We start from the raw sequence: 115343 nt of genomic DNA on the forward strand, positions 1-115343 counted from the left end.
AGCGCAGTTCCAAGGACAGTCCAAGCCGAGCGTAACTTCCCGTTCACGCATACGCCGTAGCCTGAGTGTTGCGGAGGTGGGCCATGGTCAAGCGCAGTCTGCGGATGTCCGTCGGAGCACGCGCGGTGCGAGCACTCACAGCCCGCCGCAGTGCGGCAGGCCTCTACCCGGCCTACAGCGAATCGACCTCGTTCCTCGGCCCGGAGCCAGCCGGTTTCGAAGCCGCCCACATCCACGTGCGCGAAAAGCGCAAACTCTCTCGCCGCCTGCGGGAGTTCTTCGTCTACTCACCGGCTCTCGGCAGAACCGTCGGCGTGCGCGTCCTCTTGCCCGGCATCCCACAGGAGCACGCCGTTCCCCTGTTCCTTTTCCACGGCGGCGGCGACGATTTCCGATCCTGGACGGACCTGGGGCGGGCTGAACTGCACACGCGCGGCAGTCGTTTCCTCGTTGTCATGCCCGATGCGGGGGCGGCCGTCTACTCCCGCCACGAAAAAGCACCCGGCGACGTCGAAGACTGGCCGGAGTTCCACATCCGCGAACTGCCGATGCTGATAGGCGACCTCTATTCGACCTGCCCCGAACTGCGGGTGGCCGCCGGGCTGTCCATGGGCGGCTACGGGGCTATGAAATACGCCGCCTGGCGGCCCGATCTCTACGCTGCCGCCGCCGCGTTTTCGTCTCCGCTCATCCCGCAGGCCGCTCCCCCGCTGTTTCAGATCCTCGCAATGCGCGCGGGAGCACCGGCGGATTCGCTCTTCGGATCTTTCAAAGACGGTGACGCCCGATGGGAAGCGAATTCGCCCTACGACCTCGCAGAAAACCTCCGCGGGCTCGACATCTGGCTGTCAGCGGGCTCTGGAACCCCTGACGATGCGGAGAATTCCGATGAGAGCGCTGACATCATGGAAGCCCACCTGCACAACCACGGCGGCCGCTTTGCCCAGCGGCTGAGCGAACTGGGCATAAAACACGCGTGGGCACCGCGGGACACCGGAATGCACAACTGGTTTGCCTGGCAGCGCGAACTCAAAGCGTGGCTGGCCCACGCCGTGCAGGCCGGGCTCGACCGCAGTCCCAGCGCATCACCCACCCGCGATCCCCGCCCGCGGTTCTGGACGAGCGTTGCCGACGGGTCGCCGTTTACGTTCATCAGCGGCCTGCCGGTCTTCGAAATCTACGGATGGAAAGTCGAGATCTCCAGGCGCCGACCCCAGATCGTCACCTTCGGCGACGTCAGCCCCAGCGGCTTCACCCTCAACGGCGCCGGAACCTTCCGAGTGACCTCACCTGCCATGTTCATGCCCGGCGCGGAAGCATCCATCACCGTCAGAAGCCCGCTGGGAGTCAACCCGTACACAACCCGGGCCGACGCCTCGGGAGCCATCTCAATCACAGGTCAGATGGGTGCGGCGCTGCACGATCCCATCGTGCCCGGCAGTCGGACAAAGCACTTTCGCACGTGGGGCCAGGCGGCGGTCACCGAAGTCATCATCAGGGGGCAGAGAAAAGACTCAGACAGATCTGCGACCATAGAAAGTTCACGCAAGCCCAAGGCGCTGCCAATAAGAGGCGGCTGAGAACAGAAGGGAACCGGATGAAGCGGCTCATAGCAGGTCTGGCACTATCCGCACTCGCGCTGACAGGGTGCAGCCAAGCCGATGGCCAGCAGACAGATCCGGACAGCAGCGCCGAACAGGGCGCAGCAGAGGGCATGCACTCAACAGAAGACCTGCGCAGGTCCATGGAATCGGCTGGTATGGAGCCTGCCGAAGTCAGCCCCGAAAACGCGGACCCGGCACAGCTGCTCGAAAGCGCGTCCGTCGAACCGGAAAACTGCCGGGTGCTGCTTGACGCCACGCAGGGCGCAGACCTCGGCACTGACACCGGGCTGAGCGCAAAAACCGATTCGGCGTCCTACTTCGCTGCCGCCAATGCCGAGGGCACTGACCTGGCTCCCATAGTAGAAAACGCACGCAAAGCGGCCCAGGACTGCTCAACCATTCGGGTGAAATTCGCCGATCAGACCGTCGAAACCTCTGTCACCGTCGACGACATCACGATCGACGGGGCAGACGACGCCGTGTCGGCATCCGCCGAAGTCGACTTCCACGGGCAGAAGCTGACCATCACCAATATCGCCGCCGCGAAAGACAACACGATCGTCTCGGCTGTTCTCAGCCACGGCGGAAAGCCGAAGACCGCCGCAAAGACCATCAGCGGCATTCTCAGCCGACTGGGCTGACTTACGCAGAGCGCAGAAGCTTCCAACAGGCGGCCAGACGAGCCAACCACCACTGTTCAACATCCGCCGGTGCCCGGTGCGCTTCTGCCAGTTGCACGCTGACGTCCATCGGGGCTGCGCTGATTGTGCCGCCGCGGGGCTTTCGCGGCCTGTCTACGACATCGGCAGCCAACAGCGACGCCGTGCCCAAGCCCGCTGCCCACGGTTCGGCCTGCCCGCCGCGCTGTGCCAAGACCAGTGCCAGCTGCGCACCGGCGGCCAAGCCGATGGACGATTCCAAAGCACTCGACACCGTCGCAGGCAGACCGCAGGCATCCACAATCCGCTCTGCCGCTGCGACCCCGCCCAGCGGCTGTGCTTTTACGACAATGTGATCGGCCGCGCCCAACTGCGCCACCCGCAGAGGGTCGTCAGACCGGCGAATGTTCTCATCCGCAGCAATCCGCACGGCACTCAGTTCACTGTCTGCCTGCAGCCGCTGCCGCAGCCTCGCCATGTCCTCAACGCCGGCAACCGGCTGTTCGATGTATTCAAGCCGCTGCGCAAAACCAGGCAGGGTGCACAGTGCCCGCGCATACTCCACGGCTTCTTCAACGCTGAGTTTGCCATTGGCGTCCAAGCGAATCCCGGCTGTTGGGGCAGCGCGCAGGACAGCCGCTGTGCGCGCCAGATCAGCGTCTTTGCTGGCCGCACCGTGTTCGGCGATTTTGATTTTGAAGACCCCCACACCGTCAAAGCGGGCGAGAACATCTGGAACTTCGGCAGCGCCCACCGCCGGGACGGTCCCATTGACCGGCACCCGAGTCCCCGCCAAGCCGCCTGAGACAGCGGATGTCCGCGACGCTTCGTGAGCAGATGTGGGCAAAGCCGACGAGGCGGAAGTCCCAGACTCCAGCAGATTTGCCGGACCGCTCGGGTTGAGTGAGAACTCAACTGCCGCCGCCAGCCAGCGGTGCGCTTGTGCGGGCCCGTATTCGGGAAACGGACTGAACTCCGCCCAGCCGGCCGGACCGCGCAGCAGGCACACCTGCCGCGATGTGATGCCGCGAAACCGGGTGGTCATCGGCAGTTCGACCACACGAATATCCGTGAAGAACTCGCGCGGATCGGCGGGCAGATCCGAAACAGGAAGCGAAAACGGCATAATCTCAGCCTAGCGAGCGCGGATGCTGGACGCTGTTGTGTGCAGCAGCGGGAGTCGCGGGGCGTGCACCAGCTAATAGAGTGGGGGTATGAGCGTTTCGGAAATCTTCAACCCCAGCCGCTGGCGCGAAGTCCAGGGCTTTGACTTCACCGACATCACCTACCACCGGGCCGTGGACGAAGACGGCGCGGACGTCGGCGCGGTGCGCATCGCCTTCGACAGGCCCGAAGTGCGCAACGCCTTCCGCCCCCACACGGTCGATGAGCTCTACCGCGCACTCGATCACGCCCGCCAGACCTCGGATGTCGGCGCGGTTCTGCTGACCGGCAACGGCCCCAGCCCCAAAGACGGCGGCTGGGCGTTCTGCTCCGGCGGTGACCAGCGTATACGCGGTCGTTCCGGCTACCAGTACGCATCCGGTGACACCGCCGAATCAGTCGACCCGGCACGTGCCGGAAGGCTCCACATTCTCGAAGTTCAGCGGCTTATCCGCACCATGCCGAAGATCGTCATTGCGGTTGTGCCCGGCTGGGCCGCCGGCGGAGGACATTCCCTGCACGTGGTGTGCGATATGACGATCGCAAGCCGCGAACACGCCAAGTTCAAACAGACCGATGCCGATGTCGGCTCCTATGACGCAGGCTACGGTTCGGCGTATCTGGCGAAGATGGTCGGGCAGAAGAAAGCCCGCGAAATCTTCTTCCTGGGCCGCACCTATTCGGCACAGGACATGGCCGACATGGGTGCCGTCAACGAAGTCGTCGACCACGCTGAACTCGAAGAAGCCGCGCTGCAGATGGCCCGCGAAATCCTGGGCAAGTCCCCCAATGCTCAGCGGATGCTGAAGTTCGCCTTCAACCTGGTTGACGACGGTCTCATGGGCCAGCAGGTGTTTGCCGGCGAAGCCACCCGGCTGGGCTACATGACGGACGAAGCCGTTGAGGGCCGCGACAGCTTCCTGGAAAAGCGCGATCCCGACTGGACGCCGTTCCCCTGGTACTACTGATCTGCTGCTGATCCGACATACGTGCCCACCGAATTTCCCTCACCGACCCCGGCTGAGGCCAGCCGAGTGTTCGCTGACGCGCTGGCCGGCCGGCATATCGCCGTGCTGCCAGGCGGAGGCGCCCGGCATCTGACCGCCTATCCGCTCTCCAGCTGGCGAGGCGGAGCTGCCGCTTACAGCACTGACTCGCCTGACCGTGGGGCAGCTGAGACCGGGACGGCTTCTGCAAGCACACCTCCGGCGCTGGTCGTCTTCACCTCCGGTTCGACCGGCAGACCGAAAGGCGTGGCACTGTCAGCTGAAGCCCTGCGCGCCTCAGCCGCCGCGACCGAAGATGCACTGTCCGGGCCGGGCCGCTGGTTCCTGTGCTTAGCACCGGATCATATTGCCGGTGCCCAGGTGATTCTGCGTTCGCTGCGCTCTGGGACAGTGCCCTTCGACGCCCGCGGGAACTTCACGGCCGAGCGCTTTGCCGCCCAAGCCGAGGAGTTCTTCCGTTCCGAGCGGGGGGAACCGGCCTACGCCTCGTTGGTTCCGACCCAGCTGACCCGCATCCTGCGCGACCCTCGGGCAGCCTCGCAGGCAGCAAGGTTCGATGCTCTGCTCGTCGGCGGGGCATCACTGCACCCGCACACAGCCGCAGCTGCGCGGCAGGCGGGCCTGCGCGTGGTCCGCACCTACGGTATGTCTGAGACCGGCGGCGGCTGCGTCTACGACGGACGCGCATTCCCACAGGTGGATATCCGCATTGCCGACGACGGGCGGGTGTCCCTGTCCGGCCCCGTCATTGCAGACGGCTATGTCGAGGTCGGCCCGAACTCGATCGTGCCCAAACCAGACCCCGGTTTCTCTGTCGACAGCAGCGGGCGGCGCACATTCCTCACCTCTGATACGGGGCGCTTCGACAGTGCGGGAGTGCTGACCGTCACCGGGCGAGTCGACGATGTCTTCCAGTCAGGCGGCACAAATGTTTCGCCCCTGGCCGTCGAGTCCGTGTTGCTTGACGAACTGGCCGATGACGGGATCGATGAAGTTCTCCTGGTGCCCGTTGACGACCGCGAATGGGGGCAGTTGGGAGCACTCCTAGTGCGCGGTCCCGGGGCCGAGTACTATCGGAACTCGGCCCCAAAGCTCAAAAGCAGATTCAAGCGGCTTTTGGACCCTGCCGAAATCCCCCGATGGGTGCTTCCCGTCGAGGCGATTCCAGCCAAGGGGATAGGCAAACCCGACCGTGCAGCAGCACGCCGACTGGCAGCGCAGATGCTGCGAGAAGGGGCCCAGTCGGACTCGGCAGAAGCCGGGTCCGCACCGGCAGCCCGGACAGAACCGACCGGCTTGCCAGCAGAAGATTCAACAGACATGAGGACGGACAAACGTGGCGAGTAGAACGCAGCTGTGGATTTCCGGAGCGCGGCTTCGGACGCTGCCTTTGGCTTTCGCACCCGTTGTCCTCGGTGCCGGCGCAGCGCTTGGCCAGCTGGGCGGCATGTCCGCTCTGGTGATCGGCTCAGTTGACCCGTCCGTCGACGACAACATCAACGGTTGGGCGCTGCTGGCGAAGGGCCTGCTGGCTCTCGTTGTGGCATTGGCGCTGCAGATCGGCTCAAACTACGCCAATGACTACTCCGACGGAATTCGCGGCACCGACGACGACCGGGTGGGCCCCCTGCGGCTGACCGCCAGCGGCCTCATCCCACCCGAACAGGTCAAACGGGCGGCTTTTATCTGCTTCGGCATTGCCGGGTTCGCGGGACTCCTGCTGACAATCATGTCCGCGGCCTGGTGGATGCTCTTGGTGGGCGCTGCCGCAGTTCTTGCCGCCTGGTTCTACACCGGCGGCAAACGCCCGTACGGCTACATGGCCCTCGGCGAAGTCTTCGTGTTCGTGTTCTTCGGGCTCGTTGCGACTCTCGGCACCACCTACGCAATGGCAGGCCGACTCAGTCCCGCCGCATGGGCCGGAGCGGTTGCCGTGGGCCTCTACGCGTGCGCTGTTCTCAAAGTCAACAACCTGCGCGATATTCCGACCGACATCGAAGCCGGCAAACGCACACTCGCTGTGCTGCTGGGCGACCGCCGTTCGCGCATTGTGTACCTGGCGCTGGTGTTTTTGCCGTATCCGCTGCTGGTTGTGCCGATCATCAGCGGCTATTCGGGTGCGCTTCTGGCAGTCGGTTCGATCATCCTCGTAATGAAGCCCGTGCGCGCTGTTGTCCACCAGAAGACAGGCCATGCGCTCGTGCCCGCCATCAAGCACACCAGCATCGCCGCGCTCGTCTACGCGGTGCTCCTGAGTCTGGGTCTGGCCCTCTAGCTCAAAGCTGACGCTGGGCCGCTGGGGTCACATCGGCGGCACCGAACTTCAGTGCCGCTGCATACCTGACTTCGGTGCCACTGCATTCGCAACGGGCTCGTCGAGTTCAGCGGTGCTGTTCGTCGATTTCGTCTTCGATCGCTTCGTCGCTGCCGGCCTTGGGCGCACGGTTTCTGCGCTGGGCGGTCCATTCCGTCATTGAGGAGACGGCTTTCTGCTTCATACCGTTGAGCAGCAGATAGCTGAGCAGAGTCGCCACGATCACGGCAACGATCGTCGACAGCAGGCTGGGTCCGCTGAAGTACCAGATGACAGCGACTGAGGCTGCGAGCAGGCCGATCCGGGCGGCGTTGTACAGAAGGAAATCACGCATGGTGCCCCTCATTGTAGTCCCGCGGCAACCACTACGATGGAGTGCATGGCCCGCATGCTCATCGCAATCATCGTCATCTACACGGCTCTTGCCCTGTACAGCCTTTTCGACTGCATTTCCTTCGATTCATCGCGAATCAAAATGATGCCGAAGGCGGCCTGGGCTGCGATCATTCTCTTCTTGCCGGTGGTGGGAATTGTGCTGTGGTACCTGTTCGGCCGCGGAGGTGCCCTGCAAGGAGCCAATGGCAGCGAGCCCGTGCCCAATGCACCCGACAACGACCCCGAATACCTGAAGAAGATTTCAGACGACATCGAACTTCGCCGCCTGCGCGAACTCCAGCGCCAGCAGGAAGAACAGCGCAGAGTTGAAAAACTTCGCGGCACAGGATCAGAGCCGCGCAAGAACTCGCAGGGTGAAGACAGTGCTGCTTCGGCAGATGACGAGCCGGGTGACGATTCACCCCGCCACGACAGCTGAGCGGCACCTCGGCCCCTCATTTCTTTCACCCGCCCAGATCACAAGGCGCCACTTCCCTCACACCAGACCGGCACCTCGGCTTCTCATCTCTTTCACCCGCCCACCCAATAGCCGGATTCTGCGCCTTAGCAACAGCTGCTAAGGCGCAGGTCTGTTGCTGAAGGGAGTGCCCTTGCGGCTGACGGGTGTTTCTATGGCTGAAGCGGGGATCCTGGACTTGCCCTTGGCTGAAGTGGGGATCCGGCTAGCGGGTGGAGGCCGGAATGCAATAGGTTCCCCGCGCTCACGCACACAAAAAAACGGGTGCATCCGCATGAGCGAATGCACCCGTCGAAGAGTTCAGGGCTGCAAGGACTGAGCCAGCCTGCTGATCACAGCCCGGAGTATGAGTGCAGGCCGTTGAAGTACACGTTGACGATCGTAAAGTTGAAGATGATCGTGATGAAGCCGATGAGGTTGAGCCAGGCAATTGTCGTCAGGCGCAGACCGCGGGTTGCACGCGAGTGCAGGTATGCAGCGTAGACAACCCAGATGACGAACGTCCAGATCTCTTTGGCATCCCAACCCCAGTAGCGGCCCCAGGCGACTTCGGCCCAGATGGCTCCGGCGATCAGGGTGAAAGTCCACGTGATGAAGCCGACCGCAGCCAGACGGTAGGACACAGCTTCAATCGATGCCGCCCGCGGCATGCGCTCCAGAAACGACAGCCAGCCGGCATCGCGTCCGGCTGCAACGCGCTTTTCACGAGCACCCTGCAGCAGCTGCACCGTGGCCAGCGCGGCTGAAACAGTCAGCAGGCCGGTGGAAAGAATCGCAATCGGAACGTGAATGAGAATCCAGTACGACTGCAGTGCCGGAACGAGCGGTGCTGCAGGAGTGTAGAAAACAGTCGTCGCAAGGCCGATTGACACCAACAGGAACCCGGTGACGAATGTGCCAAGGTAGCGGACGTCTTTGTAGCGCAGCGTCACAACATAGACAGCACCGGCAACGGCGCTGGCAAGCAGCGCGTACTCCATCATGTTGCCCCAGGGAGCGCGCATGACCGACATGCCGCGCGTGACGATCGAGGCGATGTGCAGAAGCAGCGCCAGAACCGTCAGGGACGTGCCGACATTGGCAAACACGCGACGTTTGCCGCCATCGACAGCGGAAGCATCACCGCGACCGCCCTTCTCGTTCGCTTCGTCGGCCGTGCGATTGGAGTACACCCGGTCAGCAGGACCGTCGAGGTTCTCCTGCACGAGCGTGCCGACAGCACCGCCGTCATCAGCCGCTCCAGCATCAGCCGAGGTACGTGTGCGCGATGTGCGCTTCGCACCTTTCGCCGCGTCTGCGACTGCACCGGAAGAGGCACCGGAATCAGCCGAGTCAGCTGCCTTCCCGGCGCGCTTCTTCTTGCCTCCGAAAAGGTCAAAAGCGTAGACGATGAACGCGAGCGCATAGACCGCACCAGCCGAATAGATCAGAAGCATTGACCAGCTGGCGAGCGTGACGTTGACTTCCACTTATCCCTCCGCGGATTGGTGATCAGCAGACGAAAGTCTGTCTTTCAATTCTACGCCACAGCGCTCTGCCGCCTGCTTGACGCGTGGGTCTTCGCTGCGGGCCAGCGCACCGATTTCCACTTCGCCGTCACGCACCCGCACCCACATGCGGCGGCGCGGAATGAACATGGCCAGTGCCAGTCCGATGAACATCAGCGTGGTGACCACCAGCATGAGTCCCTGCACCGGGTCGTGGCGGACGTCGAGGCTGACGAACTTCGCTATCCGCTCAAACTCGATTGTGCCGAGCCCATCGGGCAGCTGCACTGTCTGTCCCGGCTGCATCTGGGTGATCCACTGCTGGCCGTCGTCGCCGTTGACGGCTTCCATACCCGCAGTGTCGAGTTCGTAGACGTTCTGTGGAATACCGGCATCAAGCCCCAGGTCACCCTTGTAGAGGTTCATGACGAGCACGGGGTTGCGCAGCTCTGCAAACTGCGAGTACAGCTCACCTTGCTGATTGACGCCCGCTGTGGGAAGCAGGATGCCGGAAAAGCCCAGCTGGTCATTGCCCGCGCCGGTGTCGGGAACTTTGATGACACCGCGCGAGGTGTAAACACCGTCTTCGGGCACGAACACCACAGGCCCGGAGAAGGTCACCTTGCCTTTTGCGTCGCGCACTGTCACGACCGGTGCGTAGCCGTTGCCTGTCAGATACACGCGCGCCCCGTCCACGCGGATGGGCTCGTTGACTTTGAGGTTGTGTTCAGTCGAAACGCCGTCCGTGGTTTCCGTGATGACGGCGTCAAATGCCCGCGGCTGGCCGAACTGGGCGCCTTCGCTGGTCGAGTCGAATTTCGCGTCGAAGCTCTCCAAGCGCAGGCGGAAGTTTGCCAGGTTGTCGGCGTCGAAGTAGCGGCCTGGCTCAAATGAGTCATAGGACACGAGCGAGTTTGTGAACGTGTCCCCTTCGACGAGCACGCGCTGGCCACCGTAGCCGAAGATCGCGCCGATGGCCATGACGATTGTCGCGCCCAACATGGCGAGGTGGAAGAGCAGGTTCCCCGTTTCTCTCAGGTAGCCGCGTTCGGCGGCGATGTGGTCACCGCGGCCCACCGTACGGTAGCCGTTCTTCTTCAGGTATTCCTGTGCGGTTTCGAGGATCTGCTCGGCCGGGGCGGTGTGGGTGAAGCTCTGGTAGCCGGGCATTCGGGTGAGCCTGCGCGGGGCTTTCGGCGGCTGCGAACGCATTGCCTTCCAGTGCTGTTTGGTGCGCGGCAGAACACAGCCGACCAGCGAAATCATCAGCAGGATGTACACGGCGGAGAACCAGAATGACGAATAGACGTCGAACATCTGGAACTTGTCGAGGAGTTCACCGGTCCGACCGTTGTCGATGATGAAGTTCTGAACCTTCGCCGGGTCCTGAATGCGCTGCGGCAGGAGCGATCCGGGGATAGCCGCCAGTGCCAACACCAGCAGCAGGATGAGTGCGAACTTCATGGTGGTCAGCTGACGCCAGGCCCACCGGAGCATGCCGATGAACCCGATGTCCGGCGCTTTCTGGGACGACTTGCGATCCGCGGTGCTTGCCGCGGCCGTGTCTGGTGTCGTCGGTTTGTCTGTCATCACACCACCGTTTCGAATCCGCCGATGAGGTTCTGCATGTTGTTCATGATGATCGTCCATACGCCGGTGACCATGAGCAGCCCCAGCAGGATGAGCATGACACCGCCGAAGATCACAATGCCGCGCTGGTGCCTGCGGAGGAAGGCCAGGCGTCCCATGCCCTTGTGCAGCAGATAGGCCACAAGCAGGAAGGGCAGGCCGAGCCCCACGCAGTAGGTGAAGGTCAGCAGCATGCCGCGGCCGGTGCCGCCGTCAGCACCGAAACCTGTTGACAGGGCGAGCACCGCCGCCAGGGTGGGGCCGATGCAGGGTGCCCAGCTCAGTGCGAAAGCGGCACCGAGCAGCGGGGCACCCCACAGCCCGGCTTTGGGCTTCTTTGCAATGGGCTTGTTGGTCTGAAAAGCCCGAATACCGCCCAGGAACACGATCCCGGCAAGGATGACTGCAATACCCATGACGCGGGTGACAATGCCAATCCAGTCACTGAGCAGGCTGCCGAGTGCCCCGAAGGCCGCGCCCAGGGCGACGTAGACGGCTGCAAAGCCCAACACGAAAAGGCCAACCCCGCCGAGTACCGCAGAGGTGCGCTTCTGTTCGACCGTTGTGCCGGTCATTCCCGTGACATAGCCGATGTAGCCGGGAACCAGGGGCAGCACACAGGGTGACAGGAACGACACGAGCCCGGCGATCGCCGCGACCGCCATGGCCAGCAGCAGCGGACCGTTGAGGACCGTCTGCGCGAATGCCGAACCGAGGTCAGCGGCCTGCACCGTCACAGCGGCCTGCACGGTCCCGGCGGGGAACATCGTCAGTCTTCTTTCATGGCGTCGTCGATCAGACCGCTGAGCGTGGAAGCTTCGACGGCACCGACGACGCGTGCGGCCGGCCGGCCCTCGGAGTCGAGGACGACGGTCGACGGGGTTGCCCTGGGCGGCAGAACATCAGACAGCAGTCCGACCATTTCGCCGTCCGTGTCGAGCATGACGGGATAGGACACATTGAAGTTGTCGACAAAAGCCTGAGCCGCGGCCTCCTGATCACGCACGTTTGCGCCGATCAGCTGAGCTTTGCCCTCGTATTTCTCTGCGACTTCTTCGAGTTCGGGAGCTTCCTTGCGGCATGGCGGGCACGCTGCGTACCACAAGTTGATGACCGTGATGGTCCCGTCCTTGCGGATGTCCGCCAGTGAGGTCTTCTTCCCATCCAGAAGGGTGATGTCGAGGTCGATCGGCTCAGTGCGCTCATTCTTCGGGATCTGAGTGACCACCCCGGTACCGGAGACATAGCCCTGCTGGGATCCGGCCTGTTCGGCCACTCCCCCGGTTTCTGTTCCACCGCAGGCGGCCAGCCCGAATGCAAGGGCGCAGGCGAGAACAGCTCCGACTGTTCGGCGGGTGCGCCCGCGGCCTCGCTTGTCCGCCACGGCAAGCGCTGCATTCCTCATGCTCCTGCCACCGCCTTTGTCGGCTGGAGGTCGGCGTTGACATCGGTGTAGTCAACCCCGACGAGTTTGGCGCCTTCAAAGCTCAGCGTGGTCACGGATCCCAGGCTGCATTCGCGATTGCGCGGATCGTGTGCAAGCGGCTTGCCCTCGGCTGCCATGCGGGACATCCAGATGGGCAGCTGGTGGCTGACGATGACGCCGTCAACCGCATTGAGCCCTTCGGCCTTCGCCACAGCCTCAACCCTGTTGCGCAGAGTGAACATCGCAGCCTGCATGCGGCGCACCTGGCTGATGTACGGCTCTCCCCACGATGGGCGCAGAGGATTCCATACCAGCGGCAGGTTCGCCGGTGCGAAGACCGACGAACGGTTGACCTTCTGCCCTTCAAAGCGGTTGCCGGCTTCGATGACACGCTCGTCAACCACCGGTTCGAGCCCGGTCGACTGTGCCAGAGGCGCAATTGTCTGGGCTGTGCGCAGAAGCGGCGAGCGCACCAGGCCGCGCACGTGGAAGCGGTCATCGGCGAAGTAGTCGCTGATCCTTTCACCCATCTGGCGGCCCCGGGCCGTCAGCCCGAATCCGGGCAGGCGCCCGTAGAGAACGCCGTCGGGGTTGTCGACTTCACCGTGGCGGACCAGGTGGATGCGCGAGGTGGTCATGCCGACTCCCCGTCTGTCGCCCGGGCTGCCGCCTTGGCTGCGGCAGGCAGTGCGGACACCACGCGGTCGAGGATCTGCGCGGTGTGAGCTGCCGAGAGGAACCACACTTCAAAGGCACTGGGCGGCAGGTGCACGCCCTGTTCGAGCATTGCGGTGAAGAATGCCGAGTAGGCGGCGGTGTTCTGTGCCTGCGCATCGGCGAAAGTGCGGACTTCGCGGTCGGTGAAGAACACCGAGAACATGGAGTTCGCCGACTGGATGGTGTGCGGCACGCCTTCGGCGCTGAGAGCCTCCGTGATGGCCGAGCGCAGGACGTCTGCGGCGGCCTCGATCGTCGGGTAGACGTCGAGTTCGCGGGTCAGCTGCAGGGTGCGCAGACCCGCGGCCGAGGCCACCGGGTTTCCGGAGAGGGTGCCTGCCTGGTAGACCCCGCCCTTGGGTGCCAGAGCGTCCATGACTTCCTGACGTCCGCCGAAGGCCGCAATCGGGAAGCCGCCGCCCATGACTTTGCCGAATGTGAACAGGTCCGCCGGTCCGTCCGGGTAGCCCAGGGCTTGGCCTTCGTAGCCGTACCAGCCTGCTTCGGAAACGCGGAAGCCCGTCATGACCTCATCGGAGATCATGAGCGCACCGTGTTCTTTGGTCAGCGAGCGGATGAGGTTGGTGAAGCCGTCACGCGGCGGGACGACGCCCATATTGCCCGGGGAGGCTTCCGTGATGACCGCGGCGATTTCGCTGCCGTGTTCGGCAAAGGCGCGGCGCAGACCGTCCTGGTCGTTGTAATCGAGTATGAGAGTGTCTTCTGCGGTTCCCTTCGTCACGCCGGGAGTGTCCGGCAGACCGAAGGTGGCAAGACCGGACCCTGCGGCCACGAGCAGCGAGTCAACGTGACCGTGATAGCAGCCTGCGAATTTCACAATCTTGTCCCGACCGGTGTACCCGCGTGCCAGGCGAATGGCCGACATTGTGGCTTCCGTGCCCGAGTTGACCAGCCTCACCTCGTCAACCGGCGCGACCCTGCTGGCGATCTCCTGAGCCAGTTCGACTTCCGGAACCGACGGCGTTCCAAACGAAAAGCCGCGGGCGGCGGTCTCCTGGACCACGCCGAGAACTTCCGGGTGTGCGTGGCCGACGATCATGGGACCCCAGGATCCGATGAGGTCAACGTACTCGTTGCCATCGACATCGGTCAGCAGCGCACCCTCAGCGGAGTGCATGAATCGTGGCGTTCCGCCAACAGCGCCGAAAGCGCGCACCGGTGAGTTCACACCGCCGGGAATAGCCTTCAGAGCGCGCTCAAAGAGTTCCTGGGACTTCTGCGTGGGCTGGGTCATCACACTGCCTTTCTCAGATGTTCTGCTGCTCGGGTGAAGACGTCTGCCAATACCTGGGTCTCTTCGGGAGACATGAGGTCAATCAGGTGCCTGCGCACACCTTCGACGTGCACGGGGGCGATCTTCTGCATCAGCCCCCACCCTTCGTCGGTCATGCTGCAGTTGACACCTCGGCCGTCACCTTCCGTGGAGCTGCGCTTGAGGATGCCGCGCTTTTCCAAACGCGCCACGGTGTGCGACAGGCGGGATCGGGAAACGCCGATGTCTTCGGCGATTTCAGCCATGCGCCTGCAGCGGCCGGGCGATTCTGACACGATGACGAGAACTTCGTAGTCCGCCAGCGCAATGCCTGCAACTTCGCGCAGTTCGCGGTCAAGCACTGTCTGCAGAAGCGTTTGGCCCTGCAGCATGGCCCTCCAGAACCGCTGCTGTGTTTCATCCAGCCAGGGTGCGGCGCTCATTGTTCAGCGAGCCATTCAGCGGCCTGAGTCGCGTAATAGGTCATAACGGCGTCAGCTCCTGCGCGTTTGAATGCCAGAAGTGATTCCAAAACCGCGGGTCTGCGGTCAATCGCACCGGCAGCCGCGGCGAATTCCAGCATGGCGTACTCACCGGAGATCTGGTAGCTCCACACCGGCACCGGAGAGGCTTCTGCGACATCTTTCAGGACATCCAGGTAGGGCAGACCGGGTTTGACCATGACGATGTCTGCACCTTCTGCCAGATCCAGCTGGAGTTCGTGCAGTGCTTCGCGCGCATTGGCAGGGTCCTGCTGGTAGGCGCGACGGTCACCGGAAAGCTGCGAATCCACGGCTTCGCGGAACGGCCCGTAGAACGCCGAGGCGTACTTGGCGGTGTAGGCCATGATGACGGTATTCGTGAACCCAGCTTCGTCGAGGGCTTCGCGCACAACACCCACCTGGCCGTCCATCATCCCCGACAGACCCAGAACGTCCGATCCCGCACGCGCCTGCGCAACGGCCATTGAGGCGTAGCGCTCAAGCGTTGCGTCATTGTCGACATCCCCGTGTTCGTCGAGCACACCGCAGTGGCCGTGGCTGGTGAATTCGTCCAGGCACAAATCGGTCATGACGACGGTGCGATCGCCAACAGCGTCTTTCACCCGACGCAACGCCACGTTGAGAATGCCGTCGGGGTCATCGGCCTGGGAGCCGCGCTCGTCATACTCCAGCGGGATGCCGAAGAGCATGATTCCCCCTACCGACGCCTCGACCGCTTTCTGTGCGGCCTCAACCAGCGAGTCCAGGGTGTGCTGGCGCACGCCCGGCATCGAGGTCAGTTCGACGGGAGCGTCCAGCCCCTCCTTGACGAACAGCACCTCGATGAGGTCTTCCGGCTGCAGCTTCGTCTCCGAGGTCAGGCGGCGCATTGCCGCCGACTGGCGCAGGCGACGCGGGCGAACCGCGCCGAACGGGAGGGACGTGTCGGTCATCAGCCTCTGCTCCTTCGCGAAGTCCTCCGGTCCTGCGAGGGGCGGACCGGAACTATTCCTTCGGCCAGCGCGTCGTCGCGGCGTTTGCGGGCGAAATCGGACAGTCCGGCGATGAGGGCCGGAAGGCTGGCTTCGTCCGCCAGGACGTCGACGTGCAGGCCGTGATCCTGTGCCGTCTGAGCCGTTGCCGGCCCGATGGCTGCAATAACGGTGGAGGTGTGGGGTTTTCCGGCAATGCCCACCAGGTTGCGAACCGTCGACGACGACGTGAACAGCACGGCGTCGAAGTCGCCTCCCTTGATGGACTCGCGAATGGGCTTCGGCGGCGGAGCGGCGCGCACAGTGCGATAGGCGGTGACGTCGTCGACCTTCCAGCCGCGCTCGGTCAGACCCTCCACCAGCACGTCGGTGGCGATGTCTGCCCGCGGCAGGAGCACACGGTTGAAGCCCTCTTCGTCGTCAAACGCCGGCCAGTCTTCGAGCATGCCTCGGGCGGACTGTTCGCCGCTGGGCAGAAGCTCTGGCTCAATGCCCCATTCGCGCAGAGCCTCAGCGGTTTTGTCCCCGACGGCGGCGACTTTGACGCCCGCGAGGCTGCGCACGTCCAGACCGAGATCGGCAAGCCACATCTTGACCGCTCTGACCGCGTTGACCGATGTCAGGCCCAGCCACTGATAGTCGCCGTCGACAAGAGCGTGAATAGCCCGCTCCATCTGGCGGGGCGAACGCGGCGGCTGGATGGCAATAGTGGGCACCACGGTGCCCTCGGCACCGTACTCAGCGAGCGCCTCGACAGTTTCGGCACCCTGTTCGCGTGTGCGCGGCACGAGCACCTGCCAGCCGAACAGCGGCTTGGATTCGAACCACGAAAGCTCGCGGCGCTGCTCGACAACAGCTCCGAAAATCGTCTGCACCACCGTGTCCGACTCGAAGTCGTCGCGCAGCCGGTCAACCAGCTGACCCAGCGTGGTTTCGATTGAGTGCTGGTGAACGGTCGACACACCGGATACGACGAGCACGGGGGTCTCGGGCTCCCATTCGTCGCCGAGCATCCCCTCGACAGCCGTGATGGTGTCGGTCACGGAGCCGCTGATGACGTGGCCGGTGTTGGCAAAGCGCGAAACATCGCTGCGGGTCATATCGGTGGCAGAAACGTAGCGCACCGAGCGGACGTTGGCGTTCGTCAGCGGTGTTCCCGTAAACGCCGCGGCAGACGACGCCGCCCCGACACCCGGGACGATCTCAAAGCCGACGTCACCGCCGGCCAGCACCTGCGCCTCGGCAGTGGTCGAGGTGAACAGCAGCCCGTCATCGGCGGCCAGGCGCACGACCATGCCGTGCTCCTGGGCGAGTTCGCCCAGCCTGCGGCCGCGGGTGTGCGACTGCACGCCCATTTCCGATACCGGACGCAGCAGGGTGTCTTCCGGCACGTAGGCGTCGAGGAGATCCCGGTGGAGGTCATCTTCGTGGACGACGACGGCTGCCGAAGCCAGAAGCTCCGCACCTCGGATGGTCAGCAGGGAGGGATCGCCGGGACCGGCACCCAGAAAGAACACTTTGGGCACGGCCCGCTGCGGGCGGTTCTGTACAGAATCACCGCTGGTCACGGTCACCTCCGGGGGTCATTACAAGATTCGTTTCTGGGGCGTTGGCACCGCTGGCGGTTCCGGGCACAGCGCCGAGTGTTTTGAGCAGTTCGTCTGCTGTTCGATAGCCGAGCTCTCTGGCGATCCGGCGCGACTCCGACTGGATTCCGCGGGACAGTTCGACCATGTTGTCGGTGACTTCGTCCGGCAGTGTGGCAATCGTGGACAGGCGGCTGAGCTTGCCTTCGTCGTCTGCCATGACGGCAGCCAGTGTCAGCGCCGCGCCGTCAATCGAGGCCAAAGCGCCGATGGGGGCTGAACAGCCGGCCTGCGAACGTTCGAGAATTGCGCGTTCGGCGTAGACGGCGAGGCTCGTGGCCGGGTCGTGCAGAGCTTCGAGGGCTTCGCGGATCTCCTGGTCGAAATCGCCGTGCGCGGCATCGGGTGCGCGGCACTCCACTGCCAGCGCTCCCTGCCCCGGGGCCGGGAGCATGACGGAAGGATCGAGCACGTCGGTGACTTCGCCCAGACGCCCCAGACGGCGCACGCCCGCGGCTGCCAGAACGACGCCGTCAAGACGGCCCTCTGTCACGTGGTCGATGCGGGTTCCCACATTCCCGCGCACACCCGTGACCGTGATGTCGGGGCGGGCTGCCCGCAGCTGGGATGCGCGGCGGGGCGAACCGGTGCCGACGACGGAACCTGCCGGCAGTTCGACCAGGCTGAGTCCGTTGCGGGCGATCAGCACGTCAGAGGGATCCACGCGAGGCGGAACCGCCGCCATCTCGATTCCCGCGGCGGGGGCTGTGGGCAGGTCTTTGAGCGAGTGCACCGCAATATCCACTTTGCCTGTCAGCAGTGCGGTGCGCACGGAGGACACGAAAACGCCGGACCCGCCCAGGCGGGCCAGCGGCGTCATATTGACGTCGCCTTCCGTGACCACTTCGACAATCTCAACCCGCCAGCCGGTGCGCGCGGCAAGCTGCTGGGCGATCGCGGTGGACTGGCTGCGTGCCAGCTGGCTGCGGCGGGTGCCCAGGCGGACGGTCTGGCCCGTGAAGTGTTCGGGCTCGACCACGTCGAGGGTGTGGTCGGCGACCGGTGTTGTGCCGTCGGCTTCGATGTGGCCGCTGCTGCCGTCGGCTGTCTGCGCGACAGAGCCGACTTTGCTGGCTCGGCGGTCGGTTTCCGGTTCCCGCGTGCGGGCGCTGAGGTCGAACAGCATGTTCAGCGCGGCAGCGTAGTCGACTCCGGAATCGGCCGAGGCGAGTTCTTTCACCTTGACCGTCGGGGTGTGGATGATCTTATCTGCCGTGCGGTGCAGTGTTTTGCTGATCTCGGCTATTGCGGCGTCGCTGACAGAGGCCCCGAGTTTGTTCTTCAGGCGGTCGAATTCGGCATCGACGATCATAATGGCCTGTTCGCGCAGGGCGGTGACTGTCGGCGATACCCTGCGAGCGGCACGCCGTGCGGCATCGTCGACCATGGCCTTCTCAATAAGAGCGCGGGCTTCGGCGATGACGGTGAGCACGGATTCGGACTGCGCGTGTTCATTGGCGGCAATGAGCCGGCTGATGCCGTCGAGGTTGAGCACCCGAATGTGGGGAAGTTCGCCCACTTCTACTGCGATGTCATAGGGCAGCGCCAGGTCGATGAAGAACTTGTTGAGGTTCTGGTCGAGGTCCTGCTGCAGTGAGGCGATGACGGTGTCCTCATCCAGCACAATGCCCCTGGCACCAGTCACCGACACAATGAGGTCCGCCTGCGCGATTTCCCTCACCAGGTTGGTGTGCGTGAGTTCAACAGCCTCCCCGCCTGCGGACTGGGCAAGGCGCAGAGCCTTGTCGAGGGTGCGGTTGATGACACGTATGCGCGCAGCCCCGTGGGCTTTGAGGGCTTTGACGGTGAGGCCTGACATTGCGCCAGCGCCGACGACAAGCGCGTTGGCTCCGGTGAGGTCACCCACGTGGCCTTCGGCTTCGGCCAGGGCGGTATCCAGCAGCGAAAGCGAAACCGATGACAGCTTGGTTTCGGAATGCACCCGCTTGCCCACTTCCAGTGCGGATTGGAGGGCTTCGCTCAGACCGCCGCCGACCGAACCGCCGCGTTCGCCATCGTGCAGGGACTTACGCAGCTGGCCGAGGATCTGGGTCTCCCCCAGGGCCATGGAGTCAAGGCCGGAAGCCAGCAAGAAGAGGTGTTCCTGGGCTTTGTCATCGAAGTGAACGTAGATATGGGAGAAGAGCTCTGACCACGGGATCCCGCTGACATCGACCAAGGCGGTGCCGAGGTCGGCCAGTCCGCCGTGGAAAGATGTGACATCGGCGATGATTTCGAGCCTGTTGCACGTGGACAGCACAACAGCGCTGTTGACGAAATCACGCTCTGCCGCTGATCGGCGCAGCAGGTCTGCCCGCTCAGCGTCCAGAGCGAGCGCGTCAAGCACGTCAAGAGGTGCTGAGTGATGGGATATTCCCAGAACCAGCAGTGTCAATGGTCTTGCTCCCTCATTGCGAACGACTCCCGTCGATCGCTGCTTTCAAGCTCACCGGACTCCCGTGAGCACAACGGCGCCCCAGCGCTGTTTCATTCCCGTTTGGCGCCACGGCTGTCAGCCGCACCGCCCTGATCATCGGCCCGAACCGACAGTGCCGCGGCCACTCAGCCGCGTTCGTGTGCCGCACGCAGAGCCTGCGCGAACCGGTGTGGGTCCACGCGGTGGAAGCTGTGCTGGCGGCCGTTGATGAGAACGACTGGAACATCCCAGTCGTATTTGGCCTGCAGCTGCGCATCGGAATCGATGTCCACCACGCTCAGCTGCACATCGATCTGTTCTGGCAGGTCAGCGAGCACACTGTCGACGACTCCCCGCGCAGTGTCGCACAGACCGCAGTCGCTACGGGTGAGGAACTGAACTTGGACGCCCATATGAGCCTTCCCGCACTGCCCCGGGCGCCAGCCCGGAGCACAGCGCGTCATCGGTGCGGAAAGAATTCCGCACCGGTTCATTCAGCACGAAACCCCGCCGGATCGCTTCGACGGGGGCGTGCGGAATTGATTACTTCTTGTTGCGGCGCTGGTGGCGGGTCTTGCGAAGCAGCTTGCGGTGCTTCTTCTTGGACATACGCTTACGACGCTTCTTGACTACCGAACCCACGTTCTACCCTCGCGATTCCGACGATTCCCCCGCTTACAGCGGGCTGACTTAACCGCTCAATCCTAACGGGCAACCCTGCAGAAACCCAAACTTCAACAACCGGCCATATGAACTCGGTGCCAGCGGTCTGGTATAAGGGCCCGCGCCGTGGACCGCGCGCTCAATCGTAGTAGGCGTCCAAACCGTAGAACGGGAAGATGTTCTTGCGCGTGCTCATGACAGTGCGGTCGAGGTCGGATTCGGGATCGTAGCCGCGCTCCCAGGCGGGGAATTCAGCATCTGTGCCGTCGGTCATCCGCTTGGGCGCATCGCGGCCGGTGAGGCTGTAGACGTAGTCGCGCCAGCGGTCCGGCATTTCCGTTGCCGGCTTCAGTTCGATGCCGCCTGCGATCGCCACGAGATTGGTCCATGCGCGCGGGACCACGTCGATGATGGCGTAGCCTCCGCCGCCGACGGCCAGCCATTTGCCGTCCGCGTGCTCTTCGGCGAGGTCACGCACCCATTCGGAGGCTCGACGCATAGCGTCAACCGAGAGCCGCAGGTGCGTCAGCGGGTCCAGATTGTGCCCGTCGCAGCCGTGTTGAGAGACGATCGCCTGCGGTTTGAATTCGCGGATCACCTGGGGAACAACACCGTCGAGCGCACGCAGCCAGTCGGCGTCCACAGTGCGCGGCGGCAGGGCGATGTTGACCGCGCTGGCTGCGGCTTTCATCCCGCCGATCTCGGATGCGTAGCCGGTGCCGGGGAACAGGAAGCGGCCGTTTTCATGCAGGCTGATGGTGAGCACACGAGGGTCGTCCCAGAAGAAGTGCTCGGTGCCGTCACCGTGGTGGGCGTCGAGGTCGAGGTAGACCACGCGCTCGTACCCGGCGTCCAGAAGCTCTTGAATTGCCGCCGCGCAGTCGTTGTAGACGCAGAACCCGGCAGCTTTGCCGGGCATTGCGTGGTGCATTCCACCACAGAAGTTGACCGCGCGGTTGTACCGGCCGGAGGCAATTGCCCTGGCCGCTTCGACACTGGCCTGAAAGAGCCTGCCGGAGGCTTCGTGAATCTGGTCAAAGCGGGGGACGTCTTCCGTGCCGACCCCGTAGGTCTGCTGGTCTTCTTCCGAGATCGAGGCGGAAGCCCCGGCCGCTTTGACGGCGTCGATGAATTCCCGAGTGTGCAGGCGGGCGAGCGCTTCCTCGTCGACCTGCGGCACGGACTGGATGTGGATATTGGAGGCGTCGAACAGGCCGAAGTCCTGCGACAGCTTCGCCGTCAAGTCAAGCCGCAGCGGGTGCATGGGGTGGTGCGGACCGAAATTGTATTCGGTGAGGGATTCATCCCACATCACCAAAACTTCTTCTCTGCTCATACCCGTACTGTAGCCAAACGTGATCCGGTTCACTCACAGAGGCTCACCCCAATATTCGCTCCCAGGCTGCTTGCGCTGTTTTCCCGCGTGCGCGCACGCGGGTGAGTATGCTGGCTGACTGTGAGGAAGAACGGCAAGAACAAGCGCGAACTGCTGGCAACGGCAGCGCTGCCGGCGCGAGCTGCGCGCGACTTTGTCGACAGGGTTGCCGAACAGTCCCCCGCCAGGCTGGCAATGGGCGCGTTCGTCGTCGTCATCATATTCTTCACCGCGCTTCTGTGCTTGCCGGCAGCCCACCGGGACCCCGCGGACTTTTCGTTCGCCAACAGCCTGTTTGTTGCCACCTCGGCCGTGTGCGTTACGGGTCTGACCCCGGTGACCCTGCACGAATACTTTTCGAACTTCGGCCTGGTCATCATCGCCGCCGGCGTGCAGGTCGGCGGTATGGGCATTCTGACTATCGCTTCGATGCTGGGCATGCTCATCTCCAAGAAGCTCGGGGTGCGCCAGCGGCTCATCGCAGCTCAGGCGACGAACACGTTCAAACTCGGTCAGATGGGCACCCTGCTGCGCACCGTCATCAGCACGGTGCTCATTGTCGAGACGATCGTGTTCTTCGGACTGCTCATCGGCTTTCTTCGCCGCGGTGAACAGCTGGGCCAAGCGGCGGCCTCCGCAGCTTTCTATGCTATTTCGACCTACAACAATGCGGGCTTTGCCATTCACGATTCGGGCATGATCGCCTTCTCCGACGACTACTGGATCGTCTCCACAGTGATGTTCTCCGCTTTTGTGGGCTCACTGGGCTTCCCGGTGGTGCTCATCATGGGAGTCCTGTGGAACCGCCCCCGCCAGTGGGATCTGCACACCAAGCTCACACTCACGACCTCGCTCATTCTGCTGGCCGTCGGCAGCGTTCTCATAGCTATCTTCGAGTGGGGCAACGAAAAGACGCTAGCGGGCACCGGAATCGTCAACTACGCGTTCCAGTCTGCTTTCATGTCGCTGACCGCGCGGTCTTTGGGTATGAACACCGTCGACGTCGCATCCATGTCAGATGCCAGCCACTTGGCACTCGACGTTCTCATGTTCATCGGCGGCGGCTCTTCGTCTACCGCCGGGGGCATCAAAGTCACCACCCTTGCGGTGCTCGTGCTGGCCGCCTGGGCGGAAGCGCGCGGCGCCCGGGACGCTGTTGCCTTCAAGCGGCGCATCGACCCGTCGGCTGTTCGCCTGGCGATCTCCGTGACGATTGCAGGGTTCATCATCGTGATCGGCGGAACCATGGCGATGCTGGCCATGACCCACGAAGACCTCGATGACGCCCTCATGGACGTAATCTCTGCCTTCGGCACGTGCGGGCTGTCCTCCGGGTTCACTGAGAGGGCACCAGAACCGGCGCTGTACATTCTGAGCCTGCTCATGTTCCTGGGCCGACTGGGTACTATCTCCCTGGCGGCCGCACTGTCACAGCGCGACTCGCTGACTCATTTCCGCCACCCGGAAGAAAGGCCGATCATTGGCTAAGCGCAAACAGAAGACCGACAACTCGTCGGTGCTGGTGGTCGGTCTTGGCCGCTTCGGCGCGTCGACTGCCGAAAACCTGATGAAGCTCGGCAGGCAGGTGCTGGCTGTCGAAAGAGACCCGGGCAAGGTAGCGGAATTCGCAGGCAAGCTCACCCACGTTGTCGAAGCCGATGCCACCAACCTCGAGGCCCTGCGCCAGCTGGGAGCCGAAGACTTTTCAACCGCCGTGGTCGGCATCGGAACCTCGATCGAGGCGTCGGTGCTGACCACCGCTAACCTCGTCGACATTGGAATCGGGCAGGTGTGGGCGAAGGCCATCTCGAATTCTCACGGCAAGATTCTGCACCGGATCGGCGCCGAACACGTGCTCTACCCGGAATCTGAGGCGGGAGCTCGCGTAGCCCACCTGGTGTCATCGCGCATGCTCGACTATATCGAGTTCGACGACGGGCACTTTGCGGTCGTCAAAATGCGCCCGCCGAAAGAAGTGCAGGGCTTCACGCTGGGTGAATCAAAGATCCGCGATGACTACGGCGTCACGGTCGTGGGCGTCAAATCGCCCGGCCGCGACTTCACCTACGCCGAACCCAGTTCGCGCATCGGCGAACACGATGTGCTCATCGTCGCAGGCCACGTCGAGCTGCTGGGCCGTTTCGCCGGGCGGCCTTAGACGGCTCTGCGACCGTCGGCAGCGAACCGGCCGGTGGGCCTGTGCAGCTTCCCAGTCAGCTGTTTTCGCGCTCCATTGCGGCGGCCTTGTCAGCTGCGGCCCGTGCCGCGCGGACGACGCTCTGTTCGAAGCCGTCGGCTTCAAAGGAGTCAACCGCGGCGGCAGTTGTGCCGCCGGGGTGGGCAACGGCCCGGCGCAGCTTCGCAGGATCGGGGTCGGCTGCCAGCAGCAGACCCGCCCCTTCTGCAGTGGCGACGGCCATGCGGCGCGCTGTGTCTTCATCCAGGCCGAGTTCTTGACCTGCGGCAATGAGCTTTTCTGCCAGCAGGAAGAAATAGGCCACCCCGGAACCTGAAATGCCGATCATGCCGCCGATTGCCGATTCGGGCACCGTGAAGACCTCACCGGCACCCGACAGGAGCCTCGTAAGAGCTGCAGTCTGCTCTTGCGACATCGTGTTGTCCGGTGACACCGCGATGACGCCCTTGCCGATCGCAGAAGGGGTGTTCGGCATAATCCGCGCAATGGGGTTGTTCGGGAAGGCTTCGGCCAGTGTGTCCAGCGAAACCCCCGCGGCCATGGACACAATGACGGCCTCCTTGGCGAGAGCTTCGGCAAAGCTCGCAGCCGTTTCGCGGATTGCCCACGGCTTGACTCCCAGGAAGACGAAGTCTGCAGCGGCGGCTGCATCGGCGTTGGCGCTCTCGCTGTCTTCGGTCGCGTTCGCCTCAATTCCGAGGTCCTGTGTGAGCCGATCGGCCGATGCGCGCGAATGTGTGGTTGCGCGGACGCTCTCAGCATTGAGCGCATCTGTGCTCAACATTCCCTTCAGCAGGGAAGATCCCATGCTTCCCGCTCCGATGATGGAGACTGTCACAGCCATTTCTGCTCCTTTTCTTCTGTCGCCGTGCTAGCAGCCAAGCCCCAGGTGCTGCCGGGTGAAAGCCAAAGATTCCGCCAGCATGTCCATGCGCGTGGACTTTTTGCGCGCAAAGCGCGTGTTGACTTCAATGACCGCTTCGCCAGACCAGTTGACCTTAGCCAAGTACTGCAGGCACTCTTTGACCGGCATTTTTCCGCGCCCGGGCACCAGGTGTTCGTCCATGAGGGAGCCCGCGCCGTCGGTCACGTGGAGCACGCGCACGCGATCGTGGATCTGCTGCAGGGTCTCCAGGGCGTTCATTCCCGCCGTCGATGCGTGTGAGAAGTCAAACGTCATATTGTCGTAGTCTTCGTCCAGCGGGTTCCAGTCCGGATAGTAGATCTGCAGTTCGCGCACACCGGCTCGCCACGGGTACATGTTCTCCACCGCCAGGCGCACACCGGTTTCGTGTGACAGTCGGCGCACTCCGTCGACGAAGCCGCGCGCATAGTCTCCCTGCCAGCGAAACGGCGGGTGCAGAACAACCGTTTCGGCCCCAACGTCGAGCGCGAGCTTCGCGGTCAGGCGCAGCTTTTCCCAGTTGTCTTTGTGCATCACCCGCGGCAGCAGCAGAAGCGTCGGAGCGTGCAGCGACAGCACCGGCAGGCCCGTGCGCTGAGCGTATTCGAGGATGTGCGAGGCACTCTGCGTACCCGGATTGTCGGTGATCATGATCTCGACACCGTCGTAGCCCAGTGCAGCCGCCGTTTCGAAGGTGTTCTCCACTGTCATGGGGTACACCGAGGATGACGAAAGTCCCACGCGGATCCGTCCGTCAGAGGTGTGCACTGCGCCGTACTCGTACACGGGATTGTTCTCAAAATAGGCGCGGTGGCGCAGGGAATCTGCGCGAGCGCGGTTCTTCTTCGTGAACGCCTTACGAGGTGTTTTGTCTGTCACGCTTTCAGTTTAGGCGCACCCGGCTGACCCGGTCAGACCACTCCGTTAGACATCGGCACCGTGCTTGCCGTTGGTAGTCGTGGGGGTTTCGTCGCCGTCGAGCGTTTGGCGCACAGAGACGGGCTCTGCGGTGTCCAGCAGGTCCAGTTGGCGCATGATGATGCCTTCGCGCAGCGCCCAAGGCGAAATCGCCATCTTCTCGACTCCGAAGATGGTGAAAGCCGCATCCGCAACAATCGCGCCGGCAAGCACCTGGCCGCCGCGGTTCTCGGACACTCCTGGCAGGTCGGCCCGCTGGGCGGGTGTGCGCGATGCAAGTTCCTCGATTATCCGGGGCATGTCTTTTGCGTGCAGGTAGCGCGGGGCGTAGATGCCGTGGCTCGACGGTGCCGCTCCGGCAATGCGGGCCAGGGAGCGGAAGGTCTTGGATGAGCCGACTATCTGGTCGGGTTTGCCCACTCGGTTGATCTGGCCGGCGACCTTGCCGATTGTGTGGCGGGCGTGCCTGCGCAGCTGCGCGATTTCGTCGGGGTTGGGAAGTTCGTGGTTCAGGTAGTGGTTGAGCATACGGCCTGCACCCAGCGGCACCGAGACTGCCGCATCGGGGTATTCGTCTGTTCCGGCGGCCAGTTCGAACGATCCTCCGCCGATGTCCATCATCAGGATCTTGCCAGCTGACCATCCGAACCAGCGGCGGACCGCCAGGAAGGTGATGCGCGCTTCGTCCTGCCCGGACATGACGTTGAGGATCAGGCCGGTCTGTTCGTGAATCTTGTCGATGAGCTTCTGCCCGTTGGGGGCTTCGCGCAGGGCCGATGTGGCAAAGGCCAGAATTCGCTCCGCGCCCTGTTCTTCTGCTTCGACAATGGCTTCGCGGCAGAAGTGCAGCAGCCTGTTGGCCCCGTATTTCGACAGCGAACCGTCGTCTTTGAGATGTTCGGCCAGCCGCAGAACTTCCTTGTGGGATGAGGCCGGAAGCGGCGGGGCACCTTCGTGGGCGTCGACCACCAGCAGGTGAATGCTGTTGGATCCGATGTCGAGAACGGCTAAGCGCATGGTCTGCATCTTACCGCGCGGTCCTATTATCGGAGGTATGCAGAACACCCGAGCCCCGTGGATTACGGCGACTTTCATTATGACCGTTGCTGCGGTTGTGTTCTCCCGCCTGCCTCAGCTGCATGATCTGCGGCTGTATTTTCTGATTGCCGCGCTGGCGTTCTTCTTGGCCGGGCTCGTCATGGCCGGCCGCTCGCTGCGCGAGGCCTGGGCCCGCAGACGCAGCCAGCGGCGGCGCTGACGCAAGCTTCAGATCACCACATGGGCGGACGCTGCTCGCCGTCGTACGGGAAGCGGTCACGGAAGTCTGCGGCTATTGTCTGCATGTCGACAAAGCGCACGCCCTCGTGACCGCCGATGTAGTCGATCAGCCGTTCGAGCATGAGCAGCACCTGCGGGCGACCGGCGACGTCCGGGTGGAGCGTGATCGGGAAGATGGCGTAGTCCAGTTCGCGGTAGATCCAGTCGAACTGGTCTTTCCACAGCTCTTCGATCGACCTGGGGTTGACGAAGCCGTGGGAATTGGGGCTGCCCTTGATGAACATCATGGGCGGGAGGTCGTCAACGTACCAGTTGGCCGGAATCTCTACGAGGTCTACCGACTTGCCGTATTCCAAGGGCACCATCCATTCGGATGCCTGCTTGGAGTAGTCGATCTTCGTCCACTTCTCACCCGTCCGCGCGTAATAGGGAACGAAGTCGCCGTGGCTCTGTGAGTGGTCGTAGTCGAGGCCGAACTCCAGCAGCAGCTCAGCTGTGCGCTCTGACATTTCCCACCAGGGAGCAACATAGCCCTTCGGCTGTTGTCCGGCGAGCTTGGCCAGAACCTCCAGGGAGCGCTCCATGACGTCGCGTTCCTGCTGAGCGGTCATGTCCACCGGGTTTTCGTGGCTGTAGCCGTGCGCACCGATTTCGTGTCCGGCGTCGACGATCATTTTGACCTGTTCGGGGAAGGTCTCGGCGGAATGGCCGGGCACAAACCAGGTTGCGGGCAGTTCTCGCCGAGTGAGCATCTTCAGCAGGCGGGGAACCCCGATTTCACCGGCGTAGATGCCACGCTGAATGTCGTTCGGCGAATCCTGCCCACCGTAGGATCCAAGCCAACCGGATACAGCGTCGATGTCGATGCCGAAGCTGACCAGAATATCTTTCTTCGCCATGGGGCCTCCCTTCGCCCACCGGCAGAACCGCTGGTGAGCTAGTTCTGTCTGACGGGCGGCTGCCCGCCAGCGTCCGACTCCTGAGAGCCGGTTCACTTCAAGTATGACACCGGCGCAGCCCTGGGCGGGAGAGTCTGTCGGCTCAGTCGGGGAAGTCTGTTCGGCTTATGCTGAAATCGGGGCGGCGACGCTCGAAGAACGCTTCCTGTCCCCTGCTGATTTCCTTCGCATAGCTTTCAGCCAGCCAGCCACCCTCGGCAGCCGTGAGGTGATCACCGCGCAGAATCCGCTTGGCCGCGGTCTGCGACAGAGCCGAACGGCCCGCAATCGTCTTCGCCTTCTCAACTGCCGTGGCCAGTGGGTCTTCGGAGACTTCGTGGAAGAAGCCCAGGTTGTTCATCCGGTCGAAGTCGACGATGTCTGCCGTCAGCAGAATGTAGCGGGCAAAGGACTCCCCCAGAACAGCTGCGAGCCTGCGCGTGGGTCCAGGCGGGTAGACGAGTCCCAGGCGGCCGGCCGTCACACCGTAGATCGAGCCGGGTTTGGCGATCCGCACATCGCACGCGGCTGCGATTTCTGTGCCGCCGCCCACGCAGTTGCCCTCAATCGCTGCAATCGTCGGAATGTCGACGTTCTCAACAGCGGCTTCCGCATTCGCGTTGGTGTTCCAGAACTCCTGCAGCGGCACGTTGAGGTCGTTGATGTCAGAACCGGCCGAGAAATGGCCGCCGGCGCCGGTGATGATGAGCACTGACACCTTTGGGTCGGCGTCGATGGCCGAGACGATTCCCGGCAGCGCCAACCACATTTCACGCGACAGGGCGTTGCGCTTTTCCGGCCGGGAGATGGTCAGTGTGGCAATGCCGTCTTCAACGCCGTATTCAAAGCCCTCAACCAGGGGGATATCTGCGGGGGTGGGCTGCTGATCTGTCATTTCTCTCCTCTGTTTGGCCGGTTCTGTGTGTGCGAAAGATGCCAATACGCACACGAGGCGGAGCCCAGAAAAGCCGGACTCCGCCTCGGTTGTGCTGCTTATGTCAGCGGTCGGTGGGAACCTCGCGCTGGTCGTAGCCGGAGTAGGCCGACAGCGGGCGGATCAGAGCGTTGTTGGCGGTCTGCTCCATGATGTGTGCCGTCCAGCCGGTGATGCGGGCCATGACGAAGATGGGCGTGAACTGTTCGGTGTCGAAGCCCATCAGGTGGTAGGCCGGGCCCGACGGGTAGTCGAGGTTCGGGTAGATGCCCTTGCGGGACACGAACTCTTCTTCGAAGGTGTTGTAGAGGTCGAGCAGTTCGTCAGCACCCTTGACTTTGACCATGTCTTCAAACGCTGCGCGCATGGTGGGAACGCGCGAATCGCCGTTCTTGTACACGCGGTGGCCGAAGCCCATGATCTTCTGCTTGTTGGCAAGCGCGTTGTCAATGTATTCGGAGGCCTTGTCAGCCGTGCCGACTTCGGCCAGGGTCGCCATGACAGCTTCGTTTGCACCGCCGTGCAGAGCGCCCTTCAGTGCTCCGATGGCACCGGCGACCGAGGAGTGCATGTCCGAGGTCGTCGAGGTGATGACGCGGGCGGTGAAGGTCGAAGCGTTGAAGGAGTGCTCGGCGTAGAGGATGAGCGAAATGTCGAAGCAGCGAACAACTTCCTTCGCCGGAACTTCGCCGAAGACCATGTGGAAGAAGTTCTCCGCGTAGGTCAGGTCTTCCTTCGGGGCGATCGGGTCGAGCCCGTGGCGGCGGCGGTGGTCAATGGCCACGACGGTCGGCAGCTGGGCGTAGAGGCGTTCGGCCTTCGCGCGGTCGGCTTCTGGGCTGTTGTCTTCCGCCTGGGGGTCGACAGCACCGAGGTAGGCCACCGCGGTCTGCACCACGTGCATGGGGTGGGTGTCCTTCGGCAGACCCAGGATGAGGTCGACCAGCTTGGGGTCGATGTCGCGCTGGCTGCGTTCGCGCTCGGTGAACTCAGCGAGCTGTTCGGCAGTCGGCAGTTCGCCGTTCCAGATGAGGTAGGCGACTTCCTCAAAGCTGCAGTTGGCGGCCAGTTCCTGCACCGGGTAGCCGCGGTAGGTCAGCGAGTTGGTTTCCTGAACGACCTTCGAGATTTCGGTGGTGTCGACGACAACACCGGCCAGGCCCTTCTTGATTTCCTGTTCGGTCACTGGTGACCCTCCTGTGAGAAGTTGAAGACGTGGGCGTCGAACTCGTTGTACGCCGAGTAGTCGATCGTTTCATAGAGGTCAGCACGGGTCTGCATTGTGCTGACGAGGCTTTCCTGCGTGCCTTCGGTGCGGATGACCTGCAGGCCGCGCTTGATGGCGCCCATTGCCAGGCGCAGTGTTGTGACGGGGTAGATGACGAGCTTGACGCCTGCCGATTCGAGCTGCTGCGTGGTGAACAGTTCGCTCTTGCCGAACTCGGTCATATTGGCAAGGATCGGGGCGTCGACGGCCTTGGCGAACTGTTCGAATTCACCGAGGTCGCGCATTGCCTCGGGGAAGATGAGGTCTGCACCGGCGTCGATGTACGCCTTGGCGCGGTCGATTGCGGCGTCCAGGCCCTCACCGGCGCGGGCGTCGGTGCGGGCGCACAGGACGAAGTTTTCGTCGCGGCGACCGCGCACGGCAGCCGAGATGCGCTTGACCATTTCTTCTGTGCTGACGATCTCTTTGCCGTCCAGGTGGCCGCAGCGCTTGGGGTTGACTTGGTCTTCCAGGTGCATGCCGGCGATTCCGGCGTCTTCCATTTCCTGCACCGTGCGGGCGACGTTCATCGCCTCGCCCCAGCCGGTGTCGGCGTCGATGAATGTGGGCAGGTTCGTCACGCTCGAGATTGCGCGGCCGTGTTCTGCGACTTCCGTCAGCGTTGTCAGACCGATGTCGGGCAGGCCTTGGTCAGCGGAGAAAGCACCGCCGGAGATGTAGACGCCTTCGAAGCCCTCCTGCTCGATGATCTGAGCGTTGATCGGGTTGATGGCTCCGGGGAACTGAACGATTTTGTCCCCGGCCAGCAGCCGACGGAACTCTTCGCGGCGTTTGTGCGCCGGGGTGGTTGCTCCAAGCATGTGTTTCCCTTCTGATGGATTCCAGCTAGCGGGTGCGAGCCTGCCGCGCCCGTGTGGACGCGGCAGGCTCGCGTCATCTGCGATCAGAGATCAGAAGATGCCCGATGTGGTGGTCTTCTCCAGGCCGTCGACGACGAACGACAGTTCGCCGATTGCCTTGCCGTCAAGCTCGGCGAGGTTTTCTGCCAGGTCGATGAAGCGCTTCTGTTCGGAGTCCGACACGATGCCCTCGGCGAGCGTGTGGAACTTCTTAATGTAGTCAGCGCGCTCGAACGGACGTGCGCCGTTGGGGTGGGCGTCTGCGACAGCGAGTTCGTCGACCAGGGTCGAACCGTCTTCGAACTCGATTTCCACGCGACCGCCGAATGCCATTTCGTCTGGGTCGGTCGAGTGGTAGCGGCGGGTCCACTCGGGGTCTTCGCGGGTTTCGATCTTGTGCCACAGTTCGACCGTTTCGGGGCGTGCGGCACGTTCCGGTGCGTAGGAATCGTTGTGGTGCCAGCCCTGGTCTTCCATGGCCACGGCGAAGATGTACATGATCGAGTGGTCGAGGGTTTCGCGCGAAGCCTTCGGGTCCATCTTCTGCGGGTCGTTTGCTCCGGTGCCGATCACGTTGTGCGTGTGGTGCGAGGTGTGGATCGTGATCTTCTTGATCTTCGAGAAGTCGTCGATCTGCTTGCCCATCTTGCGGGCGAGGTCGATGAGCGCCTGCGCCTGGTATTCGGCGGAGTGTTCCTTGGTGTAGGTGTCCATGATGGCGCGCTTGGCTTCGCCCTTGCCCGGCAGCGGGACGGTGTAGCGGGCTTCTGGACCGGAGAGGATCCAGGCGATGAAGCCGTCTTCACCTTCGTAGATGGGGTTCGGGGCGCCTTCGCCGCGCATTGCTCGGTCGACCGATTCGATGGCCATCTTTGCGGCGAACGCGGGTGCGTGTGCCTTCCAGGACGAGATTTCGCCCTTGCGCGACTGGCGGGTGGCAGTGGTCACGTGCAGTGCCTGGCCGATGGCCTGGAAGATGACTTCTTTGTCCAGGTGGAGCATGGCGCCGATGCCGGCTGCCGATGCGACGCCGAGGTGTGCGACGTGGTCGATTTTGTGTTCGTGCAGGCAGATGCCCTTGACCAGGTCGACCTGCATTTCGTATGCGGTCGCGATGCCGTTGATGAGGTCCTTGCCGCCGATTCCCTTGTGCTGGGCGACTGCGAGGACAGCCGGGATGTTGTCGCCGGGGTGCGAGTAGTCCTTCGCGAGGAAAGTGTCGTGGAAGTCGAGTTCGCGCACGGCTACGCCGTTGGCCCATGCCGCCCATTCGGGAGACACGCGGTAGTCGGTTGCTAGGCCGAAGATGTTGGCACCGGGGGCCAGTCTGTGCGGCATTGCCTGTTCGCGGGCCGAGGTCGGGGCCTTGCGGTGGACCGATGCGGCGGCAACTGCGGCGTTGTCGATGACGCGGTTGATGACCATGTCCTGGACGTCGGCGTCGACCGGAACCGGGTCGACTGCAACTTCGGCCATCTTGTAGGCCAGCTGGTCTTCGTGGGCCAGCTTTTCGGTGCTCTTGTACGTGCGTACTTCGTGGTTGATCATGGGTTCTCCTCTGTGGTTGACCATGGTCGCGAAGGTGCGCGGGCGCGCACCCCGAAAGTATCTTGATATCAAGATAAGTCTAGCGTGACCGACTGCTCGCTGTGCAACCGGCCACACTGTTTGTCCTAGGTCTCACTCTGCGGACATGCTCGAGCTTATGTTCCGAGCAGATCCCGTAGTCTGCCTGTGGTTGCCCGAAACACCCCGACTGCACATTCCCGCCCGCCGCCCAGCGGCCAGCCAGCGTCGAAAGGAAGCCCGAATGACACCGACCACCGCCATCAGCCGCCTCGAACTGCGCAGGCTGATCGACCGTTCCTTTGTCGAAGACGCACCCGCCGGGGACATCACGGCACAGACGTTCATCCCGGAGTCTGCTCTTTTCACCGGTGTTGTGTCCGCCCGCGAACCGGGCGTGATGGCAGACGGGGGCGTTTTCGCCGAAGTCATGAAGGCGGCTGCGGAGGAAAGCCGGACTGCGCCCGTTGAAGTTGAGGTGCTTGTTGCCGATGGGCAGGAGTTCGCTGCCGGTGACCACCTGATCCGCATGTCCGGGCCGGCCCGCGCGGTGCTTCTGGGCGAGCGCCTGGGGCTGAACCTGCTGCAGCGCATGTGCGCGATTGCCGCTGCCACCAAAAAGTTCACTGACGAGGCGCAGCGCGGCTTTGCGCGCAGCTCACGGCGGCAGGGCTCGGTGCGGGTGGCCGACACCCGCAAGACAACACCGGGGCTGCGGTTCCTGGAACGGTACGCAGTGCGCTGCGGCGGTGGGCACAATCACCGCCGCGGACTGTCTGATGCCGTGATGCTCAAAGACAATCACCTGTCGCTGCTGGGCGAAGGGGACGCGCTCACACAAGCACTGCGCGAAGGCATCGCCGAGCTTGGCCACACTGTGCACGTTGAGGTCGAAGTGGATCGAAGGGAGCAGATCGAGCCGGTTGTCGCAGCGGGCGTAGACACCATCATGCTTGATAACTTCACCCCCGAACAGCTGCGCGAAGGCGTCGAGCAGGTGGCAGGCCGTGCTGTCGTGGAGGCAAGCGGAGGGGTCAATCTGAGCACGATTGCGGACATTGCCGCCACCGGCGTCGACGTCATCTCCGTTGGCGCTCTGACCCACTCGGTCGTCAACCTCGACCTGGGCCTCGACGCGCTGGACTGACGTGGGCCCACTCTGATTGAGAGGGGCTGATCTCAACGGTTTCTGCCGCTACGATTGCCCCATGACGCGCACAGCTCTGGACTACGACGACAACTGGTTCTCAGCAGACGAACTGGCTTACCTGCGCCGCCGACTGCCGATCACCTATGTGCACGCCGTTCCGCTTCTGCTGGGCACGGCAGGCGAAGTCGAGCGCATCGGACTGCTCATGCGCCAATCGGAAGGCCGACTGGGCCGCGAGCTCGTGGGCGGACGCGTCAAGTATCACGAGCCTTTGCGAGCGGCCCTGCAGCGGCACCTCGAAAGTGATCTGAGCCCACTCGCGTTGCCGCGCATACCGGAATCGCTCACCCCGTTCCACGTGGCGGAGTACTTTCCGACAGAGGGCGAATCCCGCTACTACGATCCGCGGCAGCACGCAATTGCGCTGTGCTACACGGTTCCCGTCACCGGCGAATGCCAGCCCAGCCAGGACGCGCTGTCCGTTGACTGGTACACCCCGGCCCAGGCAGTCGCAGACACCGTGGCCGCAGACATGGCGCACGGACAGCACAACATTGTGAAACTCGCTCTGGCCCACTGCGGAGTGCTCCCGTAAGCCGCGGTTCTGCGCAGCGGGCCGCTGCCGATCGGAGAGCTCCAGATGACCTATAACGGTACGGCCTGGTTGACGAGCCGAGAGCCTTTGCAGGTCGATGTGCTCGGACTGACCCTGAGCACACGAATACCAGATTTCGGCAACATGTCAGCTGCGGCGATTCTCCACCCTTTCGAGGACGAGAACGGCCGACCGCTCGAATGGCAGGAGGCTGACAAGACCCTGGGTGCGGACGCAATCGAACTCTCAGCGGGACGGGATCGGTTCTCACCTGCCACCGGAGAACTGGATCAGACTCAAGCGAAGACCCTGCTGCAGATTCTGTGCCCCTTTCGGACATCTGTGCTGCTTGGCTTCAGCGCGGATGTTCTGGTTACCCCGTCCTCACCGCATACCGATATGCATCGCAACGCAGAAGGCCGGATCGTCGCATCTGATCAGCAACTCGTGGCTGCCGGCAGTGAACGGTTCCTCATCCACCAGTTCACTGGTACGGGTCTTGAGCTGATGGAGTCGCTGCGTACAGCTCAGGGGTGGATCGAGTGGCCTGACTTGATGTGGGCAGATGACAGAACCTGGATGCTCGATTCGCATTGGGATGCGCCGTTCACCGTCGTAGCCGCTGACGCGGAGACGATAGACCGCATCTCTTCGTGCTCTGGGCTCGACTCCTTAAAGCTCCGCTGAATGTTCGGATGACTTCTTGACTGGATCAACATCCCCGGTCAGTACACCTCCCGGTATTACGCCCCTGCTGTAAGGCGCACCTAGCCTTTCTTTGGAGCGCCTGTCCTTCGTGGCGAACCGCATCGAAAAGTACGACGCTTATGGCATGACAGAGAAAGCTGCATTCGCAGACCACGTCCAGCGAGACGAACCACACGGCGCTTCAGGCACCGCACAGAAACTCAACTGGCTGCGCGCCGGTGTGCTCGGCGCCAACGACGGCATTGTGTCAGTTGCCGCGGTTGTCGTCGGCGTTGCCGGTGCAACCGCCAACCTCGGCGCTATCGCCACAGCGGGTGCTGCCGCAGTGCTCGGCGGGGCAGTGTCGATGGCGCTGGGTGAATACGTGTCGGTGTACACGCAAAACGACGCAGAGCACGACATGATTGCGCGCGAAAAGCGCGAACTGGCCGAAGATCCAGACGGTGAACTCGAAGAGCTCACGGCCCTCTACCAGGAGCGCGGGCTGTCACGCGAAACAGCGGAAGCCGTTGCACAGGAACTCACGGCGAAGGATGCCCTGCGGGCACACCTGACAATGGAGCTCAACCTCGACGAAGACGATATCGTCAGCCCGTGGCACGCCGCATGGGCATCGTTCTTCGCCTTTCTCGTCGGTGCGATTCTGCCGATGCTCGCCATTCTCCTGCCGCCGCCCGAACTGCGCATCGGCGTCACTGCCGTGGCTACTCTCGTCGCACTCGGCCTCACGGGAGCCCTCGGGGCCAAACTCGGCGGAGGCTCCCCAACCAAGGCTGCCATTCGCGTGGTGATCGGCGGGGCCTTGGCGCTGCTGGTGACCTATCTTGTGGGCGCTTTTCTGGGAACCTCAGTGGGTGTGTAGGTTCCGAACGAGCAGAATCCACCCAGAAACGGTTTGAGCCGCGAACACTGTGTTCGCGGCTCAAACCGTTTTCTTATCCAGCGCAAGGCCGGGCGTGACGATCAGCTGCGCATCAGTTGGGGCGCAGCGGCAGGCCGTTGGAGTCCTTGGCGTTGCCTGCCAGCATGATGATGCCGTCGATGAAGCCCCACAGCGACCCAAAGCCCAGGGTCACGAACGTGACGATCAGCTGGGCAACACCGATGCCGACGTGGCCTGTGTAGAACCGGCCAACACCGAGACCGCCCAGGAGGATGCCGAGCAGGCCGGCAACCAGCTTGGACTTTTCGCTGTAGGGCAGACCCGTGACCGGGTCGTAGCCGTAGGGCGCGCCGGGCGAACCGGGCTGTCCGGGGGCCGCCTGGTATGTGCCGGGCTGACCGGGTGAGCCCTGCTGCCCCTGTCCGGGGTAGCCTGCGCCGGGCTGGCTGTACGAACTGTAGTCTGCCGACTGGTTCGACGGGGCAGCTTCCGGTGCGGGACCCGCATCCGACCCCTGCGAGGTGGTGCCGTCTGCGCTGTTCGGGACGCTGCTGTGGGGGTCGTTGGGCGGCTGAGCCATATTGTCCTCCGTGAATGTGATGTGTGCCTATACAGCAATACCGGTCAACACTGTACCCGGCTTCGCGCTCAGGTTGTCAGAACATGACGGCTGCCGACTGCTGTTTGCATCAGCAAAGCCGCCCAGCGGACGCTCACTCCGAGCTGTTGTGCCCCAGAAGCGCAGACAGCCGGAGGCGTTTCGCCCACGGCGGAACAAAACGTAGTTAACTGTGATGCATGGAACTATTCATCATCTATGTGGCGATTGTGTTTCTGTGCGGCCTTGCCGCGTGGGCTGTACGCCTGCCTCCGCTCATCGGCTTCCTAGCCGCCGGGTTCATCCTCCACGCACGGGGCGTGGAACAGCTCCAGGCGATGGAAGTCCTGGCCGACATCGGCGTCACGCTCATGCTTTTCGCCATCGGCCTGCGCTTGGACCTGAAAGCGCTCACGGACAAGGCCGTGTGGCTCACAGCCGGCGTTCACATAGTGATCATGACCGCTATAAGCGCAGCTTTCATCACCGCACTCAATATTCTCGGCGCATTCGGGCCGACCGATTTTCAGGTTGCACTGCGCATCGGCGTGGTGCTGGCGTTTTCGTCGACCATAGTGGTCATCAAAATCCTGCAGGACCGAGGAGACGAGCAGTCCCTCTACGGCAATATCTGTGTGGGCATCCTCATCATGCAGGACATTGCCGCCGTCGTGTTCATCAGCATTCTGCGCGGCGAAGCACCCAGCGCGTGGTCTCTCAGCCTGGTGCTGATCATTCCGCTTCTCATGGTCGCCACTCGCCGCTGGTACAAGCTCGGCCACGGTGAACTCGGCGCTCTCTTCGGCATCGCTATGGCCCTCATTCCCGGTTACGCGTTGTTTGAGTTCTTCGGCCTGTCCGGCAGCCTGGGAGCTCTCATCATGGGGCTCGTATTGGCCCGCTCCCCCGGCGCGGAACAGCTTTCTCACGCCCTGTTCACTTTCAAAGAGCTCATGCTGGTGGCTTTCTTCGTCAATGTGGGCTTCATGGGCCTGCCCACCATGCAGAACCTGGTCGATGCATTCCTGCTTCTGCTGCTCATCCCCGTGCAGGCAGTCCTGTTCTGGGCGATTCTTTGGTACTTGGGGCTGCGCAACCGCACGGCCGTGCTGGCTGCACTTCTGCTGGCGAACTATTCGGAATTCTCACTCATCATTGCGGCGATGGGCGTACACGACGGCTGGCTGGATACCCGCTGGATGCTGTCGCTCGTACTGGCGGTGTCGCTGAGCTTCATAGTGTCCGCAGTGCTCAACCCCCAGTCGGTTTCCCCGGCCACACACCTGGCCCAGCGTCTTCCGACCCGTCCTCCCCATCTGATTCATCCAGAAGACCGCCCAATCGAACTCGGCAGTGCACGCGCCCTCATCCTCGGCATGGGCCGCGTGGGTCAGGCCTGCTACGCGGAGCTGACGGGGATTCTCGGCGATGACCAGGTTCTGGGCGTCGAACACGACCCCGTGCGCGTTCGCGAACTTCAGGAGAAGGGCTTCAACGTGGTGGAAGGTGACGCTACCGACATCGACTTCTGGGCGCGCGTCAAAGCCGCCCACCAGATCGACATGATCATGCTCGCCATGCCCGCACAGCACGCCAATGTCGACACCGTGAAGGAAATCCACGCTTCTCACGTTGACACTGAGAACACCACGATCGCATCCGTGGCCATGTACATCGAAGACGTCGAAGAGCTCAGCGAATTGGGTCTCGACGTGGTGGTGCACTTGCAGGACGGCGCGGGTGAAAGCCTAGCCGAGCGCACCCTCATCAAGCACGCCCGCACCAAGGAGCAGTGACAGCGGGAGTCAGGAGCTGGTGACCACGGTGGTCGAGGCTGCAATGGCGGCGCTGGCTGCCATAATGGCGGCTTCGTCTGCGGCTTTCTTGATGGCCTTGCGCACCGCACTGTCAGCGGCCGAAGCTTCTGCGGCTTCCTGCGCCTGCTCGATGAGCTCCTTGCGATTCGGCGCGGAGCCGTCGATCGCGTGCTCCACCTTCTTCCCCGCGGCCAGAAACCCCAGGAGCGCGCCGGTGCGTTCGTCCACTTTCGGCGCTGTGCTGATGGGCCCGGTGTCCAGCTGGCGCGCAATCGACTTTCGCAGCTCATCACCGGTGACTCCCTCAGCCAGCCGCCACGCGGTGCCGGCGGGAATGAACAGAAACTTTTTCTGCTTGGAGCGCACAACGCCCAGCTCTTTCAGCCGCTCCATAAGCGAGCGGTGCAGATTCTCTGTCAACGCCTCTATGGCTTTCTGCGTTGTCAGAGGTTTTTTGCTTTTCTCCTGTTCATCCCTCAGACGTGCCAGCGCTGTCGCCAGAAACGGATCAGCAGGCGTCGTGCCTTCCGTGATCCCCACCCGAGGCCTCCTCTGCTGCAGGTCCGGCACAGCGACAGCACCGACCAGCACAAGATCACAGAAGACCGCCCCGGCGAGCATCGCATCGATGTCTTTGCCGGTGGCCACTGGGCCTTCGGGCTTGCTCAGCAGAACAATGAGGTCATCAGCAATTAGGCTCATAGCTCCAACTGTAGTGCCCCGGGCCCAGAAAAGCAGTGTTATCAGAAAATATTCGAGGTGACGAAAAGGCACGAGGTGGAACTCCACCTCGTGCCTTTTCTCATGACTTCCGCTCCTGTCGTCAGTCCTCGGACTGCGGCGGATTCTTTTTGCGCTTGGGCAGCAGAGCAGGTGCCGTGCGCTCGATGCGGTAGTCAATCCGGTTGTCCAGGCTCTCTTCCCATTCGCGGCGCATGCGGTCAGACCAGTCTTCGTCTGGCACCAATCCGCCTTCGGAAAGATCGTCAACCACAGCTTCGCGCACGTGCTCGGTCAGTGCCTGTGCGCGGCCCAACAGACGCTGACGCTCGATCAGCTTCTGGTCGAGCTTGAGCGAACGCAGAGTCGCAAAGCACATGAGCAGCAGAATGATGCTGAACGGCAAAGCGGTGGCAAGTGCGCCCGCCTGAATAGACTCCAAACCGCCCGACACCAGCAGGGCGATGGCGATCGCACCTTCGAGGAACGCCCACAGAACACGTGTCCACAGCTTCGGATTGGGGTGGCCGCCCGAGCACAGCATGCACACCACCAGCGAACCGGAGTCTGAGGAGGTGATGAAGAAGATCGTCACCAGAATGATCGCGATGACTGACAGCACACTTCCCAGCGGAAGCGTGTTCAGCACCTGGAAGAGCGCGCTTTCGGCCACAACGCCTTCGCCGGATGCCTTATCCCACAGGTCTCCCACCGTCAGCTGGCGCAGAATGCCGGTCGAACCCATCACCGAGAACCACAGGAAGCCGACCGCTGTGGGCACGAAAATGACGCCCATGATGAATTCGCGAATTGTGCGGCCGCGAGAAATGCGGGCGATGAACACGCCGACAAAGGGTGCCCACGAAATCCACCAGCCCCAGTAGAACAGGGTCCAGGAAGAAGCCCAGGTCTGGCCGTCATCGCCAGTGTAGGTGGCGGTGTCCATCGTCATGTTGAAGAAATCGGCCAGGTAGAAGCCGAGGGACTCCACCAGATTGCGGAAGATGAAAACAGTCGGGCCCAGGATGATGATCGACACCAGCAGAACGCCTGCCAGAGTCAGGTTTCCCGTCGAGAGCCACTTAATGCCCTTGCCCAGGCCGCTGACCACGGATGTCGTGGCAAGCAGCGTGATGACCACGATGAGCACGACCAGCAGAGTTTCGCTCACCTCGCTGATCAGCCCCATCGACTGCACACCGGCAGCAATCTGCTGGACGCCCAGTCCCAGCGACGTAGCGACGCCGAAGATGGTTCCCATGACGGCGACGACGTCAACGGCATCGCCCAGCCAGCCGTGGACGCGTTTGCCCAGGATCGGTTCGAGTGCCCAGCGGATCGACACGGGGCGTCCGCGGCGGTGAATGCCGTAGGCCAGGGCCAGGCCGATGATGGCGTAGATCGACCACGGGTGCAGGCCCCAGTGGATGAAGGTTTGGGCCATGCCGTGTTTGGCCAGCTGTTCGGGCCCGCCTTCCCAGCCGGGCTTCGGGTCTGATGTCGCGTAGATCAGCGGTTCCGCCACACCGTAGAACACCAGTCCCACACCCATACCGGCGGCGAACAGCATGGAGAACCAGGGGATCAAGCCGAATTCAGGTTCTTCGTTGTCCCGACCCAATCTGATTCCGCCGTACTTGCTCAGCCCGAAGTACAGGGCGAACACGATGAAGATCGCCACCACGAGCATGTACCACCAGCCGAGCGCACTGACGATCCACTCCTGCGCAGTGGTCAGAACAGTGCCGGTGACATCGGGCAGGGCGATCGCGGCGACCGTGAGGACCGCCGTGATGATGAGCGAGGGCCAGAAGACTCGCGGGGTGACGAAGCCCCGGCCGATTCTCACGCCCTGCGCGCGCAGCTGCCCCGTAATGCGCAGGTCAGCCGCTTCATTGTCGATGGGCCGAACTTCACCGGCTTCCGGGTCAAGCGGGTCGACCAGTGCGACGTCCTCAGATTGGCTGAGTCTGTCCTCTAGGTCTATGTGGGCGTCGGGGCGATCGGCCGAATTGTCGGCTGTCATCCTTCGTCCTCCTCTGTCAGCTGATGCCTGGTCAAACCTCCACACTACACAGGCACGGTTTTCGCAGGAGGTTTGCAGACTGTACCGCGTGGACGTTTGGGGCTGGGTTCTGCCGTTGTCGAAGGCTTACGAGGCGGAGGCCGGTCTGGTCTGCTGCCGCTGTGTCAGTGCCTCATGGCACTGTGTGCATATGACTTACGAATGCACCGACTGCGGCTACCGAAGCCCCAAGTGGCTTGGCCGCTGCCCCAAGTGCGGGGAATGGGGAACTTTGGAAGAGGCCGTCCAGCTGGGTGCTTCTGCCAAGACGAAAGCGACTAAGCCGACAGCGCTCACTGCTGCCAAACCCATGACGGAAATCGATCCCGCCTCAGCTCGTGCACGCTCCACGCAGGTCGATGAACTCGATCGTGTGCTCGGCGGCGGGTTTGTTCCCGGTGGGGTTGTTCTGCTCGCGGGTGAACCCGGTGTGGGGAAGTCGACTCTGCTGCTCGATGTTGCCGGCAAGGCCGCCGCGGTCGGGCAGCGCGTTCTCTACGTTACGGGCGAAGAATCCCAGGGGCAGGTGCGCGGTCGCGCGGAGCGAATCGGGGCGGTGCAGTCAAACCTTCTGCTGGCGGCCGAAACAGACCTCGCCACAGTGCTGGGACAGATCGAGGCGGTTTCTCCGGACCTTCTGATCGTTGATTCCGTGCAGACCATAGGGTCTTCGGAGGTCTCCGGGGTTCCCGGCGGTGTCACCCAGGTTCGGGAAGTCGCCGCGTCGCTTATTCGCGAAGCAAAGGTGCGCGGCCTTCCCACTATCCTGGTAGGCCACATAACCAAGGACGGCAATGTCGCAGGTCCGCGGCTGTTGGAACACCTGGTGGATGTCGTGTGCAGCTTCGAAGGCGACAGGCATTCGCGCATGCGGATTCTGCGAGCGCTGAAGAACCGCTATGGCACAACTGACGAAGTCGGCCTGTTCGACATGGACGAAACCGGCATCAGCAGTGTGGTTGACCCGGCGCAGATGTTCGTCGGCTCATCGAACTCCCCGGGCACCTGTTTGACGGTTGCACTCGAAGGCAAACGCGCCATGATTGTCGAAATCCAGGCGCTGGTTGATCCACAGGAGGGCGGTGGGTCACCGCGGCGAGTGGTCAACGGGCTCGACTCTTCCCGTGTTGCTATGAACATTGCCGTTGTCGGCCGCAGTTTGGAACAGAGCATCAGCGGGCGCAATGACGTGTACGTCTCGACCGTCGGCGGCATCAAACTGGCCGAACCCGCAGTCGACCTGGGCGTGTGCCTGGCCTTGGCCGGGGCATATGCCGGCAGACCGCCCAAAGACAGGCTGGTTGCAGTCGGCGAAATCAGCCTCTCCGGTGAAATCCGCCGGGTTCCGGGAATTCAGCAGCGCCTGATCGAAGCATCTCGGCTGGGCTTCAGCCGCGCCATTGTTGCCCAAGGGTCACTCACCGACATCACGGTTCCGGGGAGCATGCGCGTGGCAGAGTGCACATCACTGCGCGATGCCGTCGACATCACCTACAGCTGATCGAAGTCCGCAACATCGAGGTCCGAGTTAAGCCAGGTGCCGACGGGTATGAACTCTGCGCTGACCAGCCGGCACCTGAGCAAGAACACGGCTCAGCCGATGGCCTTTGCGTGGCGGCGGGCGGTTTCAACGTAGTGCGCTGCTGACTGCGGCAGGAAGTCGAGTTCTTCCTGAGTGAGTTCACGGCGAACTTTCGCGGGTGCACCGGCGACAAGCGACCCATCGGGAACTTCTGTGCCTTCCAGCACCAGGGCACCGGCGGCCACAAGGCAGTCCTTGCCGATTCGCGCCCCGTTCATGATGGTGGCGGACATGCCGATGAGCGTGCGATCGCCAATGGTGCTGCCGTGAACAACAGCACTGTGGCCGACGGTCACGTCGTTGCCGACAGTGCACGGAAAATCTTCGTCGGCGTGCAGAACCACATTGTCCTGCAGGTTGGTGCGCTTTCCCACCGAGATCGTCGCGGTGTCACCGCGTACCGAAACTCCGTAAAACGCACTGGAGTCTTCGGCCATGATCACATCACCGGAAAGAGTGGCTGTCGGAGCGAGAAATGCGGCGTCGTCAGCTTTCGGGACGCCGTTGTCCAGAGGAATGATGTGTGCCATGTCACCATCTTAGCCAGCAGCGCCCGCGTGGTTCCAGCCGCCAACCCTCAGTCCTTGCTGTCCTTCTTGTCTTCCTTACCGCTCTGGCCTGCTTTGTCGTCCTTCTTGTCCGAGCCGTCTTTGCCGCCTTCATCAGTGCTGCCTTCACCGTCATCAGGCTTTCCGACAACGGTGAAGTCGTGCGGCGGGCTCGCAGTGTCACCCAGCTTCACAACCAGCTGGTATTGGCCCGGCTCGAAGCTGTCAGCCGTTTTGTTGCAGTTCTGGTCCGTTGGCACGAGCGACCACGTCAGCGAGGTCTTCTTCGCAGATCCCGGTGCGAACACCCGCTGTTCGTCCTGTCCCTCACTGGAACACCATGCTGAGTCCCACACGGTTTTGTCATTCTGCTGAATGATGAACTGCTGCGAAGCAGAGCCGACCTCAATCTGACACTCAGCGCTGTGCTCATTCTTGACGTTGAGAGTCATAGTGGCCTTGTCGCCGGCCTTGTACTTGTCTTTGTCCATCCCCGCGGTGAGGGTCACCTGATCAGTGGGGCACACGCCGCTGGCTTCATCGCCCTGCGGCCCGGGGGCTTCTTCCTTCTGCTCGGAGTCCGCTTCTCCAGCAGCCGACTGGGGTTCTTCTTCCGGTTTGGCGGGCTGGTCGCCAGAGCCGGACAGTGCCTGCACAAGCAGGACGATTCCGACGATGAACAGGGCCAGGATCAACACGGCCAAGCCCAGCACCGTCATGCGGCGGCGTCGATACACTTCGGGAGGATGGCGGCGCACGGGCGCCGTCGGCCTCGGAGCACTGGAAGGAGTCATCCCTTTGAGCGTACGTCGCCACACCGCTTCCGTCCGTGGGACACACCGCCGACCGGATGATCTGGAAGCTCTGCACACCGCGGTGATCGACTGGTTTGCCCGGCACGAGCGCCCACTGCCTTGGCGCAGGCCCGGCACATCCGCGTGGGGTGTTCTGGTGTCCGAGGTGATGTCGCAGCAGACACCCATGTCCCGTGTGGCACCCCGCTGGACCGAGTGGATGCGCAAGTGGCCCACCCCCGCGGACCTGGCCTCCGCCTCGACTGCGGATGTTCTTCTGGCCTGGGACACGCTGGGCTATCCTCGGCGCGCACTGCGACTGCAGGAGTGCGCGCGCGTGATTGTCGCCGACCACGGCGGGCAGGTGCCCAACGATGAGGACACCCTGCTGAGTCTGCCCGGAATCGGGGCCTACACGGCGGCTGCCGTCGCGGGGTTTGCCTTCGGGGCGCGCACGGCGATCCTGGACGTCAACATCCGCCGGGTGCTCGCCCGGGCGGTTGACGGCCATGAGCACCCCGGCAGCGCCACAAAGGCCGAGGCGGCCTGGGCCCGGGAACTGCTCCCGCAGGAACCGCAGCAGTCTGTCCGCTGGAATGCCGGGACCATGGAGCTTGGCGCTTTGGTGTGTACATCTCGCAGCCCACGGTGCGAAGACTGCCCGCTGCTTTCAAGCTGCGCTTGGGTGTTGGCGGGCAAGCCGTCCAGTCCAGAGCGAAAACCGAAAACCCAGGCCTGGCACGGAACCGACCGTCAGCTGCGCGGAGCGATCATGGGTCTGCTGCGCACTGCCCACGGATGTCCCGTGCGTGCGGATCTGCTTGTCGCAGGCACCGTCGATTTCGATGTGGACGCGACTCTTGTGCTGCCGACCGAGGTGCAGGATGGGATTGCGAAAGTGCGTCGCCTAGCTGACGGCACGAGGGTTTCGCGCCTCATTGACGACCTTGAGGCTGATGGGCTGCTGTGCCGACAGCCGCCAGAACAGCCGGGAGCGCACAGCGGCAGCGTTCTCACGCTTCCGCAGGGGCAGACTCGGTCAGATCAATGATCATGCGCTTATTGCCCAGAGTGTTCGGCTTGACGCGGGCAAGGTCTAGAAACTCAGCGGTTCCTTCGTCAGTTGAGTGAAGGAGCTCTTGGAACACGGTTGGGGAAACCGGGATGCCCGAAATCTGCTCAAAGCCCAGACTGGTGAAGAACTCGGTTTCAAAGGTCAGGCAGAAGACTTTTTTGATGCCCATGATGCGGGCCTCTTCCAGCAGCGTGGTGATGAGTGTGCGCCCCACTCCCCTGCGTCGGTAGTCCGCACTTGTGGCAACTGTGCGGACCTCGGCGATTTCATCCCAGAAAACGTGCAGGGCGGCACAGCCGGCCAGGGTTTCAGTGCCGTCTTCGTGGATATCGACGATCACCCGGAACTGCTGCAGGGCCTCAAAATAGCTGACCATGTCCTTTGCCACCAAGACGCGCTCATCGACCAGCGGCTGAGTCAGCGCATTGATCTTCGCAGCATCGCCTGCCCGCGCCCTGCGCAGGCAGAGGCCGCTTTCGAGTCTGATCGGCGCATACGCATGTGACAGCTGCCGGGCAATGGGGTCTGCGGGGGTGTTGGCGGACATGCCCTCAGTGTAGAAGGACCCGCGAACGGCGTTTCGTTCGCGGGTCCTTCCTCAGAGTCGACTAGAGCCGATCCGTGTCAGTGGAGGTTTCTGCCCCAGCTTCGTAGGCTGTGCCCCCATCCGAGCTGTCGTCAATGCTGTGCGAAGCGGCGGCATTGGCCGGTCCGGCTTCTGCGATAGCACCGGTTTCGTCTTCGTCATCAGCGCCGACTTTGACGGGTACGCGGTTTTCGCTGACGCCCTTGAAAGTGAATTCGGCGTCTGCGCCTTCGCCTTCGACATCGACGTAGATGGTCTGTCCGGGCCGGATTTCGTTGAACAGAATCCGCTCGGACAGCGGGTCTTCGACTTCGCGTGCAATCGTGCGGCGCAGCGGGCGCGCGCCGAGCACCGGGTCAAAACCGCGATCGGCAAGCACCTGGCGAGCTTCCTGAGTCACTTCGATCGTCATGGACTGGTCGGCCAGACGATCGCTTAGGCGGTTGATGAACAGGTCGACGATCTTGATGATGTCTTCCTTGTTCAGCTGCGGGAACACGATGGTGTCGTCAACACGGTTGAGGAACTCAGGGCGGAAGTGCTGTTTGAGCTCTTCGGACACCCGCTGCTTCATGCGGTCGTACGATGCGTCGGCATCGCCTTCGACCTGGAAGCCCATGGGTGTGCCGCGGTTGATTTCGCGGGTTCCCAGGTTGGTGGTCATGATGATGATCGTGTTCTTGAAGTCGATTTCGCGGCCCTGGGAGTCTGTCAGACGACCGTCTTCCAGAATCTGCAGCAGGGAGTTGAAGATATCGGCGTGCGCCTTTTCGACTTCGTCGAACAGCACAACCGAGAACGGGTTGCGGCGAACCTTTTCGGTCAGCTGCCCGCCCTCGTCGTAGCCGACGTAGCCGGGAGGCGAACCGAACAGGCGGGACACCGTATGCTTTTCGGAGAATTCCGACATGTCCAGCGTGATCAGTGCAGACTCATCGCCGAACAGGAATTCGGCCAGGGCCTTGGCCAGTTCGGTCTTGCCGACACCGGTGGGACCGGCGAAGATGAACGAACCAGAGGGACGGCGCGGGTCTTTCAGGCCTGCGCGGGTACGGCGAATAGCACGCGAGATCGACTTGACGGCTTCCTTCTGGCCGATGATCCGCTTGTGCAGTTCGTCTTCCATGCGCAGCAGGCGCGAAGACTCTTCTTCTGTGAGCTTGAAGACCGGAATTCCGGTGGACTGTGCCAGGACTTCCGCAATGAGCTCTTCGTCGACGATTGCCCCGGCACCCTGGTTTTTCTTCTTCCAGTCCTTTTCGGCGCTGTCGCGCTGCTCCGTCAGGTCCATTTCCTCCTGGCGGGCGTTTGCGGCGGTTTCGAAGTCCTGCTTGCTGATCGCATCTTCTTTGCGCTTTTTGGCGTCGGCGATCTTGTCGTCGAGCTCTTTGAGCTCAGACGGCTGGGACATGCGGGTGATGCGCAGCTTCGCGCCGGCTTCGTCAATCAGGTCGATTGCCTTATCCGGCAGGAACCTGTCGTTGATGTAGCGGTCCGAGAGGTTGACTGCCGCGGCCAGCGCTCCGTCCGTGATGGTCACCTTGTGATGGTTTTCGTACTTGTCGCGCAGGCCCTTCATGATCTTGATGGCGTCCGACAGTGTGGGTTCGGGCACCTGGATGGGCTGGAAGCGACGTTCGAGCGCGGCGTCCTTTTCGATGTTCTTGCGGTACTCATCGAGTGTTGTCGCACCGATCGTCTGCAGTTCACCGCGGGCGAGCATCGGCTTGAGGATCGAGGCGGCATCGATTGCGCCTTCTGCCGCACCGGCTCCTACGAGCGTGTGGATTTCGTCGATGAACAGGATGATGTCGCCGCGGGTGCGGATCTCTTTGAGCACCTTCTTCAGGCGCTCTTCGAAGTCGCCGCGGTAGCGGGATCCGGCCACGAGGGAGCCGAGGTCCAGCGTGTACAGCTGCTTGTCCTGCAGCGGTTCGGGAACATCGCCGGCGACGATCGCCTGTGCGAGGCCTTCCACCACCGCGGTCTTGCCGACGCCCGGTTCGCCGATGAGCACCGGGTTGTTTTTGGTTCGGCGGGAAAGAACCTGCATTACGCGGTTCTGCTGTTCACGACGACCGATGACGGGGTCGAGGCTTCCTTCGCGGGCTGCCTGTGTCAGGTTGCGGCCGAACTGGTCCAAGACGAGCGAACCGGACGGCTGGCCCTCTTCGCGGCCCCCGGACCCGGCGGTTGCAGGCTCTTTGCCCTGGTAGCCGGAGATGAGCTTGATGACTTCCTGGCGCACGCGCGGAAGGTCGGCGCCGAGCTTGACCAGCACCTGCGCGGCAACGCCCTCGCCTTCGCGAATGAGGCCCAGCAGAATGTGCTCTGTGCCGATATAGGTGTGGCCCAGCTGCAGGGCTTCGCGAAGCGAGAGTTCGAGGACTTTCTTAGCCCGCGGGGTGAAGGGAATGTGGCCGGAGGGGGCCTGCTGGCCTTCGCCGATGATTTCAGTGACCTGGCTGCGCACCTGCTCGAGCGAGATGTCCAGGCTTTCGAGTGCCTTGGCGGCAATGCCTTCGCCTTCGTGAATGAGGCCGAGCAGGATGTGTTCCGTGCCGATGTAGTTGTGTTTGAGCAGCTTGGCTTCTTCCTGAGCCAAGACCACTACTCGTCGGGCACGGTCGGTAAACCGTTCGAACATTAGCCCTCCTGGGTCGCTGTACGGTTCGCAATTTCTAGCACTTTAACCACGCGGAAGCGGGTTTTATTGCGATTTCGCCCTCAGCCGAAGCGTTTCGGCTGAGGGCGAAATTCTGCTGGTGCCCGTCTGGGATCAGTGGGCTTTGTCGTATGCCTCGATGATCTCGGCGCGAATGCGGCCGCGGTCCGAGACGTCATAGCCGTGGCTGCGTGCCCAGTCGCGGATCTCGGTCAGGTCCGAACGGCCGGCTTTCTTGCCGGCGCGCTTGCGCCCGGCCGAAGCCGGGCTTTCTGCACGCCGGGCGACTTTGACGTAGTTGCCCAGCAGTTCACGCAGCCGGGATGCGTTGTCTGCGGTCAGTTCGATTTCGTAGAACTTGCCGTCGATTCCGAACTCGACGGTTTCGTCGGCATCTTCACCTGTCAGATCATCAATGAGGACGGTCGTCACTTTGCGAGCCATCGTGCTCGTCCTTTCGTGGTTCTTCGGAAACCTCTCGCGGCTGCGCAGCGTTTTCGCGCTGAGCGTTATCACGCTGGGCCTTGTGGATTTCCATTTCTGCGTAGTAGCGGTCCATTTCCTTCCGTTCGGTGCTGTCGGACTTGATGATCGCGCGCAGCACGTACCAGAAGAGAAGTCCAACCACGATGGAAGGAAGAAGCACCTTCAAATATTCCACAGGAGTCCTTAATGATCAAAACCCGCCAGGGCCGCCGAAATGAACAGTGACTATATTCTCAGCTGCCCAAAGGCTTAACGAATGGGAAAAGCACGGTCTCGCGAATGCCCAAGCCTGTCAGCGCCATAAGCAGGCGGTCAATTCCGATGCCGACACCGCCGGACGGAGGCATGCCGTGCTCCATTGCCCGCAGGAACTCTTCGTCAAGCGGCATGGCTTCGGCATCGCCTTCGGCGGCGTCCTTTGCCTGCTCTTCGAAACGCTCACGCTGAATGACTGGGTCCACGAGCTCAGAATATCCGGTTGCCAATTCGAAGCCGCGAACGTAAAGGTCCCACTTTTCGACGACCCCCTTCTTTTCCGGGTGTTCGCGCACCAGCGGCGAGGTGTCGACCGGAAAATCGGTTACGAAGATCGGGCCTTCGAGTTTGCCTTCGTGGAAGTGCTCCCACAGTTCTTCCACGTATTTGCCGTGGGACTTGAACACGCCCTCCATGTCGACGTTGTGCCTGTCGGCGATGCGCACGAGCTCATCGATTGGCGTTTCCGGGGTAATGTCCTCACCGGATTCGGCTGCCAGCGATTCGTACATCGAAATCCACGGCCATTCGCCGCCGAGGTCGTATTCGGTGCCGTCGTGCAGAGTGACGACGGTTGAGCCGGTGGCATCAAGCGCGGCGTTCTGAATGAGCTTTTGGGTCAGTGCTGCCGCGGATTTGAAATCGCCGTACGCTTCATAGAATTCGAGCATTGCGAATTCCGGGGAGTGTGTGGCGTCAACGCCCTCATTGCGGAAGTTGCGGTTGATTTCAAAGATCTTGTCAAGTCCGCCGACAACGGCTTTTTTGAGGAACAGTTCGGGGGCAATGCGCAGGAACAGCTCCATGTCGTAGGCGTTGATGTGGGTTTTGAAGGGACGTGCCGCAGCACCGGACGGGATGACCTGGAGCATGGGCGTTTCGACTTCGATGAAGCCTTCGTCTTCAAATGTGTGGCGCAGGGAGGACATGACCTTGGAGCGGGTGCGGACCATGTCCCTGGCTGCCGGGCGCATGATGAGGTCGAGGTAGCGCTGGCGCACGCGGCCCTCTTCGTCGAGCTGCGTGTGCATGGGCGGCAGGGGTCGGATGGCCTTGGAAGCCATCTGCCAGCTGTCCGCCATAACGGAAAGTTCGCCGCGGCGGGATGAAATGACGCGTCCGTGGAGGAACACGTGGTCGCCGAGGTCGACATCTGCCTTCCACTGGCTGAGGGCGTCTTCGCCGACTTCTTTGAGCGACAGCATGCCCTGCAGCTGAGTGCCGTCACCGGCCATGAGGGTCACAAAGCACAGTTTTCCGGTGTTGCGCTGAAAGACCACGCGACCGGCGACGCCGACGATGTCGTCGGTTTCGTCGCCGGCTTCGAGGTGGGCGTACTTGTCGCGGATCTCGCCGAGGCTGTGGGTGATGTCGACCCGCACGGGATAGGCTTCGCGGCCCTCTTCGAGCAGACGGGCGCGCTTTTCTTTGCGGATGCGCAGCTGTTCGGGGTCGAGGTGCTCGGGAGTTTCGGCGTCTGCACCGCTGGTGGGCACAGTTGTGGCCGGTTCAAGATTTTCAGGCATGGTCTAAGGATAGCGAAGGGGCTTGACCTTGAACCACGGCGAGGCACTCGTCGGAAGTCGACCCTTCCCCGCTGAACTCAGCTTTCAGACCCAAGCTGAAACCTGTCCCCGGGAGCGCACATTGTGACCTTCCCGTCGAAGACTTCCCGAACCTCCGCCTCGATGTCCCGAATATGGTCGGGATCAGCCAGGTGAGTCACCGCGAGGTGCTCAACCCCGGCTTGCCGAGCCAGCTGGCCGACCGTGTGCCCATCCAAGTGCCCGTGGCCTGTGACATCGACGTTGTCGGCGGCACGGTAGGTGCATTCGGCCAACAGCAGCGAAGCCCCGCGGGAGAATTCAACAAGCTCGTCTGTCAGGCCCGTGTCAGCTGTGTACACAAAGCCGAGGTCCGGAAACTTGATGCTCATGGTGGGCACGGGGTGGTCTGCCAGGATTGTCTGCACCCGGTTTCCCAACACCTCGAAGTCTTCCCCGGGCTCGCGGACATTCATTTCGAAACGGCTGCCAAGGGGCGTCTTCATCGTGTCCAGCGTTGGGATCCCGTAGACGTCGTCGAGTTTCGGAAGCCGGGAGACCAGGTCTTCCGGGGCATACAGGGGCACAGAGGGCAGCACCTGCGGAAAAGAGCGCCGGTACGCCAGTACCGGCAGGTCAGCGCTGTGATCGGCGTGCGAGTGCGATACAAGGAGCGCATTGACATCGCTGAGTCTGCGGTCCTTGGCCAAGCCGCCGATCACACCGGGACCGCAGTCGATGAGGATGGAGCCGGTCGGTGTGGTGAGCAGGTAGCCGGATGCCGGACCGAGATGCGTCGGCGCGGTTGCCGATGCTCCGATGACTGTCAGTTCTGCTTTCATTTCTCCACCTGGGGTACGTGCCTGCGTTCACTTGCTCGGATCAGCGTCCGCTGTCCGACTTCCATACGGACCCGCGCCTCCGCAGGCACTCGCAGTCCGTCTCCGAGTTCTGCTCGCACGACGAACCCGTCGCCGCGATACTCTACTTCTTTCACTACGCCGAAGACCTTGCCGAGGTTCGAGGTGCTGGTCGGCTCGCTCTCAGTTGGCCGCCCGGCTTCTTCGGACTCGCCGTCCGCGGGCGCCGCGTCGAAGTCAACTGACCGGACTGCCAGGCCCATGCTGTCGCCTGCTGTTTCGCGGTTTCCGTCCTCAAACTTGACCGGCACGGACAGACCGGCGCTGATGGCTGCCCGCTGCGGACCGGTGTATTCGACCACCGGCAGAATGGTTGCGTGCCCGAGGAATTCCGCGGCCCAAGCTGAGTTCGGACGGGCCCATACTGATTCGGGTTTGCCGGCCTGTTCGATGCGACCGCTGTTCATCATGACCAGGTGATCGGCCATTGCGAGCGCCTCTTCTTGATCGTGGGTGACGATCACTGTGGTTACACCGGCCCTGCGAATCATTTTTCGCAGATCCGCTCGCAGCTGTCCGCGAAGCTGCGGGTCGAGAGCACCGAGCGGTTCGTCGAGAAGAAGCACCTTCGGGTTGGGCGCCAGCGCACGGGCAATGGCAACGCGCTGACGCTGACCGCCGGACAGTTCGTCGGGGGCGCGGTCGGCCAGTTCGCTGATCCGGCACAGTGCCAGCATCTCCTGCACTCGCTCGATGCGCTGTTCTTTGGGCACCTTCTGTGCTCGGAGTCCAAACGCAATATTGCTTTTGACGTCCAGGTGGTCAAACAGTGCGTACTGCTGCGGTACCCAGCCGACCCGCCGTCGACTGACGGGCAGGTGCGTAACGTCGTCAGAGCCGAACCTGATTGTTCCCGCAGTCGGTGTGAGAACGCCGCCGATCGTCTTGAGCAGGGTTGTTTTCCCACAGCCCGAAGGCCCTACGAGAGCAGCGATGTCCCCTGTGCCCAGGGTCATGTTGATGTTCTCCAGCGCTGCCCGATCCACCCCGGGATAGGCAAAGCTGACATTGCCCACCACCAGGCCAGCATCAACGGTTTCCTGACGGGCTGCTTCGGCAGACTGTTCAAAGGTGACGGCTGTCATACCGCCCCTCCTTTCTGAACCTGAAACTTCTCCAGCACGATTGCCGGCGGGATGACCATTGCCAAGAAGATTGCGGTCTGCGCCGCTGCCAGCTCGATGCGGCCGGTGATGTAGGTGTCGAACAAGAACACCGGCATCGGCTGTGCGCTGGGTGTGAAGAGAAAGAACGTGACGTTGAATTCGCCCAGCGACATCGTCACGACCATGACCAGCCCGCCGATCAGAGCGCGTCGGACAGCGGGCAGCGTGACTGAGAAGAAGATTTTGGCAGTCCCCATGCCCAGTGAGGAGGCAACCAGTTCCTGCTCTTTGAGCCGTTCGGAGTTCATCGCGGGGATCAGTGCGCTGAGCAGAAACGGCAGGGTGTAGAGAACGTGGCCGGCTACCATCAGCCATCCGCTCGGCCGCAGCACCGGGTAACTCAGGATCAGGGCGAGACCCACGGCTATTCCGGGAATGGCAATCGGAAGCGTCGACACCGAGTGCAGCAGACCCCTGCCGGGAAAGCTGTACCGCGTGATGAATCGGGCAGCCGGCAGGGCTACCAGAAGATCGACGATCATGACTATGAGGGCGACCTGCAGGCTGATGAAGACCGACTGATCCATGCGCTGCCACGCTTGTGACAGCCATTGTCCCGTCACCCCTCCGCTGAGACCGTCGACCCAGTTCTTGCTGAAGGCAACCGCGAGCAAGACGGGCAGGGGCAACAGGGTGACAGCGCACGCTGCGATCGCAAAGATGAAGCCCACGGCCTGCACTGGGTCTTTTGCACCCTTCGAGTTGTTCTTGCTGCGGGCGGTGCGGAAGGCCGTGGTCGCACCATCGGGCGCGTCCATCTGCTCTGCTGTGGGTGCCGTCATGTTCTCACGCTCACAATCCGTTTGCTTCCCCATGAGTTGACGCCGATGAGCACTGTTGTGGTCACAACGGCCAAGATGATGCTGAGGGTTGCGGCAAGTTCGGGACGAAAGTTCTCTGTGAAGGCGGCCGCTATCTCAAGGGGCATCACCCGCTGTCCCCGAGCCAGAGTCGCTGCTGTGCCGTACGCGCCGAAGGCCGTGGCGAACGCCAGCCCGCTGGCAGAGGCGATCGCCGGACGAAGCGCGGGAATGATGACGCGGCGGTAGACGCCGACCGTGCTTTCGCCCAAACTTCGGGCGGCCTGTACGGTTTCCGGGCGGACTGCGGCAGCTGCCCCGCGGACCACCAGAACGATGCGGGGAATCTGAAAGTACAGGTACCCGAGCGTCAGGCCCGCCCAGGTGTAGGCAATCTGCAGGTGCCGTTGGCCGAGCGCACTTTCAAACGCCAAGGGCACGACTCCCGTGTTGCCGACGAGCAGAATGATGAAGAAGCCGACCACGATGCCGGGCAGACTGAGCGGAATGCTCAGCGCAACTGCCATTCCCCTGGTGAGCGCGGTGTCCTGGGTTCCGATGTACAGCCCGGCTGGCACACAGAGGATGAGCGCAAGGACCGTTGAGAGCAGCGCCAGCACCGCGGTGACGATCATTGCGTTCTGGTAGCGGGAGCTTGTGAGCGCTCCGATGTAGTTGCTGAAGGTGAGGTGGCCGCCGTCGTCTGTGAGACTGGCCAGCCCGAGTGTGAGCATTGGCCAGATGAGAACGGCCCCGAGCACAATCAGCAGCGGAACTGTCAGCAGAGCGGCTGCGGCCTTCGAACGGCTGTTCATGGTCAGCCGGTGACCTTCTGGAACTCTTCGATTACGCCGTCTTGGACATCGTTCATCTTCGCGAAGTCGGTGCCTTTGACAAGCTTGTTGTATTCCTCGTCGGAGGGGAAGGCTTCGCTGGCGGACTCGGGGAGTTCGATGTCTTTAACGGGTTTCAGGTAGCTTTCGGCAAAGAGCTTCTGGGCTTCCTCTGACAGTACGTAGTCGAGAAGCTTCTTGCCGTTGTCGCCGTTGGGCCCGTTCTTCACGAGGCTCATGGTGTAGGGAATGCTCAGTGTTCCTTCGCACGGGTAGACGACTTCGATCGGCGAGCCTTCCGCGGCTAGCTGGTATCCGTTGAAGTCAGCATCGATGAGGATGGGGATTTCACCCTGCTGCACCGACGAGGTGGCGGTCTGCGCTGGGTTCTTCACGCCGTTTTCAGCCATCTTCTCGGCCCATTCGAGGCCCGGCTTGAAGTCATCGAGCGAACCGCCGAGCGCCTGGTTGGCTCCTGTCAGCACCGAATACCCAACAGCGGCCTGGGCGGGGTCCAGGTAGCCGACCTTGTCTTTGTACTTAGGGTCGGTGAGGTCGTTCCAGCACTTGGGAACTTCGACGTCACCAAGCTCCTTGGTGTTGACCAGCATCGCCACGGCCCCCTGGTGAACAGCTGTCCAATTGCCCTCGGGGTCTTTGAGGTTTTCGTCGATGTCGTCGAAGCCTTCGGGCTTGTACGGTTCAATAAGCCCTTCGTCCTGGGCCTGCATGCCGAATACGATTCCGTAGTACGCAACGTCTGCTGCCGGCGATTCCTTTTCAGCCGTGAGTGCTGCGAGCGTCTGCCCTGAGTTCTTCGGGTCGTTGGGAGCTTCGATGCCGGTTGACTCGGTGAACTGCTTCAGAACATCGTCCCAGTTGGCCCATTCCTGGGGCGTGTTGTAGGAAACGACGGTGCCCGAGCCGGCAGCGGAATCTCCTCCGCCGCCTCCGATGGAACAGGCGGCAAGGGCAAATGCGGACAGTGACGCAACAACTGCAGCTGAAAGTGAGCGACGCATGTTTTCTCCTTTGTGAAGTTCTCGGTGGTGGTGTCAGCGACCGAGGCGCTGGTGAAGGTCATCAAGACGGTCCGTCATGAACATGTCGACGTTCATGTCGATTGCTTTCTGGTTGTCTTTCTCAAAAGCGTCGGGCCAACCCCAAGCGGAAACGGTCAGCCCCAGGGATTTCGCATAGGCGACGGTTTCCGGGCGCAGAGCGTCAAGGTTGATGTTGATGGCGTCAAAGCCCTGTTTCGCGGTGGAGGAAACCCAGGCCCGGCTGACGGGGCCTTCACCGGTCCAGGTACGAACACGCATGAGTTTGATACCGGTTTTCTGGTCTTTGATTGTCTTCAGGCCCAAGTCGCTGAAGCCTGATACCCAGGCACGACTCGATTGGCCGTGTTCCTCTATTTCCTGTGCCAGGCGTCGAGCGCCTTTCACCGTTGTCAGCCCCGTGTGCTTGAACTCGTACACGAAGTTCACGGCAGTCTGCTTGCCGAAAGCAGCGAAGACGTCATCCAGGGTCGGCAGCTGGCAATTCTCTTCGATCCTTTTAGCTGAACCAGAGTCGATGAGAGCGGTGCCGCCAGGGCCCTTGCAGAGGTTGTCGTGTGACAGATAGAACTTGTCGCTGGCGATGTTGTAGTGGACGTCGATTTCGACCCAGTCGGCGCCCTTGGCGACGGCTGACTCGATCCCAGCGAGTGAATTATCGGGGTGGTGTTCCTTGTCGCCGCGGTGAGCGACGCTTTGCAGAGCCGACCCGCTGTTCTGCACTTCAGCCGCAGCAACCGGGCCAGCGGCTAGAACACCACCAAAAAGCGCACATGAAGCAGCCAGCTTAATGAGGGTACGGTGAAACATTGCGTGTCCAGGCCTCCATCGGTCGGGCGGGGCAATGCATGCCCACTCGAAAGACAACGAAGCCCAACCTAGGAATGATCTATGGCTGCCAGGTGGCTCCGGCGTGAACAATCAGCTTCATCGAGTGAACTCAGGGGCGCTAGGGTCCCCACCCGTTCACCACCGCGGCTCAGGTCGGAAAAGCTCAGCCCAGAAGGTCGAGAATGTTCTGCGCCTGTTTGTCGCTGATAGTGCCGTTGGCAAGCGCCCGCTGGACCGTTGCCCGTGCCACCGCACGGTATGAGTGGCCAGTGTCAGCCAGTTCCGCGGCTGTTTCGTCAAGTGCTGCCAGGTGTGCCCGCACTGTCGATGCGTCACCGCGGGATACCGGCCCGGTGAGAGTGCGCACTCCGCTGCGCAGCACATTCGATGTGCTTGCAGCCACCAGCTCTCCCAACACCTGTCCCGGATCTTCTATGCCGATTGATTCGAGCATCTGCATGGCCTGGGCAATGACTACGGCCACGTGGTTTGAAGCGTGCGAACACGCGGCGTGGTAGAGCGCACGGTCTGCTTCGGCTACGACAAACGGCTCACCGCCGATTTCCACCGCGAGCGCCTGGCCGATGGCCAGGAATGTCTTCGATCCGGTAACAGCGATCGAGGTTCGGCGCAGCCTCTCGAGGTCCATTGACGTTCCCGTAAACGACAGGGCCGGGTGCAGCGCCAGTGTGATCGCCCCGCGGGCAGCGGCTGGCGCCAGAATATCTGCACCGTACCTGCCCGAAAAGTGCATGACGATCTGCCCAGGCGAGAACCGCCCCAGCTCGGCAAGCCCTGACACCAGGTCACCCAGCTGGTCGTCCGGCACCGTGAAGATGACCAGTTCGGCCCGTTCGAGGATTTCCTCCACCTCGAGAATGGGGATGTCCGGCAGCATTGCCTCGGCCCGGTCCAAAGTGGCCTCGGAGCCTCCTGTGACGCCGACGATCGCGTGCCCGGCACTGCGCAGGGCGGCCCCGATGACCGCACCGACTTTTCCAGTGCCGATGATCCCGACTCCCAAGCGGGTCTGATCGTCCAGGTTCACGTGGGTCCTCTCAGGCGGCGTCCATGGCAGCACGCGCACGCTGGGTGTGCTGCGCGTAGTCGAACAGAAGCTTCCGTGCGGTGTGCTCATCCAGGTGTTCGATGTAGGGCTTCACGGGCCCGCGGGTGGAGTGCAAGTACACGGTCGCAACATTGAAGGACCTCTGAATGGGCCCTTGATTCCACCCGAGGGACTGCACGCGAGCGTGTGGAATGAATATTGCCCGGCGGGTGAATCGGCCGGTGCGCACAGCCATAGCCGCCCGGGTGACAGCCCATCCGCTGCGACTCCGGTTGAGCGGATCGAGCCAGCGGGTTCGGGTCGGCTGCTGGGCAAACAGGCCCGGCACTGCGGCGGGTTTGGCGAATGTGCCTGCGACCGACTCGTGAATGACATCGCCGGGCGCAACGGAGTGACCCGAATTGAGTTCGCCCACACCGTCCGGCAGGACTAAGCCCATGAGCGTCTGCACATCGGTCAGTGAGCCCACCGGCAGGAGCGTCTTGCCCTCCTTGCCGGATTCTCCGGCGGTGTTGAACATCACCCGGTACCAGCCGGCAATGCGCCACATGAACGGCTGGCGAATCTCGACCGCCTGCAGACGGTCAAGCGGCACCAGCACCCGCTCAGTGGAGAAAACACCCTGGCTGATCTGCACGCCATCGCCGGTGAGCTTGGCGGAGAAGTTTCCGAACTTGAGATTGCCGGTGACCATCTGAAAGGTCGCAACCACAAATCCGAAGGCCATGGGCGCCATTGTGGTGAGCACCGCTCCGAGGGCCCCGAAGTCCATGTAGCCGGCCGCAGCCAATCCGATGCACACGCCGATTGCAGCAATAGCAAGCAGAATCAGGGCGAGTGATACGACAACGCCGGTCGTAAGAAAAGCCGACAGGATGGTCCGGTGCAGCGGCACGCGGACGAGTTCGCCATCGGGCTTGATTCGGCCGCTGCGCGTGTACGGCGCAATGAGTTCCTGAAACGACCCCGCCAGATCACTTCCGACGCCTGCGCCGCGCCCGCTGAGCGCCGACACGATCCGGGCTCCGGCCGGCATGCCGGGCGCTTCGGGATTGTGTTGGGTGCCGCTGGCGTCACGGCCTGGGCGACCCGCCTGGTTCTGCAGTCCCGGCTGACCAGCATCTGACGAGGTGCCGCTGAACTGCTCGCTGCCGCCGTCGGCTGTGGGGCCGGTCGGGTTGGGTCCGGTTGGTGCGGCCTCCGGGGCGGCGCCGGTCGGCGCTGCGGCGGCTTTGGCCCGGCGGACATTTGCCAGGATGATGTCGCGCAGCTGTTCGGCCTGTGTCTTTTTCAGGTACAGGATGGTGATGTTGGAATCGCTGCCGCCGGCAACATCGAAAACAAGTGTTGCCAAACCGAAGATGCGCGCCAGGAACGGCTGTTGGACATCGACTGACTGAATGCGGAGGAAATTCGCGTGGCGGTGCGCTTTGGACACTATGCCGTGTTTGTATTCCACCACTCGATCGTCATAGCGGTAGGCCGTCATCTTCCACTGCCAGAACAGCAGACCGACACCGGCGGCAATGATTACGAAGACGGCCAGCAACAGCAGCAGAACGAACATCACCGGCACATCGTCGGCCAGTTCGGAACCCTTGCGAAGATCGGCTTCTCCTCTGAGGATTTCGCCGAACATCCCCTGCAGCAGATTGGCGCCGAAGACGATGACCGCAATAACCGCCGCAACCAGAGCGCCGCCCATCTGCATGACCGGCGTGATCGGGTGAACCCTGTGCCAGACTCCGGGCTCCAGGCGTTTGCTCGCAGCAGTCATCACAGACCAGCCAGGCCGCTCTGGCCGCGTTCAGACAGCAGTTCGCGCAGACGGTCAGCGTCAGCGCGCTTCAGGCCGGGAACGGTTGCATCCGATCCTGCTGAAGCGGTGTGCAGCGTGACGGTGGCAATCCCGAAGACCCGTTCGAGGGGGCCGGCGGTGACATCGACGTACTGCATGCGCGCATAGGGCACTACGACGGTTTCCCGGTACATGATGCCGCGTTCGATCAGCAGGTCTGTGGGCCTGACCTTATAGCCCAGAGCACTGACCTGACGGAAGATGAAGATGCACCGCAGAAGGGGGATGCCCAGTGTCAACAGCAGGGCGATCACGAGCATCCACGGCTTGGCGAAGTCGAATGCGGTGTAGATCACGATGACGATCACCGTGCTCAACACTGCGCTGATGAACGTACTCAGCAGCCGCACGACGGCAAGCCGCTTGTCAACGGGGATGAGTTCGGGTTCGCGCAGGGGAATGCTCATGCGGCGGCTCCTGAAGGATCGTCTGGCGGCAGTTGACAGAAGCGTTCGACCACGATTCCAACCGTCATCAGTCCCGCGGCCACAATAAAAGTACCGAACATGGCCATTGCCGAGCCAGTGCGAAGGAATCCTGCAGACAGCAGAATGTAGACGCCCGAACCCAGGTACCACCCGGACAGTGCCGCTCCGGTCAGCGAACAGGCTTTGGCCATCATCGCCACCCGGGCGGCCTGCAGCGGGTCGATCGGCTGTTTGCGCTCGCCGTCGTTCCACTTCTTGATCGGAATGCCGAGCACAAGGAGTGTTCCGCCCAGCAGAAGCATCCCGACGATCGCCGGCCACGGAACATCGGGAAGCGGATTGCCCCAGCTTTCCAGAACCCAGGACCCGGCTGATCCGACAATGAATCCAATAGCTCCGCCGGTCAGAAGGTTCGATGCTTTGGTTGGGCGCATATCAGTCCAATCGTCGAACAGTCTGCGCTGGTTCAGCCGCCTGCACGCGGCTGCCGGCTTCGCTCACGAGAATCTGCGCCCCACCGTGGCTGATCCGGGCGTGCGGCCTGATTTCTGCCCACGGCACCAGCACGAACGCGCGTTCGTGGGCCCGCGGGTGGGGCAGGGTGAGAATAGGATCGCTGCTGGTGGTCTGCGCATCGGGACTGTCGATGTCGCTGTCGGCGGCAGTCAGCCGAATGATGTCGATGTCCAATGTGCGCGGGCCCCAGCGGACATCGCGCACGCGACCCTGTGCCGCTTCGATTCCCTGCAGCGCAGCCAGGAGCTCACGCGGACTGCAGGCAGCCTCAACGACGGCCGCGCAGTTGACGAAATCGTCCTGCTCCACTCCCCCAACGGGCGCTGTCGCATAGAAGCCGGAAGCGTGCACGACTTCCACCCGCGGCAGGCGGTCAATCGCGCGCAGGGCGTCTTCCAGCTGTCCGCGCGGATTGTCCCTGTTGGCTCCCAGCGACAGGATCGCTGTGATGCGCTGCTCTGACGAGGTGCCGCCCGCTTGGGTGGGCGTGTTCGCCTTACCGTGGCTTATGGCGGATGCCCGCACGGTGACATCGGCGAAATCGTGGGCAATCGGCGCCGACGGCTTGTGCACCGTGACTGAGACCGTGCAGGGAATAGTGATGGTCCCTGCAATGGCCCCTGCGATGCGGGCAGCGAGAGCTTCTATGAGGTCGTAGCGCTCGGTGCTGACAATCTTCGCGGCGAGCTCGGCCACCGCCCCGTAGTCCACCGTGTCATCCAGACGGTCGGTCTGGGCTGCTTGGCTGAAGTCGCCTGTCAGCAGCACGTCCACACTGAATTCCTGGCCGTCTGCCTTTTCGAAGTCAAAAACTCCGTGGTGGCCGTAGGCGCGCAGGCCCGTCAGGTGGATTTCGTGCGTCATTGCCGCTGCTTCTTCAGCTGGTAGTCATGGCCTGCTCTGCCGATCGCATCGCACACTGCAGCTGCCACATAGGAGGTCCGGGCGTCATGCACGCGCACCGCCCACGCTCCAGCGCGTGCAGACACTGCGGTGATTGCGGCAGTTGCGGCATCGCGATCTGCTTCGCTGGCCTCTGCCGGGTTGTCCGGGTTGATGAGCGAGGCCAGAAAGCGCTTGCGCGAACCGGCCACCAGCAGCCGGTAGCCCAGCTGGCTGAACTCGTCGATTCCGGCCATCAGCTGCCAGTTGTGCTCAGCGTCTTTTGCAAAGCCCAAGCCCGGGTCCAGGATGATTCGCTCGTTCTTCACCCCTGCGGCCAAAGCCGCGTCCGTACGTTCCAGAAGTTCGTCGCGAACCTCGGCGACAACATCGTCATAGGTGTGAGTGGCACGCGCATCGGTCAGCAGTCCCCGCCAGTGCATGACGATGAGCTGCGCATCGGATTTCGCTGCGACGTCGAACATGCGGCTGTCCATTTTTCCAGCCGAAACATCGTTGATGATGTGCGCTCCGACATCGAGCGCGCGCTCCATTGTCGAAGCTCGCATAGTGTCGACACTGACTGTGACGCCTTCGGAAACGAGCTTGTCGACGACCGGCACTACTCGTGCAATCTCTTCGTCTTCCGGCACCCTGGTGGAACCGGGCCGGGTGGATTCACCGCCGACATCGATGATGTCCGCGCCCTGCTCAACGAGTTCCAGTGCGTGTTCGACCGCTGCTGTGTAGTCCAGATAGCGACCGCCATCGGAAAAGGAATCGGCAGTCACATTGAGCACGCCCATGATTTTGGTGCGCATATGTGTCACCTTCCCTGAATGAGGCTGATGGCCTCTGCGCGGCTGGCGGGATCGCGCAGCTGTCCGCGAACCGCTGAGGTCATGGTCTTCGCACCGGGCTTGTGCACCCCGCGCATGGACATGCACAGATGCTCCGCTTCCACTACGACGATCACGCCGCGCGGGTTGAGGTTGTCCACCAGCGCGTCCGCTATCTGAGTGGTGAGCCGTTCTTGCACCTGTGGGCGGCGGGCGTAGACCTCGACCAGGCGGGCGAGTTTCGACAGGCCCGTCACCCGGCCTTCCGGTCCCGGGATGTAGCCGACGTGCGCTTTGCCGTGAAAGGGCAGCAGGTGGTGCTCGCACATGGAGAACATTTCAATGTCTTTGACGAGCACCATTTCGTCATAGCCGATGTCGAAGCTGACTTCGAGCAGTTCGTCTGCGCTCTGGTGCAGGCCCCTGCACAGATCGGCGTAGGATTTCGCCACGCGCTGCGGTGTGTCTTTCAGACCGTCGCGGTCGGGGTCTTCGCCAATGGCTTCGAGGATGCTGCGCACGGCAGCCTCGATTTTCGGCAGGTCCGCCATCAGCGGTCGCCCTCGGTGCCGTGCGGCGGCTCTTCCCGGCCGGGCCCGGGCTGTTCGGGCTCATCCCGGCTGGGCTCTGGACCAGACTGTTCAGGCTGGCTGGACTGTTCAGGCGGACTGGTCGCTTCAGCCGATTCCTGCGAACCGTCCTCGTGGTGCTTGAGCTCTTCTGCCCGGCGGGCGATCGCGTCACGCCAATCACCCGTGTTGTCGCGGCGCTCCGGCGGTGTGACCGGTGGGATGTCAGAGACAGGACGGTCTTGGCTGGTCAGCCACACTTCGCGCTTCGGGGCTTTCTGCACGTCCGCAAAGATGCGCTTGAGGTCAGCTTCGTCCAGGGTTTCGCGTTCCAGCAGCTCATAGGCCAGCTGGTCGAGGATCGCCCGGTTGGTGTTGAGCGCCCAGTGGGCATCGGCGTGCGCGGCGTCGATGAGCGTGCGCACTTCTTCGTCGATGATGAGCTTGGTGGCTTCGGCCGTGCCGACCTCACCCGTGCCCGCGCGGCCGGCAAAGGGGTCGCCGCCTTCATCACCGAGCTTGACCATGCCGATCTTGTCGCTCATGCCGTACTGGGTGACCATTTTGCGAGCTGTGCTCGTGGCCTTTTCGATGTCGTTGGACGCACCGGTCGAAGGATCGTGGAAGACGATCTCCTCTGCTGCACGGCCGCCGATGGCGTAGGCAAGCTGGTCCAGAAGTTCGTTGCGGGTGACCGAGTACTTGTCTTCTGTCGGCATGACCATGGTGTAGCCGAGCGCCTTGCCGCGGGGAAGAATGGTGATCTTCGTGACCGGGTCGGTGTGGTTCATGGCCGCGGCGACGAGAGCGTGCCCGCCTTCGTGATAGGCGGTGACCATGCGCTCCTTGTCGTTCATCAGCCGGGTTCGCTTCTGCGGGCCGGCGATGACACGGTCGATGGCTTCGTCCATGATCGTGTTGTCGATGACGGTCTGGTTCGAGCGCGCTGTCAGCAGCGCGGCTTCGTTCATGACGTTGGCAAGGTCAGCACCGGAGAATCCCGGCGTGCGCTTGGCCACCGCACCCAAGTCGACTTCTTCGGCCAGGGGCTTGCCCTGCGCGTGGACCTTGAGAATGTGTTCGCGGCCCTTCATGTCGGGAACTTCGACGGCGATCTGCCGGTCAAAGCGGCCCGGTCGCAGCAGAGCGGGGTCAAGGACGTCCGGGCGGTTGGTGGCCGCCATGAGAATGATGTTCTTCGTGGGGTCGAAGCCGTCCATTTCGACCAGCAGCTGGTTGAGCGTCTGTTCGCGTTCGTCATTGCCGCCGCCCATGCCGGCACCGCGCTGGCGGCCGACGGCGTCGATTTCGTCGATGAAGATGATGCAGGGCGAATTGTCTTTCGCCTGTTCGAAGAGGTCGCGCACACGGCTGGCGCCCACACCCACATACATCTCCACAAAGTCCGAACCGGACATTGAGAAGAACGGAACCCCCGCCTCGCCCGCTACCGCACGGGCAAGCAGGGTCTTACCCGTGCCGGGCGAACCGTACAGGAGCACGCCCTTGGGGATCTTCGCCCCGACATCGGTGAACTTCTTCGGTTCAGACAGGAACTCCTTGATTTCCTCAAGTTCTTCGAGGGCTTCGTCAACACCGGCGACATCGGCGAAGGTGACATCAGGTTCTTCCTTCTGAATCATCTTCGCCTTGGACTTGCCGAAGTTCATGATTCCGCCCGCACCGGCAGACATGCGCGTGAGCAGGAACCAGAACACCAGTCCGATCAGAATGAACGGAACCAGGTTCAGCAGCAGGGTGGTCAGGAACGACCGCTTGGGAACCTCGTCCGTGAAGCCCTTGGAAGCATCAGCGGAGTCAACGGCTTTGACCACCTGTTCGCCGCGGGGCTCAACGTAGAAGAACTGCACCCGCTTGCCGTATTCGCGGTCGTCGACCTTGAAGTCGTCCTTCAAGACCATGTCGACGCGCTGATCACCGTCGACGACCTTGACCTGTTCGACCTTTTTGTCTTTGAGAAGCTGCAGCCCCTGGTTGGTGTCGATGCGCTTGAAGCCGCCGCCAGCCAGGAGCGAAGCTCCGATCGACACGATGATGAGGGCAAGAACAACCCATACAAACGGGCCGCGGGCCCATTTTCTGACGGTGGGCTTGCTCGTTTTCTTGTCTGCCATTGGCTCTTCTCTGTGCGGTTTCAGTCGCGGTGGTCGGGTGGTTCGGGTCAGCTGTAGACGTGCGGCGCCAGTGTGGCGACGAACGGCAGGTTGCGGTATTTCTCCGCGTAGTCGAGGCCGTATCCGATGACGAACTCATTGGGCACATCGAAGCCGGTGTAGCGGACGTCGATGTCGACCTTGATCGCTTCGGGCTTGCGCAGCATGGTGCAGATCTCCACGCTCGCAGCACCGCGGGATTTCAGGTTTGACAGCAGCCATGACAGGGTCAGGCCGGAGTCGATGATGTCTTCGACAATGAGCACGTGACGGCCCGTGAGGTCTTCGTCGAGGTCTTTGAGGATGCGCACAACGCCGGAGGACTTGGTGCCGGATCCGTAGGAGGACACCGCCATCCAGTCCATGGAAACGTGGGAGTGCAGAGCGCGCGCCAGGTCTGCCATGACCATGACAGCGCCTTTGAGGACACCGACGATCAGCAGATCCTTGCCCTCGTAGTCGCGGTCGATTTCGGCAGCCATTTCCCGCAGCCGGGTTTTGATCTGCTCTTCCGTCACGAGGATCTTCTCGATATCAGATCCGAGGTCGTTCTGGTCCACTCGGTGTCCTTTCTGCTCGCACCAGCCGAGACGCCCATCAGCATACCCGCTGACCATCCGACCGGTGTGTGAAACCTTTGCCAGATCAGGGCGTTTTGCCGTCACCGCGCACGAGGTGGAGGTCACCTCGGTCGTTTCGCACAAGGCTCATGCCACCGGGCATGGACAGCGGCTGGGCTCCGCCGGTCAGCGCCCGCCACGCCCCGAGGATGTGTTCTGCTGTGAGCTGGTCCGGTTCTTTCAGCTGAGCTGCAAGCCACGTCCGCGCGACCCGGGTGCCCAGCGCCGGCGGCAGCATTGCGGTCCGTGCGCTGAGCTGATCGGCCTTTATCAGGCTTTCTGCCATGCGGGCTGCCCGTTCGTCCAGGTAGTCGGCGTCGAAGGCCGCCAGTTCGGCCGTGCGGGCGAGGTTGCCCTTCACACCCTCGCCCAGGTGGTCGGCCAGGGCGGGCAGCACCTCCTGTCTCACTCGCACCCGCGTGTAGTCGGGGTCGGTGTTCATGGGATCGTGCCACGCGGGGATCCGCTGTGCATAAGCGGAGTTCACGGTCTGTCTGCGCTCAATGCCGAGCAGGGGCCGCCACAGCGTGCCCTTCTTAGAGCGCATACCGGCAACTGCTCGACTTCCCGAGCCGCGCAGCAGTCCCAGCAGCACAGTTTCGGCCTGGTCATCGCGCGTGTGACCGGTGAGAACAGCCTGTGCGCCAGCTGCGATGCGCGCTTTTTCAAGAACCCGGTAGCGGGCTTTGCGGGCATCGGCTTCCAGTCCGCTGGCGGTGCGCTCGACGTTGACAGTGCGCACGACTGCCGGCAGGCCAAGACCCAGCACCATTCCGGCTGCGCGCACGGCCGTGTGCGCCGACCCCGACTGCAGGCCGTGGTCTACAACGACGGCGGTGAATGAGTGTTCCGTCTTCACGTTCAGATACGCGCACGCTGCCGCCAACGCAGCAGAGTCCGGTCCCCCGGAGACGGCGACGATGAACCGGCCCGGCTTGGCGGGCAGGCAGTCGACCACGGCCTGGCGAATGGCAGCTGAATCAGGGTCAAGGCTCGGCCGACGGTGCTGCGGCGCGGGGCTGTTTCCAGCTGCCCGCGCTCTGCCGCCGCTGGCGCGTTTCACTTTCCTGTCCTTACTGGTTCCCATAGCTCCTACACTGTGCCCGGGGTGTCTGGCACAACCCTGGACACCCAGCTTTCTGGGTGCTGGAGTTCCGAGCTGCTCGGCAGTGCACTCGGTGATGACCACACCCTGTTGAATCCGTCCATTCCCGCCTGTCTGCTGACAGTTCGCACAAACTGCGCGCCGTCTTCGTACTGAGCGAGTTTCTCTTCTGAACCTATTAGCCGCATAGCGGCCGCCCGCAGCCCGGTGTCCGACCTGCGGCTGGCATCGAACACGCGCCGAATACGGCTGACACTGGGAATGACCCGTTTGCCCGCCCGGTCCATCATGACGTCGGCGTGCCCTTCTAACAGTGTCATGATTGCGGTGATGTCTTCCATTGCCCGCTGACCCTCGACGCTGAGTGCGGCGTGTGCCAAGGATACTTCACCGCGCAGGGCTGCCGGAAGCTGCGCCAGGAGGTCGCCCAGCGATTCTTCTGTGTTGAGAAGACGGCCGATGCGGTCGATCACCTCGCCGCGAATCCACGGTGCCAGCGCCAGCTGCACGCGGTGCGTTGTTTCGTGGAAGGCAACCCACAGGCGGAAGTCGCGGGAATTGAGCTGCAGGCGCTGCTCCATCGCGAGGATGGTCGGGGCGTTGAGGATCAGCGCACCGGGCCTGCGCATGGGTTCGTACTGCCCGAGCACCCTGCGCGACAGGATCCCAAGAACCGTGCCCAGCTGCACTCCGGCAGACCGTGCTTCGGCACCGGAACGGGCCGAGCTGAGTTTCTGCCGTGCCGCACCGAGAACTGTGCCGAGTCCGCCTCGGGAGTGTGTCCTGCGGTCACCGTCCGTGCCGCTTCCTGGGCCATCGAGGTGTTCCAGCAGCTCTGTGAGCATGAGCGCGTTGGCCTTCACCCAGCCCATCCGATCGACTACGAGCACTCGGTCAGAGGCTGCGCGCTGCCGGGCGGCATCTTCGACCTCGCGGCTTAGGCACATGGCGTCCAGCAGCAAATCGAACGAGGTTTCGGCCGCATCGCGCATTTCCAGAACGAGGTCTTCGCCATCAGCTGCGGTCACCTTCGGACCGGCAGGAGTGGATTCGCGGGCCGCGGCCAGCGCGGATGGGACGTGAATGCGCACGGTCAACGGCACCCGCACTTGGCCAGACCGGTAACGGCGGCATCGATTGCTTCACGCGCCCCGCCCACTGCGCCTTCGGTCATCATCGAAAATGCCAGCAGGCGACCATCAGCCGTGACGACGGTTCCTGAGAGGCTTGCGACAGTTGCCAGCGTGCCGGTCTTTGCCGAGACGCTGCCCGCCGCACCCCCTTCGCCGTAGCGGTGGATGAGCGTGCCGTTGAGTCCGCCCACCGGCATGCCGGGGATGAGCTGCGACAGGCTGTCGTCGGACTGTGCGGCAGCTACAATGACCCCGGTCAGGTCGTGCGGTGAAATGCGGTTCTTGTACGACAGGCCGGATGTGTCAAACAGGCGGATGTCCCCGGTGTCGATGTCCATGTCGCCCAGCTGGCGCAGCACCTCGGCCGGTGCGGAGCTTTCGGAGGCTTCCGCACCCCGGGCCAGCGCAACTTCGCGCCCGAGCACTTCAGACACGATGTTGTCCGAGTGCTGCAGGGCGTGCCGAACCAGGCTGGACACGGGTGCTGACTGTACTTCGGCAAGCACTGCCGGGGTCTGATCCTGCTGTTCAGCGCCGTCGCCTTCGGCGTCTTCCGGATGCAGCGGCGCGGCTTCTTCCTGCGGTGGATCGGTCTGCGCGTCCGGGTTTCGGACACTGACCTCGATGCCGTTCTTGGTCAGCGCATCTGCAAAGTCCCGAAGGGCATCGCGGGCAGGCTCAGGTGTGCGAGGCGCTTTGAGTTCACCGGTCTTCGAACCCATGTGCACCATGAGGGGGTCAAGGTTCGTGATGAAGCCCAGCTCAATGTCGGAGCGATCCCAGTCTTTGCTGAACCGCGGGCCGGTGTAGCGGGACACATCGGCGTAGACCTCGACCTTTTCGACACCACGGTGCTTGAGTTCCCGCGCGGTGTTCTCAGCCAGCGTGCCAAGGCCTGCGCGCCCGTTGACGGCACCGGGCTTGGATTCGCCCTTGCCGAGCATGACATCACCGCCGCCCACAAGCGCCAGCGACCCGCTGCCGTCTTCGGCAGAGTCCAGGCGAGCAGCGGTTGTGAACGTGTGATCAGCCCCGAGGGCGCCGAGTGCCGCCGCCGATGTCAGCACCTTCGTCACCGAAGCCGGTGTGCGGCCGGTGTTTTCGCCTTTGGCGTAGAGGACTTCACCCGTGGCGGCATCCCGAATGTCAGTGCCGATCTTTCCCTTGAAGCCGCTGTCCTTGAACGCCTTGTCGACAACCGGTGCGATCTTCTTCGGCACGGGCGCTCTCGTGTCGAGTCCCGAAATGTCAAGTGCCCGAGGCGCAGTTCCCGAAAGCGACGGAGGCGGGGTGCCGCCGGAGGTCGGCACAACGGTGAGCACGCCGGGAACCGCGTCCAGGGCATCGAGCGCGGCGTATCCGGTCAGCAGTGCAGCAAGAATAGAGGCGACACCTGCGGTGACTTTGAGACGCCCGCGCGCACCGCCCTGCTCGTCTTTGGGGGCACCTGAACTGCTCACCGATTACTCACCTCTTTCTGGCCTTCACTATGCTAATTGTGACGCCTACAAATCACGGAATCCTTTCCGAATCATCCATCCGCAGGAGGAAATCTCTTGGAACTTCTCGCCACCATCGAAATCCCGCAGGGTTCGCGCAACAAGTACGAAGTGGACCACGAAACCGGACGCGTCAAACTTGACCGCTACCTGTTCACCTCGATGGCCTACCCCACTGACTACGGCTTCTTCGAGGACACGCTCGGCGAAGACGGCGACCCGCTCGACGTTCTTGTCCTGCTGCACGAATCCGTGTTCCCCGGCTGCCAGCTGGATGCACGCCCCATCGGCGTTTTCCGCATGGAAGACGAAGCCGGCGGTGACGACAAGGTCCTCGCAGTCCTCGCTGACGACCCGCGCTTTGACGCCATTCAGGACGTCAAGGACGTCGACAAGTTCCAGCTGGACGCGATCGAGCACTTCTTCGTCCACTACAAGGACCTCGAACCGAACAAGTTCGTCAAGGGCTCCGAATGGGCTGGCCGCGAAGTCGCCGAAAAGATCGTTCAGGAATCGATTGACCGGTTCAAGGCCGAAGCCTGACAGCTGTCTTCACGCACACAGCTGAAAGCGGGTGGGAGCGGACTGCCGCGCCCACCCGCTTTTTCATGCCCTCCCCACCCGGCGAACACCCGAAGATCAGCGCGATGACAGGCGGCGCCTCGTCAGGTGGAGACTGCTGAGAAGGCACGCAAACCACCTAAGTTAGGTATACCTAAGTCTCGCTTAAATGAGATCTGTGCCACGCTCAGAGGTATGAATCTGGACCATGTTTCGTTCGCCGCTCAGCAGGACGGCCTGCAGGCCACAGCCGACCGCCTGGCGGAACAACTCGGAATCACCTACTACGACGGCGGAATCCACCCGCGGTTCGGAACGCGGAACCTGATCTTCCCGCTGGCAAACGGGCACTACCTCGAAGTCGTCGAAGCCCTCGAACACCCGGCAGCGCTTGCAACGCCGTTCGGGCAGGCCGCAAGGGCACGGTCCGCCAAGGGCGGCGGCTGGATGGCGTGGTGCATAAGCGTCAACAACCTGGCCAAGGTCGAACAGCGCCTGGAGCGCAAAGCCGTCGACGGCAACCGCACCCCGGAGGGGTCAGAGGAAATCCACTGGAAGCAGATCGGTGTGAAGGGCGTCATTGCCGACGGGCAGCTGCCGTACTTCATCCACTGGATCTCCCCGGCTGAAATGCACCCGTCGGCCCGCCCACAGCGCAAACTCGACGGCAGCGGCGAACTCACCGGCGAAGACGCCGTGGCGATTGAATCGCTGCAGATTGCAGGCAGCCGCGACCGCGTGCGCGACTGGCTGGGCACCGACGCCCACAAGCCCATTCCTGAAATCGGCATTGACTGGGTGGCCCCGCACGGCGAACCGGGCATCATGTCCGTCACGTTCACCACACCGAATGGCCGCGTAGTCCTGTAAGGGGTGCGGAGCCTGCGGTTGCGGGCGGAGGCGCGCTGCGAGCCCTGCCGCCTCGGCTCTCTGCCGCGCTCCAAACGCAGTTTCACGCTTTAATGCAGCTTTGCGCGCAAATGCGCTGCATTAAAGCGTGCGTCTGCATTTGCGCGCAACTTTGGCCCAGCCTCCGTGTGAGTTCGGCCAGCCCGCCGCGGAGATTCAGCCGCGCAGGATGCTTGGCACCAAAAAGCCAACGGCGTCTAGCAGGAAGTGCGCACCCACAAACGGCATCACCCTTCGCCTGCGCATGTACAGCCAGCCGAAGATCAGGCCCATGAGCACATTGCCCACGAAAGGGCCGAATCCCTGATACAGGTGGTAGCTGCCGCGGAAAATCGCGAGTCCCACAATGATGACCCACGGCGACCACCGAAGCTTTTCCAGACGATCCCAGAAGAAGCCCAGCAGAAGCACTTCTTCCAGCACACCGTTCTTCACTGCCTGCAGCAGCAGAACAGGGACCGTCCACCACGCGGCGTTGAGATTGTTCGTCGAAATCTGCGCCGTCACACCCAGCGCCCGCCCAGCGGCATAAACCGCCAGCGTCCCAGCGCCTATCAGCACAAACAGCGCTACGGCACGCCACGCATCGCCCCACGCGTCACGTCGGCTGACTCGCACATCGCTGCCAAAACCGAGACCACCAGCAAAACCGAAACCGCCGCGGCCCGCATCACGACCAGCGCCACGCCCCAACCCCAAGCGCTCCAGCACGGAACCCTGCCCGTCAAGCCACAGCAGGTACAGCGCAAGCGCCACCGGCACGAGCGTGAACCCAATGCCCAGAAGCTGGTACACGAGGTCGAACACCGGCCGCGTCGACTGGCTGTTATTGAGCGAAGCAGTGCTGTCTTGAAGCGGACCGCGCGTGAGCATGTCCGCCAGACGCACAGCGGCATACACCGCCGACTGCCCCAGCGAAACTCCCGCCACCAGCAGCACCTCAGCGCGCCAGCGAGTGGGGCTTGTCATCCTCTCCGGGTACGAGGCGCCGCTGAGCTCACTGCTGATCGTCGCCTCCGCGTTCGGGCTTGACTGACGGCATGGGTTCCGTCGACAGTTTGCCGCCCGAAGGCTCCCCTGCTGCAGCCGACGGGTCTTCGTCGCTGGCGTCCGCCTCGTCCTCAGCCTGGCTGTCAGCCTCATCCTCAGTCTGCCCACCAGAGCTGACTTCAGAATCAGCTTCAGCGTCCGCCGGGGGCTGACCCTCAGCTTCGGCTTCGTCCCGCGCTTCAGCTTCCTTCTCAGCTTTGTCGATGACGGCGCCGCGAGCATCTTCCTTGACCGCCCGCTTTTCTGCACGGCGCTCCTTGTGCCCTTCGAGCAGTTCATACAGAACCGGCACCAGAATGAGCGTCAGCAGCGTCGACGACACCAGGCCGCCGATGACTGCCAGAGCCAGCGGCTGCGATACGAACACACCACCGCCGGTGAGCCCCATGGCCATGGGCACGAGCGCGAAGATCGTTGCCAAAGCGGTCATGATGATAGGCCGGTAGCGCAGGCGGGCTCCATGGAACACCGCTGTTTTGAGGTCTGCGCCGTGTTCGCGGAAGCGGTTGATCAAGTCGATCAGAACGATCGCGTTGGTGACCACAATGCCGATCAGCATGAGCATGCCGATCATGGCTGTCAGCCCCATGGGTGTGTCAGTGATGAGCAGCGCCAGAATCGAACCGGTCGCGGCAAACGGGATGGACACCAGCAGGATGAACGGCTGCAGCAGCGACCGGAACGTGGCCACCAAGATGATGAACACAATGAGGATCGCCGCGAGCATCGCCAGGCCCAGCTGTTTGAACGCATCGGCCTGTTCGGCCGATACACCGCCGGTGTCTTGGGCGACACCGGGTTCCAGCTGCGTGGAGTCGACGGTCTTCTGCACAGCGGCAGCAATCGCTCCGAGGTCATCGCCGTCAGGGGTGGCCGACACCGTCACCGAGCGCAGTCCGTCAGAGTGGCTGATGACCGGAGCGGTCTTCACCTGCGTGATATTTGCAACCTCGCTGAGCTTGATCTTCTTCTCTTTCGGCTGCTGAGACTCCGGCATCTGCCCGTCAGGCATCTGCGGCATTCCGGGCATCTGGCCGGGCCCACCGGGCATCTGACCGTCGGGCATTTGTCCGGGCCCACCGGGCATCTGTCCGTCAGGCATCTGGCCGGGCCCACCGGGCATTTGACCACCGTCACCGGGGCCCTGCGGCTGCTGACCGCCACCAGGGGCCTGCTGCTGGCCACCGTCACCGGGGCCCTGTGGCTGCTGGCGTCCGCCTTGTCCGGGTCCGCCCGGTGCCTGCGGCTGCTGACCGCGCGGCGCCTGGGGCTGCTGTCCACCGTCACCTGGGGCCTTCGGCTTCTGGCCGCCTTCCTGTCCAGGTCCACGAGGTGCCTGCGGCTTCTCGTCTTTTGCTCCGCGACCGGAAGGTTCCGGCTCCTTGCTTGGCTTCGGCTTGTCGTTTGGCGTCGGCTTCGGTCCCACCCCAGGGCTCTCTGAAGGCGTCGGGGTCGGCTGAGCAACGTTTCCGCCGCCCTTCGGACCTTCGGCACCACCGGGCGCACCTGCTCCGCCGGGCCCTCCTGTCCCGCCGGCTCCTCCGGCACCACCAGCTCCGCCGGTGACGGGAGAGCCATCGGGCATGACCATGACGGTCAGTTCCATGTCTTCGAGGTCGCTGATGCTCTCTGCGTCGCCGTCGAACACATAGACGCTGTTGGTCACGTCGTCGAGAACCACCTGACCGATCATCTGGCCGTTGATGGCGCGCGTGACGATTTGGCCCAGCTGTACTTCTGACAAGCCGTATTCGGCGGCCTTTTTGCGTTTGACGTCAATGTGGATGACGTTGCCGACGTCGCGCAGGCTGTTGTCGACCTTCTTGACCCCGTCGGTCTTCTCAAGCTGTTTGGTGAGCTTTTCTGTGGACTTCTTCAGTGCTGCAGTGTCATTTGAGGTCAGTTTGATGTCAATGGTTGACCCACCCGGAGCGGCGCTGTCGACGACTTCAAAGTTTCCGGACTCGTCCGGGTCCATGTCCTTGAACTTCTCCGTCAGGCGCTCTGAGACTTCGTCGGCACTCGCACCTTCGGACAGGTTGATGAAGTACATGCCGCTGAGCTGACCGGAACCGGAGACCTCCCCGAAGTCGAATTCGCTTGAACCGACAGAGAAGCTCAGATCGTCGACTCCCTCTGTGGCGAGGATGTCTTTCTCAACCGGTTCGGCGATCTTCCCGGCTTCTTCCAGCCCCACACCGGCGGGGAACTGCTGCCGAGCTTCAAGCGTGTCGGCGCCCATGTCACCGAGGAAGTCAGTTTTGAGCATTGGCACCATGCCCAGCGTGAGCACCAGCACGAGAACGCTTGCGACCAGCGTGATCACGGGGTGGCGCACCGTCCAGCCGATAACCGGGGTGTACGTTTTCTGCAGCCGGGTGACCGGTGATCGCAGGCTTTCGAGCTCGTCGATTTCCTGGTCGGTACCACTGTGTCCAGCTTCGGACGCGGGCCCCGCCTCAGAAGCCTGACCCTCATCGACAGCCGAACTCACTTCGGCACCCTTTTCTGCCCCGGCTGCCGAGCTCTCCGCGGAAGCGGGCTCCACCTCGCCAGCCGAATCTTCTTCAGCAGCCGGCTGAGCGTCGGCAGTGCCCGACTCGTCAGCATCGGGCACTGCCGCTGGATTCTCTTTCGCCTCTTCACGGCGCTTCTTGCGCCTTGCCCGCAGACCGCGCAGCCCTGCTTTGCGGCGGGCGGCGATTTCCTTCTTCTGTTCGCGGCTGAGCCGAACTTTCGATTCGCGCGAGCGCAGGAACCAGAACGCCAGAACCGGCACAATCGTCAGCGCCACCAGCAGCGATGCCAGCAGGGCGATCGAGGTGGTCAGCGCGAAGGGGCGGAACAGCTCACCCGTCTGGCCGGTGACGAACACCAGCGGCAGGAACACCGCGACGGTTGTCAGTGTCGAAGCGGTGATTGCGCCGGCAACTTCGCTCACGGCTGCGAGAATATTGCTGAACTTCGTCCCGCCCATCGAGTGACGCCTTCGAATGGCCTCGATCACGACAATCGAGTCGTCGACCACGCGGCCAATCGAAATGGTCAGGGCCGACAGCGTGAGCATGTTGAGGGAATAGCCTGTCAGCCACAGACCGAGCATTGTGATCAGCAGCGACAGTGGAATGGAGATCGCGGTGATGATCGTCGCCCGCACGCTCAACAGGAACACCAGGATGACCAGCACCGCGAACACCAGGCCGAGGACACCCTCGTGGACGAGGTCGTCAATGGACTGCTGAATGAACGGAGCCTGGTCGAACACGGTGGTGAATTCGGGGTTGCCCCGCAGCTTCTCCTGCGTTTTCGGCAGTGCGTCGTGAACCGCGTTCGCAACATCGACCGTGTTGGCGTCGGGGGTCTTCGTCACCGCCAGGGTGAGCGACTCTTTGCCATTGGTGCGCGAAATGCTTTCGACCGGAGCGGGCACCTGTTCGATTTCAGCGACCTCGGATAGTTTGACCGGGCCGTCTTTGCCCGTGACTCGCAGATCGCGGATCTGGTCGAGTTTCGTGATGCGCACACCGACTTCGACAGGTGCTTCGCCGTTGTCGCCTTCTATTTCACCGGCTGAGGCGGCCACTCCGTTGGACTGAAGGACTCCGACGATCTCGTCGACGGTGACGCCTTTGTCTTCGACTTTCTTCTTGTCGACGGTGATGTTGACCTGTTTGACGTCGGCGCCGGATACCGCGGCTGCTCTGACACCGGGCAGCTTCTTCAGTTCTGGAACAACAACAGAATTGAGGTCATCGGCCAGCTTTTCTTTGCTGCCGTCGGACGAAGCTGAAATGACCACCACGGGGAACTCGTCTGCTGAACCGCTGAAGACCACGGGGTCGACCCCGTCGGGCAGCTGGTCTTTGACTTTGGCAATCGCGCCTTCGAGTTCGCGCACGATGTCGTCTGAGGACGTTCCGTAGGAAACTTCGGCTGTCACATCGGATTTGCCGGAGGCCGAGGTGGAGCTGACTGACTCGACTGATTCGGAGGCGCTTACCGCCTCTTCGATGACATCGGTGACTTCGCTCTCCACGGCTTCGGGTGAAGCACCGGGGTATTGAGCGGATATGACCGCCTGCGGCAGCTCGAAGGAAGGGAAGAGCTCCCTTTTGAGTTGGGCTGTGGCAATGAAGCCGAACATCACCGCCACTACGGTGATCAGTCCGATGAGGGCACGGTGCTTCAGGCTCAGGCGGGTCAGAGTTTTCACCCGGCAAGACTAGCGCATTCACCTCAACCCAACAATACGGTCGTATTAACACTGCGCGCAGGCGAATCTCCGGGAGTCACCCACCGCTTCCCGTCCAAGCAGAGTCGGCGAATGAATTTGGCCGCCAAGAAAAGTTAAGCTAACTTAATTTCATGGCAGAATGGACCCGTCGCAACGGCGAAATCAGCGATCCGCGTCACCAGCACGTTCACCGCAAGCGCCTGGTGTGGTTGCTGGGGCCGGCCTTTGTTGCAGCAATTGCCTATGTGGACCCCGGCAATGTCGCTGCCAACCTCAGCGCGGGCGCAGAATACGGCTATCTGCTGGTGTGGGTTCTCATTGCGGCCAACCTCACCGCGATGATCGTGCAGTACCTGTCTGCCAAGCTCGGCTTGGTCACCGGCGAAAGCCTGCCGAGCATGCTGGGCGAAAGGCTGAAGAAGCCCGCCCGACTGACCTTCTGGGTGCAGGCTGAACTCGTTGCCGCGGCGACCGACCTCGCAGAGGTCGTCGGCGGCGCAATCGCCCTGTACATCCTGTTTGACATTCCGCTGGTGTGGGGCGGTTTGATCATCGGCGCAGTCTCCATGCTGCTGTTGGCGACCGCCGACCGCGCAGGCCAGCGCTTGTTCGAGCTGCTTGTGACCGCTCTGCTGGTGATCATCACGATCGGCTTCACCGCCGGTCTGCTCATCAGCGACCTCGATCCAGCGGGCATGGCCCAGGGCATGATTCCCCGCTTTGAAGACACTCGCTCCCTCATGCTGGCTGCGGCCGTTTTGGGGGCGACCGTCATGCCGCACGCCATCTACCTGCACTCGGACCTCATTCGCGACCGCTTCGGCACAGACATCCCCGAACGCACTGTTGCCCGGCTGCTCAAAGCCAGTCGCTGGGACGTTTTCCTGTCACTGATCCTGGCCGGTGGGGTCAACCTCGCCATGCTGCTCTTGGCAGCGGCAGCACTGCCCGGCGTGGAGGGAACCGAGACCATAGAAGGCGCGCACGCCGCCATCACGACTGCCATGGGTCCTTTCATAGGCGTGCTCTTCGGCATCGGTCTGCTGGCTTCCGGCCTTGCGTCGACCTCGGTGGGCTCTTATGCGGGCGCTTCCATCATGAAGGGTCTGCTGCACGTGCAGATTCCCCTCCTGTGGCGCAGACTCACCACCCTCATCCCCGCTCTGGTCATTCTGGCCCTTGGCATCGACCCCACCTTTGCTCTGGTCGTATCGCAGGTGCTGCTGTCCATCGGCATTCCCGCCGCACTCATTCCTCTGGTGTTCTACACCGGCAGACGCAGCATCATGGGCCGGTTTGCCAATCCCCTGCCGCTGCAGGCTGCGGCATGGCTGACAACAGCCCTCATCGTCACGCTCAACGCGGTGCTCATTGTTCTGGTCTGCTTGGGCTACGACGTGTGAAGCTCACGCGCGTCAGTGAGCCTGCAGCCCTTTCAACATATGCACCCGTGCGCATAGGGTGAAAGCGTGAGCACTGAGCTGGAACACCTGTCACCTGTCACCCAGGACTTCCTCAAAGCCATTTGGAGCGCCGAAGAGTGGGGCGGCGGACCCATTTCGACGAAGGCTCTGGCCGAAAGGTTCGGCACGTCCTCCGCGAGTGTGACAGACACCGTCAAGCGCTTAGCTGCCGCGGACCTTGTCACCTACACCCCGTACAAGCCGGTCAGACTCACAGACGTCGGCCGTCGGCACGCCGTTCAGATGGTTCGCAGGCACCGCCTGCTCGAAATGTATCTGGTCAGCATGCTCGACTATTCGTGGACCGAGGTCCATGACGAGGCGGAGCGGCTGGAACACGCTGTCTCTGATCTTTTCGTGTCCCGCATCGATGCGCTCATGGGCCACCCCACGGCAGACCCGCACGGCGATCCGATTCCCGACGCCGAAGGCCGCATGGATCACCCCGACCGTGCTGTTGTGCTGCTTCAAGCCCAGGCTGATGCCCCGCACCGGGTAGATCGGGTGGACGACAGCGAAAACGACGTGCTCACGGCAGCGGAAGAGCACGGGTGCGTGCCCGGAGCGCACATTGTCCCCGGCGATCTGCTGGCCCAAGCCCCCGACCTTGCCGAGGCGGTGTGGGTCACTCCGCTGCACTACAGCTGAGCCCGAACAGCCTAAGCGTTGTTCTTCTGCCGGGCAGGCATGGTCTCCTCAGCAAAGATCCACTGGATTCCGGCAAGCACAACAACAGCCCCAGCAGCGGCAAAGGCCACTCCGTAGCCGTAGGCGTCAGCCAGCCAGCCGGAGACAATCGGCCCGAAGATAGCGCCGACGTCCATCCCCATCTGGTAGCGCGACAGCACTTTGCCGCCTGCCCTTTCGGGACCGATGATGTCGGCTATAACAGCCTGCTGTGGTGCGTTGACAGTTCCCGCCCCAATGCCGGCAATGACCGACAGAACTAGAAAGACGGGGAACGACTGCCACAGGCCCAGCACAATCGTGGAGCCGCCCAACACCAGCAGTCCGGCAATGATGAACGGTTTGCGGCCGTACACATCGGCGGCCCGGCCCAGAGTGTTGACCGACAGAGCGGTGCCTGCGGCGAACAAGGCCAGCGCCCAACCCGCGGCGGCGGCATCGGCCTGCAGGGCGTAGATCGCAAACAGCGGGTATATGGCGGTGCGCACACCCATGGCACCCCAACCGTTGGCCATCGCGCCGACAAGTGCCGCACGATAGGACTTGAAGGCCCACGCTTCGCGAAAGCGCATGGGCGGAAGCGGATCGGCGTTTTCTTTCGCGGTCACGGCTTCGGCCGCCTGCCGTGACACGGGACCATCGGCGGCATCATCAGAGCCGACCCCGGCGGGTTCGTGAACCTCCTGCGAATCCGAGCCCTCCACCTCGTCATTGCGCCCGGTGGTCAGCTTGACGTGCACAACCAGGGCGGCAATGACCAGACCGGTTCCGTAGATGAGGAACGGCACCCGCATTCCCAGGCCCGCCATGAGGCCGCCGACCACGGGACCGGCAATATTGCCCACTAGAAACGCGGTGGCGTACATGCCGGTGGCCCGAGCCCGCGCATTGTACGGGGCTATGCGCACAATCAGTGCCATCGCAGAAACCGTGAACAGGGTCGAGCCGATGCCGCCGAGCGAGCGGAACACCAGCAGCTGTTCATAGGACTGGGCGAAGGCCACGGCAAAGGTCGAGGCGGCCACGATCAGCAGCCCCACAACGTAGATGGGCCGCTCACCGAACCTGTTGACCAGGCGACCCCCGGCGGGTGCTGTGAGCAGGCGGAAGAACGCGAAAGAGCTCACGACGATTGTCGTGGCAGTGACTCCCAGGTCAAAAGAGTGCGCAAACTGCGGCAGAACGGGAGCGATGATGCCAAAGCCGATCGCCACGATGAACGCCGCGCAGATGAGCACCCAGATATCCGCGGGCATCGCCACTTTCGGCCCGCGCCACTTGGCTCTTTTCTTCACAGACGTGAAGACCACCCCTGCCGGGTGTCGAGGAAGACGTCAGGATCCAGCGGCCGGCGGTGTGACGAGGCCAGGCGTTCGTGGAACTCCGCGTCCACGCTGCCCACGTACAGCCAGCCCATCATGAGCTCGCTGTCCTTCAGACCGTGGAAGCGGCGGATGGGTTCGGCGTTGGCATTCGGGCCGGTGCGCCACATAACACCCCAGCCTGCTTGCCACAGGGCCAGTTCCAGCAGGTGTGCAGCACCGGCGGCTGTTGCGTGCTGTTCCCACTGGGGGACTTTCGGGTGCTCAATGTGGTCGGCGATGACCGCAATGAGCAGTTCGGCCCGAAACGGCTTGGGATTGACTTCCCCTGCCGGTCGGACTGTTCCTTCGGCTTCGTCAAGTGCTGCTGCAAGGCCTAGGCGGTCATCGCCGCGCAGGGTCATCAGCCGCCACGGCCGCAGCGCCTTGTGGTCTGCCACCGGTGTGACTGCGGCCAGCAAATCGCGCAGCTGTGCGTCTGTCGGCGTTTCGGGTCCGACCTTGGACACCGAGCGGCGATTCTTCATCGCGGTGAGGACCGGGTCGGTGAATTCGACGGGGTCGAGGCGGCGAGGGGTTGCCGCTGTTGGTTCTTGTGGGGTGGTCATAGCTTCCGTTCGTTTGCGTGTTGTCAATACATGTATTCGGCGTACCGAGCGCGAGCCTGTGCCAGCTTGGGGTCGATGACGAACATGCAGTAGCCGTTGCCCGGATTGCGCCCGTAGAAGTTCTGGTGGACGTCTTCTGCCACATAGAAGCGGCTCATGGGCTCCAGGGTGGTGACGATCGGCCGTGGGAAAAGCTCCTGCCAATGTGCGATGGCGTCTTGGAACTGCTGCTTGCGTTCTGCGTCCTCGTAGAACATGGCCGAACGGTACTGCGTGCCGACGTCATTGCCCTGCCGGTTGAGGCTCGTGGGGTCGTGGCTTGTGAAGAACATGCCGAGGATGACGTCTTCGGGTACGACAGCCGGGTCAAAGGTCACTCGCACTGCTTCTGCGTGCCCTGACATACCCGACGCCACCTGCGCATAGGTGGGATCGAGAATATCTCCGCCGATGTAGCCGGATTCGACGCGACTGACCCCGCGAGTCCGACTGTAGACGGCTTCCAAGCACCAAAAGCATCCGGCGGCGAGCGTCAGCGTCTTCATACTGCCCATAACCTCGCACCTGCTTCGGCTATTCCGCAATCAGTCGGCCGAGGGTGGGGGCACTGATGCTGCCCGGCCTTCGCCTACTGTTCGACCACGATCAGTACGTCCTCAGCGACCTTTGCCCACTGCGCGGCGGTCAGCAGCTGTGGTTCGTCGTCAGGGCTGTACGCAGATTCGGCGTCTTCGAAGTCGTCGCCTTCTTCGTCCCAGTCGATGAAGAATATGATTTCGCGCAGCCAGCCGTCCTCGATGAGCAGCTCGACCAAGTAGTCCGTCCCGTCAACCGCAACGCGGCCGCGCACGGGGTAGGTGTGCGTGCGAGGAACGATCGGGCCTGCGGTGTCGTCGCCGTTTTCCACCGTGACGAAGTCCAGTTCGCGGTTCAGCAGGGCCTCTCCTGTGAGCACGCCGTCTGCGGCACCCTCATCGTCATCCGCCCACACGGTGAACGAGGCGGTGCGCAGCTGCTTCTGGATCTGCTCAGCCACCTGCGGCAGAGGCGAGATCGCAGGGTCGGCGATCCTCTGCAGAAGGTCGAGGATTTCCGGCGGCAAAGTCACCACGGTCGGTTCGCCGTCGGGCAGCACGTACTGCGTGTCTTCGAGAATGTTGTCAACAGCGCGTGCGGCTATGCAGAGACCGAAGGTTGCAAGACCCGTGACGAGTGCTGGCGAAGCAACACCCCAGCGGCTAAGGCGGGCGTCGATCCAGTCATTGGCTTTTGCATTGACCGGCCACACGGCGGCAGAAGCCACACCAGCCACGGGCGCGGCCCACTTGAGGATGGTGTCGAACTTGGCGACGCCGATTTCCTCCGCGGATCTGATGACACCGAAGTCATCGTCGGAGACTTCCAACCCCGCGTCTTTGCGGATCTGCTGTACTTCCAGAGCGACCGAGGCTGCCAGCAGACCGCCGAAGACGGTCGCACCGGCAAGACCGCTGCCGCCCACGTGACGCGGGCGCAGTCCCGCGGCCACACTGTAGAGGACATCGGCGCCGAGTGTGCGCAGGCTGCCGACCGGACCAAGACTCGGCGAAATCGAACTGGCGGTTCCGGCGAGAGAATCTGCTGCCCTGCGGCGCAGCGAAGAAATGAATGAGCTCATGGTTTCTCCTGTGGTGTGTGGGGCGGAAGGCTGAATCCGAGCATCTGCGCTGCGGATACGGGATCACCCTGGGTGAGTCCTCGGTTGTCGTCAGCTGTCAGTGAGCGGATTTCAGCGCGGTCCAGGTAGAGCGCGCCGTCTAAGTGGTCGAGTTCGTGTTGGATGATGCGCGCCGGCCAACCGCGGAAATCGCGGCTGTGCGCGTTGCCGTCGGGATCTTCTGAGCGCAGGCGCACGTGGGCAAAACGCGCAGTCACGGCCTGATAGCCGCGTACGGACAGGCAGCCTTCGAAGAAGGCCGCACGCTCATTGCTCAGCGGCTGCCAGCTGGGATTGATCAGCGGCATGAACGGCAGAGGCGTGCGTTCCCTTTCCCGGGCTTGGTCTTCGGGAAGTCGCACCCGGTCTTCTATCACCGCAATGCGCACCCCGATGCCGATCTGCGGTGCGGCAAGACCCACGCCGGGGGCTGCGTGCATGGTTGCCCGCATGACTTCCAGCAAGCCGAAAAGCTGTTCGTCTGACAGCTGCCCGGAGTAGGCGACAGCTGGGCGGCGCAGCACAGGGTGGCCGGCTTGGACGATGGGGGCCACACCGCTGTTGTCCTGTGCTGCATGCAGAACAGCTTCCACCTGCTCGACAATTGGGTTCATATGCACAATTGTGCCCTATCCGGCTGACATGGGACGGGGCACAAAGACTCAGGCGCGTGAGCGTATGCGGCGAGCCTGGCGCAGCAGGGGCTCGTCGATCATCTGCCCTTCGTACTGGAAGACGCCATTGGAGGTTTCAGCTTCTTTCAGCACACCGAGGGCCCAGTGGATCTGCTCGGAGGTTGGAGCGAAAGCAGAGCGCACCACCTCGATGTGGCTGGGGTGAATGGACACTTTGCCGTCGAAGCCGGATTCCACGGCGTCTTCGGCTTCGGCGCGCAGACCCTCGAGGTTGGGAATGTCCGCCCAGATCGAATCAAGCGCGTATTTGCCGTGAGCCTTGGCTGCCAGAAGCATGTTGGCCCGCGCCAGGCGAGCAAAGTCGCGATAGGTTCCATCGGCCTTGCGGGATGACCCTCCGCCGAGGTCAGCGGTGAGGTCTTCGGCACCCCACATAAGGGCCGTCACATTAGGCGCCGCGGCGATGTCGCTGACGTTGAGAGCGCCCTTCGCGGTTTCGATCAGCGCAATCACATTCAGGCCTGCGAGCTTGTCGGCGTCTTCGGCGCTTTCGACCTTGGGCAGCATGCAGCTGTAGCTGCCGGACAGTTCGCCGATGAGCTTGCGGTCCTCGGCAAAGGCCTGCGTACCGGCAGGATTGACGCGTATGACGGTGCGCTCCGGCGCCAGGGGGTCAGGACCGTTTTGGAATTCGAGGAACGCTCGGCGGGCAGCCGCCTTGTCATCGGGTGCCACCGCGTCTTCGAAGTCCACAATGACGATGTCGGAACGTTCTGCGGCCTTGGTGTAGCGGTCGGGACGGTTGCCGGGGACAAAAAGCCAGGCGGGTTTCATGGTCGACATGCTTGGTCTCCTCGGTTGTTTGGTCAGTCGGCAGAGGTTTTGTCGCTGCTGCCCGCCTGCGTGTTGGGGTCAGAGGTGAACATGAGCGTCTGCCGCACAGCCCGGGCGACGACTGTGCCGTCCTGGTTGCGGCCGATGTGTTCAAGCGTGACGATGCCCTGGCCCGGCCTGGACTTCGAATTGCGCTTGTCCAGGATCTTCGTTTCGGCGTACAGCGTGTCGCCGTGGAACATCGGGTGGGGAAACGACACTTCGGAGAAGCCCAGGTTGCCGACGATGGTGCCCTGAGTCAGCTGGGAAACCGACAGGCCCACGAGGGTTGCGAGTGTGAACATCGAGTTCACCAGGCGCTGTCCGAAAGGCTGCTGTTCCGACCAGGCGGCGTCCAGGTGCAGTGCCTGCGTGTTCATGGTGACGGCGGTGAACCACGTGTTGTCGGCTTCCGTCATGGTGCGTCCGGGGGCGTGTCTGTAGACCGCACCGACTTCCATTTCGTCCAGGTAGAGGCCGCGCTGCTGAATGACTGGGGCGTTTTCTTCGCTCACGTTTCTGTGCTCCTTTGCATGTGAAGTGCCCTCAATCTATCGCGTCCTGGTGATCTGCGTTACTGCAGTGCTGACGTCAGCCGGAACACCGACTCCAGGTAGCGGCGGAAGAATCCGCGCTCTCGCCACTCTTCCAAGGTCAGCTCGGTGCACCTGGTCCGGTACTCCTCGACAACATCGGAAATGCCGGACACGAAGTCACCTTCGGCGCACATGAGGCTGATTTCGTAGTTGAGGCTGAAAGAGCGCATGTCCATGTTTGAAGAGCCGAAGACCGCGTAGTCGTCGTCGACTATGAAGCACTTGGTGTGCAAAATCTGCGGTTTCGGCAGGCGGTGGATGCGCACACCGGCTTCCAGGAGACTGTCGTAGTAGGACGACTGGGCGTATTCGACCATGAACTGGTCAGCTTTTTCGCTGACGAACAGTTCGACTTCGACCCCGCGGTGGGCGGCGGTGATGATTGCGGCTTTGATCGTTTCGTCCGGCACGAAGTAGGGGCTGACAATCGACAGGCGCTTTTCGGCCAGGTACATCAGCGATGTGAAGCAGCGCAGGTTCGGTTCGGTTTTGAAGCCCGGGCCCGACGGGACCAGCTGGACTGCCGCGTCTTTGCCTTCGAATTCCGGAATCTCTCGACCTTCGTAGTCGTAGGGGCGGATGTCGATGGCCTCTTCCCTTTCGGAGTACCAGTCAGTTGCGAACACCGCTTCGAGCTCAGCGACGACCTCGCCGGAGACTTTGACCCAGATGTCGTTCCAGTGGCGGCCTGCGTCTCGGTTCTTCTGGGATCCGTAGGCGGACTCGATGCAGTTCTGGGAGCCCATGAAGCCGACCTTTCCGTCGACCACCACGAGCTTGCGGTGATTGCGCAGGTCTATGCGGCGCATCTTCCCCTGCAGCGGCAGGAAGGGCAGCATCAGCTCCCAGTCGATGCCCACGCTGTCGAACCACTTCTGCAGGTCGCGGAAGCCTTCATACTTGCGCGAACCGAGGTGGTCGAGGAGAACGCGGACGCTGACTCCGCGCTGTGCGGCCCGGCCGAGCGCTTGGAAGAACGGCTCCGTGTGGGCGTCACGCGCCATGATGTAGATCTCGACGTGCACATAGGATTCGGCGGCGTCAACAGCGTCGGCCATGTCGTGAAAGGCCTGCTTGTAGTCGGTCGACATGCTCAGCTTGCGCGCATCGACCATCGGCAGTCCGGTCAGGTGGCGGTTGAGCTGAATGATCTGCGCGAAGTCCCTGGGCGGTTCGTAGCCGTCAGGCCAGTCGGGAACGTCTTTCGTTCCCTGGTCGAGAAGCTTGTTGACTTCAGCTTGGATGCGCTGACGGCGGTCGTTGACGTAGGGGCTGCCGAACATGATGAACATCGGCACGCCGATCAGCGGAATGAAGAGGATGGCCATGAGCCACCCCATTGACGCTCCCGGGCGGCGGTTTTCCGGCACAACGCCGACGGCGATGATTTTGATGGTGTAGGACACCACGAGCCAGATCACCCAGAGGATCGTCCAGATGCTCATACGCCCTCCCTTCCACCGCGAGTTTACATTTCAAACACAAGGGACGGCGCGTTGGCCGCGCCGTCCCTTGTGTGCCTCAGCGGTCAGCCGCCGATCGGAGCGAGGTCGAGGCCTGCGAGCATCCAGCCGAGAATCGGGGTGGACTGCAGGCCGATGAGCAGGCACAGGAACAGAACGAGCACAACGGACCAGCCGAGCACCTTGCGGAAGATGACCGACTCCTGGCCGGGCATATTGGCTGCGGTGGCCGCAATCGCGAGGTTCTGGGGGCTGATGAGCTTGCCGACCACACCGCCGGAGGTGTTTGCCGCAACCGTGAGTTCGGGGTGCAGGTTGAGTTCCACTGCCGCGGTCTGCTGCAGTTTGGCAAACAGCGCGTTGGCCGATGTGTCCGAACCGGTGACAGCTGTTCCCACCCACCCCAGAATCGGGGAAATGAAGGCGTAGGCTGCACCCGTGCCGGCCAGCCACACGCCGATTGAAATGGTCTGTCCCGAGAAGTTCATAACGTAGGCCAGCGACAGCACCAGCACAATCGTCAGACCCGCCCAGCGCATGCGGTAGAACGTGTTGCCAAGCTCCTTGGCTGCTCCGCCCAGGGGTGAGGGGAACTTCCCGCCGGAGGTGCAGAAGCGGTAGACGATCGCCACGATTATGCCGGTGATCAGCAGCAGTGAACCGGGTGAGGACAGCCAGGAGAAGTTGAAGACTGTGGAGTCGCGAACGGCACCCGTTTCGTCGACTAGAGCTTCGTGGATGACCGGCCAGGGAATCTTGACATCGGTCGATGCGAGAAAGGCCGTGACCGGCGGAACCAGTTTGGCGATGCCGAACACCACGATGAGCGCAAGGTAGGGAAACAGGGCGAAGAAGGTGCGTTCGCCGCTGATCTTTTCGGCCTTCGGCGGTTCTGCCACGCCCAGGCGCTCACGTGCCTCGATCGAGCCTTTGGGTTCGTAGATCTTCATGAACAGGATGGTGCCGCCCAGTCCGCCGAGTGCTGCGACGATGTCGGTCAGTTCGTAGCTGAAGAAGTTTGACGACAGGAACTGGAAGACGGCGAAGGTGAAGCCGGTGCACAGCGCGATCGGCCACAGGTCTTTGATACCGCGGCGGCCGTCGATGATGAACAGCAGGATCAGCGGCACGATGAGCGCCAGGATGGGTGATTGGCGGCCGATGATCGCACCGATGACGTTGGGGTCGATGTTGGTGAGCTTGCCTGCGGTGGTGATCGGGGTGCCGATTGCGCCGTAGGCGACGGGGGCGGTGTTGGCGACGAGGACCGCGGCGGCTGCGCGCAGGGGTTTGATGCCCAGGGCCATGACCATGGTTGCGGTGATTGCGACGGGTGCGCCGAATCCGGCGAGCGCTTCGAGCAGACCGCCGAAGCAGAAGGCGATCAGGAGTGCCTGGACGCGGATGTCGCCGTGGCCCACGCGGTCGAAGATATTGCGCAGATCTTCAAAGCGGCCGTTGATGACGGTCAGCTGGTAGAGCCAGATGGCGAAGATGACGATGAGCGCAATCGGCATGACGCCGAACGCTGCACCTTGCAGGGCGGACAGGAGTGCGTAGCCGACCGGCATTTTGAATCCGGCGACTGCCACCACGATTGCGGTGATCAGAGCGATGAGGCCCGATGTGTGGGCTGAGCGCTTGAGAACGACGAGCGCTGCAAAGAACACCAGCAGCGGAATGAGCCCCACGAGGGCCGATGCAGTAACCGAGCCGGCGACAGCGTCAACGGCGGGCGTGTACTTCTCCATTTTGTCTCTTACCTGTCAGGGTGCGCGCCGCGCTTGGCGGTGGCACTGGCGGAATGCTGGGAAAGACGCATCCGCGGTGCAGCGACCGTGGGCCGAATTGTCCCAAGCCTGCGGCTGTTTTTTCAGTCGCAGAGTTCAAGCATATTGTGAAGCAACTCACGCCTTAACGCCAGGTCAACATCAGGTGTGTCAACGCCAAAGGCGATCTGCACTCAGCGTGTTTCCGCAATTGTCTTTCGGACGACTTCGAGCAGGTTTTCGGAGCGGGTGCGGGAGTACTGGCTGTCTTCGTGCACCAGGACTCGAGCCCAGTTGGTCCACACCAGGCAGTGGCGCATAACGGCTAGCGGCCAGATGAGGTTCTTTTCGTCTGCGCGCAGCGCCTGGACTTCTTCGAATCCGCGGCACAGGTTCTCAATGACATCCTGCAGCTGTGGGACCTGGGTTCCCGGAGTGCGCGGTGTTGTTGCGGCTGATGCGGTGATGCCCAAGTCGACAATCCGCGGCGCTGTTGCAATGTCCCCGAAGTCGATGATTCCTGCGAGGTTGCCTTTGGCATCCAACAGGGTGTTGCCGTCGTGGAGGTCCTGGTGGATGACGGCTGTCGGCAGTGCGTTCCACGCGGGGATAACCGTTTGCCGAAAGTGCTGCACGAAGCTGTGGATGGTATTCCGGTCCTCAGTGTCGACGTGGTCACCCAGTTCTTCGAGGTTGCGTTCAATGCGGCGATCGGAGCCGTACATCGTCCAGTCGTGTTCGGTTGGGCACAGCTGCGGGTCGACACCGCTGAGGGCCTGGTGAAGCTGTGCGGTCGCCCTGCCCAGCTGGACGAGGATGTCCTCGCTGTGCACACCGGCGGAAGCCATGGGCTCACCGTCGAGCCACGGGGCTATGCGCACCCAGAACTGCTCGCCTGTCGTTTCCACGCGCATTCTGCCGGCTTCCCCGGCGGGCTCGCCTGTGGGCAAAGCGAGGGCACCCGGCACCTGGAAGGGCAGATCTGATTGTGCGCGGGTGAGCTTTATCGCAATCTGATCTTGCAGGTCGAGGTCTCCCTGCTGCCAGCCGGGGTCGAGGATCTTCACCATGATCTTCTGTTGCGCCTCAATTGCCGAGGTGGGGCTCACCTGGCCTGCTCGGGCGCGGAAGATGAGGTCCCGCTCCCCTAGGAACTGTGTTCGGTCAGTGAGAGAACAGCCCAGCGGCACCTCGAGAGCGGAGAAGACGGATTCGAGATCAGCCTGTGTGACCGGTGTGCGATCAGGCGAGCGTCCCAGCCAGTACATTGGCTATCCTTTCCAGTTGGCCAGGGGTGATGGCAAGCGGTGGGCGCAGTTTGAGGGTGTTGCCGCCAGGGCCGGTGGTGCCGACCAGCACGCCGTTTTCGTACATGGCCTGTTTGATGTCCGCACCGGTGACGTCTGCGGCGCTGAGGTCAATGCCGATCATGAGCCCGAAAGTGCGCACCGTGATGGGGCGGCGGCACTCTCTCAGCGCCTGGGCGAGGTGGCCCAGCAGCTCTTCTTCGAGCTGACCGATGCGTTCGGGCATGCCGATGCGGTCGAGTTCATCCAGCACCGCGGCACCTGCGGCACAGACTGCGGGGCCTGCGGCGAACGTGTTGAAGTAGCGCTGTTTGCTGCCGAAGGCGTCAATGAGGTCGGCTCGACCTGCAAGTCCGGCCAGTGGGAGGCCGTTGGCCATGGGTTTGCCCATGGTTAGCAGGTCGGGTTCAACGCCCAAGGCGCTGATTGCCCACCAGGTGCCGGTGCGACAGAAGCCTGCCTGGACTTCGTCGGCAATGAACAGTCCGCCCGCCTGGCGGATTGCAGCGGCTGTCTGAGTGAGGGTGGGATTGGCGGCCGAGGTTTGGGGTTGGTCGCGGCCGGGACTGAATGTGGATGTTCCGGCCAGGATTCCGTCGCTGGTGAACGCGGAGTCGAGGACGAGGGCGGCTGCCCCGTGGCCGCGCTGGTCGAGCTTCGCGGCAGCTTGAGCAACGGAAGCTGCAAGTTCGGCGTCAAAGGTTGAGCTGGCGAGGTTCGGCACGGGCACGGTTTCAACCCAGTCGGGAATCGCGTCGAGGCCTATCAGGCTTGGCGAAATCGCAGCCGCTGTTGTTGTGGTGCCGTGATAGGCGCCGTCAGTCACAATGACGCCCGTTTTGCCTGTGGCATTGCGGGCTATTTGGAGTGCGAGGTCGTTGGCTTCGGAGCCAGAGCAGGTGAAGATCAACCGCCCAAGACCGCCTGGCATAAGTGCGCCGAGTTTGTCGGCATAGGCATCAACAGTGGCATCGGCGTATCGGGTGTGGGTGTTTGCCCTAGTGAGTGCGGTGTGCACCGCAACTGCAACAGCCGGATTGGAGTGCCCGACCACCGGCACGTTGTTATAGGCGTCCAAATACTCGGTGCCGTCATCGGCGGTGATGACCGCACCCTGTGCAGAAGCCACGTGCAAGGGCGGGGAATAGAAGCTCCGATAGTTCGGCCCGAAGAAACCCGATGTGCGAAAACCGTGCATGAGGTCACTGTGTCACAGAAGGGTGTGGGCGGGAATGGTTCCCGGGAACGGGCGGCTATCCGGGGCACCCCCTATCCTGCGGTTTGTAAAACGCAGCGAAGCTTTGCAAACCTGGACCTAGACGGCTCGCAGACATGTACGCCTGCCTACCCACCACCCTGCCGCGCAGGACGCTTTGTGGGTATGAGCCGTAGTTCGCCTTAGAGCACATGTGTTCCCCGCAGCAGCGGGGATGTCCGGGGCCGAGCTCTGCAAGGGCTCGGCCCTTTTGACTGCCTGATCACCTCCAGCCGCCAGAAAAGTTGCAGAATCAGTCATAGTAGTCGTCTTGAACTAGTTTGCCTTACTGTCGTTATGTGGTTAAACTCATACCAACATGGCACTCCACATCGTGCCGCGAGGCACTGACACAACCTTCGAGGCGGGAACATGACGGAAGAATGTGCAGACGATCTGGCGCCAGCCTTTCTCCTGCCAGCCAAAAGCTTCAGGACACAAGACCCGGCACTCATGCATTTACAGGAAGTGCTATGGCTCGCCTTGCCTCAACATCTCCGCGACAGTGCGGATGTGGGCATGGCACTTGCGGAGGATTGGCTTCCCCGTTCCATCAGTGAACGCCTTGCAAACCGATATTCGCTGTGCAACGACGAAGTCTGTGCCTTGCTGGGGTTCCTTGCAGGAACGCATGACCTGGGCAAGGCAGAATCGTCATGGCAAAGCAGACTTGAGCATTCCCCGACAGCAGCATGGCTGGCAGATAAGGCACTGTCGTCCGGCCTGTTCGACGAAGCGCAGAAACACTGCGATCCCACCTACAAGCCGCAGCATTCCGTGACGTCTGACGTGATTCTTCGCAGACAGTTACCACTGCTTTTTCCCGGGGCCGACTACACCGCAATCTGCACCCTCACGGCATCGGCAGGCTGCCACCACGGAGTTCCAAGCAACCTTCCCTATCATGAACTGCTGCGTGACGACTCAGAACTGCCGCCGCTCAACCGGCACCTCGACAATCATGGCGCTTCATGCGCGCGAGTCTGGGCAGCTTTGACCCGCGACATCCTCGATCGCACCGGAGCTCACAGCGCTCTTGAAAAGATCATCGGTGCCGGTGGGCTGACAATTACGGACCAGCTGACAATTGCCGGCTTCGTCAGCATGTCCGACTGGATCGCCTCGAATCAGGAATTGTTTCCGCTGACGGAAAGCGGAGCACACTCCAGCAGCGAGTCCCGTGCTGCTGCGGCTCTCGATCAGCTCAACCTCACTCAGTCGTGGTCGCCAGAACCAGACCGCCCGATCCCCTTCAGCAAACGCTTCGGCTGGCCGGACAGCGCTGCGCTTCGGGCTTGCCAGCGCACCGCTCAGGCGGCTGTTAAAGGCCTTAATGAACCAGCACTGGTTGTGATCAGCGAAGAAATGGGCCGTGGGAAGACAGAAGCCGCTCTCCTTGCCGCAGAAGAGATCGCGAAAGCCCGCGGTGCCGGAGGCTTGGCTTTCGGATTGCCCACACAGGTCACAGCCAATGCCATGCTTCCGCGCATATCCGATTGGCTGCGATCGTTCAGCACAGCCGAGAACCAGCACTCCCTTCGGCTTACTCACGGACGTGCACACCTAAGTTCCGAGTTCGAAAGGCTCGTTCGGCACACGAGAGCAGTCAATGCTGAGCAGAATGACACTGCAGACGACGGCGTCATTGCTCACGCATGGTTCAGCGGACGCAAGAGCCTTCTGTCAGATTTCAGTGTTTCGACAGTTGACCAGATCCTCATGACTGCACTGAAATCCCGCTACGTCACGCTCCGCCATCTGGGTGTTTCGGGCAAGGTCATCATCTTCGACGAGGTGCACTCCCTCGACCCTTATTCGACCGCGTATCTGGAACGTACGCTGATGTGGCTGGCCGCCCACCAAACCAGCGTCATATTGCTTTCCGCAACCCTCGATTCCGCTGTCCATGACAGACTGGAACGCGCTTACGCTCACGGGCTGAGGCCCCGACGCCCAGCCGCTGCGGCACAGTCGCCGAGCTATCCCCAGGTGTCAGTGACAACCGCAGAAGGCACACAGCGCTACGACGTAGAGGTTGTAGACGAACACCGTCAGGTTCACCTCGACATCATTGATGACAACCTCGCGTTCTTGCGAAGAAAAGTTGAGCAGCTGACGGACGACGGCGGCGTTGTTGGCATCGTATGCAATACCGTCCAGCGCGCTCAGGATGCCTACTGCACTCTCTCCGATCTCTGGCCAGAGGAAACTGTGCTTCTGCATTCACAGCTCACAGCTGCGCAGCGCGCGCAGATCGAAGCTCGCCTGACTGACCAGTTGGGTAAGAAGTCAGCACGCAGTTCTGATGATCCTGCGTCGCAGCGGCCCTACCGTCGGATTGTCGTTGGCACACAGGTGCTTGAACAGTCGCTCGACGTTGATTTCGATTTGCTGGTTTCCGACTTTGCGCCGGTCGATGCTCTCGCCCAGCGAGCCGGTCGCCTGCACCGCCACGACCGACCAGACAGCGACCGCCCAAGCCAATTGCGCTGCGCACGCATGCTCCTGCGCGGCATCACGCGGCGCGGACCGCAACCGCCTCTATTCGATCCCGGCTCCGAATCCATCTACGGCAGCTACATACTGTTGGCCAGCGCGGCAGCTCTGAGCGAGAACTTCAATGGAGGGACATGGTGTATTCGCCACGACCTCTACCCGAAAGTCGAAGCTGTTGGAACGGGCTCAATCGCTGTTCCCAGTGAGTGGGAAAGTGAATTCCGGCAGGCCCAAAGAGACCACAAGCAGGCTGTGAGAAACGCATGCCGGAGGGCATCAGCCCACCAGATCAGCCCACCCGGGAAAGCGAACAACAACCTCGGACGCGCACTTGACGGCGCAGACACGCTTGATGCCGACCGCAGCGAAGAGATTGTTGCGGCCAGCGTCAGAGACATTGAGCCCAGCCTCGAAGCGATTCTCGTCATGCAGTGCGACGGCCTTCTATACCCACTGCCGTGGCTGGCCCCCGGCCAGACGAGCGCTATCAGCGAAACCCAGGCTCCGCCCACATGGCTGTCGAAGCTTTTGGCGGACTCAACCGTTCGCCTGCCCCGGTGGTTGGTTCCGCCCTACCAAGTCGATGAGGCAATCGACTCTCTTGAAGCAACTCGGATAGGCGCCTGGCAATCAGATTTCCGCTTGAAGGGACAGCTTGTCCTCGCAATCGACAGTGACTTTCGGGGGCAGGTGTTGGGCACGCATTTCCGATTCCACCCCTGCTACGGGTTCCTCAGAGAGGAACAGTTCAGTCAATACAAGCTGCAGGAAATGCGCGAAAGTCCATCTGCGGATGAACAGGAGGAAGAACTCTATGAGGATCTGTGACGAAAGGATGGTGACAAAGCATGTCTGACGGTTTCAACCTGGTCGATCGTCCGTGGATTAAAGTCCAGACGATCGACGGAGAGCCTGCGGAAGTGGGACTCAGAGACTTCTTTTCTCAATGGGACAGGTTCGCAACGCTTGACGGTGAGACTCCCACACAGAACGCCGCGGTCTTTCGCGTGCTGATGGCGATAGTGGTCAGAACAGTCCGCCTGCACCCCGAATGGGGATTCATCGACGACGAAGGCGAACTGTGGCGAGAAATCTACGCGGCAGGCGACTTCCCCGAGCTGATCGCCAACTACCTCGAAACGCACCATGATCGCTTCGACCTTGCCTCAGACGCGGTTCCGTTCTTCCAGGTGGCAGACCTCCACACAAGCAAAGAAGTGTACGAGTCAGCGGCGGCTTTGGTCCCTGACACCGGCCCTGGACTGTTCTCCACGCAGACCGAAGCGTCAGCGTCTGAACTTGAGCCAGCAGTTGCAGCCAGATATCTGATCCACCGCCAGGCCTATGACTATTCGGGCATCAAATCCGGCATTGTCGGAGACCCCCGAGTGAAGGGCGGGAAGGGGTATCCGACCGGACCTGGCTGGGCGGGCCGGCTCGGACACACCGTGGTCACCGGGCCTACGCTGCGAGACACTTTTATGCTCAGCCTGCCCATGCTGGAACTGATTCCCGAAGAGCTCATGTTCGATGACGAAGACCTGCCTCCGTGGGAACGGCAACCCGACACTGCCATGCCCCGAAGCGCAGACGCTGTTGAGCCAAACGGCATCGTCGATCTACTGACATGGCAACAGAGACGGATCAGGCTTTTCTGGTCAGAAGACGCCGAAACGGTTACGCACGTACTGATCGGCAACGGCGATAGAATCAACGAGCGCAATCAGTTTGCCGAACCGTACTCTCCGCAGCGTTATTCCGACGTTCAGTCTAAAAAAGCAAAAACCAGTGTGTTCTTTGCGCAAGAACTCGATCCCACGCTGACCGTTTGGCGTGGAGTGCAGGCAATGTTTGCTGACGGCTCCATCGCCGAAACCAAAAATCGGCGAGCTCCTGTCCTTGAGCAGTTCACCGGTCCTGTCGGGCGGGAAAGACAGACCGCGTACGCAGGCAAACACGTTGGCGTTTGGCTCTGCGGGATTGAATACGGTCCGCAACAGTCCTCATTTGCAGATGAAATGTCTGAAGTCTTGCCCATACACCTCAGTCTGATGACTGAGGCCGGCTTTCAGATGAGGAAGACGGTTCTGGACGCCATTGACCGGATATTCACCCTCCGCGGTCAGCTGCGATGGTTTTTCAAACAGCTGGAAGTCAGCCAAGGCGGATCACCCGAAGAAGCACCTGAAGCACCAACCCAGGCGTGGCTTGCCGAACTCGAACAAGGATTTACGCAGTGGCTGGCCCAGCTGTCTGCAGAGCAGTCCGCTGAAGAGTCGCAGCTGAACTGGCTCCGAACCCTGCGCCGGGTCACATACCGAACAGTCATAGAAGCCGTTGACCAGGCCGGACCGCACGCCGCAGCCGGGTGGCTTGAACACGATCCCAACGGGACCGTGCACTTCCACAGTTCTGCCCGCTACGAATCGTGGATGCTCGCGAAACTCAAACAAGCAGCTCCCCTCCCCTCGGACAATGAACAGAAAGGAGGATCTGATGACCGCTGAAGGTGTAGAAACAGAAAAGGTGACGGTGTGGTCGTCAGTCGGCCGTTATATCCAGTCACTTCAGCAGCAGTTCCTCAACGAAGTGCCCGCCGCTCGCGGCAGCCTCGCAGAGCTTCGGAGAGCTGTTGACGAAGAACCAGGGGTGAACCCCCGCGTCTGGGCAATGGTTCTTGAAAGCCTCCCGGAGTACGCGCAGGGGAAAACGGATGAAGCCTCGCGCGGAGAATGGGCCGCTTTTACGGCGCTGACGCTGTATGCAGTGCATCAGCGCGGCAATAGTGCCCCCATGCATACAACGGATGTGCCGTTCGCGCAGGTCGTCGGCAAGGTGGTGCGCGATGGCAGCGCGTCTCTGAAAGGACGTTATGACGCAATCATCACAGCGACTAGCTTCGCTGGGCAACGCCATCATCTGAGGTCTTTGATCGGACTTCTCAGCAGCAAGAACACCCCACAGCGGAGCACGGCGTTCGATTACGGTCAGTTCGCTTCTGACATCCTCCAGTTGCAGAACCCTGCCAAGCGCAGCAGTGTCCAGCGCGGGTGGGGACGTGATTTCTATCACGGTTACAGCTTTAAGCCTTCCAACAACTGATTCACTCTCATCTTTGAAAGGACTCCCAATGGCTACGTTCATCGACTTCCATGCACTCCAAACGCTCCCACCGTCCAACATCAACCGCGGGGAAGACGGAGCACCGAAAACAGCTGCGTTCGGAGGCACTCGTCGTCAGCGCATTTCATCGCAGGCGTTGAAAGCCGCGCAGCGGCGGGATTTTGCACACATGTTGAATCGCGACGAGCTTGGCGTTCGCACCAAGCAGATCGTTGCTGAGACTGCGGCGCGGGTATGCGCCGCCGACCCAGAGGTTTCCCCTACCGAAGCTGAAAAGTGGTCTTCTGCTGCCTTCGGGAAAGCAGGGATCAAAGTTGCCAAGCCCAAAGCTAAGAAGGACGAAGAGCCCAAACCCGAGCAGGCTGGTTACCTGGTGTTCTTGGGCAACCACCAGCTGGACCGGCTGGCTGCGGCGATTGTGGAAAAGCGGGATCAGGCGTTCACCAAGAAAGAAGTTCTTGAAATCATCGACACTGAACACGCAGTTGATGTTTCGCTGTTTGGCCGCATGATTGCCGACGACGCTGCGCTCAATGTTGATGCTGCCGTCCAAACCGCTCATGCAATCGGGGTGTCGGAGGCTGCACCCGATTTTGACTTCTACACCGCTGTTGATGACTTCACGAAGGCCGAGGAAGAAACTGGGGCCGGGATGATGGGCACCATCGAAATGATGTCATCGACCTTTTACCGCTACGCCACCCTCAACGTAGATCAGCTGCTTGAGAACCTCGGCTCGGAAGAGGCGTTGGTGCGGGCGATTGACGCCTACGCCAGAACTTTCATCCTTTCTCTGCCCACGGGGTACCAGAACTCGTTTGCCGCTCACACACTGCCGGATCTCATAAACGTTGCAGTGCGCAAGCGTCCCGTCAGCTATGTCAACGCCTTTGAAAAAGCTGTTGCCCCAGACGAACGCGGGACCATCGCAGCAGCTTCTGAGGCCATGGCAGATGAAGCATCCAAGGTGACAGAACTCTATGGACTTGCGCCCGAACGTTCGTGGTTGATTGCCTCTGACGCCCTGGAAGCTGACGTCGATTCGCTCGGCCAGAAGACGGGCTTTGCTGAACTTGTATCTCAACTTGAAGAGCATGTGCGCGCGCAGATCACCGAGGATGAGAGGTGAGCCGCTGATGAAGACCATGGTCCTCAATCTTTCGGGGCCGATGCAGTCTTGGGGTGTTTCTTCTCGCTTTAGCCGACGGTCGACAGAAACTGAGCCCAGTAAGTCCGGTGTCATAGGTCTGCTTGCCGCGGCGCAGGGCAGGTCGCGAACAGCAGAAGTTGATGACCTGGCGGAGCTGGTTATGGCCGTCCGTGTTGACCGTCCCGGTCAGCTTCTTGAGGATTTCCATACTGCACGACGGCCTGGGGCCAAGCATTCTGTTCTTTCGTACCGACATTACAGAGCTGACGCCGCCTATACCGCCGCTGTGGCTGGAGAGGACGCCCTCATCGATGCGCTTAGCCACGCCGTTGTGCAGCCTGAATTTCCGCTGTATTTAGGGCGGCGCAGTTGTCCAGCCCCTCCGAATCTTTTTGGCGGGGTATTCAATGGCGTAGCGCCGGAGGACGTTCTGCGGGATCTCGATGCTGCCCCCTGGCAGGCCGCAGAGGACTACAGAAAGTCGCTCGGAAGGACGGTGTTCTTACCCTTAGCACGCGATGCTCAGCCCGGAGAAATCGGGGAAGCAGCGTATGACGTCCCTGTCAGCTTCAATCCTGAACATCGTCAATATCGGGTGCGGCTTGTTGTCCGTCCTGACCCCGTTCGGGTCGAAAACGATCTGGGGGCAGAAAACACCGACCGCTACCTCAACTTGGCTCAGGAGGCTTGATGTTCTTCAGTCGAATCCAGCTCAACCCTGCACTGAGGAAGACCAAAGCCGCGCTGGCAAGCCCTCATCTGATCCACGGGATGATCACGAAGACTGTTCCGCCGGATCAGCAGGCAACAGACGAGGGCCGACTGCTGTGGCGGGTGGACCGCGGGCACCACGAAACGGTGTTATACGCGGTGACCCCGGTTCAGCCGCGGTTTGAACATGTGGTCGAACAATTGGGCTGGCAGAGCGCACCTGCTCAAACAACTGATTACGGTCGGCTTCTTGATTCGCTTCAGCGCGGGCAGCAGTATGCGTTTCGTGCGGCGCTGAACCCGGTTAAAAAGAAAGACGGCAAGCGTTTGCCGCACGTTACGGTCAAGCAGCAAATGCGCTGGTTCTTGGACCGCGCTGACGGGTGGGGGTTTGCGATTCCCTCCAATGCCGACTATGAGCCGGGGCACGCTGAGTCAACCGACACCAGCAGGGATGAAAGTCAGCTGGACGGACTCTGTGTTGTGCGACGCGAAGACAGTCGATTTTCTAAACCAGATGCGGCTGGCAGCAGGCACCGGGTAGCCCACAGGATTGCTGTTTTTGATGGTGTTTTAGAAGTCACGAACCCCAACCTTCTGCGGCGTTCGCTTGCTTTCGGGATCGGCAGTGGGAAAGCACACGGGTGTGGTCTGCTGACTTTGGCCCGACTGGGGGAACCATGAGTTCCCAGGCTCCGCCTCGTTCGCAGGAACTCGGACGAACAACTGACAGACTTTCGTTTGTCTATGTTGAAAGGTGCGTGCTCCATCGTGATTCCAATGCAGTTACCGCGACCGACAGCAGGGGCACAATCCATATTCCGGCAGCTATGGTCAGCACCCTGCTTATTGGCCCGGGTGTGCGCGCCTCTCATGCTGCGATAGCGCTCTTGGGAACATGCGGTGTGACCGTTGCGTGGGTTGGTGATGGCGCGGTGCGCTGCTATGCCACTGGAAGGCCCATGGCTCGTTCAAGCAGGCTTTTAGAAGCACAGGCTCGGGCTTTCGCCAACCAGTCGGAACGTCTGCGAGTGGCCCGGGCTATGTACGAGGTGCGCTTCCCCGGAGAAGACGTATCGGGCCTGACAATGCAGCAGCTGCGAGGCCGTGAAGGAGCGCGTGTCCGCAGGATTTACCGGAGTGAATCAGAAAGGACCGGGGTTTCATGGAGTGGTCGGACATACGATCCGGCGAATTTTGCAGACGCTGATGCGATTAATCAGGCTCTATCAGCGGCCAACGCCTGCTTGTACGGAGTGTCAACTGCGGTCATCAACGCGCTTGGCATGACGCCGGGTTTGGGTTTTGTGCACGTCGGTCACGATCAGAGTTTCACCTACGATGTGGCTGATCTTGTGAAGGCCGAAACCAGCATTCCGGCGGCTTTCGATGCTGTTGCGGACAATCATGAAGAACCGGAACGGGCTGTTAGGGCGCTGCTGCGGGAGCGCTTCTTCCAGCAGGGGACTGTAGAGAAGCTTGTGGAAACACTGCGCAGACTGTTCTTGAACCCGGCGGATGCGTCGGCTGAACCGGAAGTTGCGTATCTCGATGAATTGTCAGTATGGGCTGGCCGGGGCGAACGCCGGCTTTCCAGCGGACTCAATCATGCAGATCACGGATCATGGTCATCGTAGTCTTGTCGAGCTGCCCAGCAGGCCTGCGGGGAGACGTCACCAAATGGCTCGTTGAGATTTCGGCAGGAGTGTTCGTTGGAAATATCAGCGCCCGAATCAGGGAGCTTCTTTGGGAGCGCATTGACGAATCTTCCGCTACAGGTCAAGCGCTGATGATTTGGTCCACCAACAACGAACAGGGCTTTGACTATCGAGTCAAGGACCACAAGTGGGAGCCCGTTGACCTCGACGGCGTCACCTTGATGCGCAGGCCAGCTGCACAATCTGGATACGGGAACACCACCCTTAAAGCGGGCTGGAGCAAAGCCAGAGCCATGCGGAATGCCCAAAAGTTCGGAAATAAGCGCAAAAGCACCTAAAGTGATCCCATACCAACTTGCGGGCCGGTATTCGCACTGGTCAACAAGTGTGTTCCCCACGCCCGTGGGGATGAGCCCGGCTTGCCCAGGGCGCGGGCCAGTGCGGCGACGTGTTCCCCACGCCCGTGGGGATGAGCCCACATCACCGACCTCAGCACGGCGGGCCTGCGGGTGTTCCCCACGCCCGTGGGGATGAGCCCAAGACGTGCAGGACTACATCAATAAGCAGAAAGTGTTCCCCACGCCCGTGGGGATGAGCCCGCGCAGATGTAGGTTTCGTCAGCCTGGGGTTCGTGTTCCCCACGCCCGTGGGGATGAGCCCACACCCAACCGAAAGGACGACACTATGTCGACGTGTTCCCCACGCCCGTGGGGATGAGCCCCATCGTCCAGGCAATCACGCAGGCGGACGCCAGTGTTCCCCACGCCCGTGGGGATGAGCCCGAAAAAATCGAAGAGGTGCTAACCAGCCCGGAGTGTTCCCCACGCCCGTGGGGATGAGCCCTCCAAGGCCGCAACAACGCCACCCTGATGTAGGTGTTCCCCACGCCCGTGGGGATGAGCCGTTGTCGAAGAACAAGAAGATGGTTCCCCCGGTGTGTTCCCCACGCCCGTGGGGATGAGCCCCGGAGTTCCTGCGCCACAGCCTGCGCGTTGTCGTGTTCCCCACGCCCGTGGGGATGAGCCCCTACACGGCCAGGGTTCTGTCTGCCGAGCTGGGTGTTCCCCACGCCCGTGGGGATGAGCCCCGCGCCTTGCGGCGCAACACGGTAGCTAAAGTGTGTTCCCCACGCCCGTGGGGATGAGCCCCACTCCACAAACACGCCGATAGCCGACTTAATGTGTTCCCCACGCCCGTGGGGATGAGCCCGACTGGGGCGTGTCAGCCCTGGTGTTTCAGGAGTGTTCCCCACGCCCGTGGGGATGAGCCAGAGGCAAGCATGAGCGCCACAAAAAACCTGCCGTGTTCCCCACGCCCGTGGGGATGAGCCCTTCTTGACCGGCCCAACATTATCAACACTCCTGTGTTCCCCACGCCCGTGGGGATGAGCCGAAGCAGACCGTAGACGTTGCCGCACTCCGCAAGTGTTCCCCACGCCCGTGGGGATGAGCCCTGTACTGATAGCCCGACCGCGCTTTGGGTAAGGTGTTCCCCACGCCCGTGGGGATGAGCCCTCCTTGTGGGCCCTCGCCCAGGGGATAGCAGCGTGTTCCCCACGCCCGTGGGGATGAGCCCGGGGTTCAATCCCGGCCCGGTGATTGTCCAGAGTGTTCCCCACGCCCGTGGGGATGAGCCCCTCATGTCAGTGGGTCAGGGTAGCTTCCAAAGGTGTTCCCCACGCCCGTGGGGATGAGCCCCGTACCGCTGCACTGTACGCGCACTTGGATAAGTGTTCCCCACGCCCGTGGGGATGAGCCCTCCCACCCCTGGTCACGCTCCGTCTGCTGCTGGTGTTCCCCACGCCCGTGGGGATGAGCCCGGCTTCACAGTCCGCTCACTCGCAGAAGCTGCGTGTTCCCCACGCCCGTGGGGATGAGCCCGACCTTAACCGGATGATTGATGTTTTCAGCAAGTGTTCCCCACGCCCGTGGGGATGAGCCCTGGGTCGACAACATGAGCCAGCTCGCAAACCGGTGTTCCCCACGCCCGTGGGGATGAGCCCTGTCCGCCCGCCATAGGCAGGTAGAACTGCCAGTGTTCCCCACGCCCGTGGGGATGAGCCCCAAGGACGCGAAAGCGGCGATGAATGGGTTCTGTGTTCCCCACGCCCGTGGGGATGAGCCCTGCTTCTTCACCAGCGCCCACCACGGACGCCAGTGTTCCCCACGCCCGTGGGGATGAGCCTTCGACGTGCGCACCGTATTCGGCTGTGGGTCCGTGTTCCCCACGCCCGTGGGGATGAGCCCCAGGTGCGCCCAAGCGCTCGAAGAACTCCCACGTGTTCCCCACGCCCGTGGGGATGAGCCTTGTGCGACCAGTTGGGTGAACTGCTTTCGAAGGTGTTCCCCACGCCCGTGGGGATGAGCCCTCGGTGGCACGTTCTACACCTCAACCGCCCAGGTGTTCCCCACGCCCGTGGGGATGAGCCCGCGGGTGAGCACATCGCCGAAGCAATCGAAGCGTGTTCCCCACGCCCGTGGGGATGAGCCCATTCCCTTGGAATCCGGCGTTATTCCGGCTCTGTGTTCCCCACGCCCGTGGGGATGAGCCCCACGGCAGGGCCAGTTGACTGTTAGCGGATATGTGTTCCCCACGCCCGTGGGGATGAGCCCTAACTGGTGTAAATCGACCCCGTACACCTCATGTGTTCCCCACGCCCGTGGGGATGAGCCCTAACTGGTGTAAATCGACCCCGTACACCTCATGTGTTCCCCACGCCCGTGGGGATGAGCCTGCTTTCTGCGGACAACCCAATCGGCGGGAAGCGTGTTCCCCACGCCCGTGGGGATGAGCCCACGCCCGACAGCCGCCTCATAATCTCGATGCCGTGTTCCCCACGCCCGTGGGGATGAGCCCACCGCCGCAACATCGCCCGAATGATCGGCTTCGTGTTCCCCACGCCCGTGGGGATGAGCCCCATCCGGGCATCTTGCCGTCTGCGTCGAGGCTGTGTTCCCCACGCCCGTGGGGATGAGCCCGGAGATGCTTCGCCTGTGAAGCTGCTACAGGCTGGCCTGGCAGAGGTTAACCGTGCAGCCGATGACATCGCCCGATTCGATGAGTACGAGGAACTGTATTCTCAGGCTGGCGCGCCTGAGTGTGCTCTATAGGATGAAGCAACTACGGGAAGGTTGGATGCTATGAGTGATCATCTGGACATTGAGGAACGCTGGCCGGAGCTGTTCGCGCAGCTCGACGAGAAGCAGCGGCGTAACGTTGTCCAGTCGTTTGCGGCTGCCTGGCATGAAGGATGGGAGCCGAATCGTGAAGACGTAGAGAACTTGACTGATTACGTGCGCGGCGCCATTGATTTTGACGAGTATCTGCGTCGTTCAGACGAGGCTGCCGAGCGGCACCGGAAGACGGAGCCGCCGGTGAGCTGACGGCTGTTCGATACGTGGGCCTCATACGGCTACCGCGAAAGTGCTCCCCACGGGCGTTGGGATGAATCGTAGGTTCGTGCACGTACAACCCATCTGCTTCGGCCGCAGCGGGTAACGAAAGTGCCCGAGCATCCTTGGATGCTCGGGCACTTTCTACTTGAGCTGAGGTTCAGCTCGACTGATTACATCAGCTGTTCTGCTTACGACGGACAGCGAACACAGTCGCCGCACCACCGGCAATCAGAGCGGCTGCAGCTGCAAGTGCACCAGAAAGCTCAGCACCGGTACGCGGCAGAGCACCCGATCCATTGTCGTTGGACTCATCAACAACAGGCGCCGGCTGGTCCTTGTCGTCAGACTCACCGCCAGGCTGCGGGGTTTCCTTTTCAGCGGGGGTCTCTTCGTTCGACGGGGTCGATTCACCCTCAGACGGGGTTTCTTCGCTCGGCGGAGTGGACTCACCTTCAGAGGGGGTCTCCGACGGGGTTTCAGAAGGAGTCTCCGAGGGGGTTTCCGACGGGGTCTCGGAAGGAGTCTCGTCGGCTTCCCACTTCAGCGAAACTTCATCGGTCTTAACCGACTTCTTTTCGTCAATGAGGACAACCCGCTGTGCGTTCTCGTCAGCGTGCTTGAACACGCGACCAGTCAGAGAATCAGCCGACGACGTTGCCGTAAGCTTCACAGCACCTTTGGGGGCATCTTTGTTGATCTGAACAAACAGCTCGCCCGGCTTGACGTTGTCAAGATCAACCTTGTCGCCAGCCTCGTCGACAATCGTGTAATCGTCGCTGGTCGGTTCAGCCTGAAGCTTCACGGCGTCCTGGCTGCTGGTAACCGTGATCGGACCGACCTTGTCGCCAGCCTTGTAGGTCTTGTCACCACCCAGATCCAGTTCGACGCTAGCTTCGTTGTCTGAGAAGTTAACGCCGACGTTCTTTTCACCGATCAGGTACTTGTAGACCTGCAACACCTTTGCACTGGTATCAGCAGCGAGGTCAGCGCCCCCAGCGGTGGTGTAGTGCCAGACAGCACCCTGCGTAGCTCCGATCGCCTCAGCTACCGTCAGGCCCTCAACGCCTGCAGCCTGACCCAGTTCTTCTGCGGTGACCTTGGGGTACGAGTTCTCAAGAATCCAGCCGACCTTGTTCTTCTTCTCTGCGTCAAGGTCACCCCACTGCTCTACCGTGCCATCGCCCTTTTTAAAAGACTTATTCAGCTCGATGCAGTAGGACTTGTATACCTTGTCTTCTACGGTGATGTAGAAAAGCGTCGTTCCGGTACGTTTCCTACCGTTGGCGGTGTCCACCTCAACGGCCGTTCCCTTTTCACCAGAAGCGGCTGTAGCGTCAGCACCAACTGCCGGAACCGAATCAGCCGAAGCTGGGGTGCTTGCTACAGGAGCAAGAAACGCCAGCGATGCGGCAACCGCAGCTGCCGCCAGCTTTCCAAAGCGCGTAATACTCATACTCAGTCTTTCTTTAAAGAATTCACAGCGAATGCAACAGTACAGCGCGACCCGGGACATGTAAACACTCAGACCGCACCATGAGATCCACCCTGACATCCATCTTGCGTGGGTCCGCCAGCCATGCCAGGTTTCAGGCGGGCCCAGCATCATTTCACTTCATTTCAGGCATGTCCGACCAACCGCACACGCCCCATTCTGCTGCCATCTGGCAGTCAGTCATCCAGCCAAACGTTCGCGAAAACTGCACGCGACACCTCGGGTGCCGGTGGGTGGAAGATCCCCGCGGCAGCGTCCCGGTACAGCCGCGAAGCTTCCGCAGCATTCCCAAAGCCCGCTCCCCCAGCACAGTGCAGTGCCGCCTCAGCATTGGCCCTGGCAGCCTTCTGCGCCATGTACTTAGCCGAAACAAACCGCTGCGCCCACGCGGCCCCGTAGTCCACGCACTCATCAAAATCACGCGTGTAGGAATCCAACTGCGCAGGAACAGCGGCGAACTCCAGAGCCGCGTCTGCAACACGCACACGGAACTCACCGAGCTCGGTGTACGGGACTCCCCCGTTCTTAGCCGAACGCCGCTTGCGCAGAGCATCCGATGCCACTTCGAGAGCACGGCGAGCAAGCCCCGCATACACCGATGCGATGAGCAGCTGGAAGTTCGCCGTGATGCCAAAAGTCAGCAGATCCGGGTTAGGGCCGTCTGGGATACGGCGAACAACCCTGTCAGCTTCCAGGACAGCGTCCTCCAGAATCGTTGCCCGCGAATGAGTGGCGCGCATACCCAGCACGTCCCAATCATCCGAGGACGTGACCCCTTCGGTGCCGCGGGTGAGGAAACCGTAGATCAGCTGCGGCCCATCGGCGGCGGTTTCATCCTTGCCGTGCACAATCAGCCTGGTCCACGCCGGCGTCATCGACGTGAAGATCTTCACACCCGACAGCCGGTACGAACCGTCCCCCTGCGGAACGGCCTTCGTGTTCGACCCCTGCAGAACCCAATCATTGCCAGGCTCAGAAACACCGAAGGCAAAGACCTCACCATCACGGGCTTCTTCAAGCGCGAACTGCAGTGACTTATCGCCGCGGTTCCACATGGCGCGCATCATGCCGGTGCACACAAAGTGCATATTCACACCCAGCGCGGTCGCAGGAGCTGCCGTAGCCAGCCGCTGCTGCAGGCGCGAAACCTCGTTCATGCCCAAGCCCGGGCCGCCGAGCTCTTCGGGCACAAACAGCGTGAGATAGCCGCTCTCTTCGAGCTCTTCCAAATCTTCGAAGAAGAACGCGTTGTCACGGTCATACTGTGCTGCGCGCTCCCGGAAGCGCTCCAAAAGCTCATCCGGCAAATACTTCTGTTCCAGTTCCACAAGTCGCTGTTCGCGGTCAGTCATACATCCTCCTGTTTGGTCAACACCAGAGCCGACTGCAGTTCATCCGTGCGGCTGATCATGCCACTCCGCCCGTCCAGCCTAGTGCCGTCAGCCCCAACATGAGGGCTGCGGCCATCACCAGGAAAACACCGATCTTCGGCGCAGCCCAACGCACCCACGTCAGGTACGGCACCCCAGCTGTCACGCACGAGCCCACCAGCCATGCCAGCACTGGCGACAGAATGTTCGTCAGCCCATCACCCAACTGAAACGCCTGCAGCGCCAGCTGATGGTGCATACCCAGTGCCGTGGCAATCGGGGCCAGCAGCGGAAGGATAATCGCAGCCTTCGCCGCAGTCGACGGAATAATGAAGTTGATTGCCGCGAACAGCAGAACCATGAGCACCGCTGACCAGCCCAAGCCCACATCGCGCAACGGCAGCGTGAGCGTGTAGACAATTGTGTCGAGGATTTTCGCTTCCGCCAGCAGAGCCGAAATCGACCCGGCCATGCCGATGATGATCGCAATGAAGCCCATGCTGGAAATACCGCGGGCAATTGTCTCCGCCAGCGGATTCCACTTAAAGCCGGCGGCCTTGCCCATGATGATTGCCGACACCAGGTTGGTTGCGAACATCACCTCGATGACCTGCTTTGAATCGACCAGCAGCGAATAGCCCACAACCACACCGAACTGCGCGATGAACAGCGCCAGCACAATCACCGAGCGCAGCCGCAGCTTCGTCGGGGCCACAGTGCCTGCCTCATTGTCGTTCTCAGCTGCCGTTTCGTGCGCCCCAACAGCGCCGTGGGGCCGCCATCCGTGCTTCCACATGAGCGAACGAGTGGGGTCCTTCTGGATTCTGCGCACGTACAGCAGCACAAAGGCCAAGCCCACAACCATGAAGAGGTTCATGATGATCATGCGCATACCGAAACCTGAGTACGGCGGCAGACCGATGAGCATTTGGGAGACCGCCATGTGCTTCGGACCCGTGCCGAATCCGATCAGTGCTGCAAATGTTGTGACTGCAACAGCCACGATCCCGTCAAGGCCGAGCTTGCGTGCAAACAGCACGCCAATCGGCACAATCGCAATCAGCGCGTCATTGCCGGAGAACCCGCCGATGTAGACCATGAGGCAGAACAGCCCCGACACCAGCAGGGGTGTGCTCTTGTCCTGCAGCCTGTAGACGGCCGAATCAAGCAGATTCTCAAACGCCTTCGATTCCAGAACAACGGAAACATTCGCCCCGACCGACAGCACGGCAAAGGCAATCGGCGCCATATTGACCGCACCGGTCAGCAGCATCATGAGCGCGCCGAAGGGACTGACCGGCGACTGATCCTCTAGAAAACGGAAGTCGTTCGGGTTGATCGAACCGTCAGGGTTCTTCTGAAACTCCCCGGCGGGGATCAGGTAGCCCGCCGCGGTAGCCGCTGCCAGAATAATGAGCATGAGCCACAGCAAGTGTGGCATTTCCCAGCGCCTCTTCGGCTGGGTTTCTTCTGAAGTTTCATCTGTTTGCTTGTCGGCCAGCACTGCCTGTGCGGCCTGCTTTTCGGCCTCTTCGGCCTGTGCTCCCTGCGCAGTCTTTTCGACTGTTGTAGACATGGTGAAGCTCCTGAATGCAGAAATGGGTGAGGGGGCAACACCCGCGGTGCATCGCTTCTCTGGCGGCTGAACCAGCCTGCTTTCAGGTTGGGTGGCGGGAGCTCAGACGGCCACCTCACCCGTTGAGGGAGCCCGTGCTCAGGCGGCTCGGATAAGAACTGAGCCGTTGTGCCCGCCGAAGCCGAAGGAATTCGACAGCACCGCGCTCATACACGGACCCGCCCGATCGAGCGGTTTGCGGGCTGCGACAACGTCGAGCTTCGGGAAATCCGGCATGTCAAGATTGGCAGTCGGAGGGATCACGCCCTCACGCAGCGAGCGCACGCTGACAATGGCTTCGAGCACTCCCCCGGCGCCCAGCAGGTGCCCGGTTGAGGACTTCACGGCTGTCACAGGGATGTCGGCAAGCGCCTTTCCGAAAACGGCTTCAAGGGCGAGCGCTTCTGCCGCATCCCCCGCCGAGGTGGAGGTCCCGTGCGCGTTCACGTGCCCCAAAGGTGACCCTTCGGGGCCGCCCGTGGCGAAGGTTTCCGGGGTCAGCCCGGCATCTGCCAAGGCAGCGCGCATAGCTGCGGCGGCACCTCGTCCTTCTGGGTCGGGGGCGGTGGCGTGGTGGGCGTCCGATGACGAACCGAACCCGGCCAGCTCAGCCAGTTTCCGCCCGCCGCGGCGGTTCACGGCGTCGTCGTTTTCCAGCACGATTGCGGCGGCTCCGGCGGACATGACGAAACCGGTGCGGTCGCGGTCAAAGGGGCGCGATGCTTCCTGCGGGCGGTCTTCGAAACCGGATGCGAGCGCGCGCATGTTCGCATTTGATGCGAGGTTGGCGGGATTGAGGCAGTCTTCGACGCCGATGACGATTGCGGCATCTGCGTAGCCGTGGCGCAGGGCTCGCAGCGCCTGACCGAGGCCCACAGCGCCGGAAGCGCAGGTGGCGGACACTGCGTGTGCGGGGCCGGTGATTCCGTACCGTTGGCTGATGAGTGCGGCTGGGGAATCTGGTGCGCCGTGCATGGACAGGGTGAGCGGAACACCCCGCTGGCCGTCTTCGGCGTAGGCGAGCGCTGCCCGCTGTTGGGGGCGGATGGGCCCGGACCCGGTGGCGGTCACGATCATGACGCGGGCCGGGTCCCACGGCAGGTCAGCTGCCGAGGCGCCGGTCCGGCCGGTCTGGATGCCTGCGGCTTCTTCCAGGGCCTGGTCGGCAGCGGCGATGGCCCACAGGTGGAAGTCCTCCAGGCGCCGGGCCAGATGTGTGGGCACGTGGTCTTCAGGGTTGAAGCCGCGAACCTGTCCGCCGATGCGCACACTGAGGCCGTTGAACTCCTGGCCTTCGAGCACTCCGATTCCGCTGCGGCCGTGCTGGACGGCCTGCCACGTGTCTTCGACCGTCAAACCGTTAGGCGTGATTGCCCCCGTGCCGGTAATCCAGACACGCCTGGATTCGGAGTAGTGGTGTGCGTTCACAGACGGACAACTCCTTTCCCACCGGCCTGTATGAGCTTGACGGTTTCAGCAGTTCGCACTTTACCGCCCACTGTGCGCGGCAGCGCTTTCACGGCGTAATACTTCGTCGGAATGAACTGCGGGGCCAGGCGTGCGCGCCCGTGTTCCCGCAGTGCAGCCTTGCTCAGCTGCTCGCCTAACGCCTGGGCAGGGCCGTTCTGTTCCCGTGAATCTGCGCACACCGGGCCACCTGAATCGGCCGACACCAGTTCACCGGCTTCGATAACCAACGCGACAGCGGTTCCAAGAGCCGTATCCGGCAGGCCCACGGCAACAGCTTCGCGATGCTTTCCGGCCACGATCAGCCCTACGTAGGCGCGGGTGACTTCCGGCAGGGCGACCTTGTGCCCGCCGACGTTGATGATGTCGCCCTTGCGCCCCAGCAGCTGCAGTTGACGTTCGCCGCCGACCACAGCTGCCCGGCCCTGGTCTCCGACAGTTGCCCAGCCGTGCTCATCGAGCAGATGCACATCGGCGGTGCCTGCAATGTAGTCATCGGAGCGCGAATCAGCGAGCACCCACAGCGTGCCAATTTCACCATCGGGCACTGGGTGTCCAGCGTCATCGCGAATTTCAACCTGGACGCCGTCGTAGATCTGATTCCACGTGCTGTCGTCCCCGCGCGCATCCCCGATGAAGCCGATTTCCGCTGCCCCGTAATAGCTGATGAGCCGCACGTGCGGCAGCACTCGACGGAGGTCTTCTCGCAGTGCATTCGGCAGGTTGGCCCCGCCGACGACAATGAGTTCAAGCCCCGCGAAATCTTCGGGCCTGCGGGTGGCTTGGGCAATAATGCCCCGCAGCACCGCAGGAACTGTGACAATCCGCGTGATGCGCTGCTGCGCCACACGCTGACCAAGTCCCGGCAGGGACAGCTCATCAGCCAGGTGCGCCTCGCCCCCGCTGGCCAAGCACTCAACCGTCGCGTACAGCGTCAGCGAATACGCAAACGCCCCGGGTGCAAGAGTCGCCACACCGGGCAGCGGTTCCAGGTAGCGGGATGACACCGCGAAGTTCGCCCTGTACTGGCCGCGGGTTTTGAGAAACGCCTTGGGGCTGCTGGTTGTTCCGGAGGAAAAGAGCATGAGGTACGGCTCAGAAGCATCCCGAACCTGCGGCGGTTCCGCCGGCTGCACTTGCGCCTCGATTTCCCTGAATCGCTGTACCGGCACCACTACCCCACCCCAGTCCGGGCCGAGGGCGGAAAGAAGGCGGGCCTGTGCCTGTTCATCATCGACGATCACCAGGCCGATGCCGACTTCGGCAATCACGTGCCGCTGGTGGTCCACCGGCCAGCGCGGGTCGATAGTCGCCGACACCGCGCGGTACCCGGCCAGGCCCGCCATAATGCGGGCGGCCCCAAATGCCGAGGTGGAGCTCACCGCAATCACCGGCGCTCCCTGGGTTTCGGGGGCGGGTGTGGGAAGATTCGGCGCCTGGGCCAGCAGGTGCCGGACGGCGGCTGTGACGCGACGGCCGTCTTCGGCGAGTTCCGCGTAGCTCAGGGCGGCAGATTCGCCGACAATCGCCGGGCGGTCGGGGTGCTCGGCGGCGGTGGTGAGTATAGATCGAGTTATCGGCACGAGATCAGCCTAAACAGAACCGGAGGCCGAGGTCGAAACACCCCAGCCTCCGGTCCATGAGCCATCAAATCTTCAGTTCGCCCATTTCGTCCCAGCCTTCGCCATCAACCTGGCGAGACACGATCTTCGGGGTAGCCGACAAGTGCGGCCGCATAGCCTCAAGACCCTTGGCAAAGTGCTCACTGGTCACATGCGGCTCCGCTCCCTCATCAGTGAAGGCTTCAACAAGCACGTACTCATTTGGGTCTGCAAGGCTGCACGACCACTCGAACCACAGATTTCCTTCTTCTTGGCGCGTGGCCTCCGTGAACTCCGCGACAATCGCCGGCCATTCTTCGGCGCTTTCAGGTTTGACTGGGAACTTGACGACGATGAAGTACATCGCACCCTCCTGCTCGTTTGATCACTGTCCGCACCACTGTTGCACCCAACAACCTGCCTGTCCTCCCCCTCTTATCGGTCAGTGAGAACGATCTATCTGAGGGCCTAAGAAACGGTATGCCAGACTGACGCAATGAGCGAAGGACAACGCGACAATCCGACGGCCAAACCGCGCAGGGCCGGAACTTTGAAGCGAGCCCTGTCGATCATTGAGTACATAGCTGAGAACGGAGGCTCGGACGCCAAGGCCGTGTCCTCTGGGACAGGGATTCCTCTGCCGAGCACCTACAGGCTCCTAGCCGAACTGTGTGCCGAAGAACTCCTGGTGCACTTGAAGAATGAGCAGACATACGCACTGGGCTACCGGCTCCATAAGTTCGGCGTCCGTCTGCACGCAGACCTCGGGTTGAGCAGAGAAATCCGCAGCGAGCTCAACGAGCTTCACACTCGGCTCAGCATGGCCACCTACCTCGCAATCCACCGCGGCATTGAGTTCGTGGTCGCACATGTCAGCGAATCACCCGCAGCACCCCGGCTTGCTCCCATGCAGTTCGGATTCAGAGAGAACCCTCACGCATCAGCGTTCGGCAAGCTCGGCCTCGCGTCATTAGACGAAGCTTCTCGGAAACAGGTTCTCGCTGAGTCGGGAATGCCCGCTCTGACAGACCGCACAATCACCGATGCCGCTGCTCTTCTCTCAGAGCTGAAGACTATCGAGCGCGATCGAATTGCCTGGGAGCACGAGGAGTTTCAGGAGGGCGTGTCCTGTGCCGCGGTGCCGTTCTTCAGCAGAAACGGCGACCTTCTTGGATCAATCGCCGTCTCTGCCCCCACCGCGGCATTCGAGGGCATGCGCACCCGCGTTGAGCACGTGCTTCGTTCGGCTGCCTCACGAATCGGCCGCATGTACCGCCTGGGTCCGAACTTCTTCAGGCATGTTTCTCAGTAGCTGAGAGCAGCTCCTTACCGGATGGCTTTCAGGGCGTTAGCCTCGGTTCCACTTCAACGAAGAAGGAGGTACAAAATGTCGATGCCCAGCAATCCGCTTCCCGCCAAATACGGGACTCTCAACGCCATGGAGTTCTCGGATGAGGCCAAACGAGTCTTAGTCAAGATACTCACGACGGCTTTTCCCCATAAGAACTTTCCGCCCGGACCCTACGAGCGGATGGCCGACCAGCTCATCACCATGGCAGACGAGTCTCCGTGGTTCCGAATGAAGCTGATTCAAGGAGTCGAGACGATCGATGCGAGCGCCGATCGCAAATTCTCGGAGCTGTCCTACGAAGACGCAGTTGCAGCCCTGAAAAAGGTGGAGCGGACAGAGTTCTTTTCCTTCATCCGCCGGATGACGATTCTGACCATGTATGAAGACGAAGAAGTCTGGTCAAGCGTTGGCTACGAGGGCCCCTCATTCGATAAGGGCGGCTACATCGATCGGGGCTTCAACGACCTCGACTGGCTTCCAGAACCGCGAATCGAAGAATCAGAGGAACCGCTGCCGGACTTCGGGCCCGGGCACAAGGAAGGAGTGTCGTGATGGTTGAGTTCAATGATGACCGCGCAGTCGTCATTATCGGTTCCGGCGCAGGAGGCGGAACCCTGGCCTATGAGCTGACCCAGCAGGGCATACCCGTCGTGCTGCTTGAAGCCGGCCCCTATCTGCAGAACGAAGACTACGTAAACCTCGAATGGGAAGCCTTCAACCAGATGGCTTGGCTGGATCCTCGTACAACATCGGGCAGCTGGCGGATTGCGCGTGACTTCCCCAACCTGCCGGCTTGGATTGTGAAAGCCGTCGGCGGTACGACAACACACTGGTCTGGAGCTACGCCCCGGTTCAAGGCCCATGAATTCAAGGCCGCCACCACATACGGTGACGTGCCCGGAGCAAATCTGCTTGACTGGCCAATCACCCTAGAGGATCTGGCTCCCTACTACGACCGTGCTGAGCTGGCGATGGGATCAACGCATCGCCACGGACGTCCGCCCCTTCCGGCCAACAACAACTACAAAGTATTTGCAGCCGGTGCCGAGCGGGTCGGGTACAAGCACTACGCCACCGGACCCTACGCAACCAACGCAACGCCCTACGACGGCCGTCCGGCCTCAATCTAGGACGGGTTCAATTTCCAGGGCGATAAGAACAAGTCGAAGTGGTCGATCCTGGTGCGCGAAATACCCCGTGCTTTGGAGACCGGGCTTTTGGATCTCCGACCGGAAAGCACTGCGGTGCAGATCACGCACGATGCTTCTGGCCGAGTCGATTCAGTCCTCTACCTCGACAAAGACGGACAGATGCACCGACAGGCAGCTGGGGTTGTCTGTGTTGCGGGCAACGCGATTGAAACACCCCGTCTTCTGCTTATGAGCGCGACATCGGCGTTCCCGGATGGATTGGCTAACAGCTCGGGCATGGTCGGCTGCAACTACATGCGCCACATGACAGGCTCTGCCTACGCAATGTTCGACAAACCGGTGAACATGTATCGCGGCGAAACCATGGCGGGGATCATTGCCGACGAATCTGTTCACGACCCCTCTCGCGGTTTTGTCGGCGGCTATTACATGGAGACCATTTCACTCGGACCGGCGTTCCTGGCGAGCTTCCTGGACCCCGGAAACTGGGGAGAGGACTTCACCCGATGGATAGACAACTACGACAAGCTGGCCGGCATGTGGATTGTCGGTGAGGACATGCCACAAGAATCCAACCGTGTAACGCTCAGCTCCACTGCAACCGATACCAACGGCCTGCCCGTGCCGAATGTGCATTTCGACGACCACGAAAACGACGTCTCCATGCGGGAGTACGCCTACGGCAAAGCCGAGGACCTTTACCGCTCAGTCGGCGCGCTGGACGTCCACAGAACACCGCCGTACCCCTCAACGCACAATCTGGGCACCTGTCGAATGGCAGCGAATCCCGAAGACGGGCCGGTAGACGGTTTCGGCCGTTCGCATGAGATCCCGAACCTTTTCGTCTCTGACGGTTCACTGTTCACAACCGGTGCGGCAGCAAACCCGACTTTGACAATCGTTGCTCTTGCAATGCGCCAAGCTGACTACATTGCCAACGAGCTCAAAACCGGTGGACTGTAAGGACAAAGAGCCCACAGGCAGCGAACAGAACACCTGAAGATAACCACAACAACCGGCTGGTGCCGCAGGTTCTCACACCTGCGGCACCAGCCGGTTCTTAGCCTCACCCTCGGCCGAGCCTCGTCAGCTCAACCTCAACAGCCCAGACTCAGCTCACAGTCCGAGAGCGCGGGCAATGAGCATGAGCTGCACTTCGGTGGTGCCCTCGCCGATTTCGAGGATCTTCGAGTCGCGGTAGTGGCGGGCCACCAGGTATTCGTTCATGAAGCCGTAACCGCCGTGGACCTGCGTGGCGTCACGTGCGTTGTCCATGGCTGCTTCACCGGCAATGAGCTTGGCAATCGAGGCTTCCTTCTTGAACGGTTCACCGGCAAGCATCTTCGACGCTGCTTCGTAGTAGGCGGCGCGGGCTGCTGAAACACGCGCTTCCATGCGGGCGATCTTGAAGGAAATCGCCTGGTAGCTGCCGATCGGCTTGCCGAAGCTGGTGCGCTCCTGGGCGTATTTGACCGATGCGTCAACACAGCCCTGCGCGGCACCGACGGACAGGGCGGCAACCGCAATGCGCCCCTCATCGAGAATGCGCAGGAAGTTCGCGTAGCCGCGGCCGCGCTCACCCAGCAGGTTCTCTTCGGGAACCTTGACGTTGTCAAAGGTCAGCGGGTGGGTGTCAGAGGAGTTCCATCCGACCTTATCGTACAGCGGCTCAGCCGTGAAGCCGGGTGTGCCCGCCGGGATCATGATGGTGGAGATCTCCGGCTTTTCCTTGCCGTCCTTGCCCACGCGGGTGCCGGTGACGGCAGTGGCGGTGACCAGGCGGGTGATGTCCGTACCGGAGTTCGTGATGAACGACTTCGAGCCGTTGATCGTCCATTCGCCGTTTTCCAGGGTGGCCTTCGTGCGGGTGCCGCCTGCGTCCGAACCGGCTTCCGGCTCCGTCAGACCAAAGGAAGCAAGGCCCGAACCGTCCGTGAGCTTGGGCAGCCACTCTTTCTTCTGCTCTTCCGTGCCGAACAGGTAAATGGGCATGGCACCAAGCGAAACAGCGGCTTCGAGCGTAATGGCCAGCGACTGGTTTTCGCGTGCGATTTCCTCAATTGCCAGGCACAGCGCGAAGTAGTCTCCGCCCATACCGCCGTACTCTTCCGGGAAGGGCAGGCCGAACAGTCCCATCTTGCCCATCTTCGCCACGAGTTCGTACGGGAATTCGTGTTTGCGGTCGAGTTCGGCTGATACGGGGGCGACTTCGTTGTCGGTGAAATCAGCAACTGCCTTGCGGAGGCTTTCGTATTCCTCCTGCAGCATTCCTGGGGTGAAGCTCATGAGCTCTCCTTAGCTTTGTGGTCTGTCTGAATAAAGGGGACGAGGTGTCAGCTGGCTGCCCGGTCAGCGGCCGGGCTGCGGGTCAGCCGTCGGTGTCTTCTGCTGTTTCGTCGACGATCGTGACAAGCACTTCGTCCAGTGCCACCTGGGCGCCGACAGCGGCTTTGACGTGAGCGGTTCCGGCGGCGGGTGCGCGCAGCACGTGTTCCATCTTCATGGCCTCCACAACGGCGATCGGGTCGCCTTCGGCAACTTCAGCACCGTCTTCGACCAGCAGCTGGGTGAGCGAACCCGGCATGGGTGCGCAGATGTCGGCCCCTGCAGCCCCCGGGTCGAGTTCAGATTCGGCGACAGGGCGCGCAAAGCTGTAGACGCCTCGTTCGCTGGCCACCCAGATCATGCGGGTGTCCGGGTCGGCCCACAGCATGGCGGTGTGCTGCACGCCGTCGATCGTGAGCTTGTAAACCGTGTCACCGGCTTCCGTTGTGACTCGGGTGAGCTCTTCACCGCGCCACACGACGGTTTCGACTTCGCCACCGTGGGCCAGTTTGACGCTCACCGCCGGCTGGCGGCTGGAGCGCCATCCGCTGGGGCGCGCCCACGCGCTGGGCGCTTCTGTGCGATCCCCTGACGAGGTGCCGCCGAGCTTCTGCGTTCCCGCGGCTCCCCTTGTGCTCACCACGAACGCGGCGGCGAACAGCTTGTCGATGTCCCCGGCTGCGTGGGCGAGCTCATCTTCCGTCATGCGGTCGATCAGGCCCGTGTCGAGTCTGCCTTCGATGACGTCTTCACGGCGGACCAGGCGGCGGACGAAGTCGATGTTCGTCGTAATGCCGGGCACGGCTGAACGGGCGAGCGCAGAGTCCAGGCGTGACAGCGCGGTTTCGCGGTCATCAGCGGTGACGATCACCTTGGCGATCATCGGGTCGTAGTCGGACACGATCCGCTGACCGGCTTCAAGGCCGGCGTCAATGCGGATGCCCTCACCTTCGGGGAACTGCACGTCGAGTGCCGTGCCGCCGGTGGGCAGGAAGCCGCGGGAGGGGTCTTCCGCGTAGACGCGCGCTTCGATCGAATGGCCGGTGAGCGTGATGTCTTCCTGCTTC

At 62.2% G+C, this 115343-nt stretch carries 103 protein-coding genes, 1 pseudogene and 1 CRISPR repeat array (1 of these 105 only partly in view); of the genes and pseudogenes, 32 read left to right on the top strand and 72 right to left on the bottom strand.

The features are described from left to right. Positions 1 to 83: 83 nt before the first annotated feature. On the top strand, positions 84 to 1580 hold the full coding sequence (locus tag GC119_RS03860) for an alpha/beta hydrolase (protein WP_070776551.1): 1497 nt from the start codon (positions 84 to 86) through the stop codon (positions 1578 to 1580). A gap of 17 nt (positions 1581 to 1597) precedes the next feature. After that, entirely contained in the window at positions 1598 to 2245 is a 648-nt protein-coding gene (locus GC119_RS03865; protein WP_070573371.1) for a hypothetical protein, read from the top strand. A gap of 1 nt (position 2246) precedes the next feature. Here GC119_RS03865 and GC119_RS03870 read toward each other — a convergent pair whose 3' ends face one another. Beyond that, positions 2247 to 3389, bottom strand: a complete 1143-nt coding sequence (locus GC119_RS03870) for an o-succinylbenzoate synthase (RefSeq protein ID WP_083318843.1) — start codon at positions 3387 to 3389, stop codon at positions 2247 to 2249. Positions 3390 to 3477: 88 nt separating this feature from the next. Between GC119_RS03870 and GC119_RS03875 the strand changes: the two genes are divergently transcribed. Genes GC119_RS03875 through GC119_RS03885 form a run of 3 tightly spaced genes read left to right on the top strand, consistent with a single transcriptional unit; the run spans position 3478 to position 6709 of the window. Beyond that, positions 3478 to 4395: a 1,4-dihydroxy-2-naphthoyl-CoA synthase gene (locus GC119_RS03875; RefSeq protein WP_070776552.1), complete on the top strand. Its 918-nt coding sequence runs from the start codon at positions 3478 to 3480 to the stop codon at positions 4393 to 4395. Between the two features lie 21 nt (positions 4396 to 4416). Continuing rightward, a complete protein-coding gene (locus GC119_RS03880) occupies positions 4417 to 5781 on the top strand; it encodes an AMP-binding protein (protein ID WP_083318844.1) in 1365 nt (454 codons plus the stop codon). Then, positions 5771 to 6709: a 1,4-dihydroxy-2-naphthoate polyprenyltransferase gene (locus tag GC119_RS03885; RefSeq protein WP_070573364.1), complete on the top strand. Its 939-nt coding sequence runs from the start codon at positions 5771 to 5773 to the stop codon at positions 6707 to 6709. The genes GC119_RS03880 and GC119_RS03885 overlap by 11 nt, the downstream gene beginning before the upstream one ends. Positions 6710 to 6815: 106 nt before the next feature. Here GC119_RS03885 and GC119_RS03890 read toward each other — a convergent pair whose 3' ends face one another. Next, a complete protein-coding gene (locus GC119_RS03890; RefSeq protein WP_070573362.1) occupies positions 6816 to 7082 on the bottom strand; it encodes a DUF4229 domain-containing protein in 267 nt (88 codons plus the stop codon). Between the two features lie 45 nt (positions 7083 to 7127). Here GC119_RS03890 and GC119_RS03895 point away from each other — a divergent pair, with 45 nt between their 5' ends. Beyond that, the gene (locus GC119_RS03895; RefSeq protein WP_193215608.1) at positions 7128 to 7562 is read left to right on the top strand and encodes a PLD nuclease N-terminal domain-containing protein; all 435 of its coding nucleotides are present in this window, start codon (positions 7128 to 7130) and stop codon (positions 7560 to 7562) included. Between the two features lie 371 nt (positions 7563 to 7933). Here the strand turns inward: GC119_RS03895 and ccsB are convergent, their stop codons facing one another. The 13 genes from ccsB to GC119_RS03960 form a co-directional block, all read right to left on the bottom strand. Further along, on the bottom strand, positions 7934 to 9070 hold the full coding sequence (gene ccsB / locus GC119_RS03900; protein ID WP_151952479.1) for a c-type cytochrome biogenesis protein CcsB: 1137 nt from the start codon (positions 9068 to 9070) through the stop codon (positions 7934 to 7936). Further along, on the bottom strand, positions 9071 to 10678 hold the full coding sequence (locus GC119_RS03905) for a cytochrome c biogenesis protein ResB (RefSeq protein ID WP_151952480.1): 1608 nt from the start codon (positions 10676 to 10678) through the stop codon (positions 9071 to 9073). It lies immediately after the preceding gene. Beyond that, complete coding sequence (locus tag GC119_RS03910; protein ID WP_151952481.1) at positions 10678 to 11484, bottom strand: cytochrome c biogenesis CcdA family protein; 807 nt, start codon at positions 11482 to 11484, stop codon at positions 10678 to 10680. Before GC119_RS03910 ends, GC119_RS03905 begins: the two co-directional genes overlap by 1 nt. A 2-nt stretch (positions 11485 to 11486) precedes the next feature. Further along, a complete protein-coding gene (locus tag GC119_RS03915; RefSeq protein ID WP_070776557.1) occupies positions 11487 to 12122 on the bottom strand; it encodes a TlpA family protein disulfide reductase in 636 nt (211 codons plus the stop codon). Continuing rightward, the gene (locus GC119_RS03920; RefSeq protein WP_151952482.1) at positions 12119 to 12781 is read right to left on the bottom strand and encodes a histidine phosphatase family protein; all 663 of its coding nucleotides are present in this window, start codon (positions 12779 to 12781) and stop codon (positions 12119 to 12121) included. Before GC119_RS03920 ends, GC119_RS03915 begins: the two co-directional genes overlap by 4 nt. Then, positions 12778 to 14115 carry a glutamate-1-semialdehyde 2,1-aminomutase gene (gene hemL, locus GC119_RS03925; RefSeq protein WP_151952483.1) on the bottom strand — a complete coding sequence of 446 codons (1338 nt, stop codon included), beginning with the start codon at positions 14113 to 14115 and terminating at the stop codon, positions 12778 to 12780. Before hemL ends, GC119_RS03920 begins: the two co-directional genes overlap by 4 nt. Beyond that, positions 14115 to 14576, bottom strand: a complete 462-nt coding sequence (locus tag GC119_RS03930) for a MarR family winged helix-turn-helix transcriptional regulator (RefSeq protein ID WP_070573349.1) — start codon at positions 14574 to 14576, stop codon at positions 14115 to 14117. Before GC119_RS03930 ends, hemL begins: the two co-directional genes overlap by 1 nt. Further along, positions 14573 to 15568 carry a porphobilinogen synthase gene (hemB, locus tag GC119_RS03935; RefSeq protein ID WP_151952484.1) on the bottom strand — a complete coding sequence of 332 codons (996 nt, stop codon included), beginning with the start codon at positions 15566 to 15568 and terminating at the stop codon, positions 14573 to 14575. Before hemB ends, GC119_RS03930 begins: the two co-directional genes overlap by 4 nt. Continuing rightward, positions 15568 to 17181, bottom strand: a complete 1614-nt coding sequence (locus GC119_RS03940; RefSeq protein WP_151952485.1) for a uroporphyrinogen-III synthase — start codon at positions 17179 to 17181, stop codon at positions 15568 to 15570. The genes hemB and GC119_RS03940 overlap by 1 nt, the downstream gene beginning before the upstream one ends. Next, complete coding sequence (gene hemA / locus GC119_RS03945) at positions 17162 to 19648, bottom strand: glutamyl-tRNA reductase (protein ID WP_151952486.1); 2487 nt, start codon at positions 19646 to 19648, stop codon at positions 17162 to 17164. Before hemA ends, GC119_RS03940 begins: the two co-directional genes overlap by 20 nt. Positions 19649 to 19815: 167 nt before the next feature. Further along, positions 19816 to 20082, bottom strand: coding sequence for a glutaredoxin family protein (locus GC119_RS03950; RefSeq protein ID WP_151952487.1), 267 nt, complete (start codon positions 20080 to 20082; stop codon positions 19816 to 19818). Between the two features lie 130 nt (positions 20083 to 20212). Beyond that, positions 20213 to 20311: a 30S ribosomal protein bS22 gene (locus tag GC119_RS03955; RefSeq protein WP_019174583.1), complete on the bottom strand. Its 99-nt coding sequence runs from the start codon at positions 20309 to 20311 to the stop codon at positions 20213 to 20215. A gap of 160 nt (positions 20312 to 20471) precedes the next feature. Continuing rightward, a complete protein-coding gene (locus GC119_RS03960) occupies positions 20472 to 21668 on the bottom strand; it encodes an acetoin utilization protein AcuC (RefSeq protein ID WP_193215609.1) in 1197 nt (398 codons plus the stop codon). Positions 21669 to 21788: 120 nt separating this feature from the next. On the opposite strand from GC119_RS03960, the gene GC119_RS03965 reads away from it, so the two are divergent. Further along, positions 21789 to 23195, top strand: a complete 1407-nt coding sequence (locus GC119_RS03965) for a TrkH family potassium uptake protein (protein ID WP_151952488.1) — start codon at positions 21789 to 21791, stop codon at positions 23193 to 23195. Further along, the gene (locus tag GC119_RS03970) at positions 23188 to 23865 is read left to right on the top strand and encodes a potassium channel family protein (RefSeq protein WP_070573341.1); all 678 of its coding nucleotides are present in this window, start codon (positions 23188 to 23190) and stop codon (positions 23863 to 23865) included. Before GC119_RS03965 ends, GC119_RS03970 begins: the two co-directional genes overlap by 8 nt. Positions 23866 to 23920: 55 nt before the next feature. Here GC119_RS03970 and proC read toward each other — a convergent pair whose 3' ends face one another. Genes proC through GC119_RS03985 form a run of 3 tightly spaced genes read right to left on the bottom strand, consistent with a single transcriptional unit; the run spans position 23921 to position 26743 of the window. Then, a complete protein-coding gene (gene proC, locus GC119_RS03975) occupies positions 23921 to 24748 on the bottom strand; it encodes a pyrroline-5-carboxylate reductase (RefSeq protein ID WP_151952489.1) in 828 nt (275 codons plus the stop codon). 27 nt (positions 24749 to 24775) lie between these two features. Continuing rightward, positions 24776 to 25687, bottom strand: coding sequence for a sugar phosphate isomerase/epimerase family protein (locus GC119_RS03980; protein WP_083318848.1), 912 nt, complete (start codon positions 25685 to 25687; stop codon positions 24776 to 24778). A 45-nt stretch (positions 25688 to 25732) separates the two neighbouring features. Next, on the bottom strand, positions 25733 to 26743 hold the full coding sequence (locus GC119_RS03985; RefSeq protein WP_070573496.1) for a Ppx/GppA phosphatase family protein: 1011 nt from the start codon (positions 26741 to 26743) through the stop codon (positions 25733 to 25735). Positions 26744 to 26780: 37 nt separating this feature from the next. Here GC119_RS03985 and GC119_RS03990 point away from each other — a divergent pair, with 37 nt between their 5' ends. Further along, the gene (locus GC119_RS03990) at positions 26781 to 26984 is read left to right on the top strand and encodes a hypothetical protein (RefSeq protein ID WP_151952490.1); all 204 of its coding nucleotides are present in this window, start codon (positions 26781 to 26783) and stop codon (positions 26982 to 26984) included. A gap of 13 nt (positions 26985 to 26997) precedes the next feature. On the opposite strand, the gene GC119_RS03995 is transcribed toward GC119_RS03990, so the two are convergent. The 5 genes from GC119_RS03995 to GC119_RS04015 form a co-directional block, all read right to left on the bottom strand. Beyond that, positions 26998 to 27903, bottom strand: a complete 906-nt coding sequence (locus GC119_RS03995) for a polysaccharide deacetylase family protein (RefSeq protein WP_070573335.1) — start codon at positions 27901 to 27903, stop codon at positions 26998 to 27000. Positions 27904 to 28045: 142 nt separating this feature from the next. Continuing rightward, complete coding sequence (locus GC119_RS04000; protein WP_070573333.1) at positions 28046 to 28837, bottom strand: enoyl-CoA hydratase/isomerase family protein; 792 nt, start codon at positions 28835 to 28837, stop codon at positions 28046 to 28048. 103 nt (positions 28838 to 28940) lie between these two features. Continuing rightward, complete coding sequence (locus GC119_RS04005; RefSeq protein ID WP_070776562.1) at positions 28941 to 30062, bottom strand: bifunctional 2-methylcitrate synthase/citrate synthase; 1122 nt, start codon at positions 30060 to 30062, stop codon at positions 28941 to 28943. Continuing rightward, entirely contained in the window at positions 30059 to 30964 is a 906-nt protein-coding gene (prpB, locus tag GC119_RS04010; RefSeq protein ID WP_151952491.1) for a methylisocitrate lyase, read from the bottom strand. Before prpB ends, GC119_RS04005 begins: the two co-directional genes overlap by 4 nt. Before the next feature lie 90 nt (positions 30965 to 31054). Beyond that, positions 31055 to 32551: an MmgE/PrpD family protein gene (locus GC119_RS04015; protein WP_070776563.1), complete on the bottom strand. Its 1497-nt coding sequence runs from the start codon at positions 32549 to 32551 to the stop codon at positions 31055 to 31057. A gap of 262 nt (positions 32552 to 32813) precedes the next feature. Between GC119_RS04015 and nadC the strand changes: the two genes are divergently transcribed. From nadC to GC119_RS04035, 4 genes are all read left to right on the top strand, one after another. Then, a complete protein-coding gene (gene nadC, locus GC119_RS04020) occupies positions 32814 to 33716 on the top strand; it encodes a carboxylating nicotinate-nucleotide diphosphorylase (RefSeq protein ID WP_151952492.1) in 903 nt (300 codons plus the stop codon). A gap of 61 nt (positions 33717 to 33777) precedes the next feature. After that, positions 33778 to 34314 (top strand): DUF4916 domain-containing protein, encoded by a 537-nt coding sequence (locus tag GC119_RS04025; RefSeq protein WP_151952493.1) that lies wholly within the window; start codon positions 33778 to 33780, stop codon positions 34312 to 34314. A 45-nt stretch (positions 34315 to 34359) separates the two neighbouring features. Continuing rightward, the gene (locus GC119_RS04030; RefSeq protein WP_151952494.1) at positions 34360 to 35001 is read left to right on the top strand and encodes a hypothetical protein; all 642 of its coding nucleotides are present in this window, start codon (positions 34360 to 34362) and stop codon (positions 34999 to 35001) included. Positions 35002 to 35146: 145 nt separating this feature from the next. Beyond that, entirely contained in the window at positions 35147 to 35884 is a 738-nt protein-coding gene (locus tag GC119_RS04035) for a VIT family protein (protein WP_070776628.1), read from the top strand. 112 nt (positions 35885 to 35996) lie between these two features. Here GC119_RS04035 and GC119_RS04040 read toward each other — a convergent pair whose 3' ends face one another. Continuing rightward, complete coding sequence (locus GC119_RS04040; protein WP_070776567.1) at positions 35997 to 36485, bottom strand: NINE protein; 489 nt, start codon at positions 36483 to 36485, stop codon at positions 35997 to 35999. Between the two features lie 218 nt (positions 36486 to 36703). On the opposite strand from GC119_RS04040, the gene GC119_RS04045 reads away from it, so the two are divergent. Continuing rightward, positions 36704 to 38299, top strand: coding sequence for a cation:proton antiporter family protein (locus GC119_RS04045; protein ID WP_151952495.1), 1596 nt, complete (start codon positions 36704 to 36706; stop codon positions 38297 to 38299). Between the two features lie 9 nt (positions 38300 to 38308). On the opposite strand, the gene GC119_RS04050 is transcribed toward GC119_RS04045, so the two are convergent. Together GC119_RS04050 and GC119_RS04055 are read right to left on the bottom strand one after the other, a co-directional pair. Then, entirely contained in the window at positions 38309 to 39022 is a 714-nt protein-coding gene (locus GC119_RS04050; protein ID WP_070776569.1) for a GOLPH3/VPS74 family protein, read from the bottom strand. A gap of 121 nt (positions 39023 to 39143) precedes the next feature. Further along, complete coding sequence (locus GC119_RS04055) at positions 39144 to 41066, bottom strand: BCCT family transporter (protein WP_226829234.1); 1923 nt, start codon at positions 41064 to 41066, stop codon at positions 39144 to 39146. Positions 41067 to 41256: 190 nt separating this feature from the next. Here GC119_RS04055 and radA point away from each other — a divergent pair, with 190 nt between their 5' ends. After that, positions 41257 to 42606, top strand: coding sequence for a DNA repair protein RadA (gene radA, locus GC119_RS04060; RefSeq protein WP_070573314.1), 1350 nt, complete (start codon positions 41257 to 41259; stop codon positions 42604 to 42606). A gap of 92 nt (positions 42607 to 42698) precedes the next feature. On the opposite strand, the gene GC119_RS04065 is transcribed toward radA, so the two are convergent. Both GC119_RS04065 and GC119_RS04070 read right to left on the bottom strand, forming a co-directional pair. After that, on the bottom strand, positions 42699 to 43217 hold the full coding sequence (locus tag GC119_RS04065) for a gamma carbonic anhydrase family protein (RefSeq protein WP_151952496.1): 519 nt from the start codon (positions 43215 to 43217) through the stop codon (positions 42699 to 42701). A 47-nt stretch (positions 43218 to 43264) separates the two neighbouring features. After that, positions 43265 to 43972, bottom strand: coding sequence for a hypothetical protein (locus tag GC119_RS04070; protein ID WP_151952497.1), 708 nt, complete (start codon positions 43970 to 43972; stop codon positions 43265 to 43267). Positions 43973 to 44033: 61 nt separating this feature from the next. Between GC119_RS04070 and GC119_RS04075 the strand changes: the two genes are divergently transcribed. Next, the gene (locus tag GC119_RS04075) at positions 44034 to 45080 is read left to right on the top strand and encodes an A/G-specific adenine glycosylase (RefSeq protein WP_151952498.1); all 1047 of its coding nucleotides are present in this window, start codon (positions 44034 to 44036) and stop codon (positions 45078 to 45080) included. Here the strand turns inward: GC119_RS04075 and GC119_RS04080 are convergent. The 23 genes from GC119_RS04080 to dacB all read right to left on the bottom strand — a co-directional run bounded on the left by GC119_RS04080 (position 45043) and on the right by dacB (position 68904). Next, entirely contained in the window at positions 45043 to 45651 is a 609-nt protein-coding gene (locus GC119_RS04080; protein ID WP_151952499.1) for an amino-acid N-acetyltransferase, read from the bottom strand. The genes GC119_RS04075 and GC119_RS04080 overlap by 38 nt on opposite strands. Before the next feature lie 61 nt (positions 45652 to 45712). Next, positions 45713 to 48337 (bottom strand): ATP-dependent Clp protease ATP-binding subunit, encoded by a 2625-nt coding sequence (locus GC119_RS04085; protein WP_070573304.1) that lies wholly within the window; start codon positions 48335 to 48337, stop codon positions 45713 to 45715. 132 nt (positions 48338 to 48469) lie between these two features. Then, a complete protein-coding gene (locus GC119_RS04090) occupies positions 48470 to 48799 on the bottom strand; it encodes a histone-like nucleoid-structuring protein Lsr2 (protein ID WP_070573302.1) in 330 nt (109 codons plus the stop codon). Then, positions 48768 to 49016: a hypothetical protein gene (locus GC119_RS04095; RefSeq protein WP_070573300.1), complete on the bottom strand. Its 249-nt coding sequence runs from the start codon at positions 49014 to 49016 to the stop codon at positions 48768 to 48770. The genes GC119_RS04090 and GC119_RS04095 overlap by 32 nt, the downstream gene beginning before the upstream one ends. 58 nt (positions 49017 to 49074) lie before the next feature. After that, positions 49075 to 50622: a lysine--tRNA ligase gene (gene lysS, locus GC119_RS04100; protein ID WP_070573299.1), complete on the bottom strand. Its 1548-nt coding sequence runs from the start codon at positions 50620 to 50622 to the stop codon at positions 49075 to 49077. A gap of 77 nt (positions 50623 to 50699) precedes the next feature. Beyond that, complete coding sequence (locus GC119_RS04105; RefSeq protein ID WP_070573297.1) at positions 50700 to 51482, bottom strand: MBL fold metallo-hydrolase; 783 nt, start codon at positions 51480 to 51482, stop codon at positions 50700 to 50702. Beyond that, complete coding sequence (locus GC119_RS04110) at positions 51479 to 52645, bottom strand: ABC transporter ATP-binding protein (protein WP_070573295.1); 1167 nt, start codon at positions 52643 to 52645, stop codon at positions 51479 to 51481. The genes GC119_RS04105 and GC119_RS04110 overlap by 4 nt, the downstream gene beginning before the upstream one ends. Then, positions 52642 to 53508 carry an ABC transporter permease gene (locus tag GC119_RS04115; protein WP_176745874.1) on the bottom strand — a complete coding sequence of 289 codons (867 nt, stop codon included), beginning with the start codon at positions 53506 to 53508 and terminating at the stop codon, positions 52642 to 52644. The genes GC119_RS04110 and GC119_RS04115 overlap by 4 nt, the downstream gene beginning before the upstream one ends. Further along, positions 53505 to 54341, bottom strand: a complete 837-nt coding sequence (locus tag GC119_RS04120; protein ID WP_151952500.1) for an ABC transporter permease — start codon at positions 54339 to 54341, stop codon at positions 53505 to 53507. The genes GC119_RS04115 and GC119_RS04120 overlap by 4 nt, the downstream gene beginning before the upstream one ends. 2 nt (positions 54342 to 54343) lie before the next feature. Continuing rightward, positions 54344 to 55381 (bottom strand): extracellular solute-binding protein, encoded by a 1038-nt coding sequence (locus GC119_RS04125; protein ID WP_151952501.1) that lies wholly within the window; start codon positions 55379 to 55381, stop codon positions 54344 to 54346. Positions 55382 to 55414: 33 nt separating this feature from the next. Continuing rightward, on the bottom strand, positions 55415 to 56230 hold the full coding sequence (locus GC119_RS04130; protein ID WP_070573290.1) for a glycerophosphodiester phosphodiesterase: 816 nt from the start codon (positions 56228 to 56230) through the stop codon (positions 55415 to 55417). Positions 56231 to 56414: 184 nt separating this feature from the next. Continuing rightward, positions 56415 to 57299, bottom strand: coding sequence for a Rossmann-like and DUF2520 domain-containing protein (locus GC119_RS04135; RefSeq protein ID WP_151952502.1), 885 nt, complete (start codon positions 57297 to 57299; stop codon positions 56415 to 56417). Positions 57300 to 57309: 10 nt separating this feature from the next. Next, positions 57310 to 59097, bottom strand: coding sequence for a PH domain-containing protein (locus GC119_RS04140; RefSeq protein ID WP_151952503.1), 1788 nt, complete (start codon positions 59095 to 59097; stop codon positions 57310 to 57312). Beyond that, the gene (locus tag GC119_RS04145) at positions 59097 to 59585 is read right to left on the bottom strand and encodes a PH domain-containing protein (RefSeq protein ID WP_070573284.1); all 489 of its coding nucleotides are present in this window, start codon (positions 59583 to 59585) and stop codon (positions 59097 to 59099) included. Before GC119_RS04145 ends, GC119_RS04140 begins: the two co-directional genes overlap by 1 nt. Then, positions 59582 to 60040, bottom strand: a complete 459-nt coding sequence (locus GC119_RS04150) for a DUF3180 domain-containing protein (protein ID WP_070776583.1) — start codon at positions 60038 to 60040, stop codon at positions 59582 to 59584. Before GC119_RS04150 ends, GC119_RS04145 begins: the two co-directional genes overlap by 4 nt. 1 nt (position 60041) lies before the next feature. Beyond that, complete coding sequence (gene folK / locus GC119_RS04155) at positions 60042 to 60986, bottom strand: 2-amino-4-hydroxy-6-hydroxymethyldihydropteridine diphosphokinase (RefSeq protein WP_151952504.1); 945 nt, start codon at positions 60984 to 60986, stop codon at positions 60042 to 60044. Further along, a complete protein-coding gene (gene folP / locus GC119_RS04160; protein ID WP_193215611.1) occupies positions 60983 to 61825 on the bottom strand; it encodes a dihydropteroate synthase in 843 nt (280 codons plus the stop codon). Before folP ends, folK begins: the two co-directional genes overlap by 4 nt. Before the next feature lie 5 nt (positions 61826 to 61830). Continuing rightward, positions 61831 to 62394, bottom strand: a complete 564-nt coding sequence (folE, locus tag GC119_RS04165; RefSeq protein WP_070573277.1) for a GTP cyclohydrolase I FolE — start codon at positions 62392 to 62394, stop codon at positions 61831 to 61833. Next, on the bottom strand, positions 62394 to 64547 hold the full coding sequence (gene ftsH / locus GC119_RS04170) for an ATP-dependent zinc metalloprotease FtsH (protein WP_070776586.1): 2154 nt from the start codon (positions 64545 to 64547) through the stop codon (positions 62394 to 62396). Before ftsH ends, folE begins: the two co-directional genes overlap by 1 nt. A 47-nt stretch (positions 64548 to 64594) precedes the next feature. Then, positions 64595 to 65146 carry a hypoxanthine phosphoribosyltransferase gene (gene hpt / locus GC119_RS04175; protein ID WP_070573273.1) on the bottom strand — a complete coding sequence of 184 codons (552 nt, stop codon included), beginning with the start codon at positions 65144 to 65146 and terminating at the stop codon, positions 64595 to 64597. Between the two features lie 85 nt (positions 65147 to 65231). Then, entirely contained in the window at positions 65232 to 66269 is a 1038-nt protein-coding gene (gene tilS, locus GC119_RS04180) for a tRNA lysidine(34) synthetase TilS (RefSeq protein ID WP_176747320.1), read from the bottom strand. A 29-nt stretch (positions 66270 to 66298) separates the two neighbouring features. Further along, positions 66299 to 67402: a zinc-dependent metalloprotease gene (locus tag GC119_RS04185; protein WP_193215612.1), complete on the bottom strand. Its 1104-nt coding sequence runs from the start codon at positions 67400 to 67402 to the stop codon at positions 66299 to 66301. 2 nt (positions 67403 to 67404) lie between these two features. Next, complete coding sequence (dacB, locus tag GC119_RS04190; RefSeq protein WP_070776588.1) at positions 67405 to 68904, bottom strand: D-alanyl-D-alanine carboxypeptidase/D-alanyl-D-alanine-endopeptidase; 1500 nt, start codon at positions 68902 to 68904, stop codon at positions 67405 to 67407. 96 nt (positions 68905 to 69000) lie between these two features. On the opposite strand from dacB, the gene GC119_RS04195 reads away from it, so the two are divergent. Both GC119_RS04195 and GC119_RS04200 read left to right on the top strand, forming a co-directional pair. Beyond that, positions 69001 to 69486: an inorganic diphosphatase gene (locus tag GC119_RS04195; protein WP_019174538.1), complete on the top strand. Its 486-nt coding sequence runs from the start codon at positions 69001 to 69003 to the stop codon at positions 69484 to 69486. A gap of 213 nt (positions 69487 to 69699) precedes the next feature. Then, a complete protein-coding gene (locus GC119_RS04200) occupies positions 69700 to 70374 on the top strand; it encodes a VOC family protein (protein WP_070776589.1) in 675 nt (224 codons plus the stop codon). A 195-nt stretch (positions 70375 to 70569) separates the two neighbouring features. On the opposite strand, the gene GC119_RS04205 is transcribed toward GC119_RS04200, so the two are convergent. Both GC119_RS04205 and GC119_RS04215 read right to left on the bottom strand, forming a co-directional pair. Next, positions 70570 to 71382 (bottom strand): CPBP family intramembrane glutamic endopeptidase, encoded by an 813-nt coding sequence (locus GC119_RS04205; RefSeq protein WP_151952507.1) that lies wholly within the window; start codon positions 71380 to 71382, stop codon positions 70570 to 70572. Positions 71383 to 71410: 28 nt separating this feature from the next. Further along, on the bottom strand, positions 71411 to 75676 hold the full coding sequence (locus GC119_RS04215; RefSeq protein ID WP_226829237.1) for an efflux RND transporter permease subunit: 4266 nt from the start codon (positions 75674 to 75676) through the stop codon (positions 71411 to 71413). Positions 75677 to 75828: 152 nt separating this feature from the next. Here GC119_RS04215 and GC119_RS04220 point away from each other — a divergent pair, with 152 nt between their 5' ends. Beyond that, complete coding sequence (locus GC119_RS04220) at positions 75829 to 77100, top strand: Nramp family divalent metal transporter (RefSeq protein WP_226829239.1); 1272 nt, start codon at positions 75829 to 75831, stop codon at positions 77098 to 77100. Between the two features lie 66 nt (positions 77101 to 77166). After that, entirely contained in the window at positions 77167 to 77808 is a 642-nt protein-coding gene (locus GC119_RS04225) for a metal-dependent transcriptional regulator (RefSeq protein WP_070573250.1), read from the top strand. 11 nt (positions 77809 to 77819) lie between these two features. Here the strand turns inward: GC119_RS04225 and GC119_RS04230 are convergent, their stop codons facing one another. The 11 genes from GC119_RS04230 to GC119_RS04280 all read right to left on the bottom strand — a co-directional run bounded on the left by GC119_RS04230 (position 77820) and on the right by GC119_RS04280 (position 89314). Next, the gene (locus GC119_RS04230) at positions 77820 to 79103 is read right to left on the bottom strand and encodes an MFS transporter (RefSeq protein WP_151952508.1); all 1284 of its coding nucleotides are present in this window, start codon (positions 79101 to 79103) and stop codon (positions 77820 to 77822) included. Between the two features lie 35 nt (positions 79104 to 79138). Then, positions 79139 to 79777 (bottom strand): nitroreductase family protein, encoded by a 639-nt coding sequence (locus tag GC119_RS04235; protein ID WP_226829241.1) that lies wholly within the window; start codon positions 79775 to 79777, stop codon positions 79139 to 79141. A 23-nt stretch (positions 79778 to 79800) separates the two neighbouring features. Then, positions 79801 to 80322, bottom strand: coding sequence for a peptide-methionine (S)-S-oxide reductase MsrA (gene msrA / locus GC119_RS04240; RefSeq protein ID WP_070776599.1), 522 nt, complete (start codon positions 80320 to 80322; stop codon positions 79801 to 79803). A gap of 83 nt (positions 80323 to 80405) precedes the next feature. After that, a complete protein-coding gene (locus tag GC119_RS04245) occupies positions 80406 to 81434 on the bottom strand; it encodes a hypothetical protein (RefSeq protein WP_151952509.1) in 1029 nt (342 codons plus the stop codon). Continuing rightward, positions 81431 to 82087, bottom strand: a complete 657-nt coding sequence (locus GC119_RS04250) for a peptide deformylase (RefSeq protein ID WP_151952510.1) — start codon at positions 82085 to 82087, stop codon at positions 81431 to 81433. Before GC119_RS04250 ends, GC119_RS04245 begins: the two co-directional genes overlap by 4 nt. Positions 82088 to 82135: 48 nt before the next feature. Further along, positions 82136 to 82951 (bottom strand): HpcH/HpaI aldolase/citrate lyase family protein, encoded by an 816-nt coding sequence (locus GC119_RS04255; RefSeq protein ID WP_151952511.1) that lies wholly within the window; start codon positions 82949 to 82951, stop codon positions 82136 to 82138. Between the two features lie 23 nt (positions 82952 to 82974). Beyond that, positions 82975 to 83496, bottom strand: coding sequence for a MaoC family dehydratase (locus GC119_RS04260; RefSeq protein WP_070573243.1), 522 nt, complete (start codon positions 83494 to 83496; stop codon positions 82975 to 82977). A 59-nt stretch (positions 83497 to 83555) separates the two neighbouring features. Beyond that, positions 83556 to 85022 (bottom strand): cardiolipin synthase, encoded by a 1467-nt coding sequence (gene cls / locus GC119_RS04265; protein WP_070776603.1) that lies wholly within the window; start codon positions 85020 to 85022, stop codon positions 83556 to 83558. An 83-nt stretch (positions 85023 to 85105) separates the two neighbouring features. Next, positions 85106 to 86791, bottom strand: coding sequence for an L-lactate permease (locus tag GC119_RS04270; protein ID WP_070776604.1), 1686 nt, complete (start codon positions 86789 to 86791; stop codon positions 85106 to 85108). Between the two features lie 212 nt (positions 86792 to 87003). Further along, the gene (locus tag GC119_RS04275) at positions 87004 to 88077 is read right to left on the bottom strand and encodes a phosphotransferase (protein ID WP_070776605.1); all 1074 of its coding nucleotides are present in this window, start codon (positions 88075 to 88077) and stop codon (positions 87004 to 87006) included. Beyond that, entirely contained in the window at positions 88052 to 89314 is a 1263-nt protein-coding gene (locus GC119_RS04280) for an aspartate aminotransferase family protein (RefSeq protein WP_070776606.1), read from the bottom strand. Before GC119_RS04280 ends, GC119_RS04275 begins: the two co-directional genes overlap by 26 nt. A 510-nt stretch (positions 89315 to 89824) precedes the next feature. Here GC119_RS04280 and cas3 point away from each other — a divergent pair. From cas3 to GC119_RS04325, 9 genes are all read left to right on the top strand, one after another. Then, positions 89825 to 92695: a CRISPR-associated helicase Cas3' gene (gene cas3 / locus GC119_RS04285; protein WP_226829243.1), complete on the top strand. Its 2871-nt coding sequence runs from the start codon at positions 89825 to 89827 to the stop codon at positions 92693 to 92695. 20 nt (positions 92696 to 92715) lie between these two features. Further along, positions 92716 to 94374 (top strand): type I-E CRISPR-associated protein Cse1/CasA, encoded by a 1659-nt coding sequence (gene casA, locus GC119_RS04290; RefSeq protein ID WP_070776608.1) that lies wholly within the window; start codon positions 92716 to 92718, stop codon positions 94372 to 94374. Then, the gene (casB, locus tag GC119_RS04295) at positions 94364 to 94969 is read left to right on the top strand and encodes a type I-E CRISPR-associated protein Cse2/CasB (RefSeq protein ID WP_070776609.1); all 606 of its coding nucleotides are present in this window, start codon (positions 94364 to 94366) and stop codon (positions 94967 to 94969) included. Before casA ends, casB begins: the two co-directional genes overlap by 11 nt. Before the next feature lie 28 nt (positions 94970 to 94997). Next, a complete protein-coding gene (cas7e, locus tag GC119_RS04300) occupies positions 94998 to 96119 on the top strand; it encodes a type I-E CRISPR-associated protein Cas7/Cse4/CasC (RefSeq protein ID WP_070776610.1) in 1122 nt (373 codons plus the stop codon). A gap of 7 nt (positions 96120 to 96126) precedes the next feature. Continuing rightward, entirely contained in the window at positions 96127 to 96831 is a 705-nt protein-coding gene (cas5e, locus tag GC119_RS04305) for a type I-E CRISPR-associated protein Cas5/CasD (RefSeq protein ID WP_070776636.1), read from the top strand. Continuing rightward, positions 96831 to 97535 carry a type I-E CRISPR-associated protein Cas6/Cse3/CasE gene (gene cas6e / locus GC119_RS04310; protein WP_070776611.1) on the top strand — a complete coding sequence of 235 codons (705 nt, stop codon included), beginning with the start codon at positions 96831 to 96833 and terminating at the stop codon, positions 97533 to 97535. The genes cas5e and cas6e overlap by 1 nt, the downstream gene beginning before the upstream one ends. Next, on the top strand, positions 97532 to 98488 hold the full coding sequence (gene cas1e, locus GC119_RS04315) for a type I-E CRISPR-associated endonuclease Cas1e (protein WP_070776612.1): 957 nt from the start codon (positions 97532 to 97534) through the stop codon (positions 98486 to 98488). The genes cas6e and cas1e overlap by 4 nt, the downstream gene beginning before the upstream one ends. Further along, the gene (cas2e, locus tag GC119_RS04320) at positions 98476 to 98847 is read left to right on the top strand and encodes a type I-E CRISPR-associated endoribonuclease Cas2e (protein WP_070776613.1); all 372 of its coding nucleotides are present in this window, start codon (positions 98476 to 98478) and stop codon (positions 98845 to 98847) included. Before cas1e ends, cas2e begins: the two co-directional genes overlap by 13 nt. Before the next feature lie 49 nt (positions 98848 to 98896). Then, positions 98897 to 101487: direct repeats of the CRISPR family, unit length 29 nt; unit sequence GTGTTCCCCACGCCCGTGGGGATGAGCCC. A gap of 162 nt (positions 101488 to 101649) precedes the next feature. Then, positions 101650 to 101892 (top strand): antitoxin VbhA family protein, encoded by a 243-nt coding sequence (locus GC119_RS04325; RefSeq protein WP_070776614.1) that lies wholly within the window; start codon positions 101650 to 101652, stop codon positions 101890 to 101892. Positions 101893 to 102079: 187 nt separating this feature from the next. Here the strand turns inward: GC119_RS04325 and GC119_RS04330 are convergent, their stop codons facing one another. From GC119_RS04330 to GC119_RS04355, 6 genes are all read right to left on the bottom strand, one after another. Beyond that, on the bottom strand, positions 102080 to 103357 hold the full coding sequence (locus tag GC119_RS04330) for a thioester domain-containing protein (RefSeq protein ID WP_193215613.1): 1278 nt from the start codon (positions 103355 to 103357) through the stop codon (positions 102080 to 102082). A 215-nt stretch (positions 103358 to 103572) separates the two neighbouring features. Then, entirely contained in the window at positions 103573 to 104748 is a 1176-nt protein-coding gene (locus GC119_RS04335; RefSeq protein WP_151952513.1) for an acyl-CoA dehydrogenase family protein, read from the bottom strand. Positions 104749 to 104803: 55 nt separating this feature from the next. Further along, positions 104804 to 106342, bottom strand: coding sequence for an AbgT family transporter (locus GC119_RS04340; RefSeq protein ID WP_151952514.1), 1539 nt, complete (start codon positions 106340 to 106342; stop codon positions 104804 to 104806). Between the two features lie 138 nt (positions 106343 to 106480). After that, positions 106481 to 107809 carry a beta-ketoacyl-[acyl-carrier-protein] synthase family protein gene (locus tag GC119_RS04345; protein ID WP_151952515.1) on the bottom strand — a complete coding sequence of 443 codons (1329 nt, stop codon included), beginning with the start codon at positions 107807 to 107809 and terminating at the stop codon, positions 106481 to 106483. Beyond that, positions 107806 to 109431, bottom strand: a complete 1626-nt coding sequence (locus GC119_RS04350; protein ID WP_151952516.1) for a class I adenylate-forming enzyme family protein — start codon at positions 109429 to 109431, stop codon at positions 107806 to 107808. The genes GC119_RS04345 and GC119_RS04350 overlap by 4 nt, the downstream gene beginning before the upstream one ends. Before the next feature lie 64 nt (positions 109432 to 109495). Then, a complete protein-coding gene (locus tag GC119_RS04355) occupies positions 109496 to 109813 on the bottom strand; it encodes a putative quinol monooxygenase (protein ID WP_151952517.1) in 318 nt (105 codons plus the stop codon). A gap of 132 nt (positions 109814 to 109945) precedes the next feature. Between GC119_RS04355 and GC119_RS04360 the strand changes: the two genes are divergently transcribed. The 3 genes and pseudogenes from GC119_RS04360 (at position 109946) to GC119_RS04370 (ending at position 112914) form a co-directional block, all read left to right on the top strand. After that, positions 109946 to 110761: an IclR family transcriptional regulator gene (locus GC119_RS04360; protein ID WP_070573207.1), complete on the top strand. Its 816-nt coding sequence runs from the start codon at positions 109946 to 109948 to the stop codon at positions 110759 to 110761. Positions 110762 to 110836: 75 nt separating this feature from the next. Then, a complete protein-coding gene (locus tag GC119_RS04365) occupies positions 110837 to 111352 on the top strand; it encodes a hypothetical protein (RefSeq protein ID WP_070573205.1) in 516 nt (171 codons plus the stop codon). Beyond that, positions 111352 to 112914, top strand: a pseudogene (locus GC119_RS04370) (GMC family oxidoreductase). Before GC119_RS04365 ends, GC119_RS04370 begins: the two are co-directional and overlap by 1 nt. Positions 112915 to 113067: 153 nt before the next feature. Here GC119_RS04370 and GC119_RS04375 read toward each other — a convergent pair. Together GC119_RS04375 and GC119_RS04380 are read right to left on the bottom strand one after the other, a co-directional pair. After that, positions 113068 to 114237, bottom strand: a complete 1170-nt coding sequence (locus GC119_RS04375) for an acyl-CoA dehydrogenase family protein (protein WP_151952518.1) — start codon at positions 114235 to 114237, stop codon at positions 113068 to 113070. A gap of 82 nt (positions 114238 to 114319) precedes the next feature. Then, positions 114320 to 115343: the 3' portion of an acetyl-CoA carboxylase biotin carboxylase subunit gene (locus tag GC119_RS04380; RefSeq protein WP_151952519.1), read on the bottom strand. Its footprint extends 974 nt past the window's final position; only the last 1024 of its 1998 coding nucleotides appear in the window; its start codon lies off the right edge, out of view; its stop codon occupies positions 114320 to 114322.

It is taken from the genome of Brevibacterium sp. Marseille-P9724 (assembly GCF_902500275.1).
Classification (GTDB): domain Bacteria; phylum Actinomycetota; class Actinomycetes; order Actinomycetales; family Brevibacteriaceae; genus Brevibacterium.

Bases quoted from the DNA above. Each gene is read 5' to 3' on its own strand.
- GC119_RS03860 (WP_070776551.1), top strand. From the start codon at position 84: ATGGTCAAGCGCAGTCTGCGGATGTCCGTCGGAGCACGCGCGGTGCGA.
- GC119_RS03865 (WP_070573371.1), top strand. From the start codon at position 1,598: ATGAAGCGGCTCATAGCAGGTCTGGCACTATCCGCACTCGCGCTGACA.
- GC119_RS03870 (WP_083318843.1), bottom strand. From the start codon at position 3,389: ATGCCGTTTTCGCTTCCTGTTTCGGATCTGCCCGCCGATCCGCGCGAG.
- GC119_RS03875 (WP_070776552.1), top strand. From the start codon at position 3,478: ATGAGCGTTTCGGAAATCTTCAACCCCAGCCGCTGGCGCGAAGTCCAG.
- GC119_RS03890 (WP_070573362.1), bottom strand. From the start codon at position 7,082: ATGCGTGATTTCCTTCTGTACAACGCCGCCCGGATCGGCCTGCTCGCA.
- GC119_RS03895 (WP_193215608.1), top strand. From the start codon at position 7,128: ATGGCCCGCATGCTCATCGCAATCATCGTCATCTACACGGCTCTTGCC.
- GC119_RS03905 (WP_151952480.1), bottom strand. From the start codon at position 10,678: ATGACAGACAAACCGACGACACCAGACACGGCCGCGGCAAGCACCGCG.
- GC119_RS03910 (WP_151952481.1), bottom strand. From the start codon at position 11,484: ATGTTCCCCGCCGGGACCGTGCAGGCCGCTGTGACGGTGCAGGCCGCT.
- GC119_RS03915 (WP_070776557.1), bottom strand. From the start codon at position 12,122: ATGAGGAATGCAGCGCTTGCCGTGGCGGACAAGCGAGGCCGCGGGCGC.
- GC119_RS03920 (WP_151952482.1), bottom strand. From the start codon at position 12,781: ATGACCACCTCGCGCATCCACCTGGTCCGCCACGGTGAAGTCGACAAC.
- hemL (WP_151952483.1), bottom strand. From the start codon at position 14,115: ATGACCCAGCCCACGCAGAAGTCCCAGGAACTCTTTGAGCGCGCTCTG.
- GC119_RS03930 (WP_070573349.1), bottom strand. From the start codon at position 14,576: ATGAGCGCCGCACCCTGGCTGGATGAAACACAGCAGCGGTTCTGGAGG.
- hemB (WP_151952484.1), bottom strand. From the start codon at position 15,568: ATGACCGACACGTCCCTCCCGTTCGGCGCGGTTCGCCCGCGTCGCCTG.
- GC119_RS03950 (WP_151952487.1), bottom strand. From the start codon at position 20,082: ATGGGCGTCCAAGTTCAGTTCCTCACCCGTAGCGACTGCGGTCTGTGC.
- GC119_RS03960 (WP_193215609.1), bottom strand. From the start codon at position 21,668: ATGAGCAGAGAAGAAGTTTTGGTGATGTGGGATGAATCCCTCACCGAA.
- proC (WP_151952489.1), bottom strand. From the start codon at position 24,748: ATGGCTGTGACAGTCTCCATCATCGGAGCGGGAAGCATGGGATCTTCC.
- GC119_RS03985 (WP_070573496.1), bottom strand. From the start codon at position 26,743: ATGCGCTTAGCCGTTCTCGACATCGGATCCAACAGCATTCACCTGCTG.
- GC119_RS03990 (WP_151952490.1), top strand. From the start codon at position 26,781: ATGCAGAACACCCGAGCCCCGTGGATTACGGCGACTTTCATTATGACC.
- GC119_RS03995 (WP_070573335.1), bottom strand. From the start codon at position 27,903: ATGGCGAAGAAAGATATTCTGGTCAGCTTCGGCATCGACATCGACGCT.
- GC119_RS04000 (WP_070573333.1), bottom strand. From the start codon at position 28,837: ATGACAGATCAGCAGCCCACCCCCGCAGATATCCCCCTGGTTGAGGGC.
- prpB (WP_151952491.1), bottom strand. From the start codon at position 30,964: ATGCTTGGAGCAACCACCCCGGCGCACAAACGCCGCGAAGAGTTCCGT.
- GC119_RS04015 (WP_070776563.1), bottom strand. From the start codon at position 32,551: ATGATCAACCACGAAGTACGCACGTACAAGAGCACCGAAAAGCTGGCC.
- nadC (WP_151952492.1), top strand. From the start codon at position 32,814: ATGACACCGACCACCGCCATCAGCCGCCTCGAACTGCGCAGGCTGATC.
- GC119_RS04025 (WP_151952493.1), top strand. From the start codon at position 33,778: ATGACGCGCACAGCTCTGGACTACGACGACAACTGGTTCTCAGCAGAC.
- GC119_RS04030 (WP_151952494.1), top strand. From the start codon at position 34,360: ATGACCTATAACGGTACGGCCTGGTTGACGAGCCGAGAGCCTTTGCAG.
- GC119_RS04035 (WP_070776628.1), top strand. From the start codon at position 35,147: ATGACAGAGAAAGCTGCATTCGCAGACCACGTCCAGCGAGACGAACCA.
- GC119_RS04040 (WP_070776567.1), bottom strand. From the start codon at position 36,485: ATGGCTCAGCCGCCCAACGACCCCCACAGCAGCGTCCCGAACAGCGCA.
- GC119_RS04045 (WP_151952495.1), top strand. From the start codon at position 36,704: ATGGAACTATTCATCATCTATGTGGCGATTGTGTTTCTGTGCGGCCTT.
- GC119_RS04050 (WP_070776569.1), bottom strand. From the start codon at position 39,022: ATGAGCCTAATTGCTGATGACCTCATTGTTCTGCTGAGCAAGCCCGAA.
- GC119_RS04055 (WP_226829234.1), bottom strand. From the start codon at position 41,066: ATGACAGCCGACAATTCGGCCGATCGCCCCGACGCCCACATAGACCTA.
- radA (WP_070573314.1), top strand. From the start codon at position 41,257: ATGACTTACGAATGCACCGACTGCGGCTACCGAAGCCCCAAGTGGCTT.
- GC119_RS04065 (WP_151952496.1), bottom strand. From the start codon at position 43,217: ATGGCACACATCATTCCTCTGGACAACGGCGTCCCGAAAGCTGACGAC.
- GC119_RS04080 (WP_151952499.1), bottom strand. From the start codon at position 45,651: ATGTCCGCCAACACCCCCGCAGACCCCATTGCCCGGCAGCTGTCACAT.
- GC119_RS04085 (WP_070573304.1), bottom strand. From the start codon at position 48,337: ATGTTCGAACGGTTTACCGACCGTGCCCGACGAGTAGTGGTCTTGGCT.
- GC119_RS04090 (WP_070573302.1), bottom strand. From the start codon at position 48,799: ATGGCTCGCAAAGTGACGACCGTCCTCATTGATGATCTGACAGGTGAA.
- lysS (WP_070573299.1), bottom strand. From the start codon at position 50,622: ATGCCTGAAAATCTTGAACCGGCCACAACTGTGCCCACCAGCGGTGCA.
- GC119_RS04105 (WP_070573297.1), bottom strand. From the start codon at position 51,482: ATGAAAGCAGAACTGACAGTCATCGGAGCATCGGCAACCGCGCCGACG.
- GC119_RS04110 (WP_070573295.1), bottom strand. From the start codon at position 52,645: ATGACAGCCGTCACCTTTGAACAGTCTGCCGAAGCAGCCCGTCAGGAA.
- GC119_RS04115 (WP_176745874.1), bottom strand. From the start codon at position 53,508: ATGACGGCACCCACAGCAGAGCAGATGGACGCGCCCGATGGTGCGACC.
- GC119_RS04120 (WP_151952500.1), bottom strand. From the start codon at position 54,341: ATGAACAGCCGTTCGAAGGCCGCAGCCGCTCTGCTGACAGTTCCGCTG.
- GC119_RS04125 (WP_151952501.1), bottom strand. From the start codon at position 55,381: ATGCGTCGCTCACTTTCAGCTGCAGTTGTTGCGTCACTGTCCGCATTT.
- GC119_RS04130 (WP_070573290.1), bottom strand. From the start codon at position 56,230: ATGTTTCACCGTACCCTCATTAAGCTGGCTGCTTCATGTGCGCTTTTT.
- GC119_RS04140 (WP_151952503.1), bottom strand. From the start codon at position 59,097: ATGACTGCTGCGAGCAAACGCCTGGAGCCCGGAGTCTGGCACAGGGTT.
- GC119_RS04145 (WP_070573284.1), bottom strand. From the start codon at position 59,585: ATGAGCATTCCCCTGCGCGAACCCGAACTCATCCCCGTTGACAAGCGG.
- GC119_RS04150 (WP_070776583.1), bottom strand. From the start codon at position 60,040: ATGCGCCCAACCAAAGCATCGAACCTTCTGACCGGCGGAGCTATTGGA.
- folK (WP_151952504.1), bottom strand. From the start codon at position 60,986: ATGACGCACGAAATCCACCTGACGGGCCTGCGCGCCTACGGCCACCAC.
- folP (WP_193215611.1), bottom strand. From the start codon at position 61,825: ATGCGCACCAAAATCATGGGCGTGCTCAATGTGACTGCCGATTCCTTT.
- folE (WP_070573277.1), bottom strand. From the start codon at position 62,394: ATGGCGGACCTGCCGAAAATCGAGGCTGCCGTGCGCAGCATCCTCGAA.
- ftsH (WP_070776586.1), bottom strand. From the start codon at position 64,547: ATGGCAGACAAGAAAACGAGCAAGCCCACCGTCAGAAAATGGGCCCGC.
- GC119_RS04200 (WP_070776589.1), top strand. From the start codon at position 69,700: ATGAATCTGGACCATGTTTCGTTCGCCGCTCAGCAGGACGGCCTGCAG.
- GC119_RS04205 (WP_151952507.1), bottom strand. From the start codon at position 71,382: ATGACAAGCCCCACTCGCTGGCGCGCTGAGGTGCTGCTGGTGGCGGGA.
- GC119_RS04220 (WP_226829239.1), top strand. From the start codon at position 75,829: ATGGCAGAATGGACCCGTCGCAACGGCGAAATCAGCGATCCGCGTCAC.
- GC119_RS04230 (WP_151952508.1), bottom strand. From the start codon at position 79,103: ATGCCCGCGGATATCTGGGTGCTCATCTGCGCGGCGTTCATCGTGGCG.
- GC119_RS04235 (WP_226829241.1), bottom strand. From the start codon at position 79,777: ATGACCACCCCACAAGAACCAACAGCGGCAACCCCTCGCCGCCTCGAC.
- msrA (WP_070776599.1), bottom strand. From the start codon at position 80,322: ATGAAGACGCTGACGCTCGCCGCCGGATGCTTTTGGTGCTTGGAAGCC.
- GC119_RS04245 (WP_151952509.1), bottom strand. From the start codon at position 81,434: ATGAGCTCATTCATTTCTTCGCTGCGCCGCAGGGCAGCAGATTCTCTC.
- GC119_RS04250 (WP_151952510.1), bottom strand. From the start codon at position 82,087: ATGAACCCAATTGTCGAGCAGGTGGAAGCTGTTCTGCATGCAGCACAG.
- GC119_RS04255 (WP_151952511.1), bottom strand. From the start codon at position 82,951: ATGTCGACCATGAAACCCGCCTGGCTTTTTGTCCCCGGCAACCGTCCC.
- cls (WP_070776603.1), bottom strand. From the start codon at position 85,022: ATGAGCATCTGGACGATCCTCTGGGTGATCTGGCTCGTGGTGTCCTAC.
- GC119_RS04270 (WP_070776604.1), bottom strand. From the start codon at position 86,791: ATGGAGAAGTACACGCCCGCCGTTGACGCTGTCGCCGGCTCGGTTACT.
- GC119_RS04275 (WP_070776605.1), bottom strand. From the start codon at position 88,077: ATGTACTGGCTGGGACGCTCGCCTGATCGCACACCGGTCACACAGGCT.
- GC119_RS04280 (WP_070776606.1), bottom strand. From the start codon at position 89,314: ATGCACGGTTTTCGCACATCGGGTTTCTTCGGGCCGAACTATCGGAGC.
- cas3 (WP_226829243.1), top strand. From the start codon at position 89,825: ATGCATTTACAGGAAGTGCTATGGCTCGCCTTGCCTCAACATCTCCGC.
- casA (WP_070776608.1), top strand. From the start codon at position 92,716: ATGTCTGACGGTTTCAACCTGGTCGATCGTCCGTGGATTAAAGTCCAG.
- casB (WP_070776609.1), top strand. From the start codon at position 94,364: ATGACCGCTGAAGGTGTAGAAACAGAAAAGGTGACGGTGTGGTCGTCA.
- cas7e (WP_070776610.1), top strand. From the start codon at position 94,998: ATGGCTACGTTCATCGACTTCCATGCACTCCAAACGCTCCCACCGTCC.
- cas5e (WP_070776636.1), top strand. From the start codon at position 96,127: ATGAAGACCATGGTCCTCAATCTTTCGGGGCCGATGCAGTCTTGGGGT.
- cas6e (WP_070776611.1), top strand. From the start codon at position 96,831: ATGTTCTTCAGTCGAATCCAGCTCAACCCTGCACTGAGGAAGACCAAA.
- cas1e (WP_070776612.1), top strand. From the start codon at position 97,532: ATGAGTTCCCAGGCTCCGCCTCGTTCGCAGGAACTCGGACGAACAACT.
- cas2e (WP_070776613.1), top strand. From the start codon at position 98,476: ATGGTCATCGTAGTCTTGTCGAGCTGCCCAGCAGGCCTGCGGGGAGAC.
- GC119_RS04325 (WP_070776614.1), top strand. From the start codon at position 101,650: ATGAGTGATCATCTGGACATTGAGGAACGCTGGCCGGAGCTGTTCGCG.
- GC119_RS04330 (WP_193215613.1), bottom strand. From the start codon at position 103,357: ATGAGTATTACGCGCTTTGGAAAGCTGGCGGCAGCTGCGGTTGCCGCA.
- GC119_RS04335 (WP_151952513.1), bottom strand. From the start codon at position 104,748: ATGACTGACCGCGAACAGCGACTTGTGGAACTGGAACAGAAGTATTTG.
- GC119_RS04340 (WP_151952514.1), bottom strand. From the start codon at position 106,342: ATGTCTACAACAGTCGAAAAGACTGCGCAGGGAGCACAGGCCGAAGAG.
- GC119_RS04355 (WP_151952517.1), bottom strand. From the start codon at position 109,813: ATGTACTTCATCGTCGTCAAGTTCCCAGTCAAACCTGAAAGCGCCGAA.
- GC119_RS04360 (WP_070573207.1), top strand. From the start codon at position 109,946: ATGAGCGAAGGACAACGCGACAATCCGACGGCCAAACCGCGCAGGGCC.
- GC119_RS04365 (WP_070573205.1), top strand. From the start codon at position 110,837: ATGTCGATGCCCAGCAATCCGCTTCCCGCCAAATACGGGACTCTCAAC.
- GC119_RS04375 (WP_151952518.1), bottom strand. From the start codon at position 114,237: ATGAGCTTCACCCCAGGAATGCTGCAGGAGGAATACGAAAGCCTCCGC.